Source organism: Geodermatophilus sp. SYSU D01036 (assembly GCF_054050435.1).
The window spans coordinates 56400-171742 of the sequence record NZ_JBJGZJ010000005.1; the positions used below are offsets into that span (position 1 = coordinate 56400).

The 115343-nt window shown below is 72.6% G+C and carries 97 protein-coding genes (2 of these 97 cut by a window edge); 40 read left to right on the top strand and 57 right to left on the bottom strand.

The features are described 5' to 3' along the window. The 5 genes from ACI8AR_RS07855 to ACI8AR_RS07875 form a co-directional block, all read left to right on the top strand. A protein-coding gene (locus ACI8AR_RS07855; RefSeq protein ID WP_457050506.1) for a sugar ABC transporter ATP-binding protein crosses the window boundary here: on the top strand, positions 1-1406 show its 3' portion. It extends 145 nt beyond the left edge of the window; 1406 of the gene's 1551 nt are visible here — the last part of the coding sequence; its start codon lies beyond the left edge, outside the window; its stop codon occupies positions 1404-1406. Between the two features lie 11 nt (positions 1407-1417). Beyond that, positions 1418-2578, top strand: coding sequence for an ABC transporter permease (locus ACI8AR_RS07860; RefSeq protein WP_457050507.1), 1161 nt, complete (start codon positions 1418-1420; stop codon positions 2576-2578). Positions 2579-2681: 103 nt separating this feature from the next. Next, the gene (locus tag ACI8AR_RS07865) at positions 2682-3737 is read left to right on the top strand and encodes a substrate-binding domain-containing protein (protein ID WP_457050508.1); all 1056 of its coding nucleotides are present in this window, start codon (positions 2682-2684) and stop codon (positions 3735-3737) included. Between the two features lie 59 nt (positions 3738-3796). Further along, a complete protein-coding gene (locus ACI8AR_RS07870; RefSeq protein WP_457050509.1) occupies positions 3797-4978 on the top strand; it encodes a Gfo/Idh/MocA family protein in 1182 nt (393 codons plus the stop codon). A 20-nt stretch (positions 4979-4998) separates the two neighbouring features. Next, positions 4999-6006: a sugar phosphate isomerase/epimerase family protein gene (locus tag ACI8AR_RS07875; RefSeq protein ID WP_456937304.1), complete on the top strand. Its 1008-nt coding sequence runs from the start codon at positions 4999-5001 to the stop codon at positions 6004-6006. Positions 6007-6057: 51 nt separating this feature from the next. Here ACI8AR_RS07875 and ACI8AR_RS07880 read toward each other — a convergent pair whose 3' ends face one another. Together ACI8AR_RS07880 and ACI8AR_RS07885 are read right to left on the bottom strand one after the other, a co-directional pair. Continuing rightward, positions 6058-6996, bottom strand: coding sequence for an alpha/beta hydrolase family protein (locus ACI8AR_RS07880; protein WP_457050510.1), 939 nt, complete (start codon positions 6994-6996; stop codon positions 6058-6060). Beyond that, complete coding sequence (locus ACI8AR_RS07885; RefSeq protein ID WP_457050511.1) at positions 6993-7331, bottom strand: hypothetical protein; 339 nt, start codon at positions 7329-7331, stop codon at positions 6993-6995. The genes ACI8AR_RS07880 and ACI8AR_RS07885 overlap by 4 nt, the downstream gene beginning before the upstream one ends. A 64-nt stretch (positions 7332-7395) precedes the next feature. On the opposite strand from ACI8AR_RS07885, the gene ACI8AR_RS07890 reads away from it, so the two are divergent. Further along, entirely contained in the window at positions 7396-7935 is a 540-nt protein-coding gene (locus ACI8AR_RS07890) for a helix-turn-helix domain-containing protein (protein WP_457050512.1), read from the top strand. 4 nt (positions 7936-7939) lie between these two features. Here the strand turns inward: ACI8AR_RS07890 and ACI8AR_RS07895 are convergent, their stop codons facing one another. The 3 genes from ACI8AR_RS07895 to ACI8AR_RS07905 all read right to left on the bottom strand — a co-directional run bounded on the left by ACI8AR_RS07895 (position 7940) and on the right by ACI8AR_RS07905 (position 11352). After that, positions 7940-8461, bottom strand: coding sequence for a hypothetical protein (locus ACI8AR_RS07895; protein WP_457050513.1), 522 nt, complete (start codon positions 8459-8461; stop codon positions 7940-7942). A 73-nt stretch (positions 8462-8534) separates the two neighbouring features. Next, positions 8535-10121 (bottom strand): DEAD/DEAH box helicase, encoded by a 1587-nt coding sequence (locus ACI8AR_RS07900; RefSeq protein ID WP_457050514.1) that lies wholly within the window; start codon positions 10119-10121, stop codon positions 8535-8537. Positions 10122-10356: 235 nt separating this feature from the next. Then, positions 10357-11352 (bottom strand): GlxA family transcriptional regulator, encoded by a 996-nt coding sequence (locus ACI8AR_RS07905; RefSeq protein ID WP_457050515.1) that lies wholly within the window; start codon positions 11350-11352, stop codon positions 10357-10359. A 73-nt stretch (positions 11353-11425) separates the two neighbouring features. On the opposite strand from ACI8AR_RS07905, the gene ACI8AR_RS07910 reads away from it, so the two are divergent. Beyond that, entirely contained in the window at positions 11426-12748 is a 1323-nt protein-coding gene (locus ACI8AR_RS07910; protein ID WP_457050516.1) for an MFS transporter, read from the top strand. A 6-nt stretch (positions 12749-12754) separates the two neighbouring features. Here the strand turns inward: ACI8AR_RS07910 and ACI8AR_RS07915 are convergent, their stop codons facing one another. From ACI8AR_RS07915 to ACI8AR_RS07925, 3 genes are all read right to left on the bottom strand, one after another. Continuing rightward, entirely contained in the window at positions 12755-13102 is a 348-nt protein-coding gene (locus ACI8AR_RS07915; protein ID WP_457050517.1) for a nuclear transport factor 2 family protein, read from the bottom strand. Between the two features lie 85 nt (positions 13103-13187). After that, a complete protein-coding gene (locus tag ACI8AR_RS07920) occupies positions 13188-14828 on the bottom strand; it encodes a GMC family oxidoreductase (RefSeq protein ID WP_457050518.1) in 1641 nt (546 codons plus the stop codon). After that, positions 14825-16363 carry an aldehyde dehydrogenase family protein gene (locus ACI8AR_RS07925; RefSeq protein WP_457050519.1) on the bottom strand — a complete coding sequence of 513 codons (1539 nt, stop codon included), beginning with the start codon at positions 16361-16363 and terminating at the stop codon, positions 14825-14827. Before ACI8AR_RS07925 ends, ACI8AR_RS07920 begins: the two co-directional genes overlap by 4 nt. An 88-nt stretch (positions 16364-16451) precedes the next feature. Between ACI8AR_RS07925 and ACI8AR_RS07930 the strand changes: the two genes are divergently transcribed. After that, positions 16452-19484, top strand: a complete 3033-nt coding sequence (locus ACI8AR_RS07930; protein WP_457050520.1) for a sacsin N-terminal ATP-binding-like domain-containing protein — start codon at positions 16452-16454, stop codon at positions 19482-19484. Between the two features lie 15 nt (positions 19485-19499). Here the strand turns inward: ACI8AR_RS07930 and ACI8AR_RS07935 are convergent, their stop codons facing one another. Beyond that, positions 19500-19865, bottom strand: coding sequence for a hypothetical protein (locus ACI8AR_RS07935; protein WP_457050521.1), 366 nt, complete (start codon positions 19863-19865; stop codon positions 19500-19502). A 213-nt stretch (positions 19866-20078) separates the two neighbouring features. After that, on the bottom strand, positions 20079-20393 hold the full coding sequence (locus ACI8AR_RS07940) for a hypothetical protein (protein ID WP_456937292.1): 315 nt from the start codon (positions 20391-20393) through the stop codon (positions 20079-20081). Between the two features lie 272 nt (positions 20394-20665). On the opposite strand from ACI8AR_RS07940, the gene ACI8AR_RS07945 reads away from it, so the two are divergent. From ACI8AR_RS07945 to fabG, 3 genes are all read left to right on the top strand, one after another. Beyond that, entirely contained in the window at positions 20666-21055 is a 390-nt protein-coding gene (locus ACI8AR_RS07945) for an STAS domain-containing protein (protein WP_457050522.1), read from the top strand. Between the two features lie 157 nt (positions 21056-21212). Further along, complete coding sequence (locus ACI8AR_RS07950) at positions 21213-22424, top strand: acetyl-CoA C-acetyltransferase (RefSeq protein ID WP_457050523.1); 1212 nt, start codon at positions 21213-21215, stop codon at positions 22422-22424. Positions 22425-22500: 76 nt separating this feature from the next. Next, the gene (gene fabG, locus ACI8AR_RS07955; RefSeq protein WP_457050524.1) at positions 22501-23262 is read left to right on the top strand and encodes a 3-oxoacyl-ACP reductase FabG; all 762 of its coding nucleotides are present in this window, start codon (positions 22501-22503) and stop codon (positions 23260-23262) included. Between the two features lie 51 nt (positions 23263-23313). On the opposite strand, the gene ACI8AR_RS07960 is transcribed toward fabG, so the two are convergent. The 3 genes from ACI8AR_RS07960 to ACI8AR_RS07970 all read right to left on the bottom strand — a co-directional run bounded on the left by ACI8AR_RS07960 (position 23314) and on the right by ACI8AR_RS07970 (position 25906). Beyond that, entirely contained in the window at positions 23314-24171 is an 858-nt protein-coding gene (locus tag ACI8AR_RS07960) for a DUF1206 domain-containing protein (protein ID WP_456937288.1), read from the bottom strand. Continuing rightward, on the bottom strand, positions 24168-24998 hold the full coding sequence (locus tag ACI8AR_RS07965) for a DUF1206 domain-containing protein (protein ID WP_457050525.1): 831 nt from the start codon (positions 24996-24998) through the stop codon (positions 24168-24170). The genes ACI8AR_RS07960 and ACI8AR_RS07965 overlap by 4 nt, the downstream gene beginning before the upstream one ends. Before the next feature lie 65 nt (positions 24999-25063). Next, positions 25064-25906 (bottom strand): DUF1206 domain-containing protein, encoded by an 843-nt coding sequence (locus ACI8AR_RS07970; RefSeq protein ID WP_457050526.1) that lies wholly within the window; start codon positions 25904-25906, stop codon positions 25064-25066. A 108-nt stretch (positions 25907-26014) separates the two neighbouring features. Here ACI8AR_RS07970 and ACI8AR_RS07975 point away from each other — a divergent pair, with 108 nt between their 5' ends. From ACI8AR_RS07975 to ACI8AR_RS07985, 3 genes are all read left to right on the top strand, one after another. Beyond that, positions 26015-26671, top strand: a complete 657-nt coding sequence (locus tag ACI8AR_RS07975; protein WP_457050527.1) for a hypothetical protein — start codon at positions 26015-26017, stop codon at positions 26669-26671. A 69-nt stretch (positions 26672-26740) separates the two neighbouring features. Then, on the top strand, positions 26741-28363 hold the full coding sequence (locus tag ACI8AR_RS07980; RefSeq protein ID WP_457050528.1) for an SIR2 family protein: 1623 nt from the start codon (positions 26741-26743) through the stop codon (positions 28361-28363). A 36-nt stretch (positions 28364-28399) separates the two neighbouring features. Next, positions 28400-29620, top strand: coding sequence for a cytochrome P450 (locus ACI8AR_RS07985; protein WP_457050529.1), 1221 nt, complete (start codon positions 28400-28402; stop codon positions 29618-29620). A 130-nt stretch (positions 29621-29750) separates the two neighbouring features. Here ACI8AR_RS07985 and ACI8AR_RS07990 read toward each other — a convergent pair whose 3' ends face one another. The 5 genes from ACI8AR_RS07990 to ACI8AR_RS08010 form a co-directional block, all read right to left on the bottom strand. Next, positions 29751-30953 (bottom strand): hypothetical protein, encoded by a 1203-nt coding sequence (locus ACI8AR_RS07990; RefSeq protein WP_457050530.1) that lies wholly within the window; start codon positions 30951-30953, stop codon positions 29751-29753. A 55-nt stretch (positions 30954-31008) separates the two neighbouring features. Further along, positions 31009-33339 carry a HelD family protein gene (locus tag ACI8AR_RS07995; RefSeq protein ID WP_457050531.1) on the bottom strand — a complete coding sequence of 777 codons (2331 nt, stop codon included), beginning with the start codon at positions 33337-33339 and terminating at the stop codon, positions 31009-31011. 107 nt (positions 33340-33446) lie between these two features. Beyond that, on the bottom strand, positions 33447-34160 hold the full coding sequence (locus tag ACI8AR_RS08000) for an alpha/beta fold hydrolase (protein ID WP_457050532.1): 714 nt from the start codon (positions 34158-34160) through the stop codon (positions 33447-33449). A 41-nt stretch (positions 34161-34201) separates the two neighbouring features. Continuing rightward, positions 34202-34912, bottom strand: a complete 711-nt coding sequence (locus ACI8AR_RS08005) for a hypothetical protein (RefSeq protein ID WP_457050533.1) — start codon at positions 34910-34912, stop codon at positions 34202-34204. A 442-nt stretch (positions 34913-35354) separates the two neighbouring features. Next, positions 35355-36080 carry a hemerythrin domain-containing protein gene (locus ACI8AR_RS08010; protein ID WP_457050534.1) on the bottom strand — a complete coding sequence of 242 codons (726 nt, stop codon included), beginning with the start codon at positions 36078-36080 and terminating at the stop codon, positions 35355-35357. Between the two features lie 149 nt (positions 36081-36229). On the opposite strand from ACI8AR_RS08010, the gene ACI8AR_RS08015 reads away from it, so the two are divergent. From ACI8AR_RS08015 to ACI8AR_RS08030, 4 genes are all read left to right on the top strand, one after another. Further along, positions 36230-37036: an alpha/beta fold hydrolase gene (locus ACI8AR_RS08015; protein ID WP_457050535.1), complete on the top strand. Its 807-nt coding sequence runs from the start codon at positions 36230-36232 to the stop codon at positions 37034-37036. Beyond that, positions 37033-39675, top strand: a complete 2643-nt coding sequence (locus tag ACI8AR_RS08020) for a SpoIIE family protein phosphatase (RefSeq protein WP_457050536.1) — start codon at positions 37033-37035, stop codon at positions 39673-39675. Before ACI8AR_RS08015 ends, ACI8AR_RS08020 begins: the two co-directional genes overlap by 4 nt. A gap of 118 nt (positions 39676-39793) precedes the next feature. After that, positions 39794-40963 carry an acyl-CoA dehydrogenase family protein gene (locus ACI8AR_RS08025; protein ID WP_457050537.1) on the top strand — a complete coding sequence of 390 codons (1170 nt, stop codon included), beginning with the start codon at positions 39794-39796 and terminating at the stop codon, positions 40961-40963. 79 nt (positions 40964-41042) lie between these two features. After that, positions 41043-42116: an acyl-CoA dehydrogenase family protein gene (locus ACI8AR_RS08030; protein ID WP_457050538.1), complete on the top strand. Its 1074-nt coding sequence runs from the start codon at positions 41043-41045 to the stop codon at positions 42114-42116. 94 nt (positions 42117-42210) lie between these two features. Here the strand turns inward: ACI8AR_RS08030 and ACI8AR_RS08035 are convergent, their stop codons facing one another. Further along, positions 42211-42831 carry a hypothetical protein gene (locus tag ACI8AR_RS08035; RefSeq protein ID WP_457050539.1) on the bottom strand — a complete coding sequence of 207 codons (621 nt, stop codon included), beginning with the start codon at positions 42829-42831 and terminating at the stop codon, positions 42211-42213. A gap of 139 nt (positions 42832-42970) precedes the next feature. On the opposite strand from ACI8AR_RS08035, the gene ACI8AR_RS08040 reads away from it, so the two are divergent. The 7 genes from ACI8AR_RS08040 to ACI8AR_RS08070 all read left to right on the top strand — a co-directional run bounded on the left by ACI8AR_RS08040 (position 42971) and on the right by ACI8AR_RS08070 (position 48000). Beyond that, a complete protein-coding gene (locus tag ACI8AR_RS08040) occupies positions 42971-43705 on the top strand; it encodes a type 1 glutamine amidotransferase (protein WP_457050540.1) in 735 nt (244 codons plus the stop codon). A 30-nt stretch (positions 43706-43735) separates the two neighbouring features. After that, the gene (locus ACI8AR_RS08045; protein WP_457050541.1) at positions 43736-44470 is read left to right on the top strand and encodes an alanyl-tRNA editing protein; all 735 of its coding nucleotides are present in this window, start codon (positions 43736-43738) and stop codon (positions 44468-44470) included. 104 nt (positions 44471-44574) lie between these two features. Then, the gene (locus ACI8AR_RS08050; RefSeq protein WP_457050542.1) at positions 44575-46659 is read left to right on the top strand and encodes a hypothetical protein; all 2085 of its coding nucleotides are present in this window, start codon (positions 44575-44577) and stop codon (positions 46657-46659) included. 321 nt (positions 46660-46980) lie between these two features. Next, positions 46981-47151 carry a hypothetical protein gene (locus ACI8AR_RS08055; protein ID WP_457050543.1) on the top strand — a complete coding sequence of 57 codons (171 nt, stop codon included), beginning with the start codon at positions 46981-46983 and terminating at the stop codon, positions 47149-47151. A 49-nt stretch (positions 47152-47200) separates the two neighbouring features. Then, positions 47201-47494, top strand: a complete 294-nt coding sequence (locus ACI8AR_RS08060) for a hypothetical protein (protein WP_457050544.1) — start codon at positions 47201-47203, stop codon at positions 47492-47494. Positions 47495-47547: 53 nt separating this feature from the next. After that, the gene (locus ACI8AR_RS08065; RefSeq protein WP_457050545.1) at positions 47548-47718 is read left to right on the top strand and encodes a hypothetical protein; all 171 of its coding nucleotides are present in this window, start codon (positions 47548-47550) and stop codon (positions 47716-47718) included. Between the two features lie 54 nt (positions 47719-47772). Next, positions 47773-48000, top strand: a complete 228-nt coding sequence (locus ACI8AR_RS08070; RefSeq protein WP_457050546.1) for a hypothetical protein — start codon at positions 47773-47775, stop codon at positions 47998-48000. 60 nt (positions 48001-48060) lie between these two features. On the opposite strand, the gene ACI8AR_RS08075 is transcribed toward ACI8AR_RS08070, so the two are convergent. The 5 genes from ACI8AR_RS08075 to ACI8AR_RS08095 all read right to left on the bottom strand — a co-directional run bounded on the left by ACI8AR_RS08075 (position 48061) and on the right by ACI8AR_RS08095 (position 50687). After that, the gene (locus ACI8AR_RS08075) at positions 48061-49116 is read right to left on the bottom strand and encodes a glutathione S-transferase family protein (RefSeq protein ID WP_457050547.1); all 1056 of its coding nucleotides are present in this window, start codon (positions 49114-49116) and stop codon (positions 48061-48063) included. Between the two features lie 142 nt (positions 49117-49258). After that, positions 49259-49681 (bottom strand): DUF1810 domain-containing protein, encoded by a 423-nt coding sequence (locus ACI8AR_RS08080; RefSeq protein WP_457050548.1) that lies wholly within the window; start codon positions 49679-49681, stop codon positions 49259-49261. Between the two features lie 81 nt (positions 49682-49762). Continuing rightward, positions 49763-50146: a type II toxin-antitoxin system VapC family toxin gene (locus ACI8AR_RS08085; RefSeq protein WP_457050549.1), complete on the bottom strand. Its 384-nt coding sequence runs from the start codon at positions 50144-50146 to the stop codon at positions 49763-49765. After that, on the bottom strand, positions 50143-50364 hold the full coding sequence (locus ACI8AR_RS08090; RefSeq protein ID WP_457050550.1) for a hypothetical protein: 222 nt from the start codon (positions 50362-50364) through the stop codon (positions 50143-50145). The genes ACI8AR_RS08085 and ACI8AR_RS08090 overlap by 4 nt, the downstream gene beginning before the upstream one ends. Positions 50365-50405: 41 nt before the next feature. Next, complete coding sequence (locus tag ACI8AR_RS08095; RefSeq protein ID WP_457050551.1) at positions 50406-50687, bottom strand: hypothetical protein; 282 nt, start codon at positions 50685-50687, stop codon at positions 50406-50408. A 280-nt stretch (positions 50688-50967) separates the two neighbouring features. Between ACI8AR_RS08095 and ACI8AR_RS08100 the strand changes: the two genes are divergently transcribed. Both ACI8AR_RS08100 and ACI8AR_RS08105 read left to right on the top strand, forming a co-directional pair. Continuing rightward, positions 50968-51603, top strand: coding sequence for a hypothetical protein (locus tag ACI8AR_RS08100; RefSeq protein WP_457050552.1), 636 nt, complete (start codon positions 50968-50970; stop codon positions 51601-51603). Continuing rightward, positions 51600-52832 (top strand): hypothetical protein, encoded by a 1233-nt coding sequence (locus ACI8AR_RS08105; protein WP_457050553.1) that lies wholly within the window; start codon positions 51600-51602, stop codon positions 52830-52832. Before ACI8AR_RS08100 ends, ACI8AR_RS08105 begins: the two co-directional genes overlap by 4 nt. A gap of 65 nt (positions 52833-52897) precedes the next feature. Here ACI8AR_RS08105 and ACI8AR_RS08110 read toward each other — a convergent pair whose 3' ends face one another. Both ACI8AR_RS08110 and ACI8AR_RS08115 read right to left on the bottom strand, forming a co-directional pair. After that, positions 52898-53674 carry a DUF6308 family protein gene (locus ACI8AR_RS08110; protein WP_457050554.1) on the bottom strand — a complete coding sequence of 259 codons (777 nt, stop codon included), beginning with the start codon at positions 53672-53674 and terminating at the stop codon, positions 52898-52900. A 25-nt stretch (positions 53675-53699) separates the two neighbouring features. Beyond that, entirely contained in the window at positions 53700-54173 is a 474-nt protein-coding gene (locus ACI8AR_RS08115) for a TY-Chap domain-containing protein (protein ID WP_457050555.1), read from the bottom strand. 38 nt (positions 54174-54211) lie between these two features. Between ACI8AR_RS08115 and ACI8AR_RS08120 the strand changes: the two genes are divergently transcribed. Both ACI8AR_RS08120 and ACI8AR_RS08125 read left to right on the top strand, forming a co-directional pair. Next, positions 54212-54781, top strand: a complete 570-nt coding sequence (locus ACI8AR_RS08120; protein WP_457050556.1) for a TIGR03086 family metal-binding protein — start codon at positions 54212-54214, stop codon at positions 54779-54781. A 70-nt stretch (positions 54782-54851) separates the two neighbouring features. After that, positions 54852-55694 carry an SGNH/GDSL hydrolase family protein gene (locus tag ACI8AR_RS08125; RefSeq protein WP_457050557.1) on the top strand — a complete coding sequence of 281 codons (843 nt, stop codon included), beginning with the start codon at positions 54852-54854 and terminating at the stop codon, positions 55692-55694. Positions 55695-55715: 21 nt separating this feature from the next. Here ACI8AR_RS08125 and ACI8AR_RS08130 read toward each other — a convergent pair whose 3' ends face one another. The 4 genes from ACI8AR_RS08130 to ACI8AR_RS08145 all read right to left on the bottom strand — a co-directional run bounded on the left by ACI8AR_RS08130 (position 55716) and on the right by ACI8AR_RS08145 (position 59407). Beyond that, positions 55716-56726, bottom strand: coding sequence for a hypothetical protein (locus ACI8AR_RS08130; RefSeq protein WP_457050558.1), 1011 nt, complete (start codon positions 56724-56726; stop codon positions 55716-55718). A gap of 81 nt (positions 56727-56807) precedes the next feature. Further along, positions 56808-57344: a hypothetical protein gene (locus ACI8AR_RS08135; protein ID WP_457050559.1), complete on the bottom strand. Its 537-nt coding sequence runs from the start codon at positions 57342-57344 to the stop codon at positions 56808-56810. A 362-nt stretch (positions 57345-57706) separates the two neighbouring features. Further along, positions 57707-58300 (bottom strand): hypothetical protein, encoded by a 594-nt coding sequence (locus tag ACI8AR_RS08140; RefSeq protein WP_457050560.1) that lies wholly within the window; start codon positions 58298-58300, stop codon positions 57707-57709. Positions 58301-58366: 66 nt separating this feature from the next. Beyond that, entirely contained in the window at positions 58367-59407 is a 1041-nt protein-coding gene (locus ACI8AR_RS08145) for a hypothetical protein (protein WP_457050561.1), read from the bottom strand. Positions 59408-59532: 125 nt separating this feature from the next. Between ACI8AR_RS08145 and ACI8AR_RS08150 the strand changes: the two genes are divergently transcribed. After that, positions 59533-60279 carry an enoyl-CoA hydratase-related protein gene (locus tag ACI8AR_RS08150; RefSeq protein ID WP_457050562.1) on the top strand — a complete coding sequence of 249 codons (747 nt, stop codon included), beginning with the start codon at positions 59533-59535 and terminating at the stop codon, positions 60277-60279. 5 nt (positions 60280-60284) lie between these two features. Here ACI8AR_RS08150 and ACI8AR_RS08155 read toward each other — a convergent pair whose 3' ends face one another. From ACI8AR_RS08155 to ACI8AR_RS08165, 3 genes are all read right to left on the bottom strand, one after another. After that, on the bottom strand, positions 60285-60908 hold the full coding sequence (locus ACI8AR_RS08155) for a hypothetical protein (protein WP_457050563.1): 624 nt from the start codon (positions 60906-60908) through the stop codon (positions 60285-60287). A 135-nt stretch (positions 60909-61043) separates the two neighbouring features. Then, positions 61044-61505, bottom strand: a complete 462-nt coding sequence (locus tag ACI8AR_RS08160; protein ID WP_457050564.1) for an ester cyclase — start codon at positions 61503-61505, stop codon at positions 61044-61046. A gap of 93 nt (positions 61506-61598) precedes the next feature. After that, positions 61599-63143, bottom strand: coding sequence for an acyl-CoA synthetase (locus ACI8AR_RS08165; RefSeq protein WP_457050565.1), 1545 nt, complete (start codon positions 63141-63143; stop codon positions 61599-61601). A gap of 248 nt (positions 63144-63391) precedes the next feature. On the opposite strand from ACI8AR_RS08165, the gene ACI8AR_RS08170 reads away from it, so the two are divergent. Further along, positions 63392-64648, top strand: a complete 1257-nt coding sequence (locus ACI8AR_RS08170) for a diguanylate cyclase domain-containing protein (RefSeq protein ID WP_457050566.1) — start codon at positions 63392-63394, stop codon at positions 64646-64648. Between the two features lie 628 nt (positions 64649-65276). On the opposite strand, the gene dpdD is transcribed toward ACI8AR_RS08170, so the two are convergent. The 12 genes from dpdD to ACI8AR_RS08230 all read right to left on the bottom strand — a co-directional run bounded on the left by dpdD (position 65277) and on the right by ACI8AR_RS08230 (position 88070). After that, positions 65277-67484: a protein DpdD gene (dpdD, locus tag ACI8AR_RS08175; RefSeq protein ID WP_457050567.1), complete on the bottom strand. Its 2208-nt coding sequence runs from the start codon at positions 67482-67484 to the stop codon at positions 65277-65279. After that, positions 67481-67999, bottom strand: coding sequence for a phospholipase D-like domain-containing protein DpdK (dpdK, locus tag ACI8AR_RS08180; protein ID WP_457050568.1), 519 nt, complete (start codon positions 67997-67999; stop codon positions 67481-67483). Before dpdK ends, dpdD begins: the two co-directional genes overlap by 4 nt. Beyond that, complete coding sequence (dpdJ, locus tag ACI8AR_RS08185) at positions 67996-72492, bottom strand: protein DpdJ (protein WP_457050569.1); 4497 nt, start codon at positions 72490-72492, stop codon at positions 67996-67998. Before dpdJ ends, dpdK begins: the two co-directional genes overlap by 4 nt. After that, entirely contained in the window at positions 72489-73193 is a 705-nt protein-coding gene (locus tag ACI8AR_RS08190; protein ID WP_457050570.1) for a hypothetical protein, read from the bottom strand. Before ACI8AR_RS08190 ends, dpdJ begins: the two co-directional genes overlap by 4 nt. Next, positions 73190-76222, bottom strand: a complete 3033-nt coding sequence (gene dpdH, locus ACI8AR_RS08195) for a protein DpdH (protein ID WP_457050571.1) — start codon at positions 76220-76222, stop codon at positions 73190-73192. Before dpdH ends, ACI8AR_RS08190 begins: the two co-directional genes overlap by 4 nt. After that, positions 76219-77145, bottom strand: a complete 927-nt coding sequence (gene dpdG, locus ACI8AR_RS08200; RefSeq protein ID WP_457050572.1) for a protein DpdG — start codon at positions 77143-77145, stop codon at positions 76219-76221. Before dpdG ends, dpdH begins: the two co-directional genes overlap by 4 nt. Continuing rightward, positions 77142-79739: a protein DpdF gene (dpdF, locus tag ACI8AR_RS08205; protein ID WP_457050573.1), complete on the bottom strand. Its 2598-nt coding sequence runs from the start codon at positions 79737-79739 to the stop codon at positions 77142-77144. The genes dpdG and dpdF overlap by 4 nt, the downstream gene beginning before the upstream one ends. After that, positions 79736-82909 (bottom strand): protein DpdE, encoded by a 3174-nt coding sequence (gene dpdE, locus ACI8AR_RS08210; protein WP_457050574.1) that lies wholly within the window; start codon positions 82907-82909, stop codon positions 79736-79738. The genes dpdF and dpdE overlap by 4 nt, the downstream gene beginning before the upstream one ends. 790 nt (positions 82910-83699) lie before the next feature. Further along, positions 83700-84788 carry a DGQHR domain-containing protein DpdB gene (dbpB, locus tag ACI8AR_RS08215; protein WP_457050575.1) on the bottom strand — a complete coding sequence of 363 codons (1089 nt, stop codon included), beginning with the start codon at positions 84786-84788 and terminating at the stop codon, positions 83700-83702. Beyond that, positions 84788-86020 carry a tRNA-guanine transglycosylase DpdA gene (dpdA, locus tag ACI8AR_RS08220; protein ID WP_457050576.1) on the bottom strand — a complete coding sequence of 411 codons (1233 nt, stop codon included), beginning with the start codon at positions 86018-86020 and terminating at the stop codon, positions 84788-84790. Before dpdA ends, dbpB (ACI8AR_RS08215) begins: the two co-directional genes overlap by 1 nt. Then, the gene (gene dbpB / locus ACI8AR_RS08225; RefSeq protein WP_457050577.1) at positions 86017-87156 is read right to left on the bottom strand and encodes a DGQHR domain-containing protein DpdB; all 1140 of its coding nucleotides are present in this window, start codon (positions 87154-87156) and stop codon (positions 86017-86019) included. The genes dpdA and dbpB (ACI8AR_RS08225) overlap by 4 nt, the downstream gene beginning before the upstream one ends. Continuing rightward, positions 87153-88070, bottom strand: coding sequence for a hypothetical protein (locus ACI8AR_RS08230; RefSeq protein WP_457050578.1), 918 nt, complete (start codon positions 88068-88070; stop codon positions 87153-87155). The genes dbpB (ACI8AR_RS08225) and ACI8AR_RS08230 overlap by 4 nt, the downstream gene beginning before the upstream one ends. Positions 88071-88184: 114 nt before the next feature. On the opposite strand from ACI8AR_RS08230, the gene queC reads away from it, so the two are divergent. From queC to queD, 3 genes are read left to right on the top strand one after another with little or no spacing between them, the layout of a single operon-like run. Beyond that, positions 88185-88877, top strand: a complete 693-nt coding sequence (gene queC, locus ACI8AR_RS08235; protein WP_457050579.1) for a 7-cyano-7-deazaguanine synthase QueC — start codon at positions 88185-88187, stop codon at positions 88875-88877. Then, the gene (gene queE, locus ACI8AR_RS08240; RefSeq protein ID WP_457050580.1) at positions 88874-89506 is read left to right on the top strand and encodes a 7-carboxy-7-deazaguanine synthase; all 633 of its coding nucleotides are present in this window, start codon (positions 88874-88876) and stop codon (positions 89504-89506) included. Before queC ends, queE begins: the two co-directional genes overlap by 4 nt. Next, positions 89503-89871 (top strand): 6-carboxytetrahydropterin synthase QueD, encoded by a 369-nt coding sequence (queD, locus tag ACI8AR_RS08245; protein ID WP_457050581.1) that lies wholly within the window; start codon positions 89503-89505, stop codon positions 89869-89871. Before queE ends, queD begins: the two co-directional genes overlap by 4 nt. Here the strand turns inward: queD and ACI8AR_RS08250 are convergent. Next, positions 89847-90467 carry a VUT family protein gene (locus ACI8AR_RS08250; protein WP_457050582.1) on the bottom strand — a complete coding sequence of 207 codons (621 nt, stop codon included), beginning with the start codon at positions 90465-90467 and terminating at the stop codon, positions 89847-89849. The genes queD and ACI8AR_RS08250 overlap by 25 nt on opposite strands. A gap of 112 nt (positions 90468-90579) precedes the next feature. After that, positions 90580-93684, bottom strand: a complete 3105-nt coding sequence (locus ACI8AR_RS08255; protein ID WP_457050583.1) for a DUF3427 domain-containing protein — start codon at positions 93682-93684, stop codon at positions 90580-90582. A gap of 334 nt (positions 93685-94018) precedes the next feature. On the opposite strand from ACI8AR_RS08255, the gene ACI8AR_RS08260 reads away from it, so the two are divergent. Then, the gene (locus ACI8AR_RS08260; RefSeq protein WP_457050584.1) at positions 94019-94342 is read left to right on the top strand and encodes a hypothetical protein; all 324 of its coding nucleotides are present in this window, start codon (positions 94019-94021) and stop codon (positions 94340-94342) included. Further along, positions 94339-95310: a hypothetical protein gene (locus ACI8AR_RS08265; protein ID WP_457050585.1), complete on the top strand. Its 972-nt coding sequence runs from the start codon at positions 94339-94341 to the stop codon at positions 95308-95310. The genes ACI8AR_RS08260 and ACI8AR_RS08265 overlap by 4 nt, the downstream gene beginning before the upstream one ends. On the opposite strand, the gene ACI8AR_RS08270 is transcribed toward ACI8AR_RS08265, so the two are convergent. The 3 genes from ACI8AR_RS08270 to ACI8AR_RS08280 all read right to left on the bottom strand — a co-directional run bounded on the left by ACI8AR_RS08270 (position 95307) and on the right by ACI8AR_RS08280 (position 104544). Beyond that, a complete protein-coding gene (locus ACI8AR_RS08270) occupies positions 95307-96038 on the bottom strand; it encodes a DUF6308 family protein (RefSeq protein WP_457050586.1) in 732 nt (243 codons plus the stop codon). The genes ACI8AR_RS08265 and ACI8AR_RS08270 overlap by 4 nt on opposite strands. 184 nt (positions 96039-96222) lie before the next feature. Next, positions 96223-102123, bottom strand: a complete 5901-nt coding sequence (locus ACI8AR_RS08275; RefSeq protein ID WP_457050587.1) for a DUF4011 domain-containing protein — start codon at positions 102121-102123, stop codon at positions 96223-96225. 204 nt (positions 102124-102327) lie between these two features. Continuing rightward, the gene (locus ACI8AR_RS08280) at positions 102328-104544 is read right to left on the bottom strand and encodes a PGN_0703 family putative restriction endonuclease (RefSeq protein ID WP_457050588.1); all 2217 of its coding nucleotides are present in this window, start codon (positions 104542-104544) and stop codon (positions 102328-102330) included. Between the two features lie 438 nt (positions 104545-104982). Here ACI8AR_RS08280 and ACI8AR_RS08285 point away from each other — a divergent pair, with 438 nt between their 5' ends. Beyond that, on the top strand, positions 104983-106446 hold the full coding sequence (locus tag ACI8AR_RS08285; protein ID WP_457050589.1) for an SIR2 family NAD-dependent protein deacylase: 1464 nt from the start codon (positions 104983-104985) through the stop codon (positions 106444-106446). Between the two features lie 22 nt (positions 106447-106468). Here ACI8AR_RS08285 and ACI8AR_RS08290 read toward each other — a convergent pair whose 3' ends face one another. From ACI8AR_RS08290 to ACI8AR_RS08310, 5 genes are all read right to left on the bottom strand, one after another. Continuing rightward, complete coding sequence (locus ACI8AR_RS08290) at positions 106469-107227, bottom strand: hypothetical protein (RefSeq protein WP_457050590.1); 759 nt, start codon at positions 107225-107227, stop codon at positions 106469-106471. Between the two features lie 125 nt (positions 107228-107352). Beyond that, complete coding sequence (locus tag ACI8AR_RS08295; protein WP_457050591.1) at positions 107353-108012, bottom strand: HD domain-containing protein; 660 nt, start codon at positions 108010-108012, stop codon at positions 107353-107355. Further along, complete coding sequence (locus ACI8AR_RS08300) at positions 108009-109220, bottom strand: hypothetical protein (RefSeq protein ID WP_457050592.1); 1212 nt, start codon at positions 109218-109220, stop codon at positions 108009-108011. Before ACI8AR_RS08300 ends, ACI8AR_RS08295 begins: the two co-directional genes overlap by 4 nt. A gap of 44 nt (positions 109221-109264) precedes the next feature. Continuing rightward, on the bottom strand, positions 109265-110665 hold the full coding sequence (locus ACI8AR_RS08305; RefSeq protein WP_457050593.1) for an ADP-ribosylglycohydrolase family protein: 1401 nt from the start codon (positions 110663-110665) through the stop codon (positions 109265-109267). A gap of 1 nt (position 110666) precedes the next feature. Then, the gene (locus ACI8AR_RS08310) at positions 110667-111518 is read right to left on the bottom strand and encodes an ARPP-1 family domain-containing protein (RefSeq protein ID WP_457050594.1); all 852 of its coding nucleotides are present in this window, start codon (positions 111516-111518) and stop codon (positions 110667-110669) included. 63 nt (positions 111519-111581) lie between these two features. Between ACI8AR_RS08310 and ACI8AR_RS08315 the strand changes: the two genes are divergently transcribed. Beyond that, entirely contained in the window at positions 111582-112262 is a 681-nt protein-coding gene (locus tag ACI8AR_RS08315) for an NUDIX hydrolase (protein WP_457050595.1), read from the top strand. Between the two features lie 23 nt (positions 112263-112285). On the opposite strand, the gene ACI8AR_RS08320 is transcribed toward ACI8AR_RS08315, so the two are convergent. Beyond that, positions 112286-112891: a DUF6642 family protein gene (locus ACI8AR_RS08320; RefSeq protein WP_457050596.1), complete on the bottom strand. Its 606-nt coding sequence runs from the start codon at positions 112889-112891 to the stop codon at positions 112286-112288. Positions 112892-113170: 279 nt separating this feature from the next. Continuing rightward, positions 113171-113689, bottom strand: coding sequence for an HAD domain-containing protein (locus tag ACI8AR_RS08325; protein WP_457050597.1), 519 nt, complete (start codon positions 113687-113689; stop codon positions 113171-113173). 169 nt (positions 113690-113858) lie between these two features. On the opposite strand from ACI8AR_RS08325, the gene ACI8AR_RS08330 reads away from it, so the two are divergent. Continuing rightward, positions 113859-114440 (top strand): TerD family protein, encoded by a 582-nt coding sequence (locus ACI8AR_RS08330; protein WP_457050598.1) that lies wholly within the window; start codon positions 113859-113861, stop codon positions 114438-114440. Between the two features lie 27 nt (positions 114441-114467). Next, a protein-coding gene (locus tag ACI8AR_RS08335; protein ID WP_457050599.1) for a DUF475 domain-containing protein crosses the window boundary here: on the top strand, positions 114468-115343 show its 5' portion. Its footprint extends 225 nt past the window's final position; the window shows 876 of its 1101 coding nt (coding positions 1-876); the start codon lies at positions 114468-114470; the stop codon falls past the right edge of the window.

A 115343-nucleotide genomic window follows, 5' to 3' on the forward strand; every position in this document is an offset into this window, starting at 1 on the left:
CCCTGATCAAGGTCCTCGCCGGCGCCCACCAGCCCGACGAGGGCGCCATCTGGTGGCGCGGCGAGCAGGTCCGGCTGTCCACGCCGCAGGCCGCGCTCGGGCTGGGCATCGCGACGATCTACCAGGAGCTCGACCTCGTCGCCGGGCTCACCGTCGCCGACAACGTCTTCCTCGGCCGGGAGCAGGCCCAGATGGGCTTCGTGCGGCCGCGCGAGCTCAACCGGCGGGCGGGGGAGCTGCTCACCCGGCTCGGCCACCCCGAGATCCGGCCGGCCGCCGAGGTCGGCTCGCTGCCCGCGGCCTCCCAGCAGATGGTGAGCATCGCGCGGGCGCTGTCCCAGGACGCGCGGCTGATCATCATGGACGAGCCCTCGGCGGTCCTCGACAACGAGGAGGTCGAGCGGCTGTTCACGGTCATCCGCGACCTCACCGCGCACGACGTCGCCGTCGTCTACATCTCCCACCGGCTGGAGGAGATCCGCGAGATCGGCGACCGGATCACCGTCCTCAAGGACGGCAGGACCGTCGCCACCGGGCTGCCGGCCCGCGAGACGCCGACCCGCGAGGTCATCACGCTGATGACCGGCCGGGACATCGAGTACGTCTTCCCCGAGCGGCACCACCGCCCCGCGCCCACCGCCGAGCCGGTGCTAGAGGTCGAGGACCTGTCGCTGCACGGCTCGTTCTCCCACGTCTCCTTCACCGTGCGCCCGGGCGAGATCGTCGGGCTGGCCGGGCTGGTCGGCTCGGGCCGGTCCGAGATCCTCGAGACCGTCTACGGCGCCCGGCGCGCCACCGGCGGCAGCGTCCGCGTGGACGGGCGCCGGCTGCGGCACGGCGACGTCGGCGCCGCGGTGGCCGCGGGGGTCGGGCTCGCGCCCGAGGAGCGCAAGAGCCAGGCGCTGCTGCTCGGCGAGTCCGTCGCCCGCAACATCAGCATCTCCAGCCTGGCGCGCTTCGCCAGGGGCGGCTTCCTGTCCGGCGCCGCCGAGCGCGAGGCCGCCCGCGAGCAGGTGAAGTCGCTCGACGTGCGCCCGGCCGACGAGACCCGCGAGGTGCGCACCCTCTCCGGCGGCAACCAGCAGAAGGTCGTGCTCGCCCGCTGGCTGCTGCGCGACTGCCGGGTGCTGCTGCTCGACGAGCCCACCCGCGGCGTCGACGTCGGGGCGCGCTCGGAGATCTACGCGCTGGTGCGCGACCTCGCCGACCGCGGCGTCGCCGTGGTCGTCGTCTCCAGCGAGATCCCGGAGGTGCTCGGTCTGGCCGACCGGGTCCTCGTCGTCGCGGAGGGCCGGGTGCTGGCGGAGGAGCCCGCCTCGGCCCTCGACGAGCACCGCGTGCTCGACCTGGTCATGGAGGGGACGTCGACGCACGGCGTCCCGGTGCACGAAGGGGACGTCGCATGAGTGGGCAGGGCATGAGTGAGGGCAGCACCGCGGTGACCGCGGGCTCCGGCAAGGACGCCGGCCGGAACCGGTCGGGTGGCGGGTTCATGAGCGGACCGGTCGGCCGCAACCTGGGCCTGGTCGTCGCGCTGGTGGTCCTGTGCGTGGTCGGCGTCATCACGGCGGGGGACCGCTTCGCCGACGTCGACAACATCCTGACCATCCTGCGGCTGGCCTCGGTCATCGGTGTGGTCAGCGTCGGCATGACGTTCGTGATCATCGGCGGCGGCATCGACCTGTCGGTCGGCGCGCTGGTGGCGCTGGCGTCGGTGTGGGCCACGACGCTGGCCACCCAGCAGATGGCCGAGGACTTCCACTGGATCGTCATGGTCTTCACCGCGCTGGTCGTCGGCGCGGTGGCCGGGCTGGTCAACGGTGTGGTCATCGCCTACGGCAAGCTCGCGGCCTTCATCGCCACCCTCGCGATGCTCGCCGCCGCGCGCGGCCTGGCCGAGATCATCGCCAACCGGCGCACCCAGATCGTGCGGGACAGCGACTTCCTGTCCTTCTTCTCCGGTGACGTGCTCGGCGTCCCGACCCTGGTGATCATCTTCGCGCTGGTCGCGGTCGCCGGGTGGGTGCTGCTCAACCGGACCACGTTCGGCCGGCGCACCTTCGCCGTCGGCGGCAACGCCGAGGCCGCCCGCCTCGCGGGCATCCGGGTGCAGCGGCACACCGTCAAGCTCTACGTGCTCTCCGGCATCACCTGCGGCATCGCCGCGGTGATGATCATGGCGCGGACGACGACGGGCAGCTCGACCCACGGCACGCTCTACGAGCTCGACGCCATCGCCGCGGTCGTCATCGGCGGCACGCTGCTCATCGGCGGGCGCGGGACGATCGTCGGCACCGTCCTCGGCGTCCTCATCTTCACGACGCTCGGCAACGTCTTCACGCTCAACAACCTGTCGAGCTCGGCGCAGGCCGTGGCCCGCGGCGTGATCATCATCCTCGCCGTCCTGCTGCAGCAGCGGCTGGCCACCGGCGGGTTCAGCTTCCGCCGGCCCACCGCGGGACCGCCGTCCGGCGGCCTGCCCGCCGCGGGCGGCCCGGCCGGGGCGGTCTCCGGCGGCTCGGCCGCCGAGGGCGGCCCGGGCGGCACCCGCCCGGCCGCGAGCGGCAAGACCCTCTGACTCCCGGCGCGCGAGCCCGCGCGCCGGACCGCACCACCCACCGGACTCCCGTCCGGTGGCAGCCCAGCGCCTCCGGAGAGGAGGCGACACCCGAGGAGAGAGCATGTCTGCAACGAGACAGCGTCCGTTCCGCCGCCTGCCGTACGCCACGGTCGCCCTGCTCAGCGCGGGCGTGCTCGTGGCCGGCTGCACGAGCAACACGCCGGAGGAGTCGGGCGGCGGCGGCGGGGGCAACCAGGCCGCCAGCGACAACGACGAGGCCGGCGACACCGTCACCATCGGCTTCTCGGCGCCGGCCGCCGACCACGGCTGGATGGCCGGCATCACGGAGGCCGCCCGCGCCGAGGCCGAGAACTACGAGGACGTGGAGTTGGTGGTCGCGGAGGGCACCAACGACGTCAGCACCCAGATCAGCCAGGTGGAGACGTTCATCAACGACGGCGTCGACGCCATCGTGCTGCTGCCCTTCGACGGCGCGGCGATGACCCCGGTCGCGCTGCAGGCGATGGAGGCCGGCATCCCGGTCATCAACGTCGACCGCGAGTTCGACAGCCCGTTCGCCGCCCGGTCGACGGTCCTCGGCGACAACTACGGCATGGGCGTCTCGGCCGGCACCTACATCTGCGAGCAGCTGGGCGACAACCCCGACGCCGTCGTCGCGGAGATCGCCGGCATCGACTCGCTGCCGCTGACCCAGGACCGCAGCCAGGGCTTCGCCGACGCGCTGTCGGAGTGCGGGCTCAACGTCGACAACCGCGTCGCCGCCGACTTCACCGTCGAGGGCGGCGAGGAGGCCGCGGCCAACCTGCTCCAGGCCGCGCCGCAGATCGACGCCATCTGGAACCACGACGACGACCAAGGCGTCGGCGTCCTGGCCGCCATCGAGAACGCCGGCCGCGACGAGTTCTTCATGGTCGGCGGTGCCGGCTCGGCCAACGCGATGCGGGCGATCCAGGAGGGCAACTCCGTCCTCCAGGCGACGGTCATCTACCCGCACACGCAGGCCGCCGACGGCATCAAGCTGGCCCGGCTCGTCGCGCAGGACAAGAGCCTGTCGGACCTGACCTCACAGGGCGTCCCGCGGCGGACCGTGCTCAACGCGCCGGTCGTCACCGCGGAGAACGTCGACCAGTACATCGACGCCGCCTTCGAGTCCTGATCCACCCGGGCGGGGCCGCCGGTGCACGCCGGCGGCCCCGCCCCACTCCGGGAGTCCCCATGACCTCACCTGACCGGCCGACCCTCGGGGTGGGCCTCATCGGACACGCCTTCATGGGCGCGGCGCACTCGCAGGCCTGGCGCACCGCCCCCCACTTCTTCGACCTCCCGCTGCGCCCCGAGCTCACCGTGCTGGCGGGCCGGGACCGGGAGCGGGCCACCGACGCCGCCGCCCGCCTGGGCTGGGCCTCGGTGGAGACCGACTGGCGGCGGGTCCTCGAGCGCGACGACGTCGGCCTGGTCGACGTCTGCACCCCCGGCGACACCCACGCCGAGATCGCCATCGCGGCGCTGGAGGCCGGCAAGCACGTCCTGTGCGAGAAGCCGCTGGCCAACTCCGTCGCCGAGGCCGAGGCCATGACCGAGGCCGCCGAGCGCGCCGCCGCCCGCGGCGTCCGCTCGATGGTCGGGTTCACCTACCGCCGGGTGCCGGCGATCGGGCTGGCCCGGCAGCTGGTCGCGGAGGGCCGGATCGGCCAGGTGCGCCACGTGCGCGCCCAGTACCTGCAGGACTGGATCGCCGACCCGTCGGCGCCGATGTCGTGGCGGCTGGAGAAGGACAAGGCCGGCTCGGGGGCGCTCGGCGACATCGGCGCGCACATCGTCGACCTCACGCAGTACATCACCGGGGAGACGGTCACCGGCGTCAGCGCCCTGCTCGAGACGTTCGTCAAGGAGCGCCCGCTGCCCGCCGCGGCCGGGTCGCTGTCCGGCGTCGCGGGGGAGGGCACCGGCCAGGTCACCGTCGACGACACCGCGGTGTTCCTCGGCCGGTTCTCCGGCGGCGCGGTGGCCACCTTCGAGGCGACCCGGTTCGCCCTGGGCCGCAAGAACGCCATCCGCATCGAGGTCAACGGCTCCGCCGGCAGCCTGGCCTTCGACTTCGAGGACATGAACGTCCTGCAGCTGTTCGACGGCAGCGAGCCGGCCGAGGTGGCGGGCTTCCGCCGCATCCTCGTGACCGAGCCCGGGCACCCCTACGTGTCGGCCTGGTGGCCGGCCGGGCACGGGCTGGGCTACGAGCACGGCTTCACCCACCAGGTCGTCGACCTGCTCACCGCCATCGCCAAGCAGGAGGACCCCACGCCGTCCTTCGCCGACGGCCTGCAGGTGCAGCGGGTGCTCGAGGCCGTCGAGCGCAGCGCCGCGGCCGACTCCGTGTGGACCCCCGTCCCCGCCTGACCCGAGAGGACACCCCCGCCATGCCCCGTCCCGTCACCCTGTTCACCGGCCAGTGGGCCGACCTGCCGTTCGAGGAGGTGGCCCGGCTGGCGTCCGAGTGGGGCTACGACGGCCTGGAGATCGCCTGCTGGGGCGACCACCTCGACGTCGAGCGCGCCGCGAACGACGACTCCTACGTGGAGGAGCGGCTCGCGCTGCTCGACAAGTACGGCCTGAAGGTCTGGGCCATCTCCAACCACCTCAACGGCCAGGCCGTCTGCGACGACCCGATCGACGAGCGGCACCGCGACATCGTCAACAAGCGCGTCTGGGGCGACGGCGACCCCGAGGGCGTGCGGCAGCGCGCCGCCGAGGAGATGAAGCTCACCGCCCGCGCGGCGGCGAAGCTCGGCGTGGAGACCGTCGTCGGGTTCACCGGGTCGAAGATCTGGAAGGCCGTGGCGATGTTCCCGCCGGCCCCGGCCTCGATGATCGAGGACGGCTACGCCGACTTCGCCGCCCGCTGGAACCCGATCCTCGACGTCTTCGACGAGGTCGGCGTCCGGTTCGCCCACGAGGTGCACCCGTCGGAGATCGCCTACGACTACTGGACGACGGTCCGCACCCTCGAGGCGATCGGCCACCGCGAGGCCTTCGGCCTCAACTGGGACCCCAGCCACTTCGTGTGGCAGGACCTGGACCCGGTCTCGTTCATCTGGGACTTCAAGGACCGGATCTACCACGTCGACTGCAAGGACGCGAAGCGCCAGGTGGGCAACGGCCGCAACGGCCGGATGGGCTCGCACCTGCCGTGGGCCGACCCGCGGCGCGGCTGGGACTTCGTCTCCACCGGGCACGGCGACGTCCCGTGGGAGGCCTGCTTCCGGATGCTCAACACGATCGGCTACGACGGGCCGATCTCGGTGGAGTGGGAGGACGCCGGCATGGACCGCCTGGTCGGCGCCCCCGAGGCGCTCGCGTTCGTCCGCCGGCTGGCGTTCGACCCGCCGGCCGCGGCGTTCGACGCGGCCTTCTCCAGCGGCAACTAGGCGACCCCAGGAGGGCCGGGCACCCGATCGGGTGCCCGGCCCTCCGGCGTCTCAGGCGGGCACGCGCTCCAGGCCGGTCACCTGGCGGCACCAGCGGACGACGGCGCCGAGCACCTCGGCGTCGACGGGGCGGCGCAGCTCCCCGCGGTAGGCGCGCAGCGACGCCGGCCCCGGCTGCCGGCGCAGCGTGTGGGTGAGGTCGGGGACCCGCAGCGTCTCCACCGGCCCGCGGACCGTCCCCGCGATCGTCTCCAGGTCCGCCGCGGGCACCTGCACGTCCTTGCCGCCGGTCACCGCGAGCACCGGCACGGTCAGCCGGGCGAGGTCGGTGCGCGGGTCGTGGTCGAGGAACTCCCGGGTCCAGCGCGCGTTGACCCGGGCGCCGTCGATCCGCGCGACGTCGGTGGTCGTCGCCCGGATCCGCGCGTGGTTGGCGGCCACCCGCTTCTCCAGGTCGGTGCGCAGCAGCCGCAACAGGCCGCGGACCGGCGCGGGCAGCATCGGGGCGATCCGGCGCGCCTGCCAGCGGAGCAGCGCGTCGCCGGGCGTCGCGGAGCCGGCGAGCAGGACCACCCCGGCCACCGGGACGCCCCGGGCGGCGACCGCCGCGGCGAGCAGCGCGCCCTCGCTGTGGCCGGCCAGCACGATCCGGCCGGGGTCCACCTCCGGACGGGCGGCCAGCGCGTCCCGGGCCCGGGCCAGGTCGTCGGCGTTGTCGGTGAGCCCCGCGCGCCGCCAGTCCCCGCCGCCGCTGGCCCCGACGCCGCGCTTGTCGTACCGCAGCGAGGCCAGGCCGCCCTCGGCCAGCGCGTGCGCCAGCTCGCGGGTGACGCCGAACCGGGCGCGCCGGTGGTCCGAGTCGCGGTCGACCGGTCCCGAGCCGGGGGCCAGCAGCACCGCCGGCACCGGGCCTGGCGCGTCGGGGAGGGTGAGCGTGCCGGCCAGCGGGGGCTCGCCGGGCACGGTCACCGGCACCTCGCGGAGGCTCATCGCGGGGTCCCCGACAGCGCCGCGACGACGGCGGGCGCGTCGTCGACGGTCACCAGGACGGTGTCGACGCGCTGACCGGTCAGCTCCAGGCGCACGGCCGCCCCGCGCCGGACGCTCACGAACGACTTCCCGCCCCGCCGGCGCCAGGTGCCGATCTTGCGCACGCCGGGCACGCCGAGCCCGGGGGCGCGCAGGCCGCGGGCGGCGGCCAGCCCGTCGGGGACGACCTCGGCCGCGCGCACCGCGGTCAGCGGGACCTCGAGGTCGCGCAGCAGGCCGAGCACCTTCTCGGCCGGGGTGAGGGTGATCCGCAGGGTCTGGGATGTCGTCGTCACGGTCGCCATGGCATGATCATTCCCAACAGTGAGACCGTTGTCAATCATGAGAGAGGTCGAGCGCGTGGCGTCTGCGGACCTGCTGCTCCACCCGGTGCGCCTGCGCGTCGTGCAGGCCCTGCTGGGCGACCGGAGCCTGACCACCGGCGAGCTGCACGCCGAGCTGCCCGACGTCCCGGTGGCCACCCTCTACCGGCACGTCGGCGTGCTCGCCGAGGCCGGCGTGCTGGAGGTCGTGGGGGAGCGCCGGGTGCGGGGCAGCACCGAGCGCACCTACCGGCTGGTGACCGCCGCGGCCTCCGTCGGGCCGGAGGAGGCGGCGGGCATGACGCCCGAGCAGCACCGCCGCGCCTTCGGCACCTTCGTCGCGGCGCTGCTCGCGGACTTCGACCGCTGGGTCGACGCCGGTGCCGCCGCCCCGGACGGGCTCGATCCCGCCCGGGACGGCGTGGGCTACCGGATGACCGGGCTGTGGCTGGACGACGAGGAGTTCGCCGGCCTGCTCGACGACGTGCGCGCCGCGCTCCGCGCGCGCCTGGAGAACGCCCCGCGCGAGGGGCGCCGCCGTCGGCTGGTCGGGACGGTGTTCCTGCCGGGGGAGTGAGGGCTCAGGCGGCGCGGGCGGCCTTCCGCTCGGCCCGGCGCTCGGCCTTCGACACCCGCGCGTTGGCCTTGGCCAGGGTCTTCGCGGCCCGCTGCACGCGGCGGGAGCCGCGGTCCACGGTGCCCCGGGTCAGCAGGCCGACGCCGATGCCGAGCAGCCACACGTCCTTGGCGACGGTGAGGCCCTGCTCGGTCGGGGCCAGGCTGCCCTCCTTGCGCATGCCGGGCGTGCGCAGGTAGAGGCCGAGCAGGCCGCCGGCGAACCCGGTGAGCAGCGCGCCGGCCAGTGCGGTGGGCACGAACGGCGTCAGCAGCGCCGCGCCGACCGCGATCTCCGCCGTCGACAGCGCCTGGACGAACTGCCGCGGCTGGACGTCCTTGAGGAACGGGTACGTGCCGGAGGCGAAGCCGTGCAGGCCGGCGGCGGTCTGCTCGTCGGCGCCGCGCTTGCCCAGCCCGCTGTTGAGGATGAACGCGCCGGCCGAGATCCGGGGGCCGATCTCGGACAGGGTGATGGGCAGGGCCATCGGGCACCTCGCAGGGTCGTCGGGGACGGTCGGGACGACTCTTCCCGACCGTCCCCGGCGTGACACCCCCGGGTCAGCGACCCCCGCGCCGCGAGCGGCCGCTGAACGACGCCGCCGAGTGGGTCCCGGCGCGGGCGGCGAGCTCCGCGCGCGTGCGGGCCGGGCCCTGCGGGCTGCGGGCCTGTCCGCGGCTGCCGGTCGCCTTGCCGGCCGCCTTGGCGGGCGCCGCCGGGCTGGCAGCGGAGCCCCCGGCGGAGCGCCGGCGCCGGCCGCCGCCCTGGCCCTGCGGCTGGGGAACCGGGGCCGGGGCGGGCTCGACGTGCGGCGCGGCGGGGCCGGTGAGCGCGGTGATCTGCTCCGCACCGGGGCGCACCTGGCTCACGACCGGGGTGATGCCGGCCTGGCGGGTGAGCGTGCGCACCTCGCCGTTCTGGTCCGGGGTGGACAGCGTCACGACCGTGCCGCCGGCGCCGGCGCGGGCGGTGCGGCCGGAGCGGTGCAGGTAGGCCTTGTGCTCGGTCGGCGGGTCGACGTGCACGACCAGCGCGACGTCGTCGACGTGGATGCCGCGCGCGGCGATGTCGGTCGCGCAGAGCACCCGGGTGCCGCCGGTGCTGAACGCCTCGAGGTTGCGCTCGCGGGCGTTCTGGCTGAGGTTGCCGTGCAGGTCGACGGCGGGGATGCCGGCCGCGGTCAGCTGCCTGGCCAGCTTCTTGGCCTGGTGCTTGGTCCGGGTGAACAGCACGCTGCGGCCGAGGCCCGAGGCGAGCTGGCGCACGACCTCGGCCTTGTCGGCGGCGCTGACCTGGAACACGTGGTGGGTCATGGTGGCGACCGGCGCGACGGCGGGGTCCACCGAGTGCGTGACCGGCTGCGACAGGTAGCGCTTGACCAGCACGTCGACGCCGTTGTCCAGCGTGGCGGAGAACAGCAGCCGCTGGCCGCCCTGCGGGGTGCGGTCCAGCAGCCGCTTGACGCCGGGCAGGAAGCCGAGGTCGGCCATGTGGTCGGCCTCGTCGAGCACGGTCACCTCGACGGCGGACAGGTCGGCGTGGCCCTGGCCGATGAGGTCCTCGAGCCGGCCGGGGCAGGCGACGACGACGTCGACACCGGCGGCCAGCGCCTGCACCTGCGGGTTCTGCCCGACGCCGCCGAAGACGGTGGTGGCGCGCAGGCCGAGCGCCGTGGCCAGCGGCTCGACGGTGGCCATCACCTGGTTGGCCAGCTCGCGGGTCGGCACCAGGACCAGGGCCCGCGGCCTGCGCGGCTGCCGCCTGGTGGTCGAGGCGGCCAGGCGGGCCACCAGCGGCAGGCTGAAGGCGATGGTCTTGCCCGAGCCGGTGCGGCCGCGGCCGAGCACGTCGCGGCCGGCGAGGGAGTCGGGCAGCGTCGCGACCTGGATGGGGAACGGCGCGGTGATGCCGCTGGCGGTGAGCACCTCGACCAGCGGGGCGGGCACGCCGAGCTCGGCGAAGGTGGCGTCGGTGGGGAGCACGGTGGCGACGTCGCCGGCCGGGATCTCCTGCGGCTCCGGGGCCGTCTCGGTGGTGGCCGGCACCGTGGTGGCGGGGGCGGTGCTGCCGGCGCCGCGACCGCGGCCGCCGCGACGGCGGCGGGGCCGGGACGTGCCGGCGGGCGTGGGGGACTGCGGGGAGGTCATGGGTTCCTCGGTGGTACTCGGGTCGCCGTCCTCGGCCACCGCACGCGGGCGCACGCCGGCCCCGTCTGCGGGGCGGGTCGCGCCGTGGGCGACGTCGGACAGCCGGGCGCGCCTCCGTGGCGCTGCACCAGCCCGACGTCGAGTCCTGCAGCTCCGGATGAGCGAGGGCGGCGCCGGTATGCCCCACTCAACCAGACGCGGGGGCCGATCCTGCCGTGGGCGGGGGAGTCGCGCGTCACACCGCCGTGCGGCCGGCCCCGCGGTAGGTGCGGCGGTAGGCGCCGGGCGAGACCCCGATCGCGGCGCGCAGGTGGGCGCGCAGCGACGCCGGCGTGCCGAAGCCGGCGTCGGCGGCGACCCGGTCGACGGGGACGTCGGTGGACTCCAGCAGCCGGCGGGCCAGCGCGATCCGCTGCCCGGCGAGCCACCGCTGCGGCGACACCCCGGTCTCCTCGCGGAACCGCCGGGTGAAGGTGCGCACGCTCATCCGCGCGTGCGCGGCGAGGTCGGCGAGGCTCAGCGGCTCGCCCAGGCGCTCGAGCGCCCAGGCGCGGGTGGGCGCGGTCCCGGCGTCGCCGGCCTCGGGCAGCGGCCGCTCGACGAACTGCGACTGCCCGCCCTCCCGCCACGGCGCGACGACGTTGCGCCGCGCGACCCGGTTGGCCACCTCGCTGCCGTGGTCGCGCCGCACCAGGTGCAGCAGCAGGTCGATGCCCGCGGCCACGCCGGCGGAGGTGAGCACGTCGCCGTCGTCGACGAACAGGACGTCGGGGTCGAGCCGGACGGCGGGGAAGTTGCGGCGGAAGTGCTCGACGTCGCGCCAGTGCGTGGCGGCCGGCCGCCCGTCGAGCAGGCCGGCCGCGGCGAGCACCGAGGAGCCGGTGCAGATCGACACCATCCGCGCCCGGCCGGCCGCCTCGCGCAGGGCGTCGCGCAGTTCGCCGGGGATCCGGCCCTCGACGACGGCCGGGCCGCCCATGATCCCCGGGACGACGACGGTGTCCGCCTCCGCGAGCACCGACCCGTCGTGGTCGGGCAGCACCGAGAAGCCGTCGGCCGTGCGGACCGGCCGCCCGTCGAGCGTGGCCACCCGCACCCGGTAGAGGGGCCGGCCGTGCGCGTCCTCGGCCAGCCCGAGCAGGCGGTAGGGCAGTCCGAGCTCGAAGCCGACGACGCGGTCGACGGCGACCACGACCACCTCGTGCAGGGCCGGGGCCGGGCCGGATGTCATGGCCGGATCCTTGCACGTGTTGGCCGCCGGGCCACTGGCCCGGGAACCGGGCCGTCGGTCATGCTCTCCGCTCGTGACCACCGCCGCGCCGCCGCACGCCCGCCGTGTCCACCCCGCCTGGTGGGTGGCCGCGGTGACCTTCCTGGCGCTGGTCGGGGCCGCGGCCTTCCGCGCGGTGCCCGGGGTGCTCATCGACCCGCTGCGCGAGGAGTTCGGCTGGTCGGTCTCGACCATCTCGGCCGCCGTCGCGGTGAACATGGCGCTGTACGGGCTGACCGCGCCGTTCGCCGCGGCGCTCATGGAGCGGCTCGGCATCCGCCGGGTCGTCGTCGGCGCGCTGCTGCTCACCGCGCTCGGCAGCGGGCTGACCGTGTTCATGACGGCGAGCTGGCAGCTGGTGCTGCTGTGGGGGTTCGCGGTCGGGCTGGGCACCGGCTCGATGGCGCTGTCCCTGGTGGCCACGGTGACCGGCCGCTGGTTCGTGGCCCGCCGCGGGCTGGTCTCGGGGATCCTCACCGCCGGCGGCGCCACCGGGCAGCTGGTGTTCCTGCCGGTGGTCGCGGCGGTCGCGCAGACCGGCGGCGGCTGGCGCGCGGCGTCGCTGGGCACCACGGCCGCCGCGCTCGCCGTCGTCCCGCTGGTGGCCTGGCTGCTGCGCGACCGCCCGCGCGACGTCGGCGCCGTCCCCTACGGCGGGACCGCCGCCGACGACCCGGAGCCGGTGCGCACCGGTGCCGCGCGCACCGCCGTCCGCGGGCTGCTCGACGCCGCGCGCACCCGGCCGTTCTGGCTGCTCGCCGCGGGCTTCTTCATCTGTGGCGCCTCGACCAACGGGCTGGTGCAGCCGCACTTCATCCCGGCCGCGCACGACCACGGCATGCCGGTGACGACGGCGGCGTCGCTGCTCGCCGTCGTCGGGGTCTTCGACATCGCCGGTACCGTGCTGTCCGGCTGGCTCACCGACCGCACCGACCCGCGGGTGCTGCTGCTGGCCTACTACGCGCTGCGCGGGTTCTCGCTGTTCCTGCTGCCGCCCCTGTTCGGGCCGGACCTGCACGTCAGCATGATCGCGTTCATCGTCTTCTACGGGCTGGACTGGGTGGCCACCGTGCCGCCGACCCTGGCGCTGTGTCGCGAGCACTTCGGCGCGCGGGCGCCGGTCGTGTTCGGCTGGGTGTTCGCCTCGCACCAGGTGGGGTCGGCGGTGGCCGCGTTCGGCGGCGGGGTGGTCCGCGACGTCACCGGCTCCTACGACCTGGCCTGGTTCGGCGCCGGCGCCCTGTGCCTCGTGGCCGCGGCGCTGTCGATCTCCATCCGCCGCCGCCCGACGCCCGCCGCCCCGCCCGCGGCGCCCACCGAGCCGACCACCGCCTCGGCCGCCACCACCCACGGTTGACGGCGGTCAGTCCAGGCGCTCCAGGGTCATCCGCACGGTCTGCAGCCGGATCTCGCCGTCGCGGAAGACGAACGTGTCGACGCCGTCGAGCACGCGGGCCTTCTCCGCCACCGCGCTCCACTCGATGAACAGCACGTCGCCCTCGAAGACCCGGGTGGGGACCTCCCAGGCCGCGTCGGGGAGCTCGCCGAGCAGCGTGGAGAACAGCTGCCGGACGCCGTCGCGGCCGCGCAGGACCTGGTCCGGGGTGATCAGGACGGCGTCCTCGGCGTAGTCCGCGGCGATCGCGTCGACGTCGGCGGCGCCGATCGCGGCCACGTGGTGCTCGAAGACCTCCTGGGGCGTGCGGGCCATGGCTCCTCCTCGTCGTGGTCCCGGCCGGGCCCCGAGGATGCTCCGCACACCCGGCCGCGACCAGCCCCTCCGGAGCGCAGTGGCGTCAGGCGGTGGTGGCGGCCAGGGCGGGGTCGACGGTGCGGCCGGCCATGAGGTCGGCGGCGCGCTCGGCGATCATGATCGTCGGCGCGTTCGTGTTGCCGCGGACCAGTGTCGGCATCACCGAGGCGTCGACCACCCGCAGGCCGTCCAGCCCGTGCACCCGCAGCTGCGGGTCGACCACCGCGTCGCCGTCGGTGCCCATCCGGCATGACGACACCGGGTGGTACAGCGACTCCAGCGTCTCCCGCACCTTCGCCCGCAGCGCGTCGGCCGTGCGCACCGTGCCGCCCGGCGACCACTCCGCGGCCAGCACGGAGGCCAGCGGCCCGACCGAGGCGATCTCGCGGGCCTTCTCCACGCCGGTCACCAGCGCGTCGAGGTCCCGCTCGTCGGTGAGGTAGCCGGCGTCGATGGCCGGGGCCCACGTCGGGTCGGCCGAGCGCAGCCGCACCGAGCCGCGCGAGTGCACGTGCACCAGGACGGCGGCCGCGGTGAACGCGTCGACGTCGGGGTCGACCTCCGCCTGCCGCCAGAACTTGACCGGCAGGAAGTGGTACTGCAGGTCGGGCTGGTCGAGGTCCGGCCGCGAGCGGGTGAACAGCCCCGCCTCGGCCAGGTTCGACGACAGCGGCCCGCGCCGGGCGCCGAACCACTGCGCGTACCCCGACGGCGACTCCGCCCGGAACAGCGACTTCCCGGAGCGCACGTCCCAGATGACCGGCACCAGCGGGTGGTCCTGCAGCCCGCCGCCCACGCCGGGCAGGTCGTGGACGACGTCGACGCCGACCTCGCGCAGGTGCGCGCCCGGCCCGATGCCCGACAGCATCAGCAGTTGCGGCGAGTTCACCGCGCCGCCGCACAGCACGACCTCGCCGGCCGCGCGCGCGGTGTGCGTCTGCCCGCCGCGCCGGTACTCGACGCCGGTGGCCCGCCCGCCCGAGACCAGCACCCGGGTGGTGAGCGCCCCGGTGAGCACGGTGAGGTTCGGCCGGCCCAGCGCCGGGCGCAGGTAGGCGTCGGCGGCCGACCAGCGGCGGCCCCGCTTCTGCGTCACCTGGTACTGGCCCACGCCCTCCTGGGCGGCGCCGTTGAAGTCGGCGTTGCGCGGGTATCCGGCCGCGACCGCCGACTCGACCACCGCGCGCGTCCACGGGTGCGGCGAGCGCAGGTCCTCCACCCGCAGCGGCCCGCCGACGCCGTGGAAGCGGTCGGCGCCGCGCGCGTTGTCCTCCATCCGGCGGAACAGCGGCAGCACCGCCTCGTAGGACCACGACGGGTCACCGGTGAGCTGCGCCCACTCGTCGTAGTCGGCCGCCGCGCCGCGGACGTAGATCATCGCGTTGATCGACGACGACCCGCCCAGCAGCTTCCCGCGCGGCCAGAACAGCCCGCGCCCGCCGAGGCCCGGCTGCGGCTCGGTCGTGTAGTTCCAGTCCCGCCGGGTGCGCCAGACCTTGTACAGCGCCGCCGGGATCTGCACCTCGAGGACGTCGTCGGAGCCGCCGGCCTCCAGGAGGAGCACCCGCACCGACGGGTCCTCGGTCAGCCGCGCGGCCAGCGCGCAGCCGGCCGAGCCCGCCCCGACGACGACGACGTCGTACTCGGCGCGGTCCCCTGGTGCCGGGGCCCGCACGCCGCTCACCGGTGCCGCCCGTGGACCATGCCCATGACCCGGGCCAGCGCGTCGGCCGCGGCCGGCGGGCGGGCGAAGGACATGAGGTTCACCGGCAGTGCGTACCTCTGGCGGGTGATCGCCTTGGCGCGGGTGAACTCCTTGAGCCCGTCCTCGCCGTGGATCCGGCCGAAGCCGCTCTCGCCCACGCCGCCGAAGGGCAGCGCCGGGATCGAGGCGAAGGTCAGCACCGAGTTGACGCTGGTCATGCCGCTGCGCATCCGGCGCGCGAGGTCCATCGCCCGCGCCTTCGAGCGGGAGAACACCGCGCCGGCCAGCCCGTACGACGTCGCGTTGGTGCGCTCCAGCGCCTCCTCGGCGTCGGCCACGCGGGTGATGGTCAGCGTCGGCCCGAAGGTCTCCTCGCGGACCGCGGCCGAGGACTCGGGCACGTCGAGCAGCACCGTCGGCGCCACGAAGCCGCCGTCCACGCTGCCGCCGAGGACCGCCCGGCCGCCGGAGGACGTCGCGTCGTCGAGGTGCCGCCGCACGACGTCGGTCTGCGACGCCATGGTCATCGGGCCGTAGGCGGCCTCGTCGTCGGAGCCGGGACGCAGGGCGCGCACCCGCTCGGTGACCTCGGCGACGAAGGCGTCGTACACCTTCTCCGTGGCGTAGACCCGCTCGATGCCGATGCAGGTCTGCCCGGCGTTGCTCATGCCGCCCCACACGGCGGCGTCGGCGGCGGCGGCCACGTCGGCGTCGTCGTCGACGATCATCGCGTCCTTGCCGCCGAGCTCCAGGAGCACCGGGGTGAGCGTCTCGGCGCAGGCGGCCATGACCTTGCGGCCGGTGGGCCCGGAGCCGGTGAAGGCCAGCTTGTCCACGCCGGCCCGGCACAGCGCGGCGCCGGTCTCGCCGAACCCGGTGACCACCTGGAAGGCGTCGGCGACGTCGGGGACGGCCGCGCGCCACGCGGCGGCCAGCCAGGCGCCGACGGCGGGGGTGAACTCCGAGGGCTTGAAGACGACGGCGTTGCCGGCGGCCAGCGCGTAGGCGATCGAGCCCATCGGCGTGAACACCGGGTAGTTCCACGGGCCGATGACGCCGACGACGCCCAGCGGCTGGTACTCGAGGTGGGCGGCGTGGTTGGCCGCGAGCATCCCGGCGGGCACCCGCCGCGGGCCGAGCGTCTTCCGCGCGTGCGCCCCGGCCCAGGCCAGGTGGTCGACGGCGAGGGTGATCTCGAGGATGGCGTCGGCGTGCGGCTTGCCGTTCTCCCGGTGCACCAGGTCGGCCAGCTCGTGCATCCGCCGGGCCAGGTAGCCGCGGTAGGCGGCCAGCCGCTGCCGGCGGCCGTCGAACCCGAGCCCGGCCCAGCGCGCGGCGGCCGGCCGGGCGCGCTCGACGGTCCCGCGGACGGCGTCGGCGTCGTGGACCGGGAAGACGCCGACGACGGCGCCGGTGGCCGGGTTCGTCGACTCGAAGATCTGGGTGGTGGCGTGCCGGTCGACCGTGCCCGCGGCGGCGTGGGTGACCGTGTCCATCTGCTCGGCGAGCGACATGTGGCGCAGGTTACCTGCGCAAGTTACCGACGCGTAGCTCCGGTCCGGGACCCGTCCGGGGAGTCCGCGCGCTGCCATGCTGGCGCCCGTGGCCGACGCCTTCGACACCGCGGGGCTGCGCCGCCGCGTGCTCGCCGCGTGGACCGACTCCCCGGCGCGCTTCCGGGAGGACGCCAACGCCGAGGAGGACCTGGTCCGCGGCGGCTACCGGGACCGGCTGCTGGTGGAGCTGGCGCAGAACGCCGCCGACGCCGCGGTGCGCGCGGGCGTGCCCGGGCGGCTGCGGCTGGAGCTGGCCACGGTGGGCGGTGGGGGAGAGGTGCTGCGCGCGGCCAACACCGGCGCCCCGCTGGACGCCGCCGGGGTGGGCGGCCTGGCCACGCTCCGCGCCTCCGCCAAGCGCGACGAGGTGCGGACCGTCGGCCGCTCCGTGGGTTCCGGCGGGCCACAGCTCCACACGGTCGGCAGGTTCGGCGTCGGCTTCGCCGCCGTCCTCGCCGTCAGTGACGAACCGGCCGTCCACTCCACCACCGGCGGCGTGCGGTTCAGTGCGGCGCACACCCGCGCCGCGGTGGCCGACGTCCCGGCGCTCGCGGGCGAGCTGGCCCGCCGCGACGGCGCCGTGCCGGTGCTGCGGCTGCCGTGGCCGGCCGACGGACCCCCGCCCGACGGCTTCGCCACCGAGGTGGTCCTGCCGCTGCGCGCCGGGTCGCGGGCCGCCGTCCGCACCGCCCTCGAGGCGCTGGAGGCCGAGCTGCTGCTGGCGCTGCCGGGCCTCGCCGAGGTCGAGGTCGCCGTCGACGGCGCCGTCCGCACCCTGGCGTGCACGCGCACCCCGCCGCTGGCCCGGGTCCGCGACGGCGACCGCACCACCACCTGGCGGCTGGCCACCCGCAGCGGCGAGCTGCCCGCGGAGCTGCTGGCCGGCCGCCCGGTCGAGGAGCGCGCCCGCCGCGGCTACGACGTCACCTGGGCGGTGCCCCTCGACGACGACGGCCGGCCGGTGCCGCTGAGCGGGCGCCAGGTGGTGCACGCCCCCACCCCGAGCGACGAGCCGCTGTCGCTGCCGGTGCGCCTGATCGCGCCGTTCCCGCTCGGCCCCGACCGCCGGCACGTGGCGCCGGGCCCGGTCACCGACGCGCTGGTCGACGTCGCCGCGGACACCTACGCCGACCTGGTCACCGGGCTCCCGGCCGACCCCGCCGTGCTGGGCCTGGTGCCGCGCATCGGGCTGGCCGCCGCCGAGCTCGACGCCGCCCTGGGCTCCGCCGTCCTCGACCGGCTGCGCGCCGCCGCCTGGCTGCCGGCCGCCGACGACCCCGGCGCCCGGCAGCCCCCGGACCGGGCCGCGGTCCTCACCGAGGATCCCGATGAGCGGGTCGCCGTCCTCGCCGGGGTCGTGCCCGGGCTGCTGCCGGCGGGCTGGTCCCGGCGCGACGGGGCGCCCGCGCTGGCCGCCCTCGGCGTGCGGCGGGTCGGCCCCGCGCAGGTGGTGGAGGCCGTCTCCGGGATCGGCCGGCCGGCGGACTGGTGGGCGCGGCTCTACGCCGCCCTCGACGGCGCCGACCGCGAGGAGCTGGGCGCGCTGCCGGTGCCGCTGGCCGACGGGCGGACCGCGCCCGGCCCGGCGGGAGTGCTGCTGCCCGGCGAGGACCTGCCGGTGGCGCGGCTGGGCCCGCTGCACCTGCGGGTCGCCGACCCCGCCGCCGTCGCCGACCCGGCCGCCCGGCGGTTGCTGGAGCGGCTGGGCGCGCGCCCGGCGACCGCCGCGGTCGTGCTCGCCGACCCGGCCGTGCGGGGCGCGGTGGAGGAGTCGGTCGACGCGGTCGAGGAGGGCTTCGACGACGGCGACCCCGCGGCGCTCGCCGAGGCCGTGCTCGCGCTGGTCGCCGCCGCGGGCACCGCGCCGGGGGAGCTGCCCTGGCTGGCCGAGCTCGCGCTGCCCGACGCCGAGGGCGCGTGGGCGCCGGCAGGGGAGCTGCTGCTGCCCGGCGCGCCGCTGGCCGCCGTCCTCCGCGACGGCGCGCTCGGGACGCTGGACCCGGACTTCGCCGCCGCGCACGACCCCGCCGTGCTACGGGCCGCGGGGGTGCTCGCCGACTTCGCGCTGGTGCACGCGGAGGACCCCGACGACCTCGACGTCGACCGCACCGACGCGTGGGCCGACGCCGTCCTCGACCGGCTGCCGCCCGGCGGACCCCCGCCGGCGTGGCCGCCGCTGACCGCCGTCCGGGACCTGGAGCTGGTCGCCGACTGGGCCGGCGCGCTGCCGCTGCTGGCCGCCGCGCCGGAGCAGGCGTGGGCCGACGTCGTCCTCGACGGCACCGCGGTGCCCTCGTACCTGCGCTGGTGGCTGAGCACCCACCCGGTGCTCGGCGGCCGGCGCCCCGACCGGCTGTGCGCACCCGGCAGCCGCGAGCTGGAGAGGCTGTACGACCCGGCCGAGGGGCCGCCGGCGGTGCTCGGGCGGCTGCGGCTGCCGGCCACCGTCGACGACGTCCTCGCCGACGTCGACACCGCCCTCGACCTGCTCGACCGGCTCGGCGACCCCGCGCGCACCGTGCCGGCGCCGGTGCTGCGCACGGTCCACGCCCGGCTGGCGCGCGCGCTCGACGGCGTCGACGTCGACCCGCCGCGCCGCGTGCGGGTGGCGCCGGACCGGGTCGCCGACCCCGCGCGGCAGGCCGTCGTGGTGCTCGACGTCCCGTGGGTGCAGCCGCTGGTCGACGCGCTGCTCGTCCCGGCCGGCGGCGCGCCTGAGGCGGTGGCCGACCTGCTCGACCTGCCGCTGGCCGGTGAGCGGGTGCGCGCAGAGGTCACCAGCACCCCGGTGCGCCGGCAGCCGTGGGCGGCGGTGCCGGGAGCCGGCCTGGCCGCCGCCCGGCTGGGCGTGCCGGAGCTGACCGGCGAGGTCGCCGTCCACGAGCCGCTGCTGGCCGGCGGTCGGCCGGTGCCGTGGTGGCCCGGCGACGGCGTCGACCACGTGGACGGCAGCCCCGCCGCGCTCGGCCGGGCGCTGGCCTGGCGGGCCGGTGCCTGGCCGCTGCGGCAGGCACTGGCCGAGGCGTTCGCCGAACCCGGCCGGGCCGCCGACCTCGCCGCGGAGGACGCGGTCGGCTGACCCGGCCGGCGGACGTCAGAACCAGCGGGGGACGGCCTGGGCGCCCGGGGCGTGCCCGTGCGCGGAGGTCCGGCCGCCTGTCTTCCGGCCCCTCTGCAGGGGCCCACCGCGAGCGTGCGAGCGGTGGGGGGCAGAGGGGTCCTTCGACCAGTGGGCGGCGGACAGGGACCCGGCGCGGGCGGTCGGGGCGAGCCCCGCGGTCCGCAGCCAGCGGACCCCGGCGACGCCAGGGAGCTGGGCGTGCAGGACCGGGCCGAGCGCCGCGCCGGGCGAGGCGAGCACGGCCGAGGCCAGCCGCTCGAACGCGGCGGCGTCCGCGGGGGAGAGGGCCCCGCGCGCGGCGGCGGCCGCGGCGGGCAGGGGACGGGAGGGACGTGACACGGGTGCCTCCGGGAGGAGGTCGGACCGGCCGCGGGCAGCCGGCAGCCAGGGGAGGGCGCGCCCGGGAGGGCGGAGGGAGCGGGGAGCGGCAGCTCGACCCGTGGGCGTCCTGATCACAGGACGCGGACGTCGCGGTGAGGCGGTCGGCTCAGGAGCGCATGCGGCGACGGTAGGGAGACCCGGCCCGGCCCGTCGAGTCCTTTCCGGCGGCGGCTACCGCTGCGGGGCGTCGTCGGCGCCGGCCGAGCGGGCGGCCTTGCGCGCCTGGTGGGCCTCCCACCGCTCGCGGTCGCGGGCGCGGGAGCCCGCGGTGCGCTCCCAGCGGTCCTTGCGCCGGCGCGCGCGGAGCATCTCCCGCTCCTCGAAGGAGGAGTGCGTGTCCCAGTCCCGGGCCATGAACAGCACCAGCAGCAGCACGGCGCCGAAGATGACCAGTCCCGACGCGACGATGACGTCCGGGATGGCGAGGAACGCCACGACCGAGACCGCCGCCCAGATCAGGCCCGCCAGCACCAGTCGCGCGTTCACGCCTCCAGTATCCCCGCCCCGGCGCGCGGGGGGCGTCCCCGGCGTCCCGGGCGCGGAGTCCCTGGTCACGGCCCCGCGCGCCGCGGGCGACACGCCGGTTGCGGCACGGTGTACAGCCCGTGGCGGACCTTGCGCCCCATCCGCCCCGCGCCTACCGTCCGGGTTGCGGTTCAACATCCAGCCGTGATCCGCCAGTGCCGGACTCCGCGCCGTGGTGTGGCTCTCGAGCCGCTGTCCTCCGCACGGGCCCGCCCTCGACCGAGAGGCGCACCGTGACCACCATCTCCTCAGACCCCCCGACGACCTCGGGCTCCGCCGACGACCTGCTGACCGTCGAGACCGCCTCCCTCGACGGGGTCACCCGGCTCGTGTGCACCGGTGAGGTCGACTGCGCCAGCGCGCCGCTGCTCCGCCAGGAGCTCGACGGCGCCTTCGCCGCGGACCCGCGGGTGGTCACCGTGGACCTGGAGGCCGTGACCTTCCTCGACTCGGCCGGGCTGTCCGCGCTGGCGGTCGCGCACCGCACCGCCGAGGCGCAGGGCGCCCGGCTGCGGGTGCTGGTCGGCACGCGGGCGGTGGTCCGGGCGCTGCAGGTCACCGGCCTGTGGGACCTCCTGGGCGTCGAGCAGGTCGAGCGCGGCGCGGGAGCCGGCGCCGCGTAGGAGAAGGACCCCCTCGCCCCCCGCCACCCGCGAGCTCGCGACGGGACCCTGCGAGGGGGCCGTCTCCCCGACCTGGCTGCGCGCGGCACCGCGCCGGGGAGCACACTCGGCGACGGTGCGGGGCCTGCCCGCGGGCCGAGTCGAGGAGGAGGACGCCGTGCGTGACGCGGTCATCTGTGAGCCGCTGCGGACCCCGGTCGGGGGCTTCGGGGGGTCGCTGCGGGACGTGCCCGTGCAGGACCTCGCCTCCACCGTCGTCAGGGCGCTCATGGAGCGCACCGGCCTGCCGCCGGAGTCGGTCGACGACGTCGTCCTCGGCCACTGCTACCCGACCATGGAGGCGCCGGCGATCGGCCGCGTCGCCGCCCTCGACGCCGGCCTGCCGGTGACCGCGAGCGGCATCCAGGTCGACCGCCGCTGCGGCTCGGGCCTGCAGGCGGTGCTGTACGCCGCGATGCAGGTGCAGACCGGCGCCGCCGACGTCGTGCTGGCCGGCGGCGCCGAGTCGATGAGCAACGCGCCGTTCTACTCGACCGCCATGCGCTGGGGCGTCAAGGCCGGCCCCGGCGTCCTGCTGCAGGACGGCCTGGCCCGCGGCCGCGTCACCGCCGGCGGCGTGAACCACCCCGTGCCCGGCGGCATGCTCGAGACCGCGGAGAACCTGCGCCGGGAGTACTCGATCGGCCGTGAGGAGCAGGACGAGTACTCCGTCCGCAGCCACCAGCGCGCCGCCGCCGCCACCGCGGAGGGCCGGTTCGCCGACGAGATCGTCCCGGTGACGGTCAAGGGCCGGAAGGGCGACACCGTCGTCGACCGCGACGAGCACATCCGCCCCGACTCGAACGTCGAGACCCTCGCCAAGCTCCGCCCGATCATGGGCAAGGACGACCCCGAGGCCACCGTCACCGCCGGCAACGCCAGCGGCCAGAACGACGGCGCCGCGGTCTGCGTCGTCACCTCGCCGGAGAAGGCCGCCGAGCACGGCCTGCGCCCGCTGGCCCGCGTCGTGTCCTGGGCGGTGGCCGGCGTCCCGCCGCGGACCATGGGCATCGGCCCGGTCCCGGCGACGGCGAAGGCGCTGGACCTCGCCGGCCTCAAGCTCTCCGACATCGACCTCATCGAGCTCAACGAGGCCTTCGCCAGCCAGGTGCTGGCGGTGACCCGCGAGTGGGGCTTCACCGAGTCCGACTTCGACCGGATGAACGTCAACGGCTCGGGCATCTCGCTGGGCCACCCGGTCGGCGCCACCGGCGGGCGGATCCTCGCGACGCTGACCCGCGAGATGGACCGCCGCGGCGCCCGCTACGGCCTGGAGACGATGTGCATCGGCGGCGGGCAGGGGCTGGCCGCCGTCCTGGAGCGCGTGTAACACACCCCGCCCGGCGTGTCCGGGGGCTGCCCGGCATGATCGGCCGGCAGCCCCCGACCCCGAGGAGAACCTCCCCATGAGCGAGTCCCCCGCCCGCGTCGCGATCGTCACGGGCGCCGCCCGCGGCATCGGCGCGGCCACCGCGCTCCGCCTGGCCGCCGACGGCTTCGCCGTCGCCGTGCTCGACCTCGACGAGTCCTCCACCGCGGGCACCGTCCAGGCGATCGAGGCCGCCGGCGGGCGCGCGCTGGGGGTGGGGGCCGACGTCGGCGACCCCGAGCAGGTGCAGGCCGCCGTCGACCGGATCGCCGCGGAGCTCGGCCCGCCGGTCGTGCTGGTCAACAACGCCGGCGTCACCCGCGACAACCTGCTGTTCAAGATGACCGACGCCGACTGGGACCTGGTCATGCACGTGCACCTGCGCGGCTCGTTCCTCATGACCCGCGCCTGCCAGAAGCACATGGTCGAGGCCAAGTGGGGCCGGGTGGTCAACCTGTCCTCGACCTCGGCGCTGGGCAACCGCGGCCAGGCCAACTACGCCACCGCCAAGGCCGGGCTGCAGGGCTTCACCAAGACCCTCGCCATCGAGCTGGGCAAGTTCGGCGTCACCGCCAACGCCATCGCCCCGGGCTTCATCCAGACCGAGATGACCAAGGCGACCGCCGAGCGGATCGGCCGGAACTGGGAGGAGTACGTGGCCGAGCGCGCCGCGGCGATCCCGGTGGCCCGCGCCGGCGTGCCCGAGGACATCGCGCACACCGTCTCGTTCTTCGTCAGCGAGGGCGCGGGCTTCGTCTCCGGCCAGGTCGTCTACGTCGCCGGCGGCCCCCGCACCTGAACCCGTGCACTTCCGCGGATCTGCACGGTGCAGATCCGCGGACGTGCGCGGTCACGACGACGGGTCGCGGTCGGGGTAGCGGGCGCGGGCCAGGGCGTAGACGCCGAACGCCGCGAACCCGGCCGCCACGACGGTGAGCAGCCACGGGCCCGCGCCGGTGCGGCCGATCGTGGTCATCGCGCCGTCTAGGCCGGTGGCGGTGGAGACGTCGGCCGTCGTCGCCGCGCGCCACAGCAGCACCCCGACGACGCCGAACGCCACGCCCTTCGCCACGTACCCGACCCGCCCGACGGCCTCGATCACCGGCTCCCACCGGTCGGGCGCGGCGGGCAGGTCGACGTCCTTCATGAAGCCGCCGGTGGCCCCGCGCCACAGCGAGTACAGCCCCACGGCGACGACGCCGGTGGCCGCGACCGCCACCGCCACCGCGCCGCCGGGCACCTCGAGGGTCTCGCCGGTCAGCTCGCGCAGCCGCTCGTCGGCCTCGTACTCGGCGCCGACGGCGAACAGCAGCGCGGTGACCCCGAGGACGGCGTACACGAAGGCCTTGGCCAGGCACTTGGCGCAGACGACGGCGGTGCGGGTGCGGTGCACGCGGTCGAGCAGTCCGCGCCACCACAGCAGCACCTCACCCCCCTGCCAGAGCGCCAGCGCCAGCAGGCCCAGGCCGATCGCCCACAGCAGCACCGACCCGCCGGGGGTGCCGGCGACCGTCTCCAGCGCCCCGGTCTGGTCGGCGTCGGTGCCGGCCGCGCCGCGGGAGACCCGCCAGGTCAGCCAGCCGATGAGCAGGTGCACCACCCCGTAGGCGACCAGCCCGACGCGGGCGGCGGCCGCCAGCACCGGGTGGTCGGTGACCTCCCGGGCGGCCGCGACCGCCCGGTGCACGCGGGAGAACGGCCCCGTCACGTCCGCTCGGGGTAGCGCGCCCGGACGAAGCAGAAGACCCCGAACGCGGCGATGCCCAGGGCCACCAGGGTCAGCAGCGCCTTCCCGAACGGGGCCTCGAGGATGGTGCGCAGCGCGCCGTCGAGGCCCGAGACCTTCGCCGGGTCGAACGTGACCGCCGCGTAGACCAGCAGCGCGCCGACCACCCCGAACGCGACGCCCTTGGCCGGGTAGCCGACCTGGCCGAGGCGGGTGACCGTGCGGCGGGCGGCCGGCGGTGCGGAGGCGAGGTCGATCTCGTCGACGAAGCTCTTCTTCACGCCCTTGAGCACCTGGTGGACGCCGATGCCGATGACCACCAGGCCGGCCACGCCGACCAGCCACCGACCGCCGGGCCAGCCGAACACGCCGGCCGCGGTCTGCTGCTGCTGGGCCGCGCTCGACTGGCCGGCGCCGGTGGCGAACCGGAACGCGGTCACCGCCAGCACGACGTAGACGACCGCCTTGGCCAGCGCCTTGACCGACCTGGTGACCGCCTTCTTGCGCAGCTCGCCCGACGCCGACCAGCCGTACCGCCAGCGCAGCACCTCGGCGGCCTGCCACAGCGCGAGCGCCACCAGCCCGATGCCGAGCACCCACAGCAGCGGCTTGCCGACCGGCGTCTCGGCGAGGGTGCCCAGCGCGCCGGACTGGTCGGCCGGCTGGCCGCCGCCGCCCCAGGCCAGCTGCAGCGCCAGCCACGCCACGAGCAGGTGGACCACGCCGTAGGCGACCAGCCCCACGCGGGCCAGGTTCTCGAGGGCGTCGCTCCTGCCCGGCCTGCCCGTCGCCGTCCCCGTTCCGGTCATGGCCGCCCTCCTCGGTCCGCTCCTGTGCGGCGATCAGCGTGGCACGGGGACGGCCGCCGCGCCGGTCAGCCGACCGGGTGCCGGGCCCGGGCCAGCAGGTAGACGGCGAAGGAGGCCAGCCCGGTGGCGACGACGACCAGCAGCCACCGGCCGTAGGGCTCCCCGGCGACGGCCCACAGCGCGCCGTCGAGACCGGTGGCGCGCGCCGGGTCGAAGGTCGCCGCGGCCCAGCCGACGACGCCGCCGACGAGGACCAGCGCCACGCCCTTGAGCACGAAGCCGACCTGGGCGAAGCGGTGGGTGAGCCGGCACAGCGCCGGGGCGACGGTGCGGAGGTCGAGCTCGCCGAGGAAGTCCGACCGCAGGCCCTTGCGCACGTGGTAGAGCCCGATGCCGACGACGAGCGCCGCGACGCCCACCACCAGCTCCTGCCCGGCCGGCCACGACAGGACGCCCCGCACGGCCTCGCGGTCCTCGGCCGGTGCGTGCACCAGGCCCAGGGCCTGCCGGACGGCGGCCACCGCCAGGTAGCCGTAGAACGCCGCCGTCCCCACGGTCTTGACCACCTGCACCAGCGCCGCGCGGCGCTCGCGGCCCGGCGGCGGCAGCCGGTGGTGGTGGCGCAGCACCTCGACCGCCTGCCACAGGCACAGGCCGGCCAGCGCGCCGGCCAGCACCCACAGCAGCACGTTGCCCAGCGGGGTGGCGGCGAGGAGGGCGAGCGCGCCCGCGGAGTCGGTGGACTCGGCGGGGGCGACCAGTCCGGGCGTGCCCCAGCCGAGCTGCACCGCCAGCCAGGCGACCAGCAGGTGGATGAGCGCGCAGCCGACCAGCCCGGCGCGGGCGACGTGCTCGAGCAGGCGGCTGCGGGCAGCGCGCTGGGGCGCCCGGACCCCGCCCTCGGTCACGCCGCCCCCGTCGTCCTCGCCCGTGCGCCTGCTCGCGCGGGGACCCGAGCGTCGCACGCACCGGGCCGCCGCGGCGGGTCCGGCGGCCGATGCGGGACACTGGGCGTCGTGGTCAACGCGACGGCGGCACGCACGAAGACAGCACGCACGAGGACGGGCACCGCTCCTCTCCGCACCGAACGGGACGTCGCCCGCCGCGCCTGGCCGCTGCGCGCCGCCCTCGGCGTCGTGCTCGTCGTCCTCGCGGTGCTCGCCGTCGTGACCGGTGACCTCGGCGCCCGGCTGCTGCTCGGCGGGCTGGGCGTCCTCGCCGCCGCCCGCGGCGCGGGGCTGTTGCGCGCGGGGTCGGTCCCGGCCGGGGCGGCCGCCGTCGCCGGTGGGGTCGCCGCGGTCGCGGTGGCCGTCGTCTCCGCCGCCGCGACCGGCTGGGTGCTGCTCGCCGGCGTGCCGCTGGTGCTGCTGGCCGGCTCGGCCGTCGCGTTCGCCCGCGGGGGCGCCGCCCGCCGCGGCGGCGCGGCGCTGCTGGTGTGGACCGTGCTGGTCGGCGCGCTGCTCGCCGGCACCCTCGCCGTCCAGGGCGCCGGGCGCGCCGCCGACGTCGCCACGGTGGTCGCCGCCCTGGCCGCCGGCCTGGCGGCGGTGCCGCTGCTGGTCGCCGCGGCCGGGCTGCGCGCGGTCGCCCACGCCCCGGCGCCGGCCCGCCCGGCCGGGTGCGGGGGCTGCGCCTGCTCGGCCGGCGGCTGCGGCGTCCCGCAGGCCGGCTGACGCGGCCGCTCCGGTCGCGAGTCGCCCGATCTCGTTCCGTCCCGGCGGTGTCGTGGGTAGGGAGCGGGCGTGAGTGGACACGTCTTCGTCGTCGGCGCCGACCTCACCCGCCTGTCCTGCGACGACGTCCTCGTGCCCACCGGCCGCACGCTGCGCATCGCCGCCAGCTGGCGGGCGCTGCTGCCCGACGACCTGGTGAGGGACGAGGACGCCGACGGCGTGTGCGTCGACCTGGGGTGGCACGGCGACGAGCGGGTGCTCGAGGTCCCCGGCACCGGGCCGCGGCGGGCCTGGCTGCTCGACACCGTCGACGACTGCGGCCGCGGGCTGGGCTGGCTGCTCGACGGCGCCCGCGAGGCGCTGGCCGCGGTCGCCCGCCGCGAGGTGACCGAGCCGGTGCACGGCCGGGCGCGGCGGCTGGTCGGGCTGCCGGCGCTGGGCACCGGCTGGGGCGGGGCGGCCGGGCGGCGCGGGGACCTGCTGCAGCAGCTGCTGCCGGTGCTGCGCGAGGCCGCCGACGAGCACGGCTTCGACGTCGCGCTGGTGCTGCGCGGGCCCAGCGACCTCGCCGCCGCCCAGCGGGTGCGCCGCGGCGACGACGCCGGCTGGGACCTGCCCGAGCCGCTGAGGGCGCTGGCCGAGCAGCTGGGGGAGCGCGCCCGCCGCGGCCAGCTGGCGCTGTTCATCGGCGCCGGGGTCAGCGCCGCCGCCGGCCTGCCGACGTGGGAGGAGCTGCTCGGGGAGCTGGCCGCCCGCTCGGGCCTCGACGAGGACCTGCGCGAGGGGCTGTCCCGGCTGCCTCCGCAGGACGCCGCGGCGCTGCTTGCCCGGGAGCTCGGCCGCGACGAGCTCGAGCGCTTCGTGCAGGAGCGCTTCGGCCCCGGGCCGTACGCGCTGGCGCACGCGCTGATCGCCGACCTGCCCGTGCAGGAGTTCGTGACCACCAACTACGACCCGCTGGTCGAGCTGGCCGCCGCCGACATGGGCCGGGAGCTGTCGGTGCTGCCCTACGACGAGCCCCGGCCCGGCCGGCCGTGGCTGCTCAAGCTGCACGGCGACGCCGCGCACCCGGCCGGCGTCGTGCTGACCCGCGAGGAGTACCTGCAGCTCGGCGACTCCCGCGCCGCGCTCTCCGGCGTCCTGCACTCGCTGCTGCTCACCCGGCACGTGCTGTTCGTGGGCACCTCGATGCTCGACGACGACCTGATCCGCATCGCCCACCAGGTGCGCAGCGCGGTGCAGGTGCCCGGGCGCGAGCCGCGCCGCCGCTCCGGCACGGTGCTCGCGCTGCGCGAGGACGCCGCCCGCAGCCGGCTGTGGGAGCAGGACGTGGAGACGGTGGCGATGGGCGGGGCGGACGCCTCGCCGGCCGAGGCCGCGCGCCGGCTGGAGGTGCTGCTGGACCTGCTCGGCTGCCTGTCCACGCCGCCCACCGGGTACCTGCTCGACCCGGCCTACCGCGGGATGCTCTCGGACGAGGAGCGGGTGCTCGCCGAGGCGCTGCAGAGGGTCGCCGAGGCGCTGCCGGAGGGGGCGTCGACGCCGTCGGCGGCCGGGGAGGTGGCCGCGCTGCTGCGCCGACTGGGCGCCGGGCGCTCGGGCGGCCGCCGCGACGGGTCCGCCGACGACCGCCCCGTCGACGAGGCCACCGACGCCCGCGACGACCGGCTGCAGCAACAGCGCCCGGGCTGAGGTTGGCCCGGCCCCGCACGGGGAACCGCGGGACCCATGCGCCTGGAGAACTCCCTCGCCCTGCTCACCAAGGGCTACGCCTGGCTGCCCGACCTGCGCCGCGCCCGCGGCCGGCACGCCGTCGGGACGCGGCTGGGCGGCCTGCCCGCGGTCGGCATCGAGGGCCCCGAGGCGGCGCGGTTCCTCTACGACGAGGACCACGTGCACCGCGCGCACGCCATCCCCGAGCCGGTGCAGGGCACGCTGTTCGGCAAGGGCGCGGTGCACACCCTCGACGGCGAGGCGCACCGGGTGCGCAAGGCGATGTTCGTCCAGGTGCTCATGGACCCCGCCGCGATCGAGGCGCTCACCGAGCGGGCCGCCGCCGCCTGGGACGACGCCGCCCGCGAATGGGCCACCCGCCCGCAGTTCGTGCTGTTCGACGAGTCGGCGCGGGTGATCGCCGGCGCGGTCACCCGGTGGGCGGGGATCACGGTCGCCGACGACGAGGTGCCCGCGCTCGCCCGCGACCTGCTGGCGATGGTCGACGGCTTCGCCACCGCCGGGCCGCGGCACTGGCGCGCGCGGCGGGCCCGCGGCCGGCGGGAGGAGTGGCTCGCCGGGATCGTGCAGCGGGTGCGGTCCGGGGAGCTGGTCGTGCCGGCGGGGTCGGTGCTGCAGGTCGTGGCCGCGCACCGGGACGCCGACGGCGGGCTGCTCGACCCGCGGGTGGCCGCCGTCGAGCTGCTCAACGTCATCCGCCCGACCACCGCCGTCGCCTGGTTCCTGGCCTTCTCCGGGCACGCGCTCGCCACCTGGCCCGACTACCGCGGCAAGCTGGCCGCCGCCGACGCCTCCTTCGCCGAGGCGTGGGCGCACGAGGTGCGGCGCTTCTACCCCTTCGCGCCGTTCATCGGCGGCCGGGCGCCGCAGCGGCTGGAGTTCGCCGGGCAGACGATCCCGAGGAACGCGATGGTGCTGCTCGACCTGTACGGGCAGAACCACGACCCGGACCTGTGGGAGGAGCCCTACGCCTTCAGCCCCGAGCGGTTCCTCGGCCGCGGGATCGGCGAGTTCGAGCTGGTGCCCCAGGGCGGCGGCGACCCGCGGACCAACCACCGCTGCCCGGGCGAGCGGATCACGGTCGCGCTGCTCGCCGCGCTGGCGCCCCGGCTCGCCCGGCTGCGGGCGGACTTCGCTCCCGGCCAGGATCTGACCATCGCGCTGCACCGCATCCCCGCCCTGCCGGCCAGCCGCGTGGTGATGCAGCCGCGCTGACCCGTTCCGCGCGCTCGTGCTCTGTCTGCCCGTGGGGCAGAGCTCGAAGGGAGGGCGGACGGGTGTCCCTCCGTGCGCTCGTGCTCTGCCCCCCCCAGTGGGCAGAGCACGAGCGTCCGCCGAGGAGGGATCAGCGGGGGTCGAGCCACCAGAGCACGGCCTCGCCGTCGCACCGCGCGGTGACGGCGATGCGGCCGTCGTCCCCGGCGTGGAGGTACCCGACCAGCTCGTCGCACAGGCCGAGCGGCGCCCCGACCTCGCCCGTCACGACGTCGACGACGACCACCGACGCCGCGGCCGACTCCTGCTGCAGCGTCAGCCACAGCGCCGTCCCGTCGAACTCGGCGTCGGTGACCGGTGTGCCGCGGAAGGCGCCGTCGGCGGTGAGCACCGCGGGCGCGGTCGCAGCCACGGTCACGGCCACCACGTGCTCGCGGTCGGCGCCGTCGGCGTCGGCCCCGCGGACCACCGCGTACACGGTGCCGTCACCGACCACGACCACGTCCTGGACCTCGGCGCGGACGAAGCCGGGCGCGAGGTCGACCGGCGCGCTCCGCGGCAGCAGGTCCGGTGTCAGGGCCAGCAGCAGGCTGCGGGCCGGCGCGCCCGTGTCGGGTCCCAGGGTCCTCGCGACCACGACCACCCGGGAGCCGTCGGGGGAGACCGCCACCGCACCGACCTCCGCGGAGGTGGGCTCGACGCCCTCGACGGCGAGGTCGGCGTCGGCGGAGGCGAGGACCGCGCCGGTGGCCGGGTCCACGGCGAGCAGCAGCGGGGGACCGGCGCTGCGGGACACGGCCACGTACAGGACGCCGTCGGGGCCCACGGCCGCGGCCGAGCCGGTGAGCAGCACGTCCCCGGGGACGGCGACCGGGAGGGTGGCGGTGACCGTCCCGGTCGCCGGGTCGACGACCTGCAGCGCGTAGCCGACCGGTCCCGTGCCCGGCCACACCGGGCCGGCGACCACGGCCGCACCGCCGGAGCCGAACGCGGTGTCCGGGCGGGAGCCGGGCGCGAGCTCCGCCGTCGCCTGCACCGTGGTGCCGTCCGGGCCGACGACGGCGAGCGCGGCGCCCGGCGCGGCGGCGTCCACGCCGGCGTCGGCCCCGGCCAACAGGACGAGGGTGGTGCCGTCCGGGCCGGAGGAGACCCCGCGGGCATCGGTGTGGTCCCCGGCCGGGCCGCTGCCGGGCACGGACACGGTGGTCTGCGAGGCCTCGGCCGCCGGCGCGGCGGACCAGGGCGCGGCCGCCGGGGCCGGGGAGCACGCGGCCGTCGCGAGCAGCACGGCGGGGAGCAGGACGGACACGGTCGGCAGGCGTGAGCGGGACACGCCGTCCACCCTCCGGACGGCGCTTGCGCTCCACTGCGCCCGCGGTTGGGCCAGGCTAGGCCGCGGCGGCCCCCAGCCGGCCGAGCACCGCGGGCAGCGGGCCGGGGGAGAGCACGGTCAGCCGCTGGGTGGCGCGGGTGAGCGCGACGTAGAGGTCGTTGAGCCCGCGCACGCCCTCGTCGAGGACGCCCTGCGGGTCGGCGACCACCACCGAGTCGAACTCGAGGCCCTTGGCCTCGCCCGGCGTGAGCACCACCGGCCCCAGCGAGGAGTCCGCGCCCGGCCCGGACTGCACGTCCGGCCGCAGCTCCCCGAGGGCCGCGACCACGCCGGCCACCCGGCTCGGCGGCACGAGCACCGCCGTCGTCCCCTCCCGGGCGGCGAGGTCCGCGGCGACCGCGGCGACCCGCCCGGCCAGCGCGGACTCCCCGGTGACCTCCGCGACCGGCGGCGTGCCGCCGCTGCGCACCGACCGCGGCGGTCGCAGCCCGGTGCCGGTCGCGGCCAGCACGTCGGCGGCCACCGCCATCACCTCGGCCGGGGTGCGGTAGTTGACGGTCAGCTCCTCCAGCCGGAACGCGTCGCCGACGTGCGGGCGCAGGACGGCGTCCCACCGCTGCGCGCCGCCCAGGCTGCCGGTCTGCGCGACGTCGCCGACGACGGTCATCGACCGGGTCGGGCAGCGGCGCACCAGCAGCCGCCAGGCCATCGGCGAGAGCTCCTGCGCCTCGTCGACGACGACGTGCCCGAAGGTCCACGTGCGGTCGGCGGCGGCCCGCTCGGCGGTGGTGCGCAGGTCCAGCTCGCGCTGCCGGTCGGCGAGGTCCTCGGCCGACAGCAGGTCGCCGGCGCTGAGCACCTCGGCCTCCAGGTGCTCGTCCTCCAGGTCCACCGACCGGGAGCCGTGCAGCACGTCGAGGGTCTCCTGCGCCCGCTGCAGCGCGCGGCGGCGGTCCCGGTCGGCGCGGGCGCGCTGCGCGCTGTCGTCGAAGCCGAGCAGCTCCTCGGCCTCCTCGAGCAGCGGCACGTCGGCGGGGGTCCACTCGCTGCCGCGCGGGCGGTGCAGCAGCGCGCGGTCGGCGTCGGACCAGCCGGGGGTGGCCGCGGCGATCCGCGCCGGGTCGGCGAACAGGTCGGTGAGCAGCCGCTCGGGGGTGAGCACCGGCCACAGCTCGGCCAGCAGCGACCGCACGCCCGGGTCCTCGCTCACCTCGCGGCGCAGCGCGGCGACGTCCTCCCGGTCGAGCAGGCCCGCGCCGCCGTCCACGTCCCGGCCGAGCCGGTCGGCGTAGCGCTTGGTCAGCGTGTCGACGACGCGGCGGACGAACACCGGCCGGGCCAGGTTGTGCAGCGGGTCCGCGCGCCGCGCCGCGTTCCGCGCGCGGGTGACGTCGATCGGCCGCAGCCGCAGCCGGAACCCGTCGACCTCGACCTCCCGCGGCGCGGCGGGCACCACCTGCCGGTCGGCGATCGCGGCGCGCAGCACGTCGACCATCTCCAGCCGGCCCTTGACCGCCGCGGTCTCCGGCGACTCCGCGCCGCGGGCGTCCAGGCCCGGGCGCAGCTGCCCGAGCCCGGCCAGCAGCACGCCGGTCTCGCCGAGGGAAGGCAGCACGTCGGCGATGTAGCGCAGGAACGTCGGCGTCGGGCCGACGACGAGCAGGCCGCGGCGGGCCAGCCGCTCGCGGTGCGTGTAGAGCAGGTAGGCCGCCCGGTGCAGCGCGACGGCGGTCTTGCCGGTGCCCGGCCCGCCCTGGACGACGAGCACGCCCGCGGCGTCGCTGCGGATCACCCGGTCCTGCTCGGCCTGGATGGTGCGGACGATGTCGGTCATCCGCCCGGTGCGCGAGGCGTCGAGCGCGGCCAGCAGCGCGGTCTCGCCGGTCAGGCCCGAGCCCATGACGCCGTCGGTGAGCACCTCGTCGTCGAGGCGGACGACGGTGCGCCCGCGGGTGCGGATGTGCCGGCGGCGCACGATGCCCAGCGGCTGCACCGGCGTCGCGACGTAGAACGGCCGGGCCGCGGGCGCCCGCCAGTCGACCAGCGCCGGGTCCCGCGCCGGGTCGTCGCCGGGCAGGCCGATCCGGCCGACGTAGAGGGCGCCGCCGTCGTCGGCGCGGTCGATGCGGCCGACCACCAGCCCGGCCTCGGCGGCGTCGAGCGCGACCACCCGCTCGCCGTGGAAGCGGACGGTGGCGTCGCGCTCCTGCAGCGCCTGCGGGTCGACGGCCGGCCAGGTGATCGCCTGCCGCCAGCGGGTGCTGGCCAGCTCGCGGGCCGCGTCCAGCCGGCGGTACAGGTCGGTGACGTACTCCTGCTCGAGGGCCAGGTCCCGCGCGGAGGCGAGGTCGGGGTCGGGGACGACGTCGGACGGGCTCGCCGGCAATGCACTTCCCTCTGCTAGAATGGCCGAAGTTCTCCTCGGTGCCATTTCGCGCGCCATTCCTGGCGCGCGCGGCAATCGACCATCCTGCGCCTTTCACCCCCTCGCTGTCATCTCCCGCCCGCGTGTCGGGGCGAGGTCTGCGCCACCAGGGCGTCGAGGGCGTCCGCCAGTGCCACCGGCCGGCTCAGCGCGCACAGGTGCCCGCCGGGGACCTCGACGATCCCCAGGCCCAGCCGCTCGCGGGCCACCCGCCGCTGCAGCGCGACCGGGAAGAAGCGGTCCTCCGCGCCGGCGAGCACCCGCGTGGGCACGGCGGGCCAGGCGGCCAGCGGCCACGGCTCGCCGAACGGGGTCCCCGACTGGTCGTCGGCGTGCTCGGCCCCGGCGGCCCACACCTCCGGCGGCACGTCGTGGGAGAAGTCGGACTCGACGTCGTCGTCCACGGGCCGGCCCTGCGCGCGGGCACACGCCGCCCGGGCCTCCGCCTGACCGACGGCGTCCCACCACTCCCCGCCGGTCTCGCCGGGCCGCGGCACCATCGCGTTGAGCAGGACCAGCAGCCGCACCGGGCGGCGGTCGGCCACCAGCGGCGCGGTGAGCCCGCCCATCGACTGCCCGACCACCACGGCGTCCCCGTCCGCGGACCGGGCGTCGAGCGCGGCCGTCGCCACCTCGGCGTACCGCCGGAGCCCGGCGGTGTCGTCGTCCGCGGGCAGGTCGACGGCGACCGCCTGGTGACCCCGGCGTTCGAGCTCGGGGACCAGGCGGTGCCAGTACCAGGCGCGCCCACCGGCGCCGGGGACGAGGAGGAAGACGGCCACCTCCTCGGGACCGGCGCCGGGCGCTGGACTCATCGGCCGGCTCAGAAGAGGCCGGCGAGCTCCCGCACCGCGGTGGCGACCGGGTCGCCGGTCCACTCGTGCGCGGGGCCGTCGGCGGCGGTGTCCCCCGCGGCGGTGTCCTCGGCGGCGGCGAACGTCCCGCCGGCCGCCGGCTCGATCCCGCTGTCGTCCTGGTCGGCGGTCAGGCCGTAGCCGTACTGGACCGACACCTCCCAGTAGGTCCAGCCGTCGGCCTCGGCGAAGACGTAGGTCACCGAGGCGTAGGCGTAGGAGGTCGGGGCCATCGGCTCGGAGAAGTCGGCGTACCCGTCGTCGTCGACGTCGTAGGCGGCGGCGTCCACGTAGCCGTCGAGGTCGGAGTCGGCGCCCCACACGTCGGGCAGGCCGTTGCCGGTGGTGTCGACGCCGACCTCCTCGACGTAGCCGTCCTCGTCACCGTCGAAGGCGAAGGTGTCGGCCCAGCCGTCGAGGTCGGTGTCGACGGCGACCTGCTCGACGTAGCCGTCCTCGTCCCAGTCGACGGCCCAGGTGTCCTCGTACCAGTCGCCGCTGTCGTCGAAGGCGTACAGGTCGACGTAGCCGTTGGCGTCGGTGTCGTAGGCGTTGTAGGCGACCGAGCCGGCCGACGCGGTGCCGGCGCCGGCGAGCACGGCGGCGAACGCGGTCGCGGGGACGGCGGTGCGCAGCAGGGTGCGGGCGGCGCGGGTGCGGGTCGGGGCGGTGCGGGTCATGGCAGTGCCTCCTCGGTGGTCGAGCCGCGGTCCGGCTCGCTGCGAGGACGCTCCCGCGCACCCCCTGTACGGGACTGGGCGCCGACTGGAGGCCCGGCTTGCACCCGCGTACCAGTGGGCTGCCAGTGCGCCCTGGCGGGATGGGTGGGGAGTCAGCGGAGCGGGATGAGCGGGGAGTCAGGGGAGACCGCGTCGTCCCGCAACCCGCAGGACACCTGCCCGACATCCCGGCTGCCTACCGTCGGGGGCTCCCGGACGACAGGGGAGAACACCATGTCCACGACCACCACCGAGCGCCCCACCGAGCGGGCGTCCTGGACCTGCCCGAACTGCCACGGCGAGACCACCACGGCCAAGAAGCGCTGCCGGGACTGCGGCACGTCGCGCTACTGACCCCTCCGGGAGCGGGCCCGTCGTCGCGCCCGCTCCCTCGGCCCGCCGTTCAGTGCGCCGGCGGGGCACCCCGCAGCCGCACCACCGCCGCGCGGTAGCGGGCCCGCCCGGCCAGCCGCCACACCAGCCGGGTGCCCCTGCCCAGCCCCGCCATCAGCCGCGCCTGCTCCGCCGGTGCGGCGTCCTCGAGGGCCAGCCCCAGCACCGTCAGCCGCTCGCGGCCCGACAGCGCCGGCCGCGCGGCGTGCACGATCGCCGTCCACTCCCGTGCCGGCAGGTGCGCCTCCAGCAGCGGCAGCAGCTCCCGCTCCTCGGCCGCCGTCTGCGCGTCCACGACCGCCGCCAGGTCCAGGCAGGCCAGGGCGAAGGCGTCGCGGGCCGGCGGCGTGCCGGCGACCGCCCACTGCCGGGCGGCGGTGGACAGGTCGCGCAGCCGGTTGTCGACGGCGGCGCAGCGGGTGGTCCACGCGGCCACCCGCGCCCGCGCGGGCCCCGCGGCGCCGGCCGGCAGCGCGCGCTCCAGGGCCGGCCACAGCAGCTCGCGCTCCACGGCGTGGTGGCCCAGCAGCACCCGCCCGAGCAGGTCGGCGTGCCGGGTCAGGGCCGCGGTGCGCGCGGCGTCACCGGGCGGCGCCCAGGTCGCCAGCTCGGCGAGGGTCCGCAGCTCCCGGCGGACCAGCCGGTGCAGGACGCGCTGGGAGTCGCCGGCCCGGGTCGCGGCGGGCACCTCCGCGGCGGGTGCGGGGGGACGCAGGGAGGTCGGGACGGCGGTCACGGGACACCTCCGGTGCAGCTCAGGGGGGAGGGACCGGACCGGGTCTCGTCCGGGACGGGGGCAGGGTAGGAGCCCGCCGCACGGGGGGACAGGGGTCCGTGCGCGGGCGGGCGGGGACAGGGACGCTCGCGTCCGTTACCGTCCCGGGCGTGACGGTGGTCACGCGGAACTGCGTGCGCGTGAGCGGGCCGGAGGGGGCCCGGCCGATGGTGCTCGCGCACGGGTACGGCTGCGACCAGACGATGTGGCGGGCCCTGGTGCCCGAGTTCGCCGTCGATCACCGGGTGGTCACGTTCGACCACGTCGGCGCGGGCGGGTCCGACGTCTCCGCCTACGACCCCGTCCGCCACGGCACCCTGCGCGGCTACGCCGAGGACCTCCTCGACGTCGTCCGGGAGCTGGACCTGACCGACGTCGTCCTGGTCGGCCACTCGGTGAGCGCGATGATCGGCGTCCTGGCGGTGCGGGCCGACCCCGGCCGGTTCGGGGCGCTGGTGATGATCGGCCCGAGCCCCCGCTACGTCGACGACGAGGACTACACCGGCGGCTTCAGCCGGGCCGACGTCGCCGCGCTGCTGGAGTCGCTCGACAGCAACCCGGCGCAGTGGGCGGCGGCGCTGGCCGCGGTGGTCGCCGGGCCGGACCACCCCGACGTCGCCGCGGAGCTGGCCGAGAGCTTCTGCCGCACCGACCCCCGCATCGCCCGCGACTTCGCCCGGGTCACGTTCCTCTCCGACAACCGCACCGACCTCCCCGCGGTCCGGGTCCCGACGCTGGTGCTGCAGTGCTCCGACGACGCGATCGCGCCCGAGCCCGTCGGCCGGTTCGTGCACGCGCAGGTCCCGGGCAGCGTCTTCAGGCGGCTGGCCGCCACCGGGCACTGCCCGCACCTGTCCGCGCCCGAGGAGACGACCGCGGCGATCCGCGCCTTCCTCGGGGGCCCGGCCGGCCCGTGACCGACCCCGCACCGCCCCCGGACCGGCTGGAGCAGCCGGAGGGTCTCGCGCGGCTGCTGGAGGAGGACCCCGCCGACCTCTACGAGAACGCCCCCTGCGGCTACCTGTCGATGGTCCCCGACGGGCGGGTGGTCAAGGTCAACCGCACCTTCTGCACCTGGACCGGCCGGGAGCCCGGCGACGTCCGCGGCCGGCGGCTGCCCGACCTGCTCAACGCCGGCGGCCGGGTGTTCTACGAGACCCACCTCGCGCCGCTGCTGCGGCTGCAGGGGGCGGTCCGCGAGGTGGCGCTCGACGTCGTCCGCGCGGACGGGTCGGTGCTGCCGTGCCTGGTCAACGCGGTCGAGGTCCGCGACGAGGACGGGCAGCCGCTGCTGGTGCGGGCCACGGTGTTCGAGGCGACCTCGCGGCGGCGCTACGAGCGGGCGCTGCTCACCGCGCAGCGGGCCGCGGCCGAGTCCGAGGCGCGGGCGCGGACGCTGCAGCAGGTCGTCTCCGAGCTGGCCGCGGCGGGGTCGGCCGAGCAGGTCGCCGAGGTCGTCGTCCGCCGGGCGCGGGCGGCGGTGGAGGCCGGCGGCGCCGCGCTGTGGCTGGCCCTCCCCGGGCCGGAGGGGGCGCCGCTGCCGGTCGCGCTGGCCGCCAGCGACCACGTGGCGCCGCACCTGCTCGGCGAGCTGGCCGCGGCGGCGCGGGACGGCGCGGAGCTGGTCCGCACCGGCGGCGTCCGGTCGGTGCCGGTCGGGCCGGCGCTGCGCGACCGGTGGCCGGGGCTCGCGGAGGCGATGGCCGAGGCCGGGCAGGAGGCGGTCGTCGTCGTGCCGGTGACGGCGGCCGACGACCGGCACCTCGGCGCGCTGGTGCTGGTCCTCGGCGTCACCGACGACAGCGAGCTGATCAGCCTGGCCGAGCCCGGCGCCCGCGGCTCCCTGGCGCCGGCCGACGCCGACCTGCTGGCCACCCTCGGCCGGCAGGCCGGGCAGGCGCTCGAGCGCGTCCGGCTGCACGAGGAGACCGTCCGGCAGGCGGCCCGGTCGGCGTTCCTGCTCGAGGCCGCCCGGCTCATGGCCGCCGGGCACGGGGTCACCGAGACGATCGCGGGACTCGCCGAGCTGACCGTCCGCCGGCTGGCCGACGTGTGCGTCGTCGACGTGCTCACCGAGCACGGGCTGGCCGAGCCGGTGGTCGCGCACGCCGACCCGGCCCGCCGCCCGCTGGTCGAGGAGCTGCGCGACGTGCACCTGCCCCGCCGCGACGGCGCGCACCCGAGCGTGCGGGCGCTGACCCAGCACCGCACGGTCTGGCTGCGCGGGGCGGCCGACGCCGAGCTCGCCCGGGCCACCACCAGCCCGCGGCACCGGGAGGTCACCCGGGCGCTGGAGCTGGCCGACCTCGTCTGCGTGCCGCTGGTCGCGGAGAACCGGCCGCTCGGGGTGCTCTCGCTCGCCGCCGACGTGCGCCGCGGCCCGTTCACCGAGGCCGACGTCGAGACCGCCGAGCAGCTCGCGCTGCAGATGTCGCAGGGCATGGACGTCGCCCAGCGCCACGAGCTGGACGAGCACACCTCGCACACGCTGCAGGCCAGCCTGCTGCCGCCCGCGCCGCCGGAGGTCCCGGGGTACGCCGTCGCCGTCCGCTACCTGCCGGCCAGCCGCGGCGCCGACGTCGGCGGCGACTTCCACGACGTCGTCCCGCTGCCCGGCGGCGAGGTGGCGCTGGCGGTCGGCGACGTCGTCGGCCACGACGTGACGGCCGCGGCGACGATGGGCCAGCTGCGCAGCGTGCACCGCGCGTTGCTGGTGGACCGGCCGGGGCCGGCGGCGCTGGTCGACCGGCTGCACGGCAGCTGGCCGCTGCTCGGCCTGCCGCGGATGGCCACCGCGCTGTTCGCCCGGCTGCACCCGCCCACCGGCGGGCTGCGGATCGCCTCGGCCGGCCACCCGCCGCCGCTGCTGGTCGAGGGCGGGCGGGCCGCGCTGCTCGACGTCCGCCCGGGCCGGCTGCTCGGCGCCCCGCCGGGTCCCGCCCCCGAGTGGCGCGGCCGGCTGCGGCCCGGCGCCACGCTCGTCCTGTTCACCGACGGGCTGGTGGAGAGCCGCACCGCCGACATCGACGAGGGGCTGGACCGGCTGTGCGACGTCGCCGCCGCGGCCCCCGGGGACACCGGCCCGGACGCCCTGTGCGACCGGCTGCTCGACGCGCTGGCCGGGCCCCGCCGCGCCGACGACGTCGCCCTGCTCGTCCTCACCCGGCTGCCGGTCGAGGGTCTGGCGGGCCGGGAGGAGGAGGCGGACCATCGCAGCCACCGCCCCGTCCGCGGGGCCGGGCGCGAGGAGGCCGCCGTGGAGCAGACGCGCAGTGAGCTGACCGACGTGCTCGAGGGCGCGACTGGGGACGTCACGGTCTCCGGGGACGCCATGCGCTGGACGCCGGGGCGGGCGGAGCCGCCCGAGCCGGCCCCCGCCTTCCCGGGGATCGACGTCGCCGCGGGGCTCGGCTCCGTGCTGGGGCTGGACCCCGTCGCGGTGCGCCGGCTGGTCACCGGCGCCGTCGACCGGCTCACGACGGTGGCCGGTGACGTGGCCGACGGGCTGCGCCAGCTGGCGCGGGACGCGTTCCCCGGCGGCGACGACCGCAGCTGACCTCGTCCCCGCCCGGCGGGTGGAGGGCGTCCGACACACCCGGGCGCGGGTGTTGCACCCGGGCGCACGGTAGAACCGAGGGCGACAACTGCCACGCCGACGTGGGGACGTGTCCGTCATGAGCAGCAACCAGTTGACCCTGGCACCCGCGCCGCCGTCCGAGGCGGCCGAGCGGGTCCGCCTGGAGGTCCGGGAGTTCCTCGCGCAGGAGCTCGCCGCGGGGTCCTTCACCACGCACGTCGACACCTGGCTGTCCGGCGTCGACCCGGAGTTCTCGCGCAAGCTCGGCGCCCGCGGCTGGCTGGGCATGACCTGGCCGAAGGAGTACGGCGGCCACGAGCGCACCGCGCAGGAGCGCTACGCCGTCACCGAGGAGCTGCTCGCCGCCGGCGCCCCGGTGGCCGCGCACTGGATCGCCGACCGGCAGTCCGGGCCGAACCTGCTGCGCTACGGCACCGAGGCGCAGCGCAAGGACATCCTGCCGCGCATCGCCGCGGGGGAGTGCTACTTCGTCATCGGCATGAGCGAGCCGGACAGCGGCTCCGACCTCGCCTCGATCCGCACCCGCGCCACCCGCAACGCCGACGGCGACTGGGTGGTCAACGGCGCCAAGATCTGGACGTCGAACGCGCACCACTCCCACTACGGGATCGTGCTGGTGCGCACCGGCCCGCCCGGGGAGGGCCCGCGCGGCAAGCACCAGGGCCTGACCCAGCTGCTGGTCGACCTGTCGCTGCCCGGCATCACGGTCAACCCGATCCGCATCCTCGACGGCGGCCACCACTTCAACGAGGTGGTGTTCCAGGACGCCGTCGTGCCCGGCGACATGCTGCTGGGCACCGAGGGCGCCGGCTGGCACCAGGTGACCGCGGAGCTGGCCTTCGAGCGGTCCGGCCCCGAGCGGTTCCTGTCCACCTGGCCGCTGCTCGCCGAGTTCGGCCGCCGCGTCGCGTCGTCGCAGGACCCGGCGCAGCTGGCCACGCTGGGCCGGCTGTCCGCGCGGGCACTGGCGCTGCGCCAGCTGTCGCTGCGGATCGCCGCCGCGCTGGACCGCGGGGAGCTGCCCGACATCCCGGCCGCGCTGGTCAAGGACATGGGGACGACGTTCGAGCAGGACGTCGTCGACGAGGTGCGCCGGGTGGCCGACGTCCCGGCGTCGCTGGACAGCCCCGACCCGCTGGGCCGGGCGCTGGCCGAGGCACAGCTGCACGCGCCGGGCTACACGCTGCGCGGCGGCACCAACGAGATCCTCAAGGGGATCGTGGCGCGCGGTCTGGGCCTGCGATGACCACAGCGAGTGAGCATCGCAGGGAGCGCCAGCGACCGAGGAGCGGAGCGAGCGCGGCGTCGAGCCGAGGGGTGGAGCGATGAGCGATCAGGACCTGGTGGTCGAGACCGTCCGGGACATCCTGTCCGGGCACGAGCCGTTCGTCCTCACCGCCGAGAGGCCGTGGGACGAGGGCCTGTGGTCGGCGCTGGCCGAGGCCGGGCTCACCGGTGTCGGGCTGCCCGAGGAGGCCGGCGGCTCCGGCGGCGAGCTCGCCGACGCCGTCGCGATCGTGCGCACGCTGGCGGCCGGCGCCGGCGCGGTGCCGGTGGCCGAGCAGCTGCTCGTGGCCGGCCCGGCCGTGGTGGCCGCCGACCTCGACCTGCCCTCGCCGGAGGAGCCGCTGACCGTCGCCGTCGACGGGACGGTCGCCGCCGAGCCCTCCGACGACGGCGACGGGCCCGGCCGGTTCACCCTCTCCGGCACCGCCACCGACGTCGCGTGGGCCGGCGTGGCCCGGCACGTCGCGGTGCTGGCCACCGCGCCGGCCGGGATCGAGGGCGCGGTGCTGGCCGTCGTCGACGCCGCGGGGCTGACGGCGTCACGGGCGGTCAACCTCGCCGGGGAGCCGCGCGGGTCGCTGGTGCTCGACGGCGTCGGCGCGCGGGGCGCGCTGCTGACCCCGGCGCGGGCCGCGGAGGTGCGCGCCCGCTACGCGCTGGCCCGCGCGGTGCAGATCTCCGCGGCGCTGGAGCAGGTGCTGGCCTGGACGGTGCAGTACGCCGGCGAGCGGCACCAGTTCGGCCGGCCGCTGGGCAAGTTCCAGGCGATCCAGGTGGAGCTGGCGCAGATGGCCGGCGAGGTCACCTCGACCGCCGCGCTGGTCGACGCCGCCGTCCAGGCCCTCGGCCGCGGCGAGGCGACGATCGGGCTGGCCGCGGCCGCCGCCAAGGTGCGCGCGGGGGAGGCCGTCGAGCGGGTGGCCAAGCTCGCCCACCAGGTGCACGGCGCCATCGGGTTCACCCAGGAGCACCGGCTGCACCACCTCACCCGGCGCTGCTGGTCCTGGCGCGACGAGGCGGGCAGCGAGCTGACCTGGTCGCGGTTCCTCGGCGCGGGCCTCGTCGCCGCCGGCCCGCAGGACGTCTGGCCGGCCTTCACCGCCGTCGTCTGACGCTCCGGGCCGGCGCCGGAACGAGGCGCCGGCCCGGGTGGCCCTCCTGCAGGGGCCCGCCGCGAGCGTGCGAGCGGTGGGGGCAGGAGGGTCCTCAGACCGTCTCGGGCACCCGCAGGTGGGCGAGGACGAGGTCGAACTCCTCGGCGTCGGTGATCTCGAGCTTCATGGACCGGGCGAAGTCGTCCCGGGAGGCGCGGGCGTGGGCGCGGCCGGCGTCCATGTCCTCGCGGTCCTCGAAGGTCACCGCGGACGCGGCCCGGCCACCCTCCCGGTCGACCATGAGGCTCACGCTGCAGAACCCGGGGTAGTCCTCCATCCGCGGCACCATGACGCTGCGGTAGGCGTCGAGCACCCGGTCCAGCCCGGCGGGGTCGGCGCGCCACCAGGTCACCCGCGTGCACGCGCCCGCCGGCGCCTCCGAGCGGCGGTGCATGACCGCGACCTCCCACTCCTGGACGGTCAGGTCCCCGCCGAAGACCTCCGCGGCCTGCTCGCGCAGTGCGCCCGCCCGCTCGGCGCTGGCCCGCATCGACTCGACGTCGCGCCAGGACGAGGTGACGACGGCCCGGCCGGTGGCGCGGTCGGTGAGCATCGACAGGCCCACGAACCCGCGCATGTCGGCCAGCGCGGGCATGACCTCGTCGCAGACGAACGCGATCCCGTCGTCGAGCTTCTCCGGTGTGCCCGCGACGGAGGTCGAGCGTGCGTACATGGCCGCTCCTCTCTGGGGCGGCGCTGCCCGGGCGGCACCGCCGCGGGCGTCAGCCTGCTCCGGCGGCGGCCCGCCGGGAAGGGGGGTACCCCGGCGCGGGACGTCCGGGACCGTCGGTGAGCCCGCGGATACTGGGTGCATGCAGACCGCGCTCGTCCTCGTCCACGACGCCGACGCCTCCCGCGGGCACCGGCTGGTCGGCACGCTGCGCCCGGCGCTGGAGGAGCAGGGGCTGACGGTCGTCGTCGGGACGACGGTCGGCGACTCCCCGCTGCTCACCGACCTGCCGGACCCCGCCACGCTGCGCACGCTGGTGGTCATGGGCTCGGGCGCGGCCGCCTACGACGACGAGGTGCCCTGGCTGGCCGCGGAGCTCGCGTACCTGCGGCGGGCGGTCGACGCCGGGACGCCGGTGCTCGGCGTCTGCTTCGGCGGGCAGGCGCTGTCGCGGGTGCTGGGCGGCGTGGTCGCGCAGGCGCCGCAGGGCGAGCACGGGTTCCTCGACGTCGAGACCGCCGACCCCGCGCTCGTGCCGGCCGGTCCCTGGTTCGAGTACCACGGCGACCGGTTCACCGTGCCGCCCGGCGCGGTGGAGGTCGCGCGGACCGACCGGGCGGTGCAGGCGTTCACCGCCGGCCCGCACCTGGGCGTGCAGTTCCACCCGGAGATCGACCCGGGCGCGTTCTCCGCGTGGGAGGAGACCTGGGAGCTGACGGGGCCGCCGCCGCCGGAGGCCGCCGCGCTGGTGCCCGGGCTGCGCCGCGAGATCGCCGAGCGGGAGCCGGAGGCCGCCGCGGCCTGCGCCCGGCTCGTCGAGGCGTTCCTGGACCGGGCCGACCGCATCCGCCTGGCGGAGGAGGAGACGGCGGCCTGAGCCGGGGCGCGTTCGGCAGGATGGGGGCTCGTGAGCGCTGACCGGCACGGGCACACCCACCGCCTCGACCTCGCCGACGCCACCGTGCGGGAGTGGGACGCGACCGTCGTCGCGGCCGACCCCGAGCAGGGCATCGTCCTCGACCGCTCGGCCTTCTACCCGGGCGGCGGCGGGCAGCCGCCGGACGAGGGCGTGCTGCTGTGGGGCGGCGTGCGCACCCGGATCGCCGGCACCCGCAAGGGCGACGAGCTGTACCTGATCCCGGTCGAGGGCGACCCGGTGCCGCCGCCGGGCACCGCCGTCCGCGGGGCGCTCGACGACGAGCGCCGGACCGCGCTCATGCGCACCCACTCGGGCCTGCACGTGCTCACCGGCGTGGTGCTGCGCGACTTCGGCGCCAAGGTCACCGGCGGCAACATGGAGCCGCTGACCGCGCGGATGGACTTCGACCTCGCCGAGGTGCCGGCCGACTTCAAGGACCGCGTGGCCGAGGCGGTGAACGCCGAGATCACCGCCGACCGGCCGATCCGGGTCCGGACGCTCCCGCGCGACGAGGCGTACGCGATCCCCGACCTCATCCGGACCGCGACCGACCTGCTGCCGCCCGGCATCGAGCAGGTGCGGATCGTCGACATCGTCGGTCTCGACCTGCAGGCCGACGGCGGCACGCACGTCGCCTCGACGGCGATGGTCGGCCGGGTCGAGGTGGTCAAGATGGAGAACAAGGGTCGCGGGTTCCGCCGGCTGCGCATCCGCGTCGTTTAGGTCGGGGAGGTCCCGGTACGCCTCGTAGCCGTGCTCGACGAGCATTTCGGGTGGAGTCGTTCTAGTCTGCGTCCGTGCGGGAGGGGACTTCCACACGGGGGTCGGTGAGCAGCGCCGGAGTCGCTGACTGGCCCCGTCGGGTCCTCTTCCTGTTCGGCCTGGTGGCCGGCATCTACACGCTCCTGGTGGTCGTCTCCACCTCGGCGCGCGCCGAGGAGCCACCCGCTCCGGACGCGTCCCTGCTCGGCGGCGTGGTCGAGGAGGTCACCGCGACGGTCGACGAGGTCGCCGTCGAGCCCGTGGTCGAGCCGGTCGCCGACACTCCGCCGGAGACGCCCGAGCCTCCTCCCGTCCCTGAGCCCGCTCTCGTCCCCGAGCCCGCTCTCGTCCCCGAGCCCGCTCTCGTCCCCGAGCCCGCTCTCGTCCCCGAGCCCGCTCCTGCGCCTGAGCCGCCTCCCGTCCCCGAGCCCGCTCCCGAGCCGGACGCGGGCACTTCCGCGGAGATGCCCGAGCCGGTCATCGAGGTGCCCGTCCCGGTCGTCGAGGACGTCGTCGCCCCGGTGGTCGAGACCGTCGTGGAGACGGTGGCCGAGCCGGTCGCTCCGGTGGTCGAGCCCGTCACGGAGCCCATGGCTCCGGTCGCCGAGACGGTGGTCGAGCCCGTGGCCGAGCCGGTCGCCCCGGTGGTCGAGCCCGTGGCCGAACCGGTCGCCCCGGTGGTCGAGCCCGTGGCCGAACCGGTCGCCCCGGTGGTCGAGCCCGTCACGGAGCCCGTCGTTCCGGTCGTCGAGACGGTGGCCGAGCCAGTCGCTCCCGTCGTCGAGGCCGTGACCGAACCGGTGGCTCCGGTGGTCGAGCCGGTCGTGGAGACCGTGACCGAGCCGGTGGCTCCGGTGGTCGAGACGGTCGTCGAGCCGGCGGCGCCGGTGGTCGAGCAGGTCGTCCCCCCAGTGGGGGAGACGGTCGCCCCGGTCGTCGACGCGGTCACCGAGCCCGTCGTCCCCGTGGTCGAGGACGTCGTGGCCCCGGTGGTGGAGCCGGTCGTCCCCGTGGTCGAGGCCGTCGCTCCGCCGGTGGTGCCGGTCGTCGAGACGGTCACGGAACCGGTGGCTCCCGTCGTCGAGGTCGTCCCGCCGGTGGTGGACGCGGTGGTCGAGCCGGTCGTCCCGGTGGTCGTGGACGTCGTCGCACCGGTGGTCGAGGTGGTCACCGGTCCTGTGGCTCCGGTGGTCGACGCGGTGGTCGAGCCGGTGACGCCCGTGGTCCAGACGATCACGCAGCCGGTCGCGCCGATCGTGGAGCCGGTCGTCCAGCCGGTCGTTCCGATCGTGGAGACGGTGACCGAGCCGCTCGTCCCCGTCGTCGTCGAGGACGTCGTCGCACCGGTGGTCGGGTCGGTGCTCGACCCGGTCGCGCCCGTCCTCGGGGCGGTCGTCGATCCGCTCGTGCCCGTGATCGAGACGGTCACGGCGCCCGTCGTGCCGGTGACCGAGGTCGTCACCGGGACGGTCGGACCGGTCGTCGACACGGTGGTCGAGCCCCTCCTGCCCGTTGCCGCCCCGGTGGTCGAGGCTGTGGCGCAGCCGCTCGCGCCGGTGGCGGAGACCGTCGTCGTGCCGGTGACGGAGGTGGTCGCTGCCCCGGCGGCGGAGGCCGTCGCGCCGGTGGCCGAGCCGGTCGCAGCCGCGGTCGAGGCCGCAGTGGCGCCGGCCGCCGGTGTCACCACTGCACAGGCCACCACCCCGTCGTCAGCTCCAGTCGCGGAGGCCGCCCCCGTGGCCGGGACGGCGACCGTCCGGACCGCGCAGGCCCCCGGGCTCGCCGCCGCCCCGGCGACCGTGGCCGTCCTGCTGATCGCCCCGCAGCCCGAGTGCGACGCGTCCGACGACGCCACCCCGAGCACGGCGGCCAGGACCGCGCAGCGGCAGCAGGCCACGGCTCCCCGGCCCGTCGCCCCGCCGTCGCTCGGGAACGACCTCCCCACCGGACCCACGGCGCCGGTGGCGCCCGAGCCGCGGCCGATCGCGCCGCCGGCGCCCACCATGTCGGCCTCGACCTGGCTGACCACCCTGGCCGCGATCTGCCCGTCGGGCGTGCCGGCCACCGCTCTCTGCACCGTCCCGGCGCCGACGTCGGCCTCCGCCGTCGTCGCCGCCGTCCTGCGCGACCCGTCCTTCTCTCCCGACTGACCTCCCTGCCAGGCGCGCACCAGCCGCCGGCCGAGGTCGGGGATCCCTCCCGCACCGCACCGCCGACTGGGCGCCGCCTTCCCGGGCGTGACCCTGACCTGGCCCCCGCTGGGCCGGGGCCACCGGGCGGGGAGGTATCGGGGCTGGGGGTTCCGCGCACCGGTCGGTCGTGCGGCACCCCTGACCTCCCCGCCCAACACTCCGGACGACGGGGGCGGTGGCGACACCGGCGCCCCGCCCCCGTCGACCGATCCGGCCGTGACATCCGCGGGACGCCGGACCGCCACACGCGCGTCATGTTGCTGTGCTAGTCATGTCGTCATGATGACTTCGTGCGCGCTGCGCCCGCTGCCGGACCGCGCCACCGTCGTCGACGTGTACGGCTCCCGGTTCCTGCTCGAGTGGCTCGACCGGGACACCCTCGCCACCGCCGCGGCGACGGCCCGGTGCGGAGCCGGGGTCGAGCGGGCCGAGGAGCGCGCGGCCGGCTGACCCCGGCGGTGCTTGTCCCCGGGTCCGGCCGTCGGGCACAGTGCCGCGCGTGCTCCCCTGGATCGTGCTGACCCTGGTCCTGCTCGTGCTCACCGGCGTGTCCACGGCCGCGGTCCGCGCCAGTCGGCGGAAGGCCCGTCGCCGGGAGGCCGCTCGCCGGAGCCCGCGCGGTAAGAACGCCCGTCGCCGCAACGCCGGCCGCCGTTCGGGCGGCGACGGCTGGTACGGCGACAGCGGGAGCTGGGGCGACGGCGGACACCACGGCCACCACGACGGCGGCGGCTGGGGCGGCGACTCCGGCGGCGGTGGGGGAGACGGCGGCGGCGGAGGCGGCGGGGACTGACCCGCGCGCCGACCTCTGGCGCTGCGGCGCGTCGTTCGCCACGGTGCCCGGCCGTGGCCGCGCTCTCGATCCTCGCCGTCGTCGCGATGGCGTTCTACTGCATCCTGTCCTGGCAGCGTCCCCGGCCCCGTGGCGGTGACGGGAGCTGGTCCGGCGGCGACTGGGTCGACGGCGGCTCCGACGGGGGCACCGACGGCGGGGACGGCGACGGCGGCGGGGACTGAACCCGGGGTCGGAGGGCCCTGTCGGCCGGCCCGGACGCGCGGGACCTTTCCGCCATGACCGTGATCGTGGTGCTCGCGGTTCTCGCGATGGTCCTCTTCCTGGTCGTCGCGCTGCAGCGGTACGGCACGGGTGCCGAGGAGTGGCGTGGTGACGACTACGACCTCGGCGAGCGGGGCGTCCGCCCCGACCCGTACCGCTTCCCGCTCGGCGGCAGAGCGAGCGGCGACGTAGGCGCCGGCTTCGACGGTGGCGGCGGAGGCGGCGGAGGCGACGGCAGCTGAGGCCCGGCCGCGCTGACGGCGTCGTCCCTCCCGGACGGCACCGTCAGCGCGCGGGGACCGTCAGCGGCGCTCGTCGTCGGGCCGGTGCCCGATGCCGCCGGGACCGTGCGACGCCGGCACCTCCTCACCGGCGGCCACCGGCCCGCGCGGGGTGCCGTCGCCGAAGGGGGAGCCGCCGAGCTCCTCGCGCCCGTGCGGGGTCAGCCAGTTCGACGTGTCCGGACCCATCGGGATGACCTGCGTCGGGTTGATGTCGGCGTGGACGACGTAGTAGTGCTCCTTGATCTGCGGGAAGTCGGTGGTGTCACCGAACCCCGGCGTCTGGAACAGGTCGCGCGCATAGCCCCACAGCGCCGGCATCTCGGACAGCTTCTGCCGGTTGCACTTGAAGTGGCCGTGGTAGACGGCGTCGAAGCGGGCCAGCGTGGTGAACAGCCGGACGTCGGCCTCGGTGATCGTGTCGCCCATGAGGAAGCGCCGCGTCGACAGCCGTTCCTCGAGCCAGTCCAGCGCCGTCCACAGCCGGTCGTAGGCCTTGTCGTAGGCGCGCTGCGAGCCGGCGAAGCCACAGCGGTACACGCCGTTGTTGACCTCGGTGTAGACGCGCTGCATCACCTCGTCCATCTCGTCCCGCAGGTGCTCGGGGTAGAGGTCGGGTGCGCCGTCGCGGTGGTACTTGGTCCACTGCGTGGAGAAGTCGAGCGTCATCTGCATGAAGTCGTTGGTGACGACGGCCTTCGTCGGGACGTCGACCATCGCCGGCACCGTGATCCCGCGCGGGTACTCCGGGTCGCGGGCGAGGAAGGCCTCCTGCAGCCGCTCGTAGCCGAGCACCGGGTCGCGCCCGCCCGGGTCGAGGTCGAAGGTCCAGCTGCGCTCGTCGTGCGTGGGCCCGCAGATGCCCATCGAGATGACCGGCTCCAGCCCCAGCAGCCGGCGCACGATCGCGGCGCGGTTGGCCCAGGGGCAGGCGCGGGCGATGACCAGCCGGTAGCGGCCCGGCTCGACCGGCCAGCCGCTCGAGCCGTCGGCGGTGATCCGGTCGGTGATGTAGTTCGTGTCGCGCTTGTACTCCTGGCCGTTGCTGACGTAGCCGGATCCCTGGTCGTCGCTCACACGATCAACTCTCGCCGACCGCGACTCCCGCCGCCCGGTGGACCGGGGTGACCCGCAACTCCTGCTCCAGGTGTTCCGGAAGAGGTCGGCGCTGACTCGTGCTCTGCCCACAGGTGTAGGCAGAGCACGAGTCAGCGGAGGACTACAGCCGGGACGTCGTCGCGTCGTCCTCCTCGCCGCCGAAGTACCGGTCCAGGACGGCGCGGAACACCGGCTGGCCGGGGTCGGCGTGCGCGAACAGCGTCATCGACGAGCGCAGCTTCACCGCGTCGGTCGACCCGAGCACCGCGACGGCGTCGGTGCCGGGCAGCTCGGTGAGCGCCTGCGCGGACTCGACCAGCCGCGGGCCGAGCACCGGGTGGGCCAGGTAGGCGCGGGCCTCGTCGAGCCCGGAGATCGCGAAGCGCTGCGCCGTCGCGCTGCGACCGAGGCCGGCGACCTGGGGGAAGACGAACCACATCCAGTGGCTGGTCTTGTGCCCGGCGCGCAGCTCGGTGAGCGCCTGCGCGTAGGTGTCGGTCTGCGCCTCGACGAAGCGGGCCAGCCGGTACGGGTCGTCGGTCATGCGCAGGGACTTCCCCCGGTCCGCCGGGCGACACCCGGGTGCCCGTGCTCGCGCGCCGCTGCCACGCACCTCCGCGGGGAGCTACCGCGGGACGACCGTCACGGTGCAGCGGAGACCCGGCGCCCGCGCGAGCCGCCCGTCGGCGGTGACCAGCGGGCAGCCGAGGGCCTCGGCCAGCGCGACGTAGGTGGCGTCGTAGGCGGTGAGGTTCCCCCGCAGCTGCCAGACGCGGTCGAGCAGCCCGGTGACGGGGTGCCGGGCGGCCCCGAGGCGGCGCCAGGTGTCGAGGGCCGCCCACCCCTGGCCCGCCGTCACGGAGCCCGCGGTCGCGGCCCGCCGCAGCGCGCTGGCCACCTCGACGTCGACCAGGTGGGGCACCTGGATCCGCTCCCGCGCGAGCAGGTCCCGGGCGGCGCCGGCGTTCAGCAGGCCGGAGACGACCGCCGAGGCGTCGGCGACGATCACCGCCTCGCGCGCTCGGCGTCCAGGTCCGCGACGACATCCTCGGCCGGGATCCCCAGGTCGGGCAGCGCCCCGAGGAGCGCGGGGTTGTCCGCGCGGCGCGAGGCCTCGGCGAGCTCGCGGACGGCCAGCGCGCCCACGGACGTCGCCTCGCGGGCGGCGAGCCGCTCCAGCCGCTCGACGACCTCGTCCGGGACGTTCCGCAGGTACAGCGTCCTCATGTCGCAGGATGCTAGCAACCTGCGAGCAGTCCGTGAGCGGCTCAGGCGGCCCCGGCCTCCGCCTCGTGCTGGGCCTTGGCCGCCTCGGTCAGCGTCCGGGCGATGGCCCGCACCGCGGCGCCGGTGACGGGGACGCGGCGCCGCTCCACCCGCGCCGGGGCGCCGCGCCGCTCCACCGGAGCGGGGCGCGTGGCGGGGACGGCGGCGGGTGAGGACTCCCGGGGCGGGAGGGCGTCGCGGCACCAGCGCTCGCAGTCGGCCAGCAGGTTCCCGGTGGTGAGGGGAGCGGCCATGACCGTCTCGAGCCGGGTGCGGGGGTGCATGCGGTCCTCTCATCCCTGGGCCGTCGTCGCGCCCGTTCCCTACTCGTATCGGCAGGTCGGGCGTCAGGCGGAACGGCGCGCCGGTGCCGCTGATGATCATCGTCCGCGTGCCGCCCGCACCGGCGTGTCGACGCGTGTCGCGTGCATGCTTCCGATGATCAACGGGGCGGCGACCACCGTCCCGACGTCACGAACGGAGGAGTCACGCGCCACAGCACTTGAGACGTCGTTCGGGCCGCCGATCCTCCAGACGCATCAGGCGGACGTTGAGAGGATCGACATGCCGTTGACCGTGGTGGAGCTCCAGGCCGGTGTCGCGTACTGGCGCGGGACGCGCTGGCCGAAGGACTTCCACAACGACTTCTACTCCCGACTCGCAGCGGAGAACCCCCGTGGTGACTTCAGCGAGGCGTGGTGGAGCGGCTTCCTGCCGCACCTGAAGGCGTGGAAGGCGATCCGCCCGGCCAGCCCGAGCGGCGTGACCGCGAGGGTCCACGAGGCCCTGCTGGCATTGCGGGAGAGCTGGAAGACCTCCTGCGCGCAGGTGGAGGACCGCGACGTGGCGGAGGTGCGCTGGGAGGACGTCGAGGACTTCGTGACCGTGGTCCGGCCGCTCAAGCAGCGCCGGCTCCGGGCTGAGCCGGTGCGGTCGCCCGTGTTCACGGCGAAGTTCTGCCACTTCCTCCTCCCCGCGGTGTTCCCCGTCGTCGACGGGGCGGCCATGGGCCTTCCCCACGGCTACGACTACCGGGCGCACTTCGAGGCCGTGCAGCGGGAATGGGCGTCCACCCCGGAGGCGGTGCAGAAGGAACTCCACGCGGTCCTGCGCGACCAGGTCGGCGTACCGCTCATCGCGGGGTACCCGCTCACGAACAAGGTCGTCGAGCTCTGCCTCATCGGTCGCCACCGCCGATGACCGGCGTCCCTGCACTCGAGACGGTCGTCGCGAACGTCGTCGGGGACGCCGCGCTGTTCGAGCCCGGGCGGAAGCTGACCACCCTGGGGGAGTGGTTCCTGACCCGGGACGGCGACACCCTCGTCCTCGCGGTACCGCCTGGTCGGCCTCTGGAGGACGTGAGCACGGCAGTCGCACATGCCGTGGCGTGGCAGGGCGATCGCACCCTGGCGCTCCTGGTGCCGGCCGCCGCGGTCCCCTCGATCGCCGCCCGTATCGCCTTCCTGGCGGCGGAGGTCCGGCTCTGGGCCGTCGCGGACGATCTCACGACGTCGTCCGTGGCGATCCCGTCGGTCGAGGAGGCCGTGGCCGAGGCCCAGGGGCGGGGACTCCGCCGAGAAGGGACACACGACCTCGGTGAGCGGTCGACGTGGGTGACCGACCTCGTGGACGCGGCCGACCGTCACTGGGCACTGGACCCTGCACACCGCGGCAGCTACCTGGCATGGCACTGCGCGGGCCGCCAGGTGCTCAAGGTGATGAGGCAGAGCGGTGGGGTCCTGGTGCAGGCGGGCGTGCAGTACCGCGAGCCGCCGGCCGACCGTCCTCCCTTCACGGAGGTCCTGCTGGGTGCCCCGACGAGCGTCCAGCGAGCTCGCATCGAGGCTGCGGTCGCGACGGCGGTCCAGGACCGGCTCACCGGCCGCGACGAGACCCACGTCGAGCACCAACTGCAGGCAGCCCTGGCTGCTACGCGGCTGACGGGTCTGGGAGTCACCCACTTCGAGCGCGAGTACCCGGCGTGGCGGGGCGACGGTGCACCGGGGTTCATCGACTTCCTCGGCCTCGACCCGGAGGGCCGGTTCCACGTCATCGAGACGAAGATCGGCTCCGACCCGATGCTGGTGTTCCAGGCTCTCGACTACGCCGTCTGGGTGCGTGCCCACACCTCGGCCATCCGCGCGGACCTCGGCTGGCCGGCCGGGGACGACGGCATCGTCCACCTGGACCTCGTCGTAGCCCCCAAGACGTCCCGGGGTCGGACCAGGCCGGCGATCGGTCCCTACACGGCAGGACAGCTGACGGCACTATCTGCTGACGTGCCCTGGCAGGTGCACGTGGTCGACGACGCCAGTGCTGCGGTGCCGAGCCTCCTGAGCCTCCCGGCCCGCACCCTGCCCGACGTGGCCTCCGGCTCGATCGCCGCGCCGATCACCTCCACGACGCGAGGTGGCCCGAGCACGCGGTGACCGATTCCGGTGTGAGCCGGAGGAGGTCGGCGGGCGCAGGCACGCCCTGCTGACGCGTCCGACGGTCACGCCGGGAGCAGTTCCTCCAGGCCCTGGTCGGAGTCGGCGGCGAGCGCCCGGCCGACGGCGACCGCGTGCGTCATCCGCAGCGACCCGGACAGCCACAGCAGGACGTCGTGCAGCCGCACCCGGCTGAGCGGCCGGCCGAGCAGCCGCGCCGTCGCCGTCTCCAGCGCGGCGAACGCGCCGGCGTTGGCGGTGAGCTCGCGGTGCACGATCGCCGCCGGCCCGCTGTCGCCCTCGCGCAGGTGGCCCCACAGCTGGCGGCGGGTGTGCCCGTCGGTCAGCGGCACCAGCGCGGGGGAGCGGTGGTGCAGCGCGGCGACGACGTGCCGCGCCCCCGGCCCCTCGGTCGCCGACCGCAGCGCCGCCCCGACCGTGCCCGGCTCCATGAGCACCGAGAACTCGTCGGCGGGCAGCTGCCACATCGGCCGTCCGGCCGCGCGGTCGACCGCGGCCGCGTAGTCCGCCCAGACGTCGTCGAGCCGGCCGCGCACCTCGCGCCACCCCGCCGGGTCGAGCCGGCCGTGCAGCCCCTCGGCCAGCAGGACGTCGCGGTCGGTGGGTCCGTCGCCGGTCTCCGGCGGCTGCCCGTCGAAGCGGTCGAAGGCGTAGGCCAGCACCTGCACCCAGCGGCCCTGCGGCACGCTGGGGGAGCGGAAGAACAGCGGACGCCGCCCGCGCGCGTACCCGAGGACGGCGGCCAGCGCGGTGGCCAGCGGGATCGGGTCGGGCCCCGCGCTCGGGAGCACGAGGGCAGCCGCGTCCGGTCCGACCGACACGCGCCCATTGAACTCCGTCCGCGGCTCAGCGCGGCCGAAGCGGCAGGACCTGCGCCGGGGGAGTCGTGTCGTCGCCGGCGCCGTCGTCGGGCAGGTGCAGGCGGCGCGGGTCGGCGACGTCGAACACCCGGCGGAAGGTCTGCACGGCGAGCGCGGCGGCGTCCCGGGCGTCGTCCGGGTCGACGGCCCCGGCCGGCGTCCCCGCGCCCGGGTGCCAGGTGACGCTGTAGTTCGGGGAGCCGCCGTGCGGGTCGATCGGGTCCCAGCCGACGGCGCGGATCCGCTCGTCGAGGACGGCGGCGCGCGGCGCGAGGTCGTCGAACAGGCGCGGGTCGCAGCACTCGCCGAGCAGGCTCCTCCCCTCGTTCATGAACTGCACGTAGGCGCCGTCGGGCACCTGCGCGATGACGAACCGGCCGTCGCCGAGCCGCTCGAGCAGGCCGGCCAGCCGGCGGCGGAACGGCTCCCACGGGGCGGCGTCGCGGTCGAATCTCGGCACGCCGCTCATTCTCGGGGACGGCGGCGGTCTGCCCTGGCATGACGATCGACCTGGGACCCGCAGCGGCCGCCACGGCGGAGGTCGTGGCCGGGATCCGCGACGACCAGCTCACCGCCCCCACCCCGTGCGAGGGCACGACCGTGGCCGGGCTGCTCGGCCACCTCGCAGGGCTCGCCTACGCCTTCCGGATGGCCGCGGAGAAGACGCCGGTCGACGGGACCGCCTCCACCGACCCCGCGCACCTGCCCGCCGACTGGCGCACCTTCATCCCCGCGCAGCTCGACGCGCTGGCCGCGGCCTGGCGCGACCCCGCGGCGCACGAGGGCATGACCGCGGCGGGCGGTGTCGAGATGCCGGGTGAGGTGACCGCCGTCGTCGCGCTCGACGAGGTCGTCGTCCACGGCTGGGACCTCGCCGCCGCCACCGGCCAGCGCTACGAGGTGAGCGACGCCGACGCCGACACCTGCCGCGCGTTCGCCGAGTCCTTCGGCGACGACCGCCCGCCGGACCTGTACGGCCCGGTCGTGCCGGTGCCCGCCGACGCCCCCGCGCTCGACCGGCTGCTCGGCGTCACCGGCCGCGACCCGGGCTGGAAGCCGCCGGCCTGAGACCTTCGGCCCTGTCCGGTTCCGCACCCGGGTGCTGGGGTCCTCCTACACCCGGGAGGACGGGGGAGCCGTGCGCAGGCAGCTGCTCGTCGGGATCGCGGCGCTGGTGCCGCTCGTCGTCGCCGCACCCGCGGCCGCCCGGCCGGACGACCCGCTGGGGACGCCCGTCTACCTGGCGGTGGGTGACTCCGTCCCCGCCGGCGTCGGTGCGGTGCCGACGGCCCCCGGCTATCCCACCCTGCTCGGGGAGTTGCTCGACGCGGACTACAACCCGGCGGCGAACCGGGCGACCGGGCAGTCGCTGGCGGACTTCGAGGTCGCGAACCTCGCCGTCCCGGGTGCGACGACGGCGACGCTGATCGAGGCGCAGCTGGATGCGGCCCTGGCACTCATGGAGCAGCGCAACGGGGACCGCGACCCGAAGAACGACGTCGAGGTCGTCACGGTCACCATCGGCGGCAACGACGTCTTCGCTCCGGGTGTGCAGGCGTGCATCGCCACCCCTGCGCCGGTGGGCTGCCAGGCCACGGTCGCGGCCGCGCTGGCCGGCGTGGAGAAGCGCCTCACCGCGATCCTCGGGTCGCTCGTCGCCGCCGCCGGGCGCGACACCGAGGTCGTGGTGACGACGTACTACAACCCGATCGGCTCCTGCTCCCTGAGCGCGCTGAACCCCGCCGCTCCGGCGATCGCGGACGTCGTCCTCGAGGGCGGCACCATCCCGGGCGTGCTGTCGCTCGAGGCGGGGTTGAACGACGTCATCCGCCGGGTCGCGGCGACCACCGGCGCCCAGGTGACCGACCTCCACGGCGCCCTCGGTCCGGACGACTACGTCGGCGGCCGGGACTGCCTGCACCCGGCCCCTTCCGGGCACCGGGTGATCGCCGACGAGCTCTACACCACGCTCGCCCGCTGAGGCCGAGGCCGGGCCGCCGGCCTAGCCGAACCGCCAGAGCACCGGCTCGCCGCGGCAGTCGCTGACCACCGACGCCCGGCCGGACCCGTCGACGTCGGCCCCGTCGACCGCGCCGCCGTCGCACAGCTCCACCTCGGCGACCACCTCGCCCGCCGCCAGGTCGACGCTGCGCTGCAGCACCCGCGGCACCTCGCCGTCGGCCACGGTGTCGACGAGCGTGGCCTCGTCCCCGTCGACCGTCACCAGGGCCGGCAGGTCGCCGGGCACGGTGGCCAGGACCTCGGAGCCGCGGGCGATCGAGACGCCGCCGGACCCGCCGACGGTGGCGTACACGTGGCCGTCGACGACGGTCAGCGGGCCGGCGGCACCCGGGCCGAGCGGCACCTCGCCGACGATCTCCAGCTCGCCGTCGAGGATGACCACGGACGCGCTGCGCCCGGTGTCCGTGGCGACGACGACCAGGCCGTCCCCGGAGGTGTGCAGGTCGCGCGGCGTGCCGGGCAGCGCGACCTCGTCGCGGACGACGCCGCTCTCGGGGCCCACCGCGACCAGCCGGTGCGTGCCGTCGATGCCGCTGAGGGCGAGGTGCAGCACGCCGTCCCGGACGACGGCGTCGAGCGCCGCGACGTCGGCGGCACCGAGCGTGCCGACCGGCCGCGGCGCACCGACGCGCCGCAGGTCCGCCTCGACGAGGGCGACGCGCCCGGCGGCGAAGCCGACGACCACCACGCCGTCGCCGTCCGCGGCGATGCGGGTGAGGCCGGGCCGCTCGGAGTCGAGGCCGCGGAGCGGGACGGCGGTGGGCGTGCCGTCGGCGGCGACGTCGGCGAGGGTGAGCGGGCCGCCGGGCGGCGCCAGCAGCGCGACCGACCGGCCGTCGGCGGTGGCGGCCACGTCGAGCACCTCGGCGTCCGCGCCCGCGACGTCGGCCAGGGACACCGTCGTCGGCCCCGGGATCGCCGTGCCCGCGATCGCCCCGCCACAGCCGGTCAGCAGGAGAGCGGCGAGCACGAGCCCGGGGCTGGGGCGCATGCCGGGGAGTGTGTTCTCGTCGTGAGGACGCCGACAAGGAGTCGCGGCGCGGCCCGGCTCACGAGCGGGCCTGTGAGCTGGTCAGTCGTAGGGGTTGGTGAGGACGGCGGCGGCTTCGACGACGTCGAACGTGACCGGTGGGCCGTCGGTCGTCGTGGTGCCGGGGACGTCGGCCGGCGCGCTGCCGTCGACGGTGAACGTGGCGCCCCAGGTGACGGTGAGCGACGCGGTGTACGTGCCCGAGCGGTAGAGGTGCTCGGTGGCCTGCTCGGGATAGGCGCCGCCGGGGACGGTGGTGGTGAGCGTGGGCGCGGCGGGGTCGCCGGTGCGCCAGGTGTAGCGCTGGGCCTCGGCGACGATGACGACGGCGTAGCCGCGGACGTCCACGGTGAAGGTCTGGGTGGTCGGGGCGTCGGTCCAGAAGACGACCGGCAGCCCGGCCAGACCGCGCCCGGGCGGTGCATGCGAGGTGCTCAGCTGCGGCAGCGGCAGCCGCTGGAAGTAGGCGAACACCTCCTCCGGCGACGGCGGCGGGTTGAGCGCGGTGATGTCGATGCAGGCCGTGCGGAGCGTGACCCACGAGCCGAGCAGGCTCCCCGGTGTCAGACCGGCGGGCACTGGGATCACCGCAGTTCCGTCGGGACGGACGACCGGCCTTTGCTGGACCGCGAGGTAGCGCACCGCTTGGCCGGGCTCGGCCGGGCAGGCCTCGAAGTCGACCGCCGAGCATGAGCCTCCGCGTTCGTCCGAGACCACGCACGGCTGCACCAGTCGCCACACGTAGTCCGCGATGCCTGCTGGGCCTTCGGCCACTAGCTCCGCAACGCGCACACCCGAGAACTCGACTGTCGCCGCACCGTCATTGAGCTCGGTGCCCGGACACTTGCTGAAGCGACAGTCAGCACTGGCTAGGGGAGCGTTGACGATCATGGACACGAGCACAAGGAGCGCAATGGCCAGCGCCTGACAAGGTCTACGCCTCATCCGAGGTTGAACTCTGTGACTAGCCAGGAGCGAGTAGCGCCTGACCACAGAAGTCGGATGCCCGATCCAAGGTTCGGTTGGAGAGGTACCCCCGGATCAACCACTGCGCCGCTTGAGTCGACGATAGAAACCGCCTCGATGCGCGCGCCGAAGGCGACCTCTGCACGTTCCCCATTGAGCACGGCTGGAGGTACGTCGTTCAGGGACACCTCGCCACCCACGTACTTCTCGCCAGCGGAGGCCGTCTCGTCGTAGTTGTTTGCGATCCGCCAGCACTCATTGCAGTTAGGCGCGAGGTCACGGATGGGCTGCCCTGCGGGGATCGCCTGCTGCCGGTTGAGCAGGTCGATCCAGTAGCGGAGGAAGGCCTCGGCGCCGGCGGCGTCCTGGGTGCGGGCCTCGGGCGGTACGGGGAAGTCGGCCGGACCCACCACGGGCAGCGCCTCGGTGGTGCTCGCCGGCGCTGACGTCGTCGGCAGGCTCGTGCTCGGCGCCTCGTCGTCGTCACTGGCCGCGCAGGCGGGCAGCAGCAGCGCCGCGCCGAGGACCACCGCGATGAGGCTCGTCCGTCCGGTGCCGGGGTTCCGCACGATCGCGGACGATAACCAGAACAGCGCCGCTCCGGATCGCACCCTGGGGACAACCCACCCGAACGGCTACCCGAGCACGAACGCGGTGGTCGACGAGTCGTCCGTGTTGATGCACGCGCCGATCACCGTGAGCCGGTCGCCGGCGAGCGCCACCCGGCCGAAGGTGCCCTGCCCCTCGCACAGCCGGCCGGCCGCGAGCTGCTCACCGCTGGACAGGTCGAGCGTGATCGCGCCGGACTCCACCTCGAAGCCGGCCACCGCCAGGTAGGCGACCCGCCCGTCGGGGGAGAGGGCCAGGTCGGCCGGCGCGCGGTCGGTGCCGGGGATGGGGTGCGCGGCGGTCACCTCGCCGTCCTCGACGACCGTCACGCGGAACGGGTCGTCGCCGTGGACGGTGAGCGTCACGACGGCGGCGCCGTCCTCGGTCAGCCGCAGTGCGGACGGGATGCTGGCCGGGCGGTCGGAGGCCAGCTCGACGAGCTCGGCCTGCCCCAGGTCCTCGGCCCAGGTGCCCAGGACGGCGACGTCGGCCAGGTCGAGCGCGCGGGCGTCGCTCATGAGCGCGACCGGCCCGTCGGGTCCGGCGGCGAGGTCCTCGACCGTGAGGCCGGGCTCGAGGTCGGCGGTCGCCTGCACGGCACCGGTGGCCGGGTCGAGCGCGGCCAGCCGACCCTCGCCGACGACGTACAGCCGGCGGCCGTCGGGGGAGAGGGCGGCGGTCTCCGCGGTGACGTCCAGCTCGACGGTGCCGCCGCCCACGGTGGTCAGCCGGCCCGGGCCGAGGACGAGGACGGCACCGTCGGGTCCCACGAACAGCTGCTCGCCGGGGCTATCCAGCCGCTGCACGTCGCCGACGCCGTCCTCACCGACCGGCACCAGGTAGGTGACGGACGGGTCGGCGCTGTCCGCGAGCAGGACGAGCGCGCCGTCCGGACCGGCCGCCAGGTCGAGGACGTCCACGCCGGCGGGCGCGACGGCGTCGAGGTCGGCGGTGCCGAGCAGCTCGGTGAACGTCGTCGGCGCCGGGCTGGGGTCGCCGTCCACGCCGGTGCAACCTCCAGCCAACAGCGCGACAAAGGTGAGAACGGCGGCGCGGCGGGCGGGCATGCGAAGGCTCCGGAGGTGGGGAGCCGAGTGTGGGACCGGCCCGCGCAGGGCGGCAACACGGCGTCGTGGTCTGATGCCTGCGGATGGTCCCCCGGGCCCGCGGGCCCCGATCCGGAGGTGCGCTCGTGGCTGACGCCGAGGTCCTGCTCGAGGTCGACGGCGGCGTGGCGGTGGTGACGCTCAACGCGCCCGACCGCCGCAACGCGCTGACGCCGCAGATGGCCGGCGAGCTGATCGACGTCTTCGACGAGGTCGACGCCCAGCCGGAGGTCGGGGCGCTCGTCGTCCGGGCGGTGGGGAGGTCGTTCTGCGCGGGCGGCGACGTCGCGACGCTGACGAACGCCGGCAAGGACCCGGCCGCGCCCGACGCCTACGAGGGCATGGGGCGGATCTACGACTCCTTCTACCGGCTGGGCCAGGTCAAGGTGCCGACCATCGCCGCCGTCCGCGGGTCCGCCGTCGGCGCCGGGATGAACATGCTGCTGGCCGCCGACCTGCGGATCGTCGCCCACGACGCCCGGCTGCTGGCCGGCTTCCTCAAGCGCGGCCTGCACCCCGGCGGCGGGCACTTCGTCATCCTGTCCCGGCTGATCGGCCGCGAGGCCGCCGCGGCGATGGCGCTGTTCGGCGAGGAGATCAACGGGACGAAGGCCGTGGAGCTCGGCCTGGCGTGGGAGTCGCTGGACGACGCCGCCGTCGAGGACCGCGCGCTCGAGCTGGCCCGCCGTGTCGCCGCCGACCCCGAGCTCGCCCGCGTGGCCGTGGGCAACTTCCGCAAGGAGGTCGTCAACGGCGCGGTGAGCTGGGAGGTCGCCACCCAGTTCGAGCGCCCCGCGCAGATGTGGTCGATGCGCCGGTCCGCCCAGGGCTGAGGCGCCTACACGGCCTCGGGGACGTGCAGGTGGGCCAGGACGAGGTCCATCTCGGCGACGTCCACGATCTTGGCGCCCAGGGCCTGCGCGAACTGCTCGCGCAGCGAGCGGGCGTGCCGGCGCACCAGCCCCGCGGCGTCGCGGTCCTCGAAGCTGGTGACGCTGACCGTCCGGCCGAGGCGCCGGTCGACCAGCATGCTGACGCTGCAGAAGCCGGGCAGCTCCTGCAGCCGCGGCAGGAGGTTGCTGCGGTAGGCGTCGAGCAGGTCGTCGAGGTGGCTCGGTGCGATGCGGGCCCAGGTGACCTGCGCGCCGGCGCCGTCCCCAGCCGGACGGTCCCGGTGGAGGACCGCGATGTCCCACTCCCGGACGTCGGCGTGCCCGCCGCCGAGGGTGTGCAGCAGGCGGTGCTGCACCGTGCGGTCCTCGGCGGCGGTGGCGCGCATGGCCTGCTCGTCCCGCCAGGCGGTCGCCACGATGCAGCGGCCGCTGTCGCGGTCGGCGAGCATGGAGAGGCCGACGCAGCCGTCGGTGTCCTGGACTGCCGGCAGGACGTCGTCGCGCACATAGGCGATGGCGGCGTCGATGCCGGCCGCGTGGCCGCGGATGCTCGTGGACCGTGCGTGCATGGGCCGCTCTCCTGACCTGGCGGGAACGCCCCTACGGCGTTCCGGCTCAGCCTGTCGGCCCTCGGTGCGCCGGGCAATGGCCCGGACGCCGAGCGACCCGTCGTCCTCGGCGGATCGCGGTGGTCGTCGGGGCGGTCAGCCCCCCATGCCCGGCGCGGGCGGCAGCACACCCGCCTTGGTCAGCCAGCCGAGCCAGTCACCGAGGTGCCAGGCCTCGGACACCTTCTCCCCGGTCCAGTGCAGGACGTGCGCGCCGTCGGCGGACGAGTGGTTCCCGGTCGGTTCCACCCCCGGGAGCAGCGGCGTCGTCCCGGAGAGGACGGCCTCGACCGTCCAGCGGTGGACGGAGGTGGTCCCGTCGACGACGTGCTCGTGCACCTGGACGTGGATGTCGGAGAAGCCCGTCCGGAAGCCGGCGATGAACTCCCGCAGCTCGTCGCGGCCCATGTCCGGGAACGGGGGCCCGTGGTAGACGAGGTCCTCGGCGAACACCTCGTCCACGACGGACAGGTCTCCCTGCTCCCAGGCCGCCACGAAGCGGGTCATCGCCTCACGCGCCCGGTCCTTCGAGACCGCTGAGCCCGTGGTCTGGGTCATGGCACGGTTCCTTCCGCGGATGTCCTGGACGCCCCCGATGCTCTCCTCGGACCGGCGTGCCGGACCAGGGGCGTCCGCCCCTGCGCGCGGGCGTCAGTGGACGGCGCGGTCCTGCCCGGCCCAGTAGGGCTCGCGCAGGGTCCGCTTGAGGACCTTGCCGATGGGGGAGAGGGGCAGCGCGTCGACGACGTCCATCGACCTCGGCGTCTTGTACCCGGCGATGCGCTCGGCGCAGAAGGCCCGCAGCTCCTCGAGGGGAACGGCGGCGCCGGCCGCCGGGACGACGACGGCGTGCACGCGCTCGCCCCACGTCTCGTCGGGGACGCCGATGACCGCGCAGGTGGCCACCGCCGGGTGCTGGGCGAGGACGTTCTCCACCTCGACGGAGTACACGTTCTCCCCACCGGAGATGATCATGTCCTTGATGCGGTCGGTGAGGTACACGTAGCCCTCGTCGTCCATCCAGCCGGCGTCGCCGGTGTGCATCCAGCCGCCGCGCAGCGCCTCGGCGGTCTCCTCCGGCCGGTCCCAGTAGCCGAGCATCACGGAGCCGCCGCGGACCACGATCTCCCCGACCTCCCGGCGGGGCAGCTCCACGTCGTCCGGGCCGACGACGCGGACCTCGGCGTGCGGGGCGGCGCGCCCGACCGAGCGCCGGTGCGCCGGGTCCTCGTGGTCCTCGGCCGTGAGCAGCGTGGCCACCGGGGCGACCTCGGTCATGCCGTAGGCCTGCAGGAAGCGGGCGTTGGGCAGGGTCTTCATCGCCCGGCCGAGCAGGGCGTCGGACATGGGGGAGGCGCCGTACCCCACCCGGCGGACGCTGTTCAGGTCGAACTCGTCGACCCGCGGGTGGTCGACCACCAGTTGGATCATCGTGGGGACCAGCAGCAGGTCGGTGACGCCGTGCTCCTGGACGGCGGTCAGCACGGCGACCGGGTCGAACGCCGGGATCATCACCTGGGTGCCGCCGATCACCACGGCGCCGACCCAGTTGGAGAAGGCGGCGAGGTGGAACATGGGCGCGGCATGCAGACCGACCCCGCCGGGCGGGAAGTGGTTGGCGGCCAGCGTGCCGAGGGACGACGTCAGCAGGTTGTCGTGGCTGAGCATGACGCCCTTGGACCGGCCGGTGGTGCCGCCGGTGTAGAAGACGCCGGCCAGCTGATCGCCCCCGCGGCGGGCGTCCTCGACCGGCTCGTGAGCTCCCACGAGCTCCTCGAAGGCGAGCATGCCCTCGGGGGTCGGGCCGTCGCCCGCGTGGACGACGTGCTCCAGGCGCGGGTGGGCCGCCCGAATGGGCTCGGTGTACGCGGCGAAGACGTCGTCGACGACGAGGACCCGGGCGTCGACCTCGGTGAGGGAGTCGGCGATCTCGGGGACGCTCCACCGGATGTTGACCGGGACGACGACGCCGCCGGCCCACAGCGTCGCGCCGAGGATCTCGGAGTAGCGGTCGGAGTTCAGGGACAGGACGGCCGCGCGCTCGCCGTCCCGGATCCCGAGTTGCTGGAGCGCGGCGGCCAGGCGGGCGATCCGGTCGACGGACTCGGCGTGGGTCCGGGTGCGGCCGGCGCAGACGGTGGCGATCTCGTCCGCGCGCTGCTGGACGTGGCGGTGCAGACCCTGGGTGACGTACACGGTGCCGACCTCCCGATCCGGTGGGGACCCGGAGCGTCGCGACGACGGGTTCCGCGGCGGAAGAGGCGGACGGCCCTGGGGCCGCGGGACGGGCCGGGCCGCCAGCCGCGGGAAGGCGCGGGAAGGCGCGGGCCCGCCGAGCTCGGGGCCGCCGTCGGTAGGGACCGGCTCGACGCCTCGACGTCGGAGGGTGTCCCGGTGTCGCAGCGTGTTCCGTCGATGACGCTCGGCCACTAGGGTCGCCGCGCGTGAGCGCCGCCGTCCCGACGCCCCGCCTGCCCGACTCCGCACCGGTCGACGACCCGCTGCCCGATCCGCGGCCGGCTGTCGCCGAGGCGGCCCGGCTGGCCGCGATCGCCAGCTACCGGCTGCCGGGGCACGCCGGGGTGTCCGATCTGGACGCCGTCGTCGCGTACATGGCGCGGACGGTGGAGGCGCCGATCGCGGTCATCAACCTGGTCGGTCCGGACGAGCAGTGCTTCCCGGCCGAGCGGGGCGCGGGCGCGCCGTACTCGCACGTGCCCGACGAGCTGTCGTTCTGCGCCTATGTGGTGGCGCTGCGGGCGCCGCTGCAGGTGGCCGACGCGCTCGACCACCCGGTCTTCCGCGACAACCCGGCCGTGGCGGCCGGCGCGATCCGCTCCTACCTCGGGGTGCCGCTGATCGACGAGGACGGCTTCGTCCTCGGCTCGCTCGGCGTCTTCGACGACGAGCCGCGGGCCTTCTCGCTGGCCGAGCAGGAGCTGCTGGAGAACCAGGTGCGGCTGGTGCGCAGCGTGCTGTCGCTGCGGCGCCAGGTGGCCGCGCACCGGTGGGACGGCGAGCTGCTGGCCGCGCAGGGCCGGACGCTGGAGACGGTGGCGGCCGGGCTGCCGCTGGAGACGGTGCTCGAGACGTTGGCCGCCGCGGTCGCGGGGCTGGCCGAGGACGCGGACGGCGACCAGGCGGTGCGGCTGCAGGAGACGGTGGACCGGCTGACCGCGGTGGCGACCAAGGCCGACGGCTGGCGGCAGGCGCTGCTGCGGTCGGCCCGCCAGGACCCGCTGACCGGGCTCGCCAACCGCAGCCACCTGCTCGACACCGGCCGCGCGGCGCTGGCCGTCGGGGGAGCGGTGCTGTTCGTGGACGTCGACCGGTTCAAGGAGGTCAACGACCGCGGCGGGCACGCGGTGGGGGACCAGCTGCTCGTCCGGCTCGCCGACCGGCTGCGCCGGCACGTGGAGCGGGAGCTGCCGGGGGCCGTGGTCGGCCGGCTGGGCGGGGACGAGTTCGTGGCGGTCCTGCCCGGGGTGGACGCCGCGACGGCGGAGGCCATCGGGAATGGGCTGGCCGCTGTGCTGGTGGACGAGGTCGAGGTGGGACGGCGGACGGTGCGGGTGTCGGCCTCGATCGGGCTGGCGATGGCCGCGCCTGGAACGACGCTGGACGAGGTCCTGTTGCTAGCGGACCGGGCGATGTACGGCGCCAAGGAGCGCGGCCGCGGCGTCCTGCACATGATCGGCTGAGGACCTGCCGGCGTGGGAAGGGCATACTGCGCGGTCGAAAGGAGTACAGATGAGTCTGAGAGGAGGGCCAACGCTCCTGGTCGGCAGAGAGACATTTCATGACCGAAGAATCGATGGAAGCTCTCCTCGACCAAGTGGCAACTGACGCAGAACTATCCGCCATTAGAAAAGTGCTGCGAGAGTTCAAACTATACCGCTCGACCCAGTCGACGTAGGCCTCCGACCCGCCACCTCAATACCGTGCACCTAGACCGCACACGAGCCACCGGGTTCAGAACCGGCGAGTTTCGTAGGACACTTGCAGGGCGAGATCCATCGTCCTCAAACCGCTCGGCCTAGGTCCACGACTTGCGATCGACGATGACCTAGGACAGGCCGTCCCGGCGCGCGTCCCGGCCGGTCAGGACGACGTCGAGTCGCTTGCTGCTTAACGGCAGTGGGCGCTCGAGTGGCATCTCGACCTGGTCCAGACCGGCTTACCGTCTCCAGGACTCGACCTTGCGCCTCTAGGTCACGGATGGCCTGCCGAAAGGTGGTCAACTTGAGGGCGCATGAGCAGCCGCTCCCTGCGCGCCAACGACGTTCGACGGCTCACCACGCTCCATTGTGTGCGTGTCGTCGACACCCATCATCCCGCGGGGTCGGCGAGTGCTCGAAGGATTGCGGACGACCCGCGAGAGTTCACGAGAACGGTCGGCAGTGCGCCGCGGTGATCGGCAATGAAGGTCGTTGCAGCATGCTTCGCAGACGCTGTCACCACAACAAAGACGTCAGCATTTCTGCTCAACTGGGCGAGTTGAGGACTGCCATCGTGATCAGAATTCGTCCGCACGTCGATGCCAGGCACGAACCGGCGCAGGACCTGCGACGCGCGTGTAGTCGCCGTCTCGGTGAGGGAGTGCAGGACGATCGTCTTCCTGTTGAGGTAGCGATACGCGGCGGCTGGGTCGACGATGTCGTCACCCTGGTCCGGACGGAAGTCCTGGGGAGTTTCCGTCCCGAGTTCGGCTGCGACGACATCAAGCGTTTCAAGGTCGGTGTCATCGAGTGCCGTGCGATAGGGACGCAGAACCTCAATCGCTTTGAAATAGAGCTTGAGCGAGGCCTCGGTGGAGCCGGGCACAGGGATGGACGTGACAGCCGCCAAGACGTCGCACACCCACGAGACTGTCGTGGCCGCGACGTTCGCCCCCAGAATATCGGCGTACCACTCGAGGAGTTCCTCATACGCATGGCGCTCCAGGTCGGCAGTGTCCAAGGAATCTACAAGCGCGAGTGTCTGGACCCGGACGCCCGCTGACGCCTTACCGCTGAGCGCAATTGCGGCGACCAGTCGGAGTGCAACCCCAGAAATCTCGGGTTCGTCGAATAGGTCGCTGTGGGCGGCGAGGAACTGGCCGCCGTTGTCACCGAGCCTCGTGAGGGTCGTCTCCGAGGCATCTGACAGCAATGTTACGAACTTGTCCACGGGGAGTGGTTCCCACGACTGAATTGCGCTCGCGGAGATTCGCGGGGGTTCCGCGTCGAAGCGGTTGAGCATCTCGAACCACTCACGCCAACCCTGTGCCGGCACTTCGAGCCTGATGGATTCGAGCCACTGAACATCGGCCTGCAAAACGGGCGTGGTGGCTGCAACCTGCTCCCTGAGGCCGTTGCTGTCAAGGTAGTCGATGACCTTGGCGGCCCACTCAACGCTCGAGAGTTGTCGGGCTGCATAGACGAGAGCGCGCCCCGCCTCCACGGATGACTTGCTCGCCAGACCAAGTTCGATACAGGCAGCGAACTGACCCTGGAGCATGAGTTCGGCAATCCGTCCCGCCGGACCGGATGCGTAAAGGTCAGACGGAAACTGGGCAGTGGACCCGGATGTCTGTGCTTCCGGGACGAATGCGTCGACAATGCGGCACAGGTGCTTGTCTAGCCCTGGCTGAATTGTAGCCGCGACACCGATGAGATCGTCGATCGCTGGGTCAACTGCCGACGCGGTTGCAAGCAGACGACAGACAAGTTCGACGACTGCTTCCGCGCGGGACTGTGGCGGAGCACCTGTGTAGAGGTCGCGCAGTGCAGGCTCGAGCTGCTCAGCGGATGCTCGAAGGCCGGGCTCCGAGCCTGCGCGATCGAGATCCTGGAAGCGCTCGAAGTACAGCGCTGCTTGGATGGCTCGCGTGACACCCAAGGGGCGTCGCATCGTCAGCACGTGTTCAAGTGCGGGGTCGGTGAAGACTGCATGCCAGTCGCGCATGCCAGCGTGTACGCGGATGCGGAGGAAAGCCAGGTTCGCTTCGTCGAGGTCAGCAGACTGCTCGAGTTCAGCCATGCAGGCGGTCGCTAACGCACCGTCGCGGGCTGCAATTGCATGGCCGAGGTCGTCGAGGACTTCGACCGTTGTCCTGAGCGCATCGAACTTCGATGGTGGGCGTCCGTTGGCAAGACGAGTGAGCATCGTCAGCGCGTTTCGGACCGCGACCTTTGCTTGTGTCGCGTGCGGTGCTGTTTGCGGCAGGACCTCAAACCGGATTGGTGGAACCTCAGCGCTGGCCAGTGCGGCATCGAAGGCGTCGGCGGGTTCGAGGGCGCCCCGCCGTTGCGCGAGGTCGCTGTAGGTCGGACCGACCCACGCGTCGAGAAGTGCGAGCAACTCGCGGCGCTGCCGCGCTGACGGAGCGAACGCATACCAGTACGTCCGTTGTTGCCGGCCTCGCGGTAGGAACCCGACACCGCCTGCTCGGATGCCTGCTCGCCAACTGTCGAGCAGTGCCTGCAGTGTGTGGTCGACGTTGGCCGGCTTGATGTCGTTGCCAGGCCCGAAGAACTCGTCAAGGGCGTCTCTCACGAGACCTGGTACCTCCTCAGGTAGTCCAGGCGTGCGCGGGCTATGGCATCAGGATCCGAGGTCACAGTGACGCCTTCTTCGTTGACCGCCTGACCAAAGTAGGTGAAGTTCATTGAACCGTGGACGTGGAATCGGTCGCTCAACATGCCTTTGTCATGGAGATTCTCGTGGATGATGAGTTCCGGTCGAGGACCTGAGGTGGGCAACTCCCGAATTCGAGCGCGAACAAGGGCGTTCTTCTCGTCGTCCCGGGTGATTAGTCGCACCCTCGTCCCGCGCCGGGCGAGTTCGGTGAGCACCTCGGTGAAACGGATCGGGCGTGCAGGCATGCCCGGGAGGACACTTCTGAGTTGCCCTGCGGAGTTGTCCATGACCACGATGTCAGAGATCCATGGTGACAGGACGAGCAGTTCCCCTGACGGGTGGAGCAACTCGGTGACGAGGAGCGTCTGAAGTAGATCGTTGACGAGTCGCGTCTGTCCGCCACCACGTGTTGCGATCCTCCGAGTACTCACAGGGCCAACTCCGCAAGTTCAAGAGACACGACCGCGGTGCCGTCGGGCAGATGCCGAACGTCAGTGATGCGCGGGTAGACCTGCAAGAACTCCGTCTCGATCGCCTTCGTGGTGAGCCCGACAAGCAGTTCAGCGAGGCGCCCCGAGTACTGCGGTCCCGCTGTCAGTTGCGCCGACCCACGTTGGGCGAGCAACTCCCGAACTTCGCGGTCAGCGTCATGCGACGCCACGTCCACCGCCGCGACATGGGTAGGGAGCAGGAAGCGGAGCAGGTCGGGTGCGGGCGGGAGTGCGGACGCGTAGGGGTTGTAGGACTCCAATTCGCTCGCCCGCAGTGTCCATCCGCGCGGCCAGAGCAGGCTCTGCATGGCGTCGATCCGGTGCTGTTCACTTGCCGCCGCCGGAAGCTGGAGCCCTGCGTCTAGATCGGTTCGATGACGCATGAGGTATGTCCAGGTGCGCGAGGGGATCTCCAAGCCCATCCGCTCCTCCTCGGCCCGCCATTGCTGCAGGATCGTCTGCAGAGCTTGGTCAGTCGCGGTCGTCGATCCTGGCCGCAGGACACGGTTCGCCAGGCACGACACGACAGGCTGTTCGGCGCCGTAAACGCCGGCCTCCCTCAGCATTGCGACGACGCGGCCGAGCGTCGCGACGCGCTGCTCCTGCGTCTGTGCAGAGCGGTAGTCCGCGACGAGCGCCCCCCAGCCCGATGCGGAGTTGATCAGCCCGACCAGTCGCTGCATGTGCGCGTCGACGAGTTCGTTGGTGCTGGGGTCCAGCGCGCGAGTGACCAGGCGCAAGAAGCGTCGTGGGTCAGGGCGAACTCGAGTAGCCAACGTCTCGATGAAACCGCCGCCACCGATCGACGTCTCAGTCAGCCACACCTGGTCAGTGCGCGCTTGACTTCGCACGTCGAGACCGGGTTCGACATCGACGTGAAGCCCGTCGGGATCGTGCTCGGGACAGATCTCGCGCGCGGCCCAGAGCAGGGCCTGTGCGATCGTGCTCGACAACCGCCGGTGCAGCCACGTCTGGAAGGTCTCAGGGTGCGGCCTCCAAACCTGTGCTACGAGTTCGTCCAGTCGGGCTGCCACCGCCGGTTCGTGTAGCAGTTGCGTGAGTCGTCGGCCGAGTCTGCTGACCGTCCCATCGCCGTCCTGGTCGATATCTGGGCTGCGGAACATCGCCTGAAGGGTCGCTTGCAGGTTCTCGGAGAAGTCGGCACGCACCTCGGCATACGCCGACTCGAGCGAGCACTGTTTCTCGACAGACGTCGCAAGCAACATGGCCTCGAGAGCCTCGAACAACCACGTCAATTGGAACGTGTTGACGTGCTCTAGGAGTAGGGCGTCGGTGGTTACGACGTGGCGGAACCACGCACTCCTGATGCCGGGCGCGATAGCGGCTGGGATGTCGATCGTGGCGGGGAGTTCGAGGCGCACGCACATCGCATCTACGTCATAGGTTGCTCCCAGAGCGACACGCTGCCCGTTAAGCGCGAATTGCGTCTGTACGCGTCGTTCTACGCCGTTGTCCATCATCACGGCGGCTTCGGACTCGAGTGCTGCCCGTCGTACCTCGACGTGCGCGTTCTGAGCATGTAAGAAAAACTCGGCTTCCGCGACGAAGCGGCCGATCGGATCGCTCGTCGGGACCCGTACTGCAAGGCCCTGTCCGGTCTCAGTGATCTGCGTCGACCAGGTGAGAACCGCGTTCGACGAGTCCTTAACATCTTCAGGGGCTAGGGCAAGTTCGAGTTGGCCGGGCCTGATCAGACTGAGCGTCGACGGAGAACCTTCCATCTCGACGAGGACGTCGGAGTCGCGACTGAAGGCAGGGAGGATGGACTCGATGTCAATAGTGGCGTGACGGACGTCGGTTGGGATCGGAATCCAGTGCCTGTGGCTGAGGTCGCGGGTGGCGAAGCGCCGAGAGACGCGCCCCGGCGCAAACTCACGCAGCATCTGGGCCATGCCCATCGCATGGACCTCAGGCTCCGTGGCATCGCGGCGCTGCGGCGGCACGAGGACGTATGCCTCGGGGAGCGCAAGTTCACTGAACAGGTTCTGCGGGAAGAAGTCAGGGAGGGGAGTGCCCCCCAACGTGTCCTTGCCCTCAACGAATCGGTCCCGTGAGGCAACCGCCCACTCGGCCTGAAGTCGGCGTGCGAGTGTTGGCGCGGCAGCGAGGAGGACGGCTCGAGGAGGGTGCCAGAGGATCTCGTCCACCACGTTGGTAGGGAGACGAAGTGCGCTTGCGATCCACTGACGCAGGCTGCGCTGCATCAATGTGTCCCGCATGACCTTGTCGAGCACGTCCGCAACCTTGAGTTGAACCTCCCGTTGGTTCTCGCGGAAGTTCCCGGTACCGATGCCTGACAGGTCACGCCAGACGTTGGCATACGGCTTCTGGAGGCGAACCTGCTCGGCGAGCCAGTCCATCATCGCCAGCGCTGCCTGCATCCGAAGTACGGCGCGATTCCGGACTGGGAGGACGAGTTGTGGCAGCACTGGGTCGAACAGTGCATCCCAAGCTTCGTAGGTCGATCGGTCGCGCCCATAGTCGGAGAGGACGACGGTTGTGTAAGGGCGCATGCCACGGGAGCGGCCTGCCCGGCCCTTGCGCTGCAGAAAGGCTGCAACGCCGCGCGGTGCTTTGTGCTGCAGTACGGCGCCGACGTCCGGGTCGTCGAAGCCAACTTCGAGTGAGGCGGTCGCGACGATCAACTGAGAGCCGACATCAACGCCGGCATCCTGTGACGTTGTTCGGCTCACCTTCATCCCGGTGGTCTCGAACTGATGGCCGAGGGCGGAGGGAAGGTCCCAACTTTGGCCGGCGCGCCGTTGCGCTGCGACATCCCCGTTGATAGGTAGGCGCATTGAAGCAAGCGGTGGCTTCACTTGCTTGGCCTGCCGACCGTAGTACCGTTGCCCCTCGGCGTCGAGCAGATTGGAGAAGAGTCGATTGGTCACGTCCAGGTCGTCGGTGAACACGAAGGCCTTGGTCCCGAACAAGCCCTGAGAAGCCCCTGCAGTGGGCGCGTCGAGGATTCTCGGAAGCAGCATCGACGTCTGGATGGTGGTGGAAAGTACGCTGGCACCGCTCGTGGGGTCGCTCCGCACCGCGATCATGTACTCGGCGCCCTCGTACTCCAACTCATCGGGCGCGGGTTCGATGCTCGTCACGAGTTCGTCGTCGACGCCGGTCAGGTCACCAAAGTGACGGACGGCGTTGGTGAGTGTTGCTGACAGCCCGACGAAGCAGACGGGACCCTGGACGCCGTGGTGCCAGCGGCGGATCGTCATGGCGGCCTGAGCGCCAGTGGTCCCCTCGTAGGTGTGGATCTCGTCGAGGAGCATCAGGCGCGGCTTCTTCGCGGCCCCAACCCCGAGGACGTGGCGCATCTCCAAGTTGCTGATGTTGCGATTGAGCATCTCGGTTGTGGTGAAGAGCAGGTCCGGCGGCGACTCGCGCATCCGCTTGCGAGTCAGCACGATGACGGAGGAGTCGAACTGCCGACCGCAAGCTCCGCACGCCAGTCGTTCCGTCCCGCGGTCGGCATCTGCTTCAGGCCAGTAGAGCGTGCCACCACACACCGAAGATCCGTCGCCCGGACAGGTCAGAGTCGGGCAGCGATACCCCTGCGCCTGCTTGGCCCACGTGGAATAGGGCCCCTTGAGCCACGAGGTTGTATTGGGGGTGTTGGCGTTGAGGACGCCCATCGTGAGTGGCCGGGAGTTCCTTGTCGCCGCAACGTGATCGAGCCTGCGAGCGTTGGCGAATGCCGTGGAGAACTGGTCGCGAAGGAGTTCGTTGCGGGGATACACCGCGAGGGCACGAGTCCAGCGACTGGAATCCTCGAGCGCGGTGAGGTAGGCGAAAGCAGGCAGGTAGAACGCAAGCGTCTTGCCGCTGCCTGTGCCCGCACCAACCACGGTGGCCGATGTCAGCTGTGCGCTGAGCGCAGTCAAGATGCGCTCCGTTGCCCGGACCTGAAAGCCGGCGACGTCGAAGTTGTCGCCGCCCTGCGCGGGCGGCTTCGACGTCAGGAGATCGAGTACCTCTCGATAAATCGACTGGTCCAGAGATCCGGTGAGAGCGGCGTCCCACTTCTGGTCTCGCTTAGGATAGGCGCGCGGCCGTCTCGCGTACCGGAAGTCCGCAACAAGGGGAGCGCCATGGCGCCAGGCGCCTGCCGGATTCTTTGAAAGGAGGATCTGCCGTAGTCGCGCTAGTAGACGAAGAGTTTCACCATTGCGCGTGCGCCATAGACCAGGGGACGCGGAGTCGTCGTAGACGATAAGACCTTGCTCATGCAAGGTCTCTGCCAGGTCATCAGGCGTCTCGAGGTCCCCTGCGTCGAGTATCACCCTGTCCAACACTTCGACAAGTTCCTCGTCCGTCAGACCGCCGTCCACGACGCCCCAGCAAAGCAGGGGGTCCTCCAGCGATTCGAGTGCATCGAGTGCCTTCGTGATTGTTGATTGCCTCACCTCAGCACGACCCGGAACTTTCCGAGGATGCCGAGCCTGCGGAGTTCGGCGACTACCTCTAGGGACAACTCTTCATACGGGACTCCATCGCCCTGTGCGCGCACTACGACGTCGGCGATCACAGGATCGACGAAATAGCGGAGGCGTTCGCCACTGGAGTTCAGGACGGCGAGTGCTTCCTGCAGGTGCTTCCAGTCGCCTCGTTCGGGTAGTGACTTGTTGCAAAGTGTGAGCAGCGCAGTCTGAGCGCGCTCGATCTCGAGGCGGATCGCCTCGACATCAAAGCCGCCTTGTTCAAGAGCATCGAGCAGGTCTTCATCGACGGCAGGTTGCTCGGAGGGCAAGGCGTCGGCCCAAGAATCGGCAACCCACTTCGCCGAGTTCCTGAAGAAGGTCACCAGCGTTCCGACCTGCATTCTCACAGCATCGGTCCTCGCATCCACGGCGAGGGTTTCGACGGTGTCCATCAATTCTCTAACAACTGCCAGGGCCGAGACTCGGTTCTGCTCGAAGTCGCCCTGCTCGATGCCTGCGGTCTGGAGCTCCGCGCGACCCAGTATGACGCGCGAAGCGTTCGCCGTGGCGTTCTGAATACGATCTCGGAGCGACGTGAAGTCGCCGGCTCGGGTCCGGAGCTTTTCCTCGTCATCTGCCGCGACCGCCCGAAGTTGCAGTTGGTAGATTCGGTCAAGGAGAGTCATTCTCCACCGTCCGATCCGTCAACAGGGTAGAGAAGCGCTTCCGTCCACTGCAGCGTCGTCAAGAGGCCCTCTCTGGCCTGGTCATACTCGAGTCGAGCAGCCGTGTTGGCGCCGCCTCCCAACTTTGCCTCCAGTGCCTGTACAGCGCGGGTTGCGAGCAGGTGCCACTGTCGGATTCGGGCGGCCGCCTCATCCCAGTTCTCCGTGAGCACGCGGACCTGATCGTCCACCGACAGCGCGGACCAGGTCTCAAGCCTCGCTCGCACACGTTCGACGAGTCCTTGATCGCCTTGCCTGATAGCTTTCGCCGCTGCCATGAGGGCAGGCCTGTCGATCGCACCAGGTAGTTGTCCGGAGTTGGCGCGCTCAGCAACGAGGTCCTCGAGCCTCCGGGTGACATCTGCAAGGTCGCCACCCAGATCACTGAGGTCAGGGACCAGTGCGGTCGCTTCCCCCGTGGCGTCGGAGAGACCGGCGAACCGTGCTTGGACGGTTCTAGCGGTGTCCTGGAGCAGGCCGGTAGAGGCGGGGAGGTCAATGCCGGAGTCCTTGCCGCGGAGCGCCCTGGTGATGCGCGGCAGATCGAGCGCGAGTGGGCTACCAGTGGGGCCCTGGGTGAAGGATGCGAGCCTCAGCACACGTTGCTGCAGTTGCTTTCGCGTGAGCCGCTGCGAGTCCGCCGAAACGCGCTGCTGCCACTGCTGCAACTTCGGACGCGCTGAATTTGCGTCGGCGCGCGCCGGCGCAAAGAGCGCCCGCGTGCGACTTAAGGCATCGTCCTTGAACGCGTCTGAGACGCCAAGCGCCTTGCTCATCGCGAGTAGCGTTTGCGTAGCCACGACAAGTTCAGGCTCCGCACGCTTGTCCCGTTCCGGCACCAGTTCTCCACTGACCTCCGATGCCCAAGCGGTGAGCTTGTCCTCCGCGAGGCGCTGGAGCACCTCGCCGTTCTCGATGGCACGCCAGGAACCCGCAGCGTCCACCCAAGCGAGCGCTCGTAGGGCGCGGACGTCTTCGTCGACGTCCCTTTCGATCGTGATCAGCGTCCTAGACCCCGCGTGATCGCCGATGGCGATAGCCACCTGAGCTTCGAAAGAACGGTCCCATTCCCTGCCCGAACTTGTCCACATCGTATTGCCCCCGAGCCCATCCTCGAGGGCAAGGCGACCGAGGACAGCAGAATGAATGATGTTCCGCAGTTGATTCCGGTGCGTCTGCTGTAGGAGTCCAGTTCTGCGCCACTTGTCTATCGCCTGGACGAGAACGGGTTCCTCAGTCTTATTGGTCGCGGGATGCGGACGAGGCGACGGCGGCTTCGATGGGTCGAGTTGCGGTCCGGGAGTCGCGCGTGCGGACAGGACTGCGGAGGCGAGTCCGTCGACGGGGGGGATCCCAAACGCCTCGTGAATTGTGGGATGGAGATTTTGAGGTCCCGCGCCTCCCGTGCCCCAATAGCGTACGAGCACAACTCGGCGCTTGGAAAGTTCAGGATCGCCGGGCGTTGCTAAGCGATGTTCGGCTTCAACGCTATCCAGATCGTCATCGGCGCCCGAACGGAAGGCGGTATCGAATGTTGCATTCGGAAATTTGCCCTCGTCGACCAGGTCGTGTTGATTGAAGAGCACGGGCCGCAGCACGCGCGTGAGGAGGTCGCGCACGCTAAGTCGTCCCTCGTCCAGTTGACTGCGCACAGTTTTATCCAGTGCGTGCCGATTGAAGGGAAAGAGGCCATAACCGTCGACGGCCCCAAATGCGGCATGGCATGCGTCGTTCACGGGACACTGTTCACAAGCATTCGGGAGTTGGCTGCCGCGGCGGTGAGCATCCTCAAGTGCCTGACTGCCAAGACGGATGGCGTTCATGTAGCGTGACGCCAGAGCGTCCGGGGCAAACGACACCCTCGGACGCTGGTCGTCGAGGTCGAACACCTTATAAACCCTCGTGTAGACCGTGTCGGGCATCTGGTTGATGAAGTAGCCCGACGTCACCGCCATCACTACGCGCATGGGACAAACCTCATTGCCCTGCGTCGGGATCAACGTGATGGCGTCGAGTAGCCCGCCCTGAATCCCCTGAAAAATTGAGAAGTCCTCGATGAGGAGGAGTAGCTCGAGATTCTGTCGTGCGAGTTCTATGCGGACCTCTACGAGGAGATCTTTGAGGTCGTCGCCACCGATTCCAAACACCTGGCTCACTGCGGCGTTGAGTTGCTCATTGAGCATCTTCGCTGCAAGTTGACGTGAAGCAGAGTCGCTTGCTAATCCCGAGGCAACGCTCGCCGCCGCCGCGCTTGCGCGCGTGGTATCGTCGACAGTCATCGTGAGGTCGTCGGCGGTGAATCCGAACGCCTCTTCCTTGTCCTCTGAGCCCTTCCCAGCGAGTTTCTCGCGCACTAGGCGACTGATCGGACTCTGTTCAGCGAAGATGCGGTCGCGGAAGACCGGGTCGCTCAATAGGGCGGGGAGGCCCTCGCTAGAAGCTAGCCACCCACGATACTCTTGCTCCTCAGCGGAGACATCGGTCCGCATCCCACGGGTCTCGATGAGTACTGCGAGTTCGTTCCTCAGTCGTAGTTTTGCCTCCTGTGCATCGGCGAGACCTTCCACTGCGGCCGCCACTTTCTGGCGCAATTCGGCCGCACGTTCACTGGTTGCTCGATCGAGAATTAGGTCGAGGATCCCGCGAAGTGACATCCGGTGCTTGGGTACGAAAATGACGCGTCGCTGATCCGTCTCAGGAAGGCGCGCCCTCAACCACCGCACCAGGTGGGACTTTCCGGTGCCTGACCGGCCGAGAATCGGCAGAATCGGCTGATCCGCCGGTTGCTCGAGGACGGCCGCTAGAAGGGCGTCTTCGTCCGTCTCCTTAATGCGTCTAGAGTCGGTGACAACGTCGCGCTGAAATATTGGAATAGAAGTGTGGGTGGCAAGGAAGACAGCGTCGCTGGGAGCCTCTGCCTCGACGGGGATGATTGCTGTCGCCTCCCGCGCCGTCCAACATGTTGCCGGGGCGGAACCTCGCCAACTCATTTCTTTCTACCGCCCTTCAATGTGACATGAGTTGTGCGCGCCGGGTCGGAGCTCGACAATTGGACACCGTCGGCGTCTGCTAGCCTGTCGAGGACAAGGCGTCCTTGCGCCTCTAGGAGACGCACCACCTGCCCGATGGAAGAGTCGACCGCGTGAGATGAAATTCCGGGGTCGGGGTCAGTGCCAAGGCGCGCAACAAGTCCGCTGCGAAGAATGCCGCCGGGAAGTACGGGCAGATGCTGCGCCAACTTCTCGAGGAACTCAAAAATAGTCATACGCTCGGCAGGAAAGTCATGAAGTGCGTCACTGATGGCGAGCGTGGGCAGCGGTACGAGACCTGGTTTCGTTCGTACTACCGATGGAACCGCAAGGCCCAACGCGGGGGCCCAGCGAGAGAGAGCGCCCCATCGGGTGTCATTGCTTAGGGCCCACTGGTCGTTCTCGGTTGTGGCGAAGTGCTCAGCCTGGAGTCTTTGAACGTTCGTCCGCCAGTGGAGGGGTTCTCCCAGTGCATCCTGCGCCAGGAGCCATGACAGTCCACGGGAGAGGTCTCGGGCGCCACTGGTGCTTGCTTCCCCTTCGGCTACTGACCAGGGGTCACCGTCCCGGTCAACATCGAATACATGTCTGACCATTAATCGTCGAAACGCGACGCGGTCAAAGGGGCGACCGTAGGTCGCGATGCTGCTGCCTAGGGTTGTCGTGCCGCCGGTTCCGTTCTCAAGAATGCCGATGGCGCGGAAGGCGCTTACTGTATTCTTCACACCGGCGGCAGCGTCCCCGTCTTCATTTACACCGGCGGGCTTGAATGCCTCGACAAGGCCGTCGTCGTCCCAAGTGCTGCGGTTCTCGATGAGAAAATTCACAATTGATCTACCGAGCCCCGGGAGTACTCGCGGGGGGTTCAGTGCGGCCACTCTCACAGTCTCCTCAGGAAGTCGTCCAGGTCCCAGACGGGGGTGCGGTAGTTCTTGACTAGTTGTCCGGGTTTCTCTGGATCTAGAAGGTCCTCGGGAATGACGACGACGCGACGTGGCCCTGTCGTAGGGCTGATCCACGACAGTCGGGCAGTGTCTTCGCGATCTAGCACGATAAGCGTCGGCACCGGAAACGCGACTTGCGGCATTCGATGGTCGACCGCGTCTACCATCACGAAGCCCTCGGGAGCCGTTTGCGCCGCCTTTGCAGTGACTGCAGGAGTGCCCATAAATGCGGCACTCGCCAGAATCCCGCGGATCCCGTGGGAGACGCAGCGCTGTACGAGAGTCTGCAACTTCATGCGCAGTTGGCCCGTGTACGAGACGATTACGACGTCGCCGCCTACTGCGAGGTTCGTCAGGGTGCTGCTCACGTCTCTCGTCAGCAGGGGCATCGCAGAGTCAGCGACGACCGGTCTGGCCGCATCATAGCGTGGTCGATGCTTGTGTTTTGCCGCGGGGCACCCTGAGCAGGCAGGGACGACTGCGAGCGTCGCGTGCATCTGTCCTGCATTCCTGAGGGTGTACTCGGCAGCGAGCAAATCACCCCAGCACTCGGAGCGCGCGAGGAGCGCATCGATTCGTCGTTGAGATGCCCATTCGGTGGCGCGGATGGCGCCGCGTAGCTGACGTAGTCGTCTCTCGAACGTTTCATGGTCGAGATTGACGTCACCTGCAACACGGACCTCGACATGCGTGTTGAAGTAGCCCCATGCCTCCGAACGGCGGCGCTCGAACCCTGCCTCGTCCTCGTCCGGCCAACGCTCGATTCGGGGCGGCGGAGGCGGTTGAACTCTTATGAGCCCGGCCCGTTCCATCAAGGTGAGGGTGTTGCGGTTCCAGAGACGGTTCTTGTCCGAGGGGTAGGTGAGGTTTGGGGGGACCACCGTGGTGTCCACTGCGAAGGACCCGTCGTCCGGTTGTTGCCTCACCGAATGCCGGTACATGGACTCCCACCGCGTCCAGGCCTTCTCATCGCCGATGAGAGTGGCTCCTTCGATCTTCCGTCCCTGATGGACGTCGCCTGGAGCGGTCAGCCAGACCGCGACGGCGGCGTGGCCGTCCCGGCCCGCGCGGCCGACCTCCTGGTAGAAGCGATCGACCGAGGCCGGCACGCATGCATGGACTACTGTGCGGACGTCGCTCTGATCGACGCCGAGGCCGAAGGCGCTGGTGCCTACCACGATGTCTGACTCGGTCAGGCCATCGGAGCCTGACCAGCGCTTCAGCACTCGGAGACGCTCTGGGCCCTGGACGTCGCCGTGGAACGCGTCCGTTCGGGCGAACCCTGCCTCGCGGAGTCGTCGGGCGATCGCCTCGGCGTCTTCCTTGCGGGTGACATACACGATGGCCGGCCTGGGCAGGTGATGCATGGACTCCACGAGGCGGTCGAGTCGTTCCTCTGGTGTCTCGCTCGCCCCCGAGAGGTAGCGGAGTTCCGTACGGAGGAACGTTGAACCAACGAACAGCGACTGGCTCGGGCCGTGAAACAGTGCTTCGTTGAGTTCGAGGCCCTCCTTGGCCAGCGTCGCCGTGAGCAAGACGACGTGAGGCTGGAGGTGACCAGATGCGGTCGCGATGGCACGGAGCTCACCAACGACCGCCCCGACCAACTGGTATTCGGGGCGGAAGTCGAGCCCCCATGACCGGACGAGATGTGCTTCGTCGATCACAACGCTGGTAAGTCCTCCATTGGCCGTCAGCGAATGGAGAGCGTCGACAAGGCCACTCACCATTGCTTCGGGCGACGTGAACACCACCCTCTGGGTGCCCGCTCGAAGGCGCTGCAGGATTGATTCTTTGCCGCCGTCCGTGCGGTCTCCGTAGTAGGCGAGTTCGGCGGGCAGTCCAGCCGCGGGAAAGCGCTCATGGAGTGTCCGCTCTTGGTCGAGAGCGAGCGCGATCGTCGGCACGACGACGACGGTGTTGCCACCGGCACGGAGTAGGCCGGGGGCGAGGCCGACGAGGGACTTTCCGGATCCGGTGGGCAACACGACGTGAAGAGTCGACGTCGGATCCGCCAGCGTTGCAGTGCGAACTGCGCTGGCTTGTGTCTTCGACCGGTATTGACTCAACCCCGAAGCCAGTGCGCTCAGTGCTGGATCGATAGGGACCGGCGTGTCCGGACGTGCGTAGGTGGACACCTCCTCAGGCGTACCGCCGAGGAATGGTCCAGGGCTCGCGCAGGCCACGTCGATCCATCGGGGATCACCGTGGAGCCACTCGGGCGACCAGTCGTCTCCTAGTGTGACGGAGTGTTCGGTCAGACCGAAGCGCGTGCAGTCGAGGTTGCTCCGGGCTAGCACATCGGTTGCGATCGCGCGTTCGTCCAGTCCGAGTTTGATCCGGGGCGCGGGGACCGATGCGACGGCTCTCTCGTGCCTCAGTACCTGTGATAGAAGCGCTGCGATGTCGCCGGCGATCGCGGGACCTGGCTGATCGGAGTACCACGCATCGACGAGACGACGGTGTGGTCCGGTGAGTTGACCCCGTGCGGCGAGGTCGCCGTTCAGTGCACTCTGGGTGAGTTCGATCGTCATGCGCCGTTCTCCGGCCCCAGTTCTTCCCCGGAGAGCATGACGATGCCCGTCCCGTCGAGTCGAAGTGTCGGCGTCTCGATCGCTCCGGCGATGGCCCGTCCCACCTCCTCCTCGTGAGCCGCCTCTGCCTCGAGGGCCCGGCCCTCGTCTCGCGAAGCGCGACTTGCGCGCAGCCGGAGCTGCCGAACGCGTCTTTCCGAGTCGATCCGCGCGCCGGTCGCTCCTATCGCGATGGCCTCCGCGACCTCCTGGCGACTCAAGACGACCCGGACCGCAGCCCCCTCTGCAGCGCGCCAACTCTGCGACCAGTCGGCGGTGGGGATGAACTTGTAGGCCGCTTCGATGCGTATGCGGGTGAGGGAGAAGTCACCTCCGGCGGACCCGTCTCTCGGCTTGATGTAGGGCAACTCCAACGTGTTGAGCAGTTCGGCGTCTTCGATCTGATTGCCGTGCTGATCGACCCACACTGTGACGATGAGCGGTGGGAACAGGCCATCCGCGCGGTGCATCAGTGTGCTGTCTGCGGCCGTGCCACGGTGGCCATTAGTCGGGCGTGCCTCAACGGCGTAGTCGAATCGGTAAGCGATCGTGAGACCACGCGCCCAGTTAGGTATCCAGCGCCACATCCCGAATGCCCGTCCACGGTCGTCATGCCAAAGGAAATCGGAAACCGCGTCAATGAACGGGTCGCCAAAGCGGTAGAGATGTGTGTCTTGTTGCCGCACGGCGATTTGACGAAGGAATGTGCCACGTTGGTCGCGGATCGGGAGGAAGTCACGCTCCAGTCGCTCGACGGACACCAGTGGGATTTGAAGTTGCCTACCGGGCAGGCGCGTGAGCGCGTCATAGCCACCAACGCCAGACCTCGGGTCCGAGATCACTCGGAATCGAAGGTTGCCGGGTGCAGAGTTGGCGGCGAGTAGCGCGTGCGTCAGGTCACCGAACGCGGCTTCCCCCAACTCGGATCTCTGTAACTCTTCGTAGATCGCGCTGTGCTCCCCACCGGATTCGATGCTGTCGAGAGCATCCTGCTCTCGGACACGCTCCAGTTCTGCGGCCAGAGAGGTGCGGACGTCAGCGATGATGGAGTCGCAGGCCATGACACCATCGCTCACGAGCCTCTGCCAGGCGTTCTGAGTTGCCGCTTCGACGGCGAACTGAAGGCTCGCGATCGAGGATGTGAATACGCCGAAGCCCTCTTCGAGGATGCGGGACCAAGTCGTGGCGAGACTTCCGTCCGCGCCGGGTTCAGTCACTTGCAGCGAGCGCCACTGACTCGAGGCGTCGTGGATCTGCCAGCGATCGCAGCGCCCGATGCGTTGTTCCAACCGATTTGCATCGGCCGGCAGTCCGACGTGGACGAGAAGATCTGCAAACTGGAAGTTCCGTCCTTCCTCAGCTGACGAGTCTGCGACGAGAACCGCAGTGCCCCGTGCGCCCTCGAACCTCCGGATTACCGCCTCAATCTGCTCGGGGAGACTGGTGGTCCGATGCTCGACGACCGATGAAGCGCCCAGAAGGTCGCGAAGTTCGTCGGCGACGTCAGTAACAAGATCAGCGGTCGGACAGAAGACGACCACCTTGTCCCTGGCCTTGAAGTGGTAAGTCAGTGCGTCGGCGATCGGGCGTGCGACTTCGTCGCGACGGTTTCTGAACGCCAGGTCTTGGACCACACGGTTGAGTGCAGTCTGCTCGCCCGGCGTCGCCGCCGCGCGGGACCGCGCCCATTGGGCGAGAGCCTCGGGGTCGAAAGAAAGACTGACGGCTTCTGCGAAGGCGTGCGCGACGTCGCCTAGGCTCGCTGGTTCATGCTCGTGTGCTGCGAGTGCTTCCTGACGCCAAGCCTCGAGAAGCCTGGTTGTCTCGGCAAGCAGATCCGACTCTATGGCCAGCGACTCTGGAGCGCGCCTTCCTGTGACGTGATAGGTGGCCTCGAGTGCTGAGGTGCGACGGGTGCGCAGCATGCGTCGATGGACGCGATACACCTCGCCGACATGCATCCTGAGTCGCTCGATCACCCTCTTGAGCGCTTCGCGGTTCCCCGAGTCCAAGACACGCGAGGCCGCATCGATCAGGTCCTCGACGTCTGCGTCGCCAGCCAGTTCCTCGCGGAGTTCGGTCAGTCTCTTGCGGAGGAGTACGGCGGGAAGATTGGGTTGAAGGCCAAGAAAGATGCGGCCGAGTCCGGCCCGTGCCGCGAGACGTCCACGCAGTTGTTCAACGGTTACGTCGGTGTAGATGGCGGGGTCGAGCAAGGTCAGCATCTGAAGGAACACCGATTCGTTGTTCAGTGCCGGCGTCGCAGACAGAAGGAGAATCTTCGGACTCTTGCTGGCGACCTGCGCGAGACTCGAGTAGCGCGCAGCGAGATCCGGTTGGGCGCTCTCAGCAAGCGCGGCGAGGTTGTGAGCCTCATCGACGACCAGTATGTCGGCGGAACTCCATGACGCGGGCTCATCGTCACGCGCGAAACGGACATCCGCAGCGGTGAAGTCCTTGAGGAAGAACTTGTCCTCGAGTTCTCGCCTCCACTGGCCAATCAAGAACGGTGGCAGAATGAGTTGAACCGAAAGTTCGGGGTTGTCTAGCAGTAGTTGGCGCAACACGATGCCAGCCTCGATCGTCTTGCCGAGGCCTACCTCGTCGGCGAGAAGGTAGCGCTGAACAGGGTCCTGCAGGACGCGCCAAGCGGTCTCAAGTTGGTGATCGTGGAGTTCGATAGCGCTCGACAGCGCGCTTCGCATGCCGCGGGCAGCGGATCGCTGCTGCAGGATCGCCCGAAGGAACGGCCTCCGCATATCTGCCAGGAGTGGCGACTCGAGCAGGCCGCCGGCCGCAAACCCAACCGGGTCCAGCAACGGTTGGTGCCAGCGCACGAACAACCGGCTTTCGGGGACGAAGCCCTCCCACTCGCCTCCGGTCTCGCGCACTGTTATGTCCCTGTGCTCAGTCGCCTCGATCACACGACCTGATCGCCAGCGGTCACCGGATTGCCAGAAGACTCGTGTCTCAGGCTTGAAGTCAAAGCGTTGCAGACTCGCGCGCGGAACGGACCTCCGGATTCGGTCGGCGGGTGACTGGCCGGGAGTGTCAAAATACTCAAGAACCAAGTCGTCGCCATCTGCGGCGACCGCCTTGCCGGGGCCGAATTGGTTGACGGGCGAGATCAAGAGGTCGCCGTGACGGATGGGGTTGGTCCTCCCGGGACGAGGATTCGCGCGAGCAGTGCGTGCGGTCGTCTTCGCCGGGGCCGTCCGCTTGGACGCCTTGGGTGCCTTCCTTGCTGGGGGCTCCGGAAGCGACCCATCATAGTTTCGGGATCCCTTGCAGCCCGGGAACCTCACGCACCCCCAGAACTCCGACCCGGCTTTGGGGCCACGCCGGGCGGTGCGAAGGGTCATCTGCGACGCGCAGTGGGGACAGCGAACTTCTGCGCTCATCCGTTCGTCCTGTCTCGTCGAGTCGCGCCACGCCGCGCCGCATTCTGTGGAGGAGATTGGCTGGCGCCGTTGGAGATTCTTGAGCCTGAGTCAGTCCTTGGATGGACGATGCCCTCGAAGGGAGAGTCGCCGAGCATCAGCCTGGCGGTCCGATGGTCGGTGTGAGCCTCGGTGTGGCGGCGGCGCAAAGGCTGACGTCGCACCTGATCAAGACTTGCGCCCGGGTAGTCGGCCGGGTGCAATCGCTCTAGGTGCAGTGACTCGTCTTGACTGGTCGAGACGCGGACACTCCCTGGGGCCGTCAAGTCGACGAGGAGCATGGCGACATCGACGCGTGGCCCCGCAGGCATCGTCGCCTCCACGTTCCGAGAGCGGTACGTCCAGGAACGTAACCGGCCGATTGCCTCATAGGTACACCCTCGCGAACGACTCGCTCGGATGGGTCACTTGCGTCCCATCCGTTGCGATGGGGCACGGTGACCGCGAGTCCGTGTCCCGGTCGCCGTAGCCCAGCGATCGATCACCTCGAAAGTTGGGCCCTAAGGTGGTCGGTCAACAAGCGGATGTCGTTGGGCGTGTTCTGGATCTGATTCCATCGGCGAGGACCCGTCGCGAACTGCCACTCGCCGGTTGTCCAGGCGACGTCGGTCAACTTGCCGAGCCCGCTGCTGGCCTGGCCCACCTCGGCCAGGGGCACTCCGTCGGTGAGGTGGTCCATGACGTAGCCGAGAGCGGCGATGCCGGCCCCATGAGTGAGCCTCGAACTGCGGGGTGGCAGCCTCCACGCGTCGGGGAACGTGATCTCCACGGTCTTCCAGAAGGTCTTGAGGTGACTGACCATCGCCCCGACATTGCCTTCGCCGGTGTCCGCATAGCGATAGGCATAGAGAGCGCCGTTGTAGACGCTGTTCTCCACCATCCGGAGGACGGCGTTGTCCTTGATGATCCCCTTGGGTTGCGTGGGCGTGGCGATCATCTCGTGGAACGGTGAATCGGCGTCCACGTTGAGTCGGTAGACGACCTCGGCGGCCAGACGGCGACGCATCAAGGGCAGGGGTAGTTCGTCCTGTGTGGCCGGCAGGAGTTCGTGGATGAGGCCCTTGGGCAGCGGACGGGTGTTGTTGACGAGGATGAACTGCGCGCGCTGTTCTTCCTCGTTGGCGACGAAGGAGACGACGCACACCGGGAACTCGTCCAGTTCAGACTCCCGGATCGCAGCGGTCCGCTGCTGGCCATCGACGATCCAGCCGGGCTTGTCCCCGTCGTCCTGCGACTCGTCCACCGGGATGACGAGCGTCCCCATAGCCGCGTAGGTGACATCGGAGGACTCTGCGTCGATCGCCTCGAATCGCACGCTGTCGTCGAACGCGACGACGATCGCGTTCGGCAGCAGGGCGCCGGGGTTCTCCAGGTACCTCTGGATGCCCCGGATGTGCTTGAGGACCTCGGGACGCTGGTAGCCCTGCAGTCCCGCGTCCTCGTCGCGACCAACGCGAGCCACCGCGGCGAAGTCCCCGAGTCGTTTGCCGTCGACGGCGAACGAGTACAAGGCGCGTTCTCCCTGCATCAGCCTGATGCAGGGAAGTCGGAGGTCGTAACGATCGGCCATCACACGGCCTCCTTGGTCTTCTGTGGCAACTCGCGTACCTGCGAGCACAGGACGGACAGGTTGTGGAACCCGCGGCTCTTGTTGCGTTCCGTTCCGCGGAAGATGGCGATCTGAATGCCATGCTCGCGGCAGAGACTGCACGGGCACTCCTCCCAGGGCCGCTCGCCGAGAGTGCGCCGGTACTCCTGGAGGTAGCTGCGCTTCACGCCGAGCAGGCGTTCGTACTCCTCCAGCGCTGCGAGGGCCTCGTCGGTGTACTGGGCGTCCTCGCCGACGGCGCGGAGCACCTTGAGGCACCTCCGCTCCGCCCGTACGAGCGTGCGCTGGTCCAACTCGCCGGCCAGGACGCGTCGCTTGACCGTCGGGTTGGCGTCGACCTGAGGCACGCGGATCGCGACGTAGTGATCACCGCCCGGGACCTGGTAGTTGTCGCGGTCGTCCATGAACGCCTGTCGAAACGGTGCCGTGCTGTCGAAGCTCGTGACTCCGTACCGGGCGAACTCGGACATGGACTCCAGTCGCGTGATCCCCAACAGGTGGAGTTCGACGTCGGCATTCCTGATCTCGTCGACGGCCGTCAGTGAGGCCAGGATGTCCGGCGTCTTCAAGGGCACCATGCCGCCTAGTGCGATGCGCTTGTAGCCCATGTCCTGCAGTTGGCGGACGCTGTCGGCGTAGCTCGTCGGATCCCATCCCTGAGCGGCCCCGACGGGTACGAACGGTTCGCCACGACTGCGACACTCGTCGAGGAACGCCTGCGCGTAGCGCAATGAGATCCGGCGTCTTTCCTGCCAGTCCTCGTGGCCGTGCTGGAGGTTGAGTCGCCTGTCGTATGCCAGGACCACGTGGTCCACTGAGACCCCGGCTGCGAACCCGATCGACTCATAGAAGTCGGCGACCTCGGTCACCGAGTACGGGGGCTCTGGCTCGTTCACGTAGTTGAAGGCGCCGCAGTCCCCGAGGGTCAGGGCGTCCGCCGGCAAGCGGAAGAAGTCGCGGACGCCGTATCGATAGAGCCGTGAGCGCTGGGGCTCCGAGTACTTGCCGGCGCCTCGGGTTCCGCCGTCGACGATGGCCTTGCTCACCAAGAGGCCGTCGTACGGAGGCGGGTCGAGCACCTCGTGGGCGTAGCGATCGTCCCTCTGACGTACGCGGTACGGCGAGTACTCCTCCGACACGAAGTCGAAGGAGGGACTGATCTGATCCTGACTATCAGGGAAGTAGAACCTCACGCCCGTGCCTTCTGAGACTCCTGGATGTACAGGCGGACGAGGTAGTTGCTCAGCATGCGGATGTCTCTCTGGATGTTCTGGAGGGCGTCCCAGGCGACGCCGAGGTCGTCCCACTCTCCTGCGGTCCACCGACAGTACGGAGCGACCTTGCCGAGCTCCCGGCGCACGGCTTGCTCTGCGTCCTTGTGAGCGGGGTCGATCGTCAGCATGACCCGGTCCATCAGTCGGGCCATCGCGCGCAGGCCGGTGCCGTGCATGAGCCGGGACTGGGTGGGCGGGAGCCCCCAGGCGTCCGGGAAGGTCGCGCGAACCGCGCGCCAGTAGCACAGGAGCAGGCGGTAGATCCCGTCGATGTCGGTCTCGGCCGTCGCCATGTTGCGGTACGGGTACAGGGCGCCGGCGGAGGAGTTGAGGCTCTCCTCGATGGCGCTGACCAGGACGGTGTCGGTGACGACGGCCTGGCTCTTCTCCGAGTCAGGCGTCGAGGCCCGCTTGATCAGGCCGTGGAACGGAGAGGCCGGTTGCCTGTTCAGCAGATCGACGAGCGCGCTGGGGATGCGCTTTGCGCTCATCTTGGGTGAGAGCGAGGTCCAGACCTCGGGCAGTAGTTCGGTCACGAGTCCGCGGGGGAGTGGCTGCACGTTGTTCACGCGGAGGAACTGGTCCCGTTGGACCTCGATGTCGTCGGCGATGAAGGCCGTGACCGGAACAGGGAGGTCCTGTCGCTTCGTCCGTGCCAGTGCGAGCGCGCGCTGCTGGCCGTCCACGAGCCATCCCGGGCGGGGTTCGCCCGGCTTGGGAAGCGGGATCTCGAGCGTCCCCGCCGCGGCCAGTCCGTCATGCGTCCCCGGACCGCGACTCTGGCGGAACTTGACCGTCGAGGGCAGCGCGAGGATGACGGCGTGGGGGAAGAGCACCGAGTCGCCGTCGAGGTACTCGGCGATCTGGTTGACGTGCCGGCGGACCTCGGGGCGCTGATAGCCGATGAGTTGGCCCTCCTCGTCGCGCGAGATGCGACTGATGTCCGCGACCTGGAGCAGTTCCGCCGCGGTGACGGTGAAGAGGAAGACGGGTGTCCCCGACGGTTGCTGCACGGAGAGTGCGCGTCGCTGGAGGACGTTCTCGGGAGCTGTCACTGCTCCTCCTGGACTTCCCGGTACAGACGTGCGAAGCGAGACTGCTCGCACGCCGATCCCGACCGGCGCAACTCGGTCAGCAGAGGCGTCCGGGCAGTCAGGCGGACCTTCAGGCACTCGCGGATGAAGGCCTGCACCTCCTCGTCGGTCAAGGGCGGACGGGGTGCCGCCTCCGGCAGTCGATTGCCGACCGCCCACTCCTCCCAGCGCTGGTGCGCGGTGGAACTCCCGATGGGGCTTCCACCCGCCAACTCCAGGTACCTGGCAGCGGCACGGGCGTTCAGGGTGACCTGTGTCCCGCCGAGCCTCTGTCGGAGTCCGTAACTGGAGACCGGGGACTGCTGCGTCGGTCGATGGCTCGAGACGACCGCCACTCCCTCGTCGCCGGCGAGGGCGTGGAGTTCCTCACCGAGCGGCTCGAGATAGCTGGGTGCCAATGCGAGCAGGACCTGGTCTGCTTCATCACGTACAAGACGTAGGTCGGCCGCGGTGCGGCCCAGGAAGGTCCTCGTCCGAAGCCCGAGCCACCAGGCGCGGCGGCCGTGGCGATCCTGCGCGACCTGGTCCGGGCCGGCCGAGAAGCTGGCCTCATAGGCCGGTGCACTGCTGTCCACGGGGGCCAGGCCGAGGCCCGCTGACGCGACCCACAGATCGACTGTGTAGCCGAGACCCCGAGCTCGCGACTCGAGGGCTAGTGCGGACTGCCACATGGGGCCGCCGTACAGGCTACGGAGAGAAAAGCGCTGACTCGGTGGCTGGCGATCCAGGCGCTCGACCCACTCGTGCACCCTGTTCGGGCCGTCGTTCAGGTGGCGGACCATGGCGTCACGGGCGGCAGTCGCTCGCTTCGTGGCCGTGCAGGACACGATGATTGCGAGGCGTCCCTTGGGTCGCGTCCCGGACAGTTGCCGCACGCGGGCACTCTAAGCCCACCTGCAGTTGCCGTGGGTGCCTGGCTCGCCGCTGGCGTGTCAACTGCACGGGCCTGCATGCTGTCCACCTAGGGTCGTCGCGACAAGGGAGGTGGCATGAGCAAGCCGGCGGTGGTGCTGCTCAGTGGGGGACTCGACTCGACCACGGTCCTGGCGATCGCCAGGGACCGAGGCTTCGAGCCCTGTGCGCTGAGCTTCGACTACGGGCAGAAGCACGAGGTGGAACTGGCATCGGCTCGCGCCGTCGCAGCCGCGATGGGCGTGGAACGGCACGAGGTGCTCCACGTCGGGCTGAGCGCCTTCGGTGGGAGTTCCTTGACAGACGACGCGATGGAGGTGCCGGTCGGCCGGACGCACGACGACATCGGCGAGGGCATCCCGTCGACCTACGTGCCTGCCCGCAACACGGTCTTCCTCGCCTGTGCCCTGGGTTATGCCGAGGTGCTGGGCGCCGAGGACATCTTCATCGGCGTCAACGCCCTCGACTACAGCGGCTACCCGGACTGCCGGCCTGAGTTCATCGAGGCCTTCGAGCGTCTGGCCAACCTGGCCACCGCCGCCGCGGTCGAGGGGCGCCAGCGCATCTCCGTGCACGCACCCCTGATGACCATGACCAAGGCGGACATCGTCCGGGAGGGCACCCGGTTGGGTGTCGACTACTCCATGACGGTCAGTTGCTACCGAGCCGATGAACGCGGGTCCTGCGGCGAGTGCGACTCCTGCACCCTGCGCCTGCGCGGCTTCGCCGAAGCTGGCCTGGTGGACCCGACCCCGTACTGGCCCCGATGAAGACGTACTTCATCAAGGAGATCTTCTACACGCTGCAGGGAGAGGGCGCGCACGCAGGACGACCAGCCGTCTTCTGCCGCTTCTCCCGCTGCAACCTGTGGACCGGCCTGGAGCGGGACAGGCACCGGGCCGTGTGCCAGTTCTGTGACACCGACTTCGTCGGCGTCGATGGCGAAGGTGGGGGCAAGTACGTCGGCGCGGACGCACTGGCGGACGCGGTCGCCCGACGGTGGCCCGGCGGTGGGCGCCCCTTCGTCGTCTGCACCGGTGGGGAACCGCTCCTGCAACTCGACGAGGCTGCCGTCGATGCGCTGCACGACCGCGGCTTCGAGATCGCCGTGGAGACCAACGGCACGCAGCGCCCTCCCCGGGGGCTCGACTGGGTCTGTGTCAGCCCCAAGGCAGGCGCAGACCTGGTCGTCACGAGCGGCGACGAGTTGAAACTGGTCTTCCCGCAGCCTGGGGCGCTACCCGAGACCTTCGAGTCGCTCGACTTCCGCTCGTTCCGTCTGCAGCCGCTCGATGACCAGCGCGTCGAGGAGAACACCGCCCGAGCGGTCGCCTACTGCCTGACCAACCCCCAGTGGTCCCTGAGCCTGCAGACCCACAAATACCTGAGGATTCCATGACCGAGTTGTGGCGCACCTTCTCCTTCGATGCCGCGCACTACCTGCCCAAGGTCCCGGCCGGCCACAAGTGCGGCAACATGCACGGGCACACCTACACGGTCGAGATCCGTCTCCGCGGGGAAGTCGACCCGGTTGCTGGCTGGGTCCGCGACTTCGGGGACATCAAGGAGGCATTCCGTCCCCTCGAGGCGGAGCTCGACCACAGGGTGCTCAACGACGTGCCCGGGCTGGACAACCCGACGAGTGAGTTGCTCGCTCAGTGGCTCTGGGCGCGTCTGATCGATGTCCTGCCCGACCTGTACAGCGTCAGTGTGAGCGAGACGGCGAACTCCGGCGTGGTCTACCGGGGAGCGCCCTCGGTCTGAGCTGAGCCGCTGGGAGCGAGTCGCTCGCTCCGTTGTTCACCGCCTGCCGCGGTACGTCCGGCAACTGCAACAGCGCGCCGGGCGATCTCCACGACGACCAGGATGCTCGCCGTCACGTAGACAGCCTTGACCAGGACCTGGCCCCCGACATTGGTCATGGTCAGAGGGATGCCGGCCAGGGGCAGGAAGACGCATGTGTCGACGACTGCTCCGACGGCGTTGGAGGCAATGAGCGCTCGGCGCCAGCCAGACCGTCGCAGGCGACGCCAGACGAACAGGTCGGTTAACTCCCCGAGTGCGAACGCTGCGGCTGACGCAAGCGCGATGCCAGGGCTGGCGAGCAGCGCGGACAGGATGACGCCCAGGGCGATGGTGGGCAGGACCCAGGTGAACCCGCCGAGTCGGTCCAGCCCGTCTCGAAGCCCCAGAGCAAGGCCGGCCGCGTAGGTGCCGGCAGGCACCATCAGGCCGAACCCGGCGGGGATGACGCCGAACGTGGACACGAGCCAGTTGGCGCCGACGACGGTGCTCAACAGTCCCAGTGCCAGGACCGCACTGAGGAGTCGGCGATTCCAGGGCGAAGCGGCGGCGCTCATGCCTGGAGGCTCTCATCCGCCTCTGACGAGCGAGAGCAGGACGTCCCGTTATCCCCGTAGCAGCGGTGGGAAACAGGTCGCCGTCCGCTTTGCTGCAGGGACGATTCAGCCTTCAAGCGACCCTCGCGGCGTGGAAGACGTCGGCCGGCAGGGCGTGGTCTAGCTGCCAGAGGATGCGCATCGGGCGCTCGCCGGTGTGGGAGACGTAAGACATTGGTCCGGCGTAGAGGTAGGGCGGCGTGCCGAGCGTGCCGTCCGCGGTCTTGGACTCGCGGACGAACAGGTGCACCGACGTGCCCATGTCCCGGTGGTTGACGTAGCGCTGCCCGGTCTGCGACCGCTCGGCCGTCGCGTTCTGCGACTCCCACTGGAACAGCGTCGGCGTGATCGCGTGGTCGGCGTACATCGTGGTGGGGGAGAAGTGCGCCTCCGTCTTCTGCAGCGTTACGAAGAAGACGTCCGCGCGATCGCCGGGCACCCAGCGCACGCCGGAGCCCCAGGTGCCGTTGAGGTCCTCGAGCCCAAAGGCCGCCAGTGCCTCGTCGCGGCTGTAGCGCGCATGGAGGTGCAGCGGTCGGTCGCCGGCCTCGCTCAGCGGGCGAGCCACCCGGTGGATCCGTTCGTGCAGGACGTCGCTCAGGTCGACGAGTTCATCGGCGCGGCCCCGGTTGGCGAGCAGTCGAGCGAGCGAGGTCTCGATGCTGCTGAACGGCGTCCGCGAGCCGAACAGCGAGAAGTGCAGCATCGCGGCCAGCCGCCGCAGTCGCGCGCTGGCCTGGGCGGCGTCCGGCCGCGTGGTCGACTGGAAGAACCGCAATCGCTCGAGGTCGTCGACGTGCAGCATGCGGCCGAGCGCCCCACCGAGCGCGGCGTCGTCCGGGCCGGGAGTGTCCTCGACCCAGCCGGCGGCGCGCTGCAGGTCCAGCCAGCTGCGACCGTTGCCGCGGTAGAGGTCCTCGAGTTCGACGCCCGTCTCCTCGAGGAAGTCAGCCAGCGACGGCGACTTCTCCCGCTTCGCCTCGCTGACCAGTCCCTTCCACGACACGCTCAGCGACTGCTTGATGTTGTCTAGGACGATCCGCTGCGCCACGCGATCGAGCTCGATGTGGCAGCCCGCCGGCAGAGTGGGAAAGCCCTGCTTCACATCGCGCTCCAGCCCTCGCCGTGAGCTACCGGTCAGCGCGCGGAAACGCAGGTCGAAGCGGAACTCCTTGTGCTGCGCACCGATGAAGTCGAGGACGGTCAGGCAGGCCTTGTCTTCGGCCAGGCGCAGGCCGCGACCCAGCTGCTGGAGAAAGACCGTCGCGCTCTCCGTGGGCCGGAGGAACAGCACGGTGTCGACGGTCGGGATGTCGAGGCCCTCGTTGAACAGGTCGACGGTGAAGAGGACGTTGACAGTCCGGTCGCGCAGCGCCGCCAGCGCTGCGGCGCGCTCCTCACGGCTCGACGTCGACGTCACCGCGCGGCTCGGGATGCCGGCCCGGGTGAACCGGTCGGCCATGTACTGCGCGTGCTGCACGCTGACGCAGAACCCAAGGGCTCGCATCCGGCCGGGGTCCTCGACCTTGTCCTTCACCGCCTGCAGGACCAGTCGGACGCGGTGGTCGTCGCCGGTGTAGACGTTGGTCAGCTCAGTGGTGTCATATCCGCGGCCGCGCTTCCACCGCAGCTGGTCCAGTGCGACGTCGTCGTGGATGCCGAAGTACTGGAACGGTGCGAGGAGGTTCTGCTCGAGGGCCTCCCACAGCCGCAACTCGACGGCGGTGCGTCCGTCGAACCAGGTGCGCACGTCGGCGCCGTCGGCCCGTTCGGGCGTCGCCGTCAGTCCGAGCAGGATCGTGGGCTTCAGGTGCTCGAGCAGCCGCCGGTACGTGGCCGCCTCGGCGTGATGGAACTCGTCGACGATGACGACGTCGAAGTGCGTGGGGTCGAGCTCGTCGAGGTCGAGCTGGTTGAGCGACTGCACGGACCCGAACACATGCCGCCATTCGCGGGGCCGCTGGCCGCCGACGAGCAGCTCCCCAAAGTCGCCTTGCCGCAGCACGTGCCGGAACGTGGACAGGCTCTGGGTCAGCAGCTCTTCGCGGTGGGCGACGAACAGGAGTCGGTCGACCATTCCGCTCTCGCGCAGGCGCCGGTAGTCCAGCGCGGAGACGACCGTCTTGCCCGTGCCGGTCGCCATCACTACGAGGTTGCGCCACCGGTTGTGGACGGTCCGCTCGGCGTCGAGCGCCTCGAGGATCTCGCGCTGATAGCCGAAGGGTCGGACGTCGAGCGTAGTGATCTCGATCGGCAGATCGGACGGGCCACCGCGCTCCGCGGCCAGTGCCTCGCGGAGCCGGTCGCCGTCGCGGTGCGGCTCGTACGTCTCGAACGACGGGTCGAGCCAGTAGCTGTCGAAGGTCTCCGCGAACGTGGTCAGCAGGTGCGCCTGCTCGACGTTGGACAGCCGCACGTTCCACTCGAGCCCGTCGGTCAGAGCGGTGCGGGAGAGGTTCGACGAGCCGACGTACGCCGTCGACAGGCCGGTGGCACGGCGAAACAGCCAGGCCTTGGCGTGCAGCCGCGTGGTCCGCGTCTCATAGGAGATCTTCACCTCGGCGCCCAGCTCGACCAGGCGGTCGAGGGCCCGCTGGTCGGTCGCGCCCATGTACGTGGTGGTGATGACGCGCAGCCGGCCGCCCCGCTCGCGCAGCTCGGTGAGCTGCTTCTCGATGACCCGCAGGCCCTGCCACTTGATGAAGGCGCACAGCAGGTCGACGGAATCTGCGGAGGCGAGCTCGCGGGCGACCTCGAAGCCGATGCGCGGCTGGCCGCGGCCGTTGACAAGGAGTGCGCTGGTGGACAGCGGCACGGCCGGCCGCTCAGGAAAGGTCGCGGGGCCGGGCGTCGGGGAAGGCTGGGCGACGGCGAGCAGCGTGCGCGGTGGCTCGACGACGACGTCCTCTGGAGCGGCCGCCTCGGGAGCTAGCGCGGTGATCGCCTTGACCATGTCGTTCGCGAGCTGCACCTGGCGGCCGACCGCTGCCCGGTCGCTGCCACCAGCACTGCGTAGAGCGCGGGACGCCAGTTCGGCGATGTGCCGGGTCAACGTCTCGTGGGCCTCGACAGGATCCAGCTCGCCGAGGGAGACCAGAGCAGGGTCCGCGCCGGTCAGCTGGCCGCTCAGACTCTCGGTCAGCAGGTGTTCGTAGACGCCAGGCGTCAGGTCTGCCACGGACGGACCGTAACCGGAACGCGACTTCGAGCTGATAGCGCCACTCGGGAAGAAGCGCGCAGCAGGGAGACCGCAGCCACACCGATGCTGCCGGCGAGCCGCGATGGAGCTTCTTGAGTTGCCGTCGTCAGTTCGCGACGACCTCGCGGAAAGCGTCCTTGGAACCGATGTGACGCGTTACCTCGCCATGGGCGTGGAGAACTCGGTGCGCTACCTCAACTGCTGAGGTCGATCACGGCCCCTCCCGAACGGATGACCACGCGTGTGTCGGCTTCATGTGCCGGGTCACTCGTCGATGTCCTCGGAAGGCGAGGATTCACGACAGGGGAGTGGTGTGGTCACCGAGGTGCAGACGAGCGAGGGCTTCGGCTTCCTGGGGAGGCTGAAGAGCGTCGCTGTCACAGCGGGGGAGCGGGTCGCGGACACGGAGGTCGGCAGGAAGCTCGCACCCGTCTTCGAGCAGGGCAAGAAGGTCACGTCCGAGGGGCTCAAGGTCGCCGCCCATGTCGGCGAGCAGGCACACGAGATCGCCACGCAGGCCAAGCTGTGGGAGGAGCAGCGCGCTCTCGTCGAGCAGATGCTCGAGGTGCTCACGCTCCAGCAGGGCCTGATCGAGGACCTCCGCGCGCGCGTCGCCGTCCTCGAGGGCGCCGAGTGACCCCGCTGGCCGAGCGGCTGGAGGCACTGAAGGAGCGACTGGGGCGCCTGGGGGCGACGGCGCTTCCCTGGGACGTCGTCAGCCGCAGGGTGGCTGACCTACGGAGGATCCCGCCGGAGACGTGGACAACGGCCGGACTGGCGGTCGACGGCTACCTCGCCGCGGCTGAGGACGAGTGGCCACCGGAGGTCGTCGAGGCGCTGGAGCGGCTCGGATGGGCAGAGAACTGGAACCCCCGGGCGCTGGGCTTCCTCCTCGCTCCCGTGGACAGCGCCTCGGCTGGCGGATTCGTGAACGGTGTCAAGGGGACGTTGTTCGAGGACGTCGTGGAGCACCGGGCCGAAGCCGGGCTGCTGGATCTGCCGGAGGGTGCTGACGGTCTCGAGCTCGCCGAGAAGCTCAACCAGCCGGGGTGGGACGCCGAACTGCTCCAGGACGACGAGGTCGTCGGCGTCGTGCAGATGAAGGCCACTGGATCCGTCGACTACCTGGCGGAGCACGTCGACAGGTATCCCGACATCGAGCACGTCATCGCGACCAGCGAGGTCGCGGAGGCAGCGGCTGCGCGAGGGATGGACGTCATCGACGCGGGGGTCCAGAACGCCGACCTGACCGCGACGCTGCAGCAGGCGGCCGGGTCCCTCGACGCAGGAAGCCTCGTACGCGAGTGGATCCCGGTCACCGGCCTCAGCATCGCGGCTCTCCGCGCCCTCAAGGCCCACCGTGGCGGCGCCTCCGTCGAGGAGGTGAAGTCCATCCTCGCTGAGGAGGGCGTCACACTCGTGGCTGCACACGCCGCCGGACTGGCCGTCGAGACGGCCACTGGGGTCGTGATCCTCCGTCCGGTGACGAGTGTGGGTGTCCGCCTGGCCCGCCGCCGCTACCTCATCCAGAAGGAGTCGCGAGAGGACCTCGCGCGCCACCGCTCGCTGACCGAGGCGCTCGCCGAGCGGGCTCGTGCCTGTTAGTCGGCGTCATTGCCTGACGTGCCGCTCGGGTTCCTCCCGTCTTCGTCGTCCAAGGCGCTGAAGTCTTCATGAGGTGGGTCGGCCGTAAGAGAGCCACGCTCCTCTTCCTGCGTGACCGACCCTGGTTCGTCCTTGCCTTCCATCCACGCCACCACGTCATAGACCCGGAGCAGCGACACGGACGCCGGAACTTCCGCCACCTGGCGCAGGGCGATCAGTCGGTCCTCTAGACCGTGTTCCCGGAGTTCGAGCCGCAGTGGCTCCCACTGGCGCTTGTGGCAGTCGGTGACACGGGCAACGACCGAGTCGTAGATCGGGACGAGTCGTGGGCGCTTCCGTGCGCACAGCTTGCTCGCGATGGTCGGCCCGATGCCGGGAAGGCGGCGTAGGGCTGAATACAGGCGCCAGGCCGGCCACTGCTCGTTGATGGTGCTGTCGACCTCAGCGAGGTCGTGGTCCGGCCCGATGTCCCTCAGGAGGGACTCGAAGCGATCCGCCGGATCCAACAGCAACTCACGAGCAGCCATCGACGGGACGTAGACCGACAGGAAGCTCACTGCCACGAGGTCATCGGCTGCGAACCGGTACGGGTCTGTCGTCTCCCAGTCGTCGAAATAGGAGCCGGTGTATCGCTGGCTGCCGCAGAGGCCGTAGTAGGTGCGCAGGTAGCTGACCGCTGTGTTCGTGTCGTTTGGATCCCTCAGAGACTTCGGCAGGCGGTATGGCACAGCGACTCCTCGTTCGTGCGGGCGTCATGAGGGGGGCGACATGGCGTCGCCGGCGAGGTCGTGGTGGGACGCCTCAGCCTCAGGTCCCTGTCTCGTCGAGCACAGCGATCAAGCAGTGCCCCACTGCCGTGCTCGGACGAGCGGTCACCGGAGCAGCTCGTCGAGTAGACCGCCGTCGATCCGCTCAGCCTTCGGCGCTAAGGACCAGGTGGTCGGCCCGCCGAGCAAGCCGGCCCGTCGTCACTGCGCGGGCCAGCGCTGCCTCGAGCACACCGACCTGCGCAGGAGTGCGGCGGCGGTAGCCGAAGACCTCCAAGGCCTGGGCGAACAGTTCGTCCTCGGACATGCCTGCAGCGGCACGGCACAACGCCACCATCGCGTTGCCGATCTCCTCGGGAGCGATGTGCTCCAGCGGCCGGTCACTGCTCGAGGCCTGTCGACGGAAGCCCGGCCAGGTCGACGCCTTGCCGGCCTCCGGCCACACGAAGTCCCCGACCCGCAGTGAGGCGGGGATGAGCCTGGCGATGGCGTCCTTCCGCGCCTGGGCCACCCGCCCGAGACCGAACGCCGCCGCGGTCAGCCGCGTGAGCCGGTCCAGGTGGATCGGCCCCTCAGCGCGTGCTCCCGCCAGCAGCGTCGTCCGCACGACCTCTGCCGCCCGAGGGACGGCCAACTGGTCCAGCACGCTGCGGTCCCCGACCCGACCCGGCTCCCAAGGGACGAACGCCGTCTCGCCATCGAGCGTCGCGGGCTGTTCGCCGGTCTTCTTCGGAGCGGACGGGACGGGGTGAACCGGGGCGGACTCCGCCGCCTTCGGCACGGAGCCCGACGGGGAAGGCGGTCCCGACGGGCGCTGAGCCGCCTCGGGCGCCGGCTCCGGACGGGTGTCGACCGCGGCCACCAGTCGGTCCAGCACAGCGTCACGGTCGCTCAGCCACGACGGCAGCCACACCCGCTCGACCGCGGGCCAGTTCAGCATCCCCTTGAGGACATCGACCGGGAGCCCGTCCCGGTCCCCGACCGTGCCGCGGTCGGCCCACGCCGGCCCGTCCAGCAGCACCGCGACCACCGGCTGTTCGGGAGCGTCGGGGTTGGCGAGCGCCAGGTCGACCTTGAAGTCGGACAGCCCGACGTCGCTCCGGACCACCAGGCCCCGCTCCCGCAGCGCCGCCGCGATCTCGTCCCGGTGACGGTCGGGCACCGACGACGCTCGACCGTTCTGGGGGAGCGCGTCGGTGCCCTGCGCCGCCAGGTCCAGGTAGGCGCGCAGGTGCTTGATCCCGACGGACGACGTCTCCTCCGCCCGGAGCTGCGCGGGGTCGAAGCTCGAGAACACGACCACCTGGCGCCGCGCACGGGTGACCGCGACATTGAGCCGGCGCTCACCCCCGGCACGGTTGAGCGGCCCGAAGTTCAGCGGCAGGACGCCTCGTTCGTTCACGCTGAACCCCGTCGAGAACAGGATGACATCGCGTTCGTCACCCTGGACGTTCTCCAGGTTCTTGACGAACAGGCCCTCGCCGTCCGTGCGCTCGAGCGCCTCGATGAGCCGCTCGTCGCCCGTGTCACGCAGCAGCGCCTCGATGTGGGCCCGTTGCTGCTGGTTGAAGGTCACCACCCCGAGGGACGGGACCTCGTCGGGCGAAGCGGCGAACCGACGGCGGATCTCCGTGACGACCGCCTCGGCCTCGACCGGGTTGGTGCGCAGCAGCTTGCCGCGACCGGACCGGTGGAACTGGCCGTCCACGCGCACCAGTGCGACCCCGCGACCGTCCGGCCCCGCGGATGCCCGCCCGTGCACCGGTGCGGGGAAGGACGACAGCCGGTTCTCGTAGTACTGACGGTTGCTGAACGCGATGAGCGACTCGTCCTGGCTCCGGTAGTGCCACGAGAGCCACTGGCGCGGCACACGTGCCTGGACGCACTCGCTGAGGATGCTCTCCTCGTCCTCGACGACGGGTTCCGGTCCCTCCTCGGTGACGTCGTCGTCAGCGCTCCCCGACCCCGCCTCGGCGAAGGTCGTCGGCGGCATCTGCTTGCTGTCGCCCACGACGACCGCAGCCTCGGCACGGCCGAGCGCACCGATCGCGTCCGCGACCCGGATCTGCGACGCCTCGTCGAAGACCACCACGTCGAACTGGCCCGCGGAGGCCGGGAAGAACCGGGACACGGAGTCCGGGCTGACCAGCACGCAGGGCATCACCGCGGTGATCAGGTCGCCGTAGGTGGTCAACAGCGCACGCACGCCCAGACCGCGCCGTTGCTTGGCGAGTTCCCGCTGCAGCGCACCGACCCGCCCCAAGCTCTTGGTCGCGTCGAACGGACGGCTGTCGAGCACCTCTGCGGGGACTGCCGACCGGAGGTGCTCGCGCACCGCACGGGACGCGGCGGTGAACCGGCGGATGGCACGCTCGTGCGTCGCCGGGTCGAAGGCGTCGAGGCCCGTGGCCAGACGGCGCTCCTCCACCGAGGTCTCCGCCAGCCCCCTGTCGAAGGCGCGCACGGCGTCGTCCGCCGGAAGCGCACCGGCCACGAGCGCGTCACGGGCCTCGGTCAGGCCGGCCGAGCGCAGCGGCTCCACGGCCGCGAGGAAGTCGACCCAGCGCTGCAGTGACGGGAGGCCGGGCTGTTCCACGGCACGCTCCCGCTGGGTGACGGCCCATCGGGTGAGCAGGCCCTCATCGCCGGCCCAGGAGCCCAGGCGCTCCTCCTCGGTGTGACAGGCGGCGAGCAGCCCGGCGAACGCGTCCCGGGCTCGGCCGATCGCAGCGGCGGCCGCAGGGTCGGCGACCGGACCGGAGGCCAGCAGTGCCCTCAGTGCACCGGGGAAGCCCTCCTCGGACTCCACCGCCGCGCCGGCACGGCGCAGCCACTCCACCTGACGGTCGAGCACACGTCGGCCGGCGTCGGTGAGCGGGTTCCACGCCGGTGGCACCGCGAGCCCGGGGACCACACCGGCACGCTCTGCCAGCCCTCGGACGGCGGTCTGCACCTGCAGGAGAGCGGCAGCCAGCGCGGGAACTGCCTTCGGTTCCACGACGGCATCCGGCCGGAGCGCAGGGGCCAGCTGGTCACGGACGGCGATGAGCCGCTTCTTGCGACCGAACCAGCTCGACGCCGCGGCTGCGGTGGCCGCGGCGTGGATGTCGGCCAAGGGGAGGTCCAGGGCAGCGGGGGTGGCCACATCGAGCCCGGGATGCGCCGCGGCCACGAAAGCGGCGACCTCTCCTGCGACCGCGCCCGTTGCCTGGTTCCACCGCGACGACCGCGTCTCGTCCAGGACGTCGAGACCGACCGCGGGTCCACCCAGCAGTTGGGCGAGGGCGTCGAGGTCGCGCGAGGTCCGCACTGCCCGCAACGTGGCGGCCAGTGGGCCGTGCGAGGGCAGGCCGGCGACAGCGTCGTCCACGGTCCGGGCGGCCTGCTGCACGGCGAAGACGTCGACTGCACTGGTGTCGACGAACGCCCAGGGGTGTCCTGGCCGAGGGCGGGTCTGGTCCGCGACGTCCGGCAGTCCGGCGAGCAGCTCTCGTAGCGTCGAGGTGGCCTCGACCGTGGTGGCGGCCACGAAGGAGGTCGGCACCGGCAGGGCCGGGATCTCGGTTCCCGCCGTCAGGAGCGCGGTCCGCGCCGTGTACAGCGACAGGCCGCCCCCGTTCTCCTCGTGCAGCCGCTGCGCGTAGCGGCCGAGGCTGCGCCGCGATGACCGCAGGTCCTCGCGGTCCGTGGACAGCCCCTGGGTGTCGACGTCGACCGCGTGATCGAGTGCCTGCCGGATCTGGGCCCGGACGACAGCCGGCTTGCTGCCCTTGTCGTGCAGGTCGAGGGCGAACGGGCCCATGCCGACCGCCTCGAGCCGCCGGGCGACGACGTCGAGTGCCGCGCGCTTCTCCGCGACGAAGAGGACGCGCTTGCCGTCGGCGACCGCGCGGGTGAGGAGGTTCGTGATGGTCTGCGACTTGCCGGTACCGGGCGGCCCCTCGAGGACGAAGGTGCGCCCGGCCGCGGCCTCGGCGACGGCCCGCAGCTGCGACGCGTCACCCGGCACAGGGCAGCGCGCGCCCAGGTCGTCGAGGTCGGCGTTCTCAGCACCGGTGGTGACCGGGTCGACGTAGGGCTCGGTGGGGGCGTGCACCAGGTGGGCGACCAGCGAGTTGCTCGTGAAGTCCGCCCAGTGCTCGTCGAGGTCCTTCCAGAGCCGGAACTTGGCGAACTGCAGGATGGCGAGGTCCGCCGTCGGCTCGACCCGGTAGGGGAGGCCGCGCTCGGCGAGAGCCACACGCATCGCCTCGAACGCGCCGTCCAGGTCGATGCCCGCGCCGTCCTCCGCCGGCTCCGCCAGTCCCGGCACGGACAGTCCGTGGACCTGCCGCAGCTTCTCCAGCAGGCAGTAGTTCGGCGTGCTCGTACCCGCCTCGTCCAGCGTCAGGCGGTAGGCACTGTTGCGGGCCATCGGGCTGAGGTTCACGGGCACCAGCACCAGCGGCGAGCGCAGCGGCCGGCCGTCCAGCTCCCACGCGAGGCTGCCCAGAGCCAGGTAGAGGTTGTTCGCGCCGGTCTCCTCGACCACGGTCTTGGCCTTGTAGGCGAGGTTGCGGAACCTGGTCAGGTACGCGGCCTCGGTGACGTCGGCGAACACCGCCCGGCGCTGGTGCAGGATCTCGGCGAGCTGGTCCTGGGGGAGCTCGCGAGCCGACCGGAGCCCCCGCGCCCGCTGCACCTCGGCGATCTGGTCGGAGGGCAGCAGCGTGATGGCGGTGCCCAGGTTGACCATGTCCTCGAGCTCAGCCAGCGAGTCGTCCGGAACGGTCAGCGCCAGTCCGGCTCGGTCCGTGTAGTTGATCAGGCGGTTCCGCAGGCTCAGGTCGAGCAGCGCGTTCTTCCACTGCTGGACGCGCGCCGGGACCTCCACCCGGCCGGTCGCCGGGGTTCCGGTCGGCTCCGCCGGCACGGGCCGGGCCGGTGCGCTGTGCACGGCCGGCCGGTACTCCACGACCTGGACCGTGCCGTCGGCGTTCCTGGTCCGGGCGGGCAGGGGCAGGATGTGGTCCTGCCGGGCCCGGTGGACGTCGACGACCCCCAGGACGCGGTCCAGGTCCCCGGTCAGCCACGAGGCGTAGGCCGGACGGTGGAGATCCGGAAGGGCCGCGCCGTCGCCGCGCTCGGTCAACAGCGTGGTCTCGATCAGGCGGACGAGGCCGAGGTCGACGAGGTTCACCAGCGGCGCGACGTCGGTGGTGGCCGCGCTGTCGACCGGTCGCTCCTCCCGCCAGTAGCCCAGGAAGGCGTGGCCCTCGACGATCCAGAGCATCGGCCGGATGCCGGCCTGCTCGAGTGCCGCGGCGAGGACGACGACCGTGTCCAGACACGTGCCGATACGCCCGTCGAGGACATCGCCGGGCGTACGCACCTTCTGCCCGGTGTCGGCCCAGCTCGCCGGCGGCTCGCTGTAGCGGATGCCCCGCCGGTACATGGCCTCGGTCAGTGCCGCCACGATCTGGTCGACCCGCTCGGGACCCGACTGGTAGCCCTGGACGGAGGGGCTGCCGGTGCGCTCCTGGAGCAGGTCCGCGGCCTCGCCGACCAGCGTCGTGATCGACGGGTGGTTGGGCAGCACGTGCGCCCCGAGCATCTCCAGGGCCAGCGACGGCGGCGTGGCCAGCCACTGCTGGGCGGCCAGCAGCTGGACGGGAACCGCCTGCCGTGCGAGCGGGTGGTCCCCGTGCACCACCTCCACCTCGATGGTCCCCGGCCGCTGCTCCTCGATCTGCAGCATCGCTGAGGGGTCGAGGCGGAGCGGTACGTCGGTCAGCACGGTGGTGGCCGACTCACCCAGGTCCGCATGGAGCTGCACGGGGCTGCCGATCGGCCCCTCGGCATCGCGCACCGAGAGGCGGATGGTCGCCCCGGACACAGGAGCTCCGGCGTTGCAGACCGCGACCCGGGACACCACGGGCACCTGGTTGTGTGCGAGGGCGTAGCTGAGGACCCTCGTGGCGGTGACGTCGACGGTCACCGGTGACGCACCCGCTCCGCTCGGGGTGGGGACGGCCTGCTGCGGGAGAGCGTCCGCGGTGTCACTCATGGCGATTTCCTACCTGCTGTCTGTGACGGTTGTTGGAGCGGCGCGGGTGCCTGATGCGGGTGAGACGGAAGCGGACGTCGAGGTTCCGCAAGCCGATCCGCGAATCGGGACGTCCCCGCTGTACGGGAGGACGAGCTCGTCCGTGGGCCAGCGCTGGAAGTGCCAGTGGTGAGGTGCACAGCCCCCGACGTCGCGATCAGGTCCTCACGCGACGCCTTCTCCATAGCGGGCGACGTACTCGTCCGAGGTGACCGCCGGGTCGCAGAAGACGGCCGGGTTCAGGTGCAGGAACCGGTCGGGCCGGCGCAGCAGCCGCGTCCAGACCTCGTCGACGGTCGTGCCCGCCCGGCGGTGGCTGTCCCGGGTGAGGCTGGCCTGGTAGGCGCTGTTGGCCGGCGGCAGGACGTGCACGACCCGTACCGCCAAGGCGCCCAGCTCGCCGCGCGCCTCGAGCTCGTGCGCGAGGAGCTGCTGGCGCATCAGCTGGTAGAAGGGCTCCGCCAGCATGTCCTCGAACGGGACGACGTCGGTGCGCAGCGGACCGTCGTCCGCCGCCCCCAGGTGGTGGTAGCGCTGCCGCCGCACGGCGTCCTTCACCGGGTCGGCCGGGCGACCGCGCCGGTACTCCTCGGTGTACTTCCACTCGACGAGCGCCAGCTCGGTCTCGCCCTCGGACGTCCGGTACAGGAAGGCCGCGTCGACACTGGTGCTCTGCGCACCGCGGGTGCGGCTGCCGCACCGCGCCTCGCCCAGGACGTCGGCCGACCCAATGAACTCGAACGTCAGGTGCCGTCCCGGCTCGATGGGCAGCACCTCGGCGACGTCGAGGACCGCGCCGAACGCCTTCTGCAGCCGAGCGGGGTCACGGACCATGCGGGTGAGCGCGTTGACGCACTGCACCTGCGAGGACAGCAGGTGGTTGCCCGGCCCGGCGCCGTGGCCCCGGTGCCAGGGGATGCCCAGTTCGGCGAAGAGGGACAACGCCTCCTCGCGGACGTCGGGCAGCAGGTTGGCCGCGGCGTGCTCGACCGGCAGGCAGAAGGGCAGCGGAACGGAGGACGGGCCGCCCCAGTACGGCGCCGGGCGACGAGCGTCATCCGGCAGCGCGGCGGTCCGCTCCTTCCAGCGGACGGCGGCGGCGCGGCAGGCGGTGCGGAAGGCGTCGTCACCCGTCCTGGCGGGCTCGGTCCACTCGGCGGGCACGGTCCGCTCAGCAGGGGACACCACGGACGGGCTCGCGTCCGGGCCGAACCAGTCGGTCACGGCCTGCACTGACCAGGCGACGTCGTCGGCGAGGGCGGCCAGCAGGGCGGCGCTGTACCGGGACAGGGCGACCTGGCCATCCGCGTCGGCACCGACGACCAGGTCGAGGACCAGGCGGGCTGCCGGTGAGGCGCCGAGCCGGTCAGCGAGCACGTCGCGGTACGCGTGGGCCCAGGTGAGGTAGTCGAGGCCCTGGAGCACGAGGAGGGCGTCGTCGTTGCTAGCCAGCTTGGTCTCGACGACGCGCAGGTCACCGTGACCGTCGAGCCCCAGCAGGTCGACGTAGCCGCGGCTCCACCGTGCAGAAGTGTCGCGCGGACGCCAGGCCGGCACCTCGCGGAGCGCCGGCTGCTCGATGCCGACGAGGTGGGGACGGCGTCGCAGGACGGCCTGCAGCCAGTGCTCGTCGGGACGGTGCAGCGAGCCCTCGCCCGGCTGGAGACGCCGGGCGATCCCCGCCTCGACCGCGGCCCTGACCTCGGTGAGCTGCTCGTCGGTCAGCGGGGTTCCGTGATCCAGTTCGAGCGCGAGGGGAGCGCGGTCGTCGCTACTGCCATGGATGCCGGCCAGGACACGCACCCCGCCCCGCCGGCCGCGGACGGACAGCACCCGCTGCCCCGAGCAGTGCCACGCGCGCTCGTTCTGCCGGTGCGCGGAGTCAAGCCGGGGGTCGCGGGTCGCCCAGTCGACGAGCAGGTCGACCGCACCGGCACGGGCGCCGAGGTGCAGGGCGGTCGACGGGGCGGTGAAGTCCGTGCGGACGTCGCCGTCCTCCAGGCGCGCGCCGAGGGCGGCGACGGCTGCGGTCCGGTCGAGCACGGTTGCCGGCCGGACGGTGGCTCCGTCGTGCAGCCACAGCTCGGGACGGCGCGCGTCGGTGAACCACGGGATCCGCTGCGCGGTGGCCGTGCAGTGGCCGTGGGGGAGGGCCAGGACGAGCCGGCGGTCGCCGGCCCAGGTCATGCCGTACGCCAGCGCCAGCTGGACGGCGTCACCCTCCTGCGGTCCGGCGACGACGAGGAAGCGGGTCTCGTCGGCGAAGTAGGCAAACCGGTCGGATCGGCCGTCGGATGATCGCTCCGGGACGCCCATGGCCGCCGCGATGGTGGGCGCGACCTCCCGGTTGAAGGAGGTGCGCTCGGTGTCGCCACGCGTCACGGTCGGTTCCTCTCACGGTGCGGTCTGGGCCCGACGAACCGCCGGAATGTAGGTGGGACGGGTCCGCGCCGTCGTCCCTCCGATGGGGTGTCCGGGACCGCGGCTGTACAGGGGGACGGATGGGGCGCGGGTGCTCACGAGATGCCCGGGGTCCTGACGCCTGCTGCACAGGACGTGACGTGGGCACGTGGCGTCGCCCGGGCCGTGCGGCAACAGAACCCTCCGTGTGGGTGGGCGGGCTGCCGGCGGTCTGCGACGGCGCGACAGGATGCGGACGTGGCAGTCCATGTCTTCGTCGTCCCCGGGACCCTCGACGCCCTGCACTGTGACGACGTGATCGTCTCCACGGACCAGAGAGGTCCGGCAGGCGTCAGGGAGCAGTGGTGGTCTGTCCTGGGTTGGGACGGCTCATCGGCACCCGAGGAGCGGGGACAGCTCGTGCGTCTGTCGGACGCCCGCCGGTACCTGCAGCTCGACCCGCAGGGCCGAGATGGCGGCGGGCCGGCGCGCTGGTTGCTCCACGTCGGCGCGCTCGCGGGCGGGGGCGTCGAGTGGCTGCAGGAGGGTGTCCGCCAGGTCCTGCGGGCGGTCGCCGACAAGGGGCCCACCGCCACGGGATTGCCGCGGCGGGTCGCGATACCGGTGGTCGGTGTCGGCGGGGGCGGTCTGGGTCGTCAGCGCGGCGCGGTCATCGACCAGCTCCTCGCGGAGCTGGACCGGGCTCCCGGGTCCCTGGACGTCGTCCTGGTCGCCAACAGCCGGGCGGACTACGCCGCCCTCCAGGCCCGCCGGCTGACACTCGGCATGGGACGGCTGGACGACGAGGTCCTCGAGGAGACCGCTGCCGCGCTGGCCGGCCGAGCCAGGGCAGGACAGCTGGCCGTGTTCATGGGAGCCGGCACGGGCGTCGCGGCCGGCCTGCCGACCTGGTGGGGACTCCTCGACGCACTGGCCGCGCGGCTGGACGTCCCCGGCGGTGCTGAGGCGCTGTCCCGGCTCAGCCCCCTGGACGCCGCCGAGGTGCTCCGTCGGAGCGCTCACGCGGTGGCCACCAGCGGAGGGAGCCGGGCGCCGGGGGAGACGTTGGGTGATCACGTCGCGGCTGTCCTGGGCACGCCGCAGCGCTACGCGCTGGCTCATGTCCTGCTCGCGGCGCTGGGGACGGAGCAGGTCATCACGACCAACTTCGACGACCTGTACGAGAGGGCCGTCCAGGCCGTCACCGGTCGTGACATCCCGGTCGTCCTCCCTGACCGGGAGCCCGAGGACGACCTGCGACGAGGGCGCGGCTGGCTGTTGAAGCTCCACGGTGATGCCCGGCGACCGGAGAGCATCGTGCTCGACCGGCGGTCCTTCGTCCGCTACGACGCCACCCAGCGGCCGCTCGCCAGCGTCCTGCAGGCGACGCTGCTGACGAAGCACCTGCTCGTCGTCGGCGCCTCCATGACGGACGACAACGTCATCCGCCTCGTGCACGAGGTCGCCACCCTCAACGAGGACCACGACCGGAGCCGGACGATGGGGACGCTGGTCACCCTCGAGCGCCAGGAGCTCACCGCGAAGTTGTGGGCGCCGGAGTTCACCACCGTGCCGCTGGGACCGCCCGGACCGGCGGGGGAGTCGCGGGACGAGGCGGCGGCACGCATCGCGGACGCCGGCCGGTCCCTCGAGATCCTCCTCGACCGCATCGCCGCCCTGGCAGCCCAGGACTCGGTGCACCACCTGCTCGACCGGCGCTATGCGGACCTCTTCGCCGCCGGGGCGGACGAGGAACGCGCCGTCGCCGAGCAGTTGGCCGGTGCCGCTGAGCGGATCCGGGAGTTCCTTCCAACATCCGAGCGGGGTGCTGAGTGGGAGCGGGTGCTCGCGCAGCTGGAGAGCTGGGGCGCGCGCAAGCGTTGACCGCGCCCGCTTGCGGACGGGGTCAGGAGCAACGGCACATGGCCAGGACGCTGAGCCGCATGCCGCAGGACGGGCACAGCGGGGTCTCGTGGACCGTCCGGCTCGTCTGAGCGCCCGCGTTGACCTTGATCACCACGGCCGGCTTCCTGCCCTTGGCGGCACGTCCGTCCCGTGAGGGCAACCGCCAGCGGGGAGTCAGCACCTCGGCGACCTGGGCCTTGTCGACGTTGACCCCGCGTGCCCGCAGGAGGGCGGCGAGTCTCTTGTGACCCACCTGCGAGTTGGCGTGCGCGGCACGACGGATCTCCGACGCCAGCTTCCGAGTGACCGGGCTCGTGTTCGTCGCGCGACCACGGGTACCGGCCGTCGGAAGAGGCCGCCCCAGGACGGCCGCGACCTGGGACGGGGTGACCGGAGTGCCGGCCCTCGTGAGCGAGGCCGCGAGGCTCCTTGCGTCAGCCCGCGGGTCGACGCGGGCGGCGGTCAGGATCTTCTTGCGCACTGACTTGGGGACGGAAGTCGAGGCACTCTGAGCCGATGCCGCGCCGGCACGGCGGCCAGCGGTCCCGGCGGCGGTGCTCCGGCCACCGCCGGCCCGGGACCTCGACATCCAGGCGGTCGTGGCGCTCAGGCCGGCATTGCGGCGAGTCGACCGGGTGGTCGAGAGCCCCGACGACTGGAGGTCCCACGGAGCCTGCCGTTCGACGACCTCGTCGTCCGGCGAGTCGTCGGGCAACTCGCGTGCGTGGTCCGCGAACCAATCCCCGATCGACCTGGCCACCTGACCTCCTCCGAGCGCTGGGTGGTCGAAGATGATCACAGCCCTGTGACAGGAGGGACGGGTCTGGCAGTCGGCCGTCGATGTCGACCCGAACGGGTGACGGCAGGCCCGGAGCTGCGTTGCCGCTAGGGCATCTCCACCGGGACGGCGGACCGCTCGGCTCCCGCGGCGGCGAGCAACTCGTCGACCGCGCGGTGCAGTGCGTCGGCGATCGAACTGCCCGGCAGCCGCTCGGCGACCGCCCGCTCGACGCTCGTGTAGTACCAGAGCAGTTCCTCGCGCGAGGCGTTGAACGTCTCCCAGAAGTCCTGCCCGTAGCGGTGGACGTCAGCGGCGATGCACAGCCCGTTGTGCGTCTTGTCCGCAGCGGTGACCACGAGCGCCTCGGCCGGCTTGCCGGGTAGGGCCTCGACGTAGGCGAGCTTGCGCTCGGCCCAGGTCCCGCTGCGGTTGCCGTCGGCGTCCAGCCCGTCCGAGCACGCCCGCACGATGTCCGCGACGTCGTCACCGAAGCGCGACCGGAGCTCAGCGAGGACCGCACCACCCGTGGTGTGGGGCGGCGCGTCCTCGACGGCGTCGTGCAGCAGCCCGGCGATCGCCTGGTCCTCGCTGCCGCCGTGCTCGAGCACCAGCGCGCTGACGCTCATCAGGTGCGTCAGATAGGGCACCCGCGAGCCCTTGCGCAACTGCTCCCGGTGGTGCCTCGACGCGTAGGCCAGCGCGTCGTCGTAGCGGGCCGACAGCGGGCCGCTGCCCATCGTCCTGCGGTCCTCGAGCGTCGTCATCCGTCCCGTCCTCTCATCACCGCGGCGACGACCGCGTCGACCGTCGCCTGCTCCGTCGTCGTCCGTGAGGCCGCCCGGATGGCGGCCCACTGGCTGTAGGGGTCGTCGCCCCTGGCCGCCCAGTCCGGGTCCGGCGGCCAGTAGCGCACGACCGTCACCTCGTCCGCGTCCGGCACGCGGGTGACGGTGGCTGAGTCCTCCGCGCCCAGCCGTAGCTCGAGCTCCTCCCGGCCACCGGTCGTCCGGGTCAGCGAGCTGTCCACGACACCCGGGACGGCGCTCAGCACGTCCAACAGCAGGGCGTCCGAGCCGACCCGGTCGCCGCTAGCACCGATCCACCGCAACCGGACGTGCGTTGTCTTCCCGCGCTGCTCCTGCCCCAGGACTCGGTACCGCCCGCCGGTGACCAGTTCCTCTTCCTGGGCCGTGACCCCGGAGGCGACCCAGGCCGGGACGGCGGGGAACGGCCCGACGAGCTCGAACAGGAACCGGGTACCGAAGCCCTCCGCGACCGCGGGACTCAGCGAGACACCCCACAGCGGCATCTCGATCGAGCCTCTGTCGAGCTGCCGCTCGATCTGCGGGTCCTGCTCGGGCTTGGCGGCGAGGCCCCGGCCGGCGAAGCCGCGCGCCGGCAGGCCGACCCGGGCGTCCCACCCGTCGGCATCCAGATGGCCGGCCGCGTTGACCGCCCGCAGCAGGGCGACGGCCGCCCGCAGGTCGCCGACCGACACCCGCGCCTGCTCCTCCTGCGCCCTGATGAAAGGCGCGGAGAAGTAGTGACGGACGCCCGTGAGGACGCGGGCAGCGCCCCGCAGCCGGGACGACCCGGTGTCCCGACCGCCCTGCCACATCTCGCAGGCGGCGGCGAGGTCCTCGGGCGCCACGGCCGGCTGAGCCGAGGGTCGGGCCGACTCAGCGGCGCGTGCCTGGTCCTCGTGCAGGACCCGAACGGCGCGCTCGACCTCGGCCACGACCGTCGTCACCGCCTCGTCGTCCGTCGTCACGGTCCCGACTGTCGTCCCTCGGGCGCCGAGCGACGTGAAGCCGTCGTCGGGCGCCGGGAGCGTGACCTCGCCGTCGGGTCCCAGGACCACCCACTGGGTGTAGTAGACGAGCGGAGACCGGCTGCGGATGGTCACCTGGAGGGACCCGCCCCGGGCTTCCTCGACCTCGAAGGCGACGTCCTCGTCATCCCAGGCGCTCACCCGGTCGGCCACTCGTGCGCGGACGGCCCCGACGTCCAGGGCACTCACCGTGTCCGCTCCAGCCGCTGGAGCGCCGCGGTGAAGCTCGCGTTCCAGGTGCCGAGGTGCGGCCAGCGCTCGCCGACGTACGCGGTGGCCTCCTCGACGTCCATCCCCTTCTCGCGGACGAGCCAGGCGCGGAGGACGAGGCCGGTGCGCGAGGCGCCGCCGTGGCAGTGCACGAGGAGGCGGTGGCCCTCCTCCCGCAGCGCGGCCATGTCGTCGAGGACGTCGGCCAGCACGTCGTTGAGGCCGGGGTTGTCGTCGTCGTCGGCCAGGTAGGCCATGCGGTGTACGCGGTGGGGGAACGGCTCGCCGAGCCGGCAGAGCGAGACGACGGCGAAGTCCTCCTCGCTGTAGCGGGCGCCGTCCAGGTCCGCCGCCCAGATGCCGTCCACGACCTCGACCGGGCCGAGCCGCTCGGTAGTGCCGGGGTCGTAGGTCTTCAGCGGTCCTCCGTCGAGGGCCGCGGCGAGCTGCTGCAGGTCCGCCAGCCGCCACACCCTGTCGCCGTGACCGGGGACGGTGCCGTGCACGACCGTCGCCCAGCGCGACGGGATGCCGCCCATCCCGAACACGGCCCCGGCCAGGCCGCCGGCGACGCACGCGACGGTGTCGGTGTCGCCGCCGAGGTCGATGACCAGCCGCATGACCTCGGCGAAGTCCCGGCCGTGACGGAGCGCCCACACCGCCTGCCCGAGCGTGGGCCAGACCGCGCCGTTGGACTCGGTCGCCTGCTCCGGCGTCGAGTCCTCCGCGAGGACGGCGGCCCACTTGTCGCGGCGCTCGTCCTCGACCAGCCCCAGAGCCGTGGGGACGGCGGCCAACGGATCGCCGCCGTCCAGGGCCACGCGCATGAGCTCGTGGAAGACGGCGCAGCCCTCGCCGGCCGCCGGGTCGCCGTGGGTCAGGGCCGAGATCCGCCGGGCGGCGTCCACGGTGGCGTCGGTGCCGAAGCGGGAGAACCAGATGGCGGCGGGCGTCGTCCGCATGAGCGAGCCGTTGCCGGCCGCGCGTCCAGTGCGGGCGAAGTGTTCGGCCGCGGCCCGGTCCCATGGCAGGCGAGAGCGGAGGACAGCGCCGGTCTGGATGCCGATGTCCGGCGGGCCGGCCGCGGCCCAGGCGCGGAACCGGTCGAAGACGTCGGCCTCGTCGAGTCCGCCGTGGTCGACCAGCGAGGTCGCGACGAGCAGCGCCATCTGCGAGTCGTCGGTGAACTCACCCGGCTCCCAGCCCAGCGAGCCGCCGCCGCGCATCTCGGTGCGGGCACCGCGGGCGGGGGAGGGGAACTCGGCAGAGAAGCGACCGGCCGGGCCGAACTCGAACGGTGCGCCGAGCGCGTCGCCGACGGCCGAGCCGACGAGGGCACCGGCGACACGGTGCCGGCGGGAGAGGGGAGTGGTCATCTCAGGCCTCCGGCGTGATGGCGGTGAGGTGGACGGTGCGGTTGGACCAGGTCAGAGCCGTCACGCCGACCCGGTCACCCCCGCGGACGCGGTGGCCGAGGCCGGTCGGGCCGTCGGGGAGGAGTCGGGTGCGCTCGATCTTCTCGGCGAACCTGCGGGCGAGGGCCGCAGGCGTGCGGACGGCCGGGCGGCCCAGCGCGTCGACCGTCGCGGCGTGCAGCAGCCCCGACCAGTGGGCCTTCAGGCTGCGGGCGCTGTCGAAGAGCTCCAGCCAGGCCGGCCGACCGCCGATGCCCACCAGCAGGCCGCGCTGACCGGCCAGCGGCCGCAGTCCGCGGGTCAGGTCGTGCGCCGTCGCCTCCGTGCGGTCGAGACGGTCCGCCAGGGAGTCGGTGGCCGACGGTCCCGCCACCGACCCGAGCCCGCGTACCCGGTCCCAGACCGCGTGCTGGGCCTGGTCCCCGTCCATCGCGGACAGGACGGTGAAGGGGGTCCGGCGGGCCCGCCGGGTGTGGGCGGTGGGGCCACCCCACCGCCCCTGCTCCACGCAGACGACCTGCTGCACGGTCGGGAGGCCGGGAGTCAGCAGCGTGGAGCCGGTGAGGGCGCGCGTCTGCCAGCCTCCCTCGAGCAGTTCCCCGGTCAGGAGCAGGACCGGACGGTCGGCGCGGTTGGTGACGACGACCTGGTCGACGACGGGGGAGCCCGCGCGCTCGGAGACCTCGACCGGGACACCGGCGCCGGTGAGGTAGCGCGACGGCAGCGTCGGGGCATCGGTCCAGACGGGGAACACCGTCAAGGGTCCGCGAGCGGTCCCCTGGCCGACGTGCAGTCGGACCTCGAGGTTGTTCATGGTGCCCACCTCCCGTAGATTGCGCTCAACCGCGCAAACCCAAGTTAGGCGGGATCCGCGTTAATGTCAACCAGCGAGTACCGAGACGCCTCCGGCCGGAGGTTGGCCGACTACCCGCGGCCGTCGGTCGCCGTCGACACGGCCGTGCTGACGCCCGATCCCGAGCAGGGGCTCCTGGTCCTCCTGGTCCGTCGCGACAGCGCGACCCGATCCGACGCGTGGGCGCTCCCTGGCACCTTCCTGCACGAGGGCGAGACCCTGGCCGACGCCGTGCTGCGCTCGCTCGACCAGAAGGCGGGCCTCCGCGGCCAGGCGCCGCGGCAGTTGCACGTCTTCGACGACCCCCGGCGCGACGACCGGGGCTGGGTGTTGTCGGTGGCCCACGTCGTCCTGCTCCCCACGGCGGTCGTCGCCCCGGTCGCCGAGGAGCGGCCGGACGACGTCCAGCTCCGCCCCGTGGCGGAGGCGGTCGGCCTGCCCTTCGACCACGACGACATCGTGGGGATGGCGGTCGCCCGGGTCCGGGCCGCCTACTCCGAGCGCCCGGACCCGGAGCGGCTGGTCCCCGAGCCGTTCACCCTCCGGGACCTGCGGCGCCTGCACGAGGCCGTGGCCGGGCACCGCCTGCAGCCCGACGTCTTCCGGCGACACGTCAAGGACCACCTGGTGAGCACGGGGGAGGCCACCCGCGGCTCGGTCGGCCGGCCGGCGGAGCTGTTTCGCCACGCTCCGATCGGGCGCTGACCTCCGGCCGGACGTCGCAGTCCTCAGATGCCGGCTGTCTCCGTGATCCGCTTGCGCGGGGACACCCACGTAGGCGTCGCGATGCGCAGGCCGAGTGTCTCGACAAAGTGCCGGTGCTGCCTGACGAGCCGGGCGTCCAGTGCGCGGTAGTTCGTGCTGTCCAGGAGTTCCGCCAGCAGGGTGGGGTCGAACGCCGCGGACTCCTCCCAGTCGACGTTCTTCGTGTAGCCGGCGATCGCCGCGGCGCCGGTCGTCTCGAGGAACGACAGCAGGACGTCATCCGGAGCAGCCATCGTGGCGCAAGACCCGAAGTAGACAACACGACCGGCCAGGCGGCCGGAGACGATGTCGGCGATCTCGTCGAGCGTCAGGCTGCTACTGCCGTTGAGATCCAGTCGTCCGCGGCCGCCGTGGTAGGAGAGGTAGGCCAGCGGGAAGTCGTCGTAGTCGGGCGTGGCCCACTTGCGGAGGAAGTAAGTGAACTCCTCGCGGGTCGCCGCGTTGCGGTGGATCAGACGGTCCTTTCGGATCGTCATCAGCATGTCGAGTCCGAGGCGGACGCTGAGGTGGTCCGCGAGCGAGTCGCACTCCCAGTCGCCCTCCAAACAGAAGATCCCCTGGCGTGCCATGCCCTCAGGGTGGGGCGCGATGGCCTGGGCGACCGACAGGCGCGGCCGCCCGTGGGACGCATGTGTCGCATGCGCCTCGGGCGTCGGAGGTCCTCCCGTATAGGGATAAGGAGCAGCCGACGGGCGTGACGGCATCGGCCGCGGTGACGATTGCCGCCTGAGTCCAAGACCACGACGCGACGGCAACCTCATCGAGGACATGACCAAGCAGAACCGCAAGGTCGTCGTCCGGATCGTTGGCGTTGCCGGCCTTACCTGCGAGCTGATCGGCCCGGGCGGTTACAGCCACGCCTCGATCTCGTCGAGCTGCGCGTGGGTGAGGCCGACGTAGAGGTCCGGCGCGACCACCAGGACATGCGGATGGGCGGCCAGCCAGTCGCCGGTGTCGGCCGCTTGCTCGGCGAGGTCGTCGTCGATCCACACGATCCGCCGGTCCGGCTCCGCCGCGGCCACCTCCTGCGCGACGGCCAGCTTCCACCAGCCCGACTCGCCGCCGAAGATCCCGAGGAAGCCGGTCGGCGCCGAGTCCGTGCGGGCGTGCACCTTCAGCCCCCGCGGCAGGCCCATCGGCTCGGCCAGCAGCCGGTCGGCGTCCGTGGTCCAGGTGGTCAGCCACTGGATCTCGACCCGGCCCGACACGTGCAGCCCCCGCAGCCGCGCGGTGACGGTCGGGTCCCAGGACAGCAGGAAGCCGTTGAACGTGCCCCGCTGCCAGCCGTCGGGCAGTTTGCGGACGGGCGCGTTGAGCACGCCGTCGACGTCGAGCAGCAGGATCGGAGGGGCGCCGGTCGGGGCCATGGCCGGTCCCTACCCGCGGCGTCTCGCCCGGCTCTCGGTCCGTGCGCAGGAGTCACAGCCGCCCCGGCGACGCGGAGGTCCGTGGTCTTCCGGACCGGTGTCGGGCAGCATCGGCGGCCGTGCCCGGAGCAGCCGGCCGGCTGCCCCACAACCGAACGAAGGGAGCAGCATGTCCGTCGTCCTCACCAAGGGCGGGAACGTCTCGCTGACCAAGGAGGCCCCCGGCCTCCGCGCCGTGAACGTCGGCCTCGGCTGGGACGTGGCCACCTTCTCGACCGCCGAGTACGACCTCGACGCCTCGGCGATCATGGTCGACGAGCGGGGTAGGGTGACCCCGGACGACAACGGCTTCGTCTTCTTCAACAACCTGCGCAGCCCCGACGGCTCCGTCGTGCACACCGGCGACAACCTCACCGGCGAGGGCGAGGGTGACGACGAGGTCATCCAGGTCGACCTGACCGCCGTCCCGCCGCTCGTGCAGAAGATCGTCTTCGCGGTGTCCATCTACGACGCGGACACCCGCCGGCAGAACTTCGGCGGCGTCCGCAACGCGTTCATCCGCGTCGTCGACCAGGTGACCGGCCGCGAGGTCACCCGCTTCGACCTGACCGAGGACGCCTCGATGGAGACCGCGATGGTCTTCGGCGAGCTGTACCGCCGCGACGGCGACTGGAAGTTCCGTGCCGTCGGTCAGGGCTACGCCTCCGGTCTGCGCGGCATCGCGCAGGACTTCGGCGTCGACGTCGCCTGACCCCCGTACCCGAGCAGAAAGCACCCCGTGATCCGCTACTTCGGCTTCTCCGTCTTCCTGACGGCGGCCGCCCTCGTCACCGCCGTGCTCTTCGGCGGCCCCGCCGCGCTCCTCGCGGTCGCCGTCCTCGGCGTCCTCGAGGTCTGCCTGTCCTTCGACAACGCCGTCGTCAACGCCAAGGTGCTCCGGAACATGAGCCCGCTGTGGCGGAAGCTGTTCCTCTACGTCGGCATCTTCATCGCCGTGTTCGGCATGCGGCTGCTGCTGCCGATCCTGCTCGTGTCGGTGACGGCCCAGCTGTCCATCCCCGAGGTGTGGGACCTGGCGCTCACCGACCAGGAGGCCTACGCGGAGAACGTCGAGGCGTCCGCCGAGGCGATCTACACCTTCGGCGGGATCTTCCTGCTGATGATCTTCCTGAACTTCGCCTTCGACGAGGAGCGCGACGTCCACTGGCTGGCCTGGCTGGAGAAGCCGCTGGCCAAGGCCGGCAAGCTGCCCTACCTCGCCATCGTCATCGCGCTCGCGGTCATCTACGTCGGCTCGCAGATGGCCGACGACGACAAGTACTCCACCGTGCTGCTCGCCGGGCTCGCCGGCCTGTTCACCTACCTGCTCATCGGCGGGCTCAACGAGCTCATGGAGTCCGACGACGACGAGGACGAGGAGTCGACGCCGTCGGCCACCGGCACCGCCACCAAGGCGGTCGCCGGCGCCGGGGCCGCCGCGTTCCTCTACCTCGAGGTGCTCGACGCGTCGTTCAGCTTCGACGGCGTCATCGGCGCGTTCGCCATCAGCAGCGACATCCTGATCATCGCCCTGGGCCTCGGCATCGGCGCCTTCTGGGTGCGGTCGCTGACGATCTTCATGGTCGACCGCGGCACGCTCGAGCAGTACCGCTAC

What these genes read in the sequence shown, in the direction of transcription:
- ACI8AR_RS08310 (WP_457050594.1), bottom strand. Translation starts at nt 111,518, where the DNA reads ATGAACAACCTCGAGGTCCGACTGCACGTCGGCCAGGGGACCGCTCGC.
- ACI8AR_RS08035 (WP_457050539.1), bottom strand. Translation starts at nt 42,831, where the DNA reads ATGTACGCACGCTCGACCTCCGTCGCGGGCACACCGGAGAAGCTCGAC.
- ACI8AR_RS08190 (WP_457050570.1), bottom strand. Translation starts at nt 73,193, where the DNA reads ATGACTCTCCTTGACCGAATCTACCAACTGCAACTTCGGGCGGTCGCG.
- ACI8AR_RS08155 (WP_457050563.1), bottom strand. Translation starts at nt 60,908, where the DNA reads ATGCACGCACGGTCCACGAGCATCCGCGGCCACGCGGCCGGCATCGAC.
- ACI8AR_RS08325 (WP_457050597.1), bottom strand. Translation starts at nt 113,689, where the DNA reads ATGGCCCCGACCGGCGCCCCTCCGATCCTGCTGCTCGACGTCGACGGC.
- ACI8AR_RS07900 (WP_457050514.1), bottom strand. Translation starts at nt 10,121, where the DNA reads ATGACCTCCCCGCAGTCCCCCACGCCCGCCGGCACGTCCCGGCCCCGC.
- ACI8AR_RS08040 (WP_457050540.1), top strand. Translation starts at nt 42,971, where the DNA reads ATGCAGACCGCGCTCGTCCTCGTCCACGACGCCGACGCCTCCCGCGGG.
- ACI8AR_RS08275 (WP_457050587.1), bottom strand. Translation starts at nt 102,123, where the DNA reads ATGAGTGACACCGCGGACGCTCTCCCGCAGCAGGCCGTCCCCACCCCG.
- ACI8AR_RS08030 (WP_457050538.1), top strand. Translation starts at nt 41,043, where the DNA reads ATGAGCGATCAGGACCTGGTGGTCGAGACCGTCCGGGACATCCTGTCC.
- ACI8AR_RS08070 (WP_457050546.1), top strand. Translation starts at nt 47,773, where the DNA reads ATGACCGTGATCGTGGTGCTCGCGGTTCTCGCGATGGTCCTCTTCCTG.
- ACI8AR_RS08120 (WP_457050556.1), top strand. Translation starts at nt 54,212, where the DNA reads ATGACGATCGACCTGGGACCCGCAGCGGCCGCCACGGCGGAGGTCGTG.
- dpdF (WP_457050573.1), bottom strand. Translation starts at nt 79,739, where the DNA reads ATGACGATCGAACTCACCCAGAGTGCACTGAACGGCGACCTCGCCGCA.
- ACI8AR_RS08025 (WP_457050537.1), top strand. Translation starts at nt 39,794, where the DNA reads ATGAGCAGCAACCAGTTGACCCTGGCACCCGCGCCGCCGTCCGAGGCG.
- ACI8AR_RS07860 (WP_457050507.1), top strand. Translation starts at nt 1,418, where the DNA reads ATGAGTGAGGGCAGCACCGCGGTGACCGCGGGCTCCGGCAAGGACGCC.
- ACI8AR_RS08330 (WP_457050598.1), top strand. Translation starts at nt 113,859, where the DNA reads ATGTCCGTCGTCCTCACCAAGGGCGGGAACGTCTCGCTGACCAAGGAG.
- ACI8AR_RS07895 (WP_457050513.1), bottom strand. Translation starts at nt 8,461, where the DNA reads ATGGCCCTGCCCATCACCCTGTCCGAGATCGGCCCCCGGATCTCGGCC.
- ACI8AR_RS08095 (WP_457050551.1), bottom strand. Translation starts at nt 50,687, where the DNA reads ATGCACCCCCGCACCCGGCTCGAGACGGTCATGGCCGCTCCCCTCACC.
- ACI8AR_RS08320 (WP_457050596.1), bottom strand. Translation starts at nt 112,891, where the DNA reads ATGGCACGCCAGGGGATCTTCTGTTTGGAGGGCGACTGGGAGTGCGAC.
- queE (WP_457050580.1), top strand. Translation starts at nt 88,874, where the DNA reads ATGAAGACGTACTTCATCAAGGAGATCTTCTACACGCTGCAGGGAGAG.
- dpdH (WP_457050571.1), bottom strand. Translation starts at nt 76,222, where the DNA reads ATGAGTTGGCGAGGTTCCGCCCCGGCAACATGTTGGACGGCGCGGGAG.
- ACI8AR_RS08005 (WP_457050533.1), bottom strand. Translation starts at nt 34,912, where the DNA reads ATGACCCGCACCGCCCCGACCCGCACCCGCGCCGCCCGCACCCTGCTG.
- ACI8AR_RS08145 (WP_457050561.1), bottom strand. Translation starts at nt 59,407, where the DNA reads ATGCCCGCCCGCCGCGCCGCCGTTCTCACCTTTGTCGCGCTGTTGGCT.
- ACI8AR_RS07880 (WP_457050510.1), bottom strand. Translation starts at nt 6,996, where the DNA reads ATGAGCCTCCGCGAGGTGCCGGTGACCGTGCCCGGCGAGCCCCCGCTG.
- ACI8AR_RS07875 (WP_456937304.1), top strand. Translation starts at nt 4,999, where the DNA reads ATGCCCCGTCCCGTCACCCTGTTCACCGGCCAGTGGGCCGACCTGCCG.
- ACI8AR_RS07865 (WP_457050508.1), top strand. Translation starts at nt 2,682, where the DNA reads ATGTCTGCAACGAGACAGCGTCCGTTCCGCCGCCTGCCGTACGCCACG.
- ACI8AR_RS08160 (WP_457050564.1), bottom strand. Translation starts at nt 61,505, where the DNA reads ATGACCCAGACCACGGGCTCAGCGGTCTCGAAGGACCGGGCGCGTGAG.
- ACI8AR_RS07870 (WP_457050509.1), top strand. Translation starts at nt 3,797, where the DNA reads ATGACCTCACCTGACCGGCCGACCCTCGGGGTGGGCCTCATCGGACAC.
- ACI8AR_RS08305 (WP_457050593.1), bottom strand. Translation starts at nt 110,665, where the DNA reads ATGACCACTCCCCTCTCCCGCCGGCACCGTGTCGCCGGTGCCCTCGTC.
- ACI8AR_RS08105 (WP_457050553.1), top strand. Translation starts at nt 51,600, where the DNA reads ATGACCGGCGTCCCTGCACTCGAGACGGTCGTCGCGAACGTCGTCGGG.
- ACI8AR_RS08250 (WP_457050582.1), bottom strand. Translation starts at nt 90,467, where the DNA reads ATGAGCGCCGCCGCTTCGCCCTGGAATCGCCGACTCCTCAGTGCGGTC.
- ACI8AR_RS08080 (WP_457050548.1), bottom strand. Translation starts at nt 49,681, where the DNA reads ATGACCGACGACCCGTACCGGCTGGCCCGCTTCGTCGAGGCGCAGACC.
- ACI8AR_RS07965 (WP_457050525.1), bottom strand. Translation starts at nt 24,998, where the DNA reads ATGACCGGAACGGGGACGGCGACGGGCAGGCCGGGCAGGAGCGACGCC.
- fabG (WP_457050524.1), top strand. Translation starts at nt 22,501, where the DNA reads ATGAGCGAGTCCCCCGCCCGCGTCGCGATCGTCACGGGCGCCGCCCGC.
- ACI8AR_RS07905 (WP_457050515.1), bottom strand. Translation starts at nt 11,352, where the DNA reads ATGACATCCGGCCCGGCCCCGGCCCTGCACGAGGTGGTCGTGGTCGCC.
- ACI8AR_RS08090 (WP_457050550.1), bottom strand. Translation starts at nt 50,364, where the DNA reads ATGAGGACGCTGTACCTGCGGAACGTCCCGGACGAGGTCGTCGAGCGG.
- dbpB (WP_457050575.1), bottom strand. Translation starts at nt 84,788, where the DNA reads ATGGCCGATCGTTACGACCTCCGACTTCCCTGCATCAGGCTGATGCAG.
- ACI8AR_RS07985 (WP_457050529.1), top strand. Translation starts at nt 28,400, where the DNA reads ATGCGCCTGGAGAACTCCCTCGCCCTGCTCACCAAGGGCTACGCCTGG.
- ACI8AR_RS07915 (WP_457050517.1), bottom strand. Translation starts at nt 13,102, where the DNA reads ATGGCCCGCACGCCCCAGGAGGTCTTCGAGCACCACGTGGCCGCGATC.
- ACI8AR_RS08295 (WP_457050591.1), bottom strand. Translation starts at nt 108,012, where the DNA reads ATGACGACGCTCGAGGACCGCAGGACGATGGGCAGCGGCCCGCTGTCG.
- ACI8AR_RS07925 (WP_457050519.1), bottom strand. Translation starts at nt 16,363, where the DNA reads ATGTCGCTCGCCGAGCAGATGGACACGGTCACCCACGCCGCCGCGGGC.
- queD (WP_457050581.1), top strand. Translation starts at nt 89,503, where the DNA reads ATGACCGAGTTGTGGCGCACCTTCTCCTTCGATGCCGCGCACTACCTG.
- ACI8AR_RS08315 (WP_457050595.1), top strand. Translation starts at nt 111,582, where the DNA reads ATGTCAACCAGCGAGTACCGAGACGCCTCCGGCCGGAGGTTGGCCGAC.
- ACI8AR_RS08100 (WP_457050552.1), top strand. Translation starts at nt 50,968, where the DNA reads ATGCCGTTGACCGTGGTGGAGCTCCAGGCCGGTGTCGCGTACTGGCGC.
- ACI8AR_RS08055 (WP_457050543.1), top strand. Translation starts at nt 46,981, where the DNA reads ATGATGACTTCGTGCGCGCTGCGCCCGCTGCCGGACCGCGCCACCGTC.
- ACI8AR_RS08130 (WP_457050558.1), bottom strand. Translation starts at nt 56,726, where the DNA reads ATGCGCCCCAGCCCCGGGCTCGTGCTCGCCGCTCTCCTGCTGACCGGC.
- queC (WP_457050579.1), top strand. Translation starts at nt 88,185, where the DNA reads ATGAGCAAGCCGGCGGTGGTGCTGCTCAGTGGGGGACTCGACTCGACC.